103 protein-coding genes, 1 tRNA gene, 1 other RNA gene and 3 pseudogenes (1 of these 108 running past the window's edge) are annotated in these 107,511 nt (G+C 34.9%); 81 read left to right on the top strand and 27 right to left on the bottom strand.

Going from position 1 to position 107,511, the window contains the following annotated elements; genetic code table 11:
• Positions 1 to 314, top strand: a 314-nt coding sequence (locus tag JHK64_RS01550) for an LPXTG cell wall anchor domain-containing protein (RefSeq protein ID WP_199567235.1), incomplete at its 5' end; no start/stop codon positions are given.
• A gap of 59 nt (positions 315 to 373) precedes the next feature.
• Here JHK64_RS01550 and recD2 read toward each other — a convergent pair.
• The 4 genes from recD2 to JHK64_RS01530 form a co-directional block, all read right to left on the bottom strand.
• On the bottom strand, positions 374 to 2,752 hold the full coding sequence (gene recD2, locus JHK64_RS01545) for an SF1B family DNA helicase RecD2 (protein ID WP_199567246.1): 2,379 nt from the start codon (positions 2,750 to 2,752) through the stop codon (positions 374 to 376).
• A 55-nt stretch (positions 2,753 to 2,807) separates the two neighbouring features.
• Positions 2,808 to 3,398, bottom strand: coding sequence for a signal peptidase I (gene lepB, locus JHK64_RS01540; protein ID WP_199567234.1), 591 nt, complete (start codon positions 3,396 to 3,398; stop codon positions 2,808 to 2,810).
• A 24-nt stretch (positions 3,399 to 3,422) separates the two neighbouring features.
• Complete coding sequence (rnhC, locus tag JHK64_RS01535) at positions 3,423 to 4,322, bottom strand: ribonuclease HIII (protein WP_199567233.1); 900 nt, start codon at positions 4,320 to 4,322, stop codon at positions 3,423 to 3,425.
• Between the two features lie 163 nt (positions 4,323 to 4,485).
• Complete coding sequence (locus tag JHK64_RS01530; RefSeq protein WP_199567232.1) at positions 4,486 to 5,259, bottom strand: glycyl-radical enzyme activating protein; 774 nt, start codon at positions 5,257 to 5,259, stop codon at positions 4,486 to 4,488.
• 122 nt (positions 5,260 to 5,381) lie between these two features.
• Here JHK64_RS01530 and JHK64_RS01525 point away from each other — a divergent pair, with 122 nt between their 5' ends.
• From JHK64_RS01525 to trxA, 14 genes are all read left to right on the top strand, one after another.
• Complete coding sequence (locus JHK64_RS01525; protein WP_199567231.1) at positions 5,382 to 6,125, top strand: DeoR/GlpR family DNA-binding transcription regulator; 744 nt, start codon at positions 5,382 to 5,384, stop codon at positions 6,123 to 6,125.
• A 16-nt stretch (positions 6,126 to 6,141) separates the two neighbouring features.
• Entirely contained in the window at positions 6,142 to 7,119 is a 978-nt protein-coding gene (locus JHK64_RS01520; RefSeq protein ID WP_199567245.1) for a sugar-binding transcriptional regulator, read from the top strand.
• Positions 7,120 to 7,281: 162 nt separating this feature from the next.
• A complete protein-coding gene (locus JHK64_RS01515; protein ID WP_199567230.1) occupies positions 7,282 to 7,614 on the top strand; it encodes a PTS lactose/cellobiose transporter subunit IIA in 333 nt (110 codons plus the stop codon).
• Complete coding sequence (locus JHK64_RS01510) at positions 7,611 to 7,928, top strand: PTS sugar transporter subunit IIB (protein ID WP_199567229.1); 318 nt, start codon at positions 7,611 to 7,613, stop codon at positions 7,926 to 7,928. Before JHK64_RS01515 ends, JHK64_RS01510 begins: the two co-directional genes overlap by 4 nt.
• 10 nt (positions 7,929 to 7,938) lie before the next feature.
• Positions 7,939 to 9,237, top strand: coding sequence for a PTS sugar transporter subunit IIC (locus JHK64_RS01505; protein WP_199567228.1), 1,299 nt, complete (start codon positions 7,939 to 7,941; stop codon positions 9,235 to 9,237).
• Positions 9,238 to 9,375: 138 nt separating this feature from the next.
• A complete protein-coding gene (locus JHK64_RS01500; protein WP_199567227.1) occupies positions 9,376 to 11,793 on the top strand; it encodes a glycyl radical protein in 2,418 nt (805 codons plus the stop codon).
• A gap of 20 nt (positions 11,794 to 11,813) precedes the next feature.
• Positions 11,814 to 12,482 carry a fructose-6-phosphate aldolase gene (locus tag JHK64_RS01495; RefSeq protein WP_199567226.1) on the top strand — a complete coding sequence of 223 codons (669 nt, stop codon included), beginning with the start codon at positions 11,814 to 11,816 and terminating at the stop codon, positions 12,480 to 12,482.
• Positions 12,483 to 12,536: 54 nt separating this feature from the next.
• On the top strand, positions 12,537 to 13,628 hold the full coding sequence (locus JHK64_RS01490) for a glycerol dehydrogenase (protein ID WP_199567225.1): 1,092 nt from the start codon (positions 12,537 to 12,539) through the stop codon (positions 13,626 to 13,628).
• A gap of 237 nt (positions 13,629 to 13,865) precedes the next feature.
• On the top strand, positions 13,866 to 14,717 hold the full coding sequence (gene srtB, locus JHK64_RS01485) for a class B sortase, LPKTxAVK-specific (RefSeq protein ID WP_199567224.1): 852 nt from the start codon (positions 13,866 to 13,868) through the stop codon (positions 14,715 to 14,717).
• Positions 14,718 to 14,791: 74 nt separating this feature from the next.
• Positions 14,792 to 15,103, top strand: coding sequence for a cell division protein ZapA (gene zapA, locus JHK64_RS01480; protein WP_199567223.1), 312 nt, complete (start codon positions 14,792 to 14,794; stop codon positions 15,101 to 15,103).
• On the top strand, positions 15,103 to 15,648 hold the full coding sequence (locus JHK64_RS01475; RefSeq protein ID WP_199567222.1) for a CvpA family protein: 546 nt from the start codon (positions 15,103 to 15,105) through the stop codon (positions 15,646 to 15,648). The genes zapA and JHK64_RS01475 overlap by 1 nt, the downstream gene beginning before the upstream one ends.
• A gap of 119 nt (positions 15,649 to 15,767) precedes the next feature.
• Positions 15,768 to 16,385, top strand: a complete 618-nt coding sequence (locus JHK64_RS01470; protein ID WP_199567221.1) for a DNA alkylation repair protein — start codon at positions 15,768 to 15,770, stop codon at positions 16,383 to 16,385.
• A 180-nt stretch (positions 16,386 to 16,565) separates the two neighbouring features.
• Positions 16,566 to 18,893, top strand: coding sequence for an endonuclease MutS2 (locus tag JHK64_RS01465; protein ID WP_199567220.1), 2,328 nt, complete (start codon positions 16,566 to 16,568; stop codon positions 18,891 to 18,893).
• Between the two features lie 71 nt (positions 18,894 to 18,964).
• Complete coding sequence (gene trxA, locus JHK64_RS01460) at positions 18,965 to 19,282, top strand: thioredoxin (protein WP_199567219.1); 318 nt, start codon at positions 18,965 to 18,967, stop codon at positions 19,280 to 19,282.
• Positions 19,283 to 19,293: 11 nt separating this feature from the next.
• Here trxA and mutY read toward each other — a convergent pair whose 3' ends face one another.
• Entirely contained in the window at positions 19,294 to 20,460 is a 1,167-nt protein-coding gene (gene mutY / locus JHK64_RS01455) for an A/G-specific adenine glycosylase (protein ID WP_199567218.1), read from the bottom strand.
• Between the two features lie 86 nt (positions 20,461 to 20,546).
• A complete protein-coding gene (locus JHK64_RS01450; protein WP_199567217.1) occupies positions 20,547 to 21,005 on the bottom strand; it encodes a LemA family protein in 459 nt (152 codons plus the stop codon).
• A 171-nt stretch (positions 21,006 to 21,176) separates the two neighbouring features.
• On the opposite strand from JHK64_RS01450, the gene rpsF reads away from it, so the two are divergent.
• The 8 genes from rpsF (at position 21,177) to JHK64_RS01410 (ending at position 28,912) form a co-directional block, all read left to right on the top strand.
• The gene (gene rpsF, locus JHK64_RS01445) at positions 21,177 to 21,467 is read left to right on the top strand and encodes a 30S ribosomal protein S6 (RefSeq protein WP_199567216.1); all 291 of its coding nucleotides are present in this window, start codon (positions 21,177 to 21,179) and stop codon (positions 21,465 to 21,467) included.
• 11 nt (positions 21,468 to 21,478) lie between these two features.
• Entirely contained in the window at positions 21,479 to 21,952 is a 474-nt protein-coding gene (locus tag JHK64_RS01440; protein WP_199567215.1) for a single-stranded DNA-binding protein, read from the top strand.
• Positions 21,953 to 21,984: 32 nt separating this feature from the next.
• Positions 21,985 to 22,224, top strand: coding sequence for a 30S ribosomal protein S18 (gene rpsR, locus JHK64_RS01435; protein ID WP_018369272.1), 240 nt, complete (start codon positions 21,985 to 21,987; stop codon positions 22,222 to 22,224).
• A gap of 112 nt (positions 22,225 to 22,336) precedes the next feature.
• Complete coding sequence (locus JHK64_RS01430) at positions 22,337 to 22,858, top strand: transcription repressor NadR (protein WP_199567214.1); 522 nt, start codon at positions 22,337 to 22,339, stop codon at positions 22,856 to 22,858.
• Between the two features lie 82 nt (positions 22,859 to 22,940).
• A complete protein-coding gene (locus JHK64_RS01425; RefSeq protein WP_199567244.1) occupies positions 22,941 to 23,441 on the top strand; it encodes a hypothetical protein in 501 nt (166 codons plus the stop codon).
• A 99-nt stretch (positions 23,442 to 23,540) separates the two neighbouring features.
• Entirely contained in the window at positions 23,541 to 26,042 is a 2,502-nt protein-coding gene (gene leuS / locus JHK64_RS01420) for a leucine--tRNA ligase (protein WP_199567213.1), read from the top strand.
• A gap of 150 nt (positions 26,043 to 26,192) precedes the next feature.
• A complete protein-coding gene (locus JHK64_RS01415; protein ID WP_199567212.1) occupies positions 26,193 to 27,227 on the top strand; it encodes an aldose epimerase family protein in 1,035 nt (344 codons plus the stop codon).
• Between the two features lie 41 nt (positions 27,228 to 27,268).
• Positions 27,269 to 28,912: an ATP-binding cassette domain-containing protein gene (locus JHK64_RS01410; RefSeq protein WP_199567211.1), complete on the top strand. Its 1,644-nt coding sequence runs from the start codon at positions 27,269 to 27,271 to the stop codon at positions 28,910 to 28,912.
• Between the two features lie 103 nt (positions 28,913 to 29,015).
• Here JHK64_RS01410 and JHK64_RS01405 read toward each other — a convergent pair whose 3' ends face one another.
• Positions 29,016 to 30,017, bottom strand: a complete 1,002-nt coding sequence (locus JHK64_RS01405) for a LacI family DNA-binding transcriptional regulator (protein WP_199567210.1) — start codon at positions 30,015 to 30,017, stop codon at positions 29,016 to 29,018.
• Between the two features lie 139 nt (positions 30,018 to 30,156).
• On the opposite strand from JHK64_RS01405, the gene JHK64_RS01400 reads away from it, so the two are divergent.
• From JHK64_RS01400 to JHK64_RS01375, 6 genes are all read left to right on the top strand, one after another.
• Positions 30,157 to 31,329, top strand: coding sequence for a galactokinase (locus tag JHK64_RS01400; RefSeq protein WP_199567209.1), 1,173 nt, complete (start codon positions 30,157 to 30,159; stop codon positions 31,327 to 31,329).
• A gap of 4 nt (positions 31,330 to 31,333) precedes the next feature.
• Entirely contained in the window at positions 31,334 to 32,818 is a 1,485-nt protein-coding gene (galT, locus tag JHK64_RS01395) for a UDP-glucose--hexose-1-phosphate uridylyltransferase (RefSeq protein ID WP_199567208.1), read from the top strand.
• A gap of 1 nt (position 32,819) precedes the next feature.
• A complete protein-coding gene (gene galE / locus JHK64_RS01390; RefSeq protein WP_199567207.1) occupies positions 32,820 to 33,821 on the top strand; it encodes a UDP-glucose 4-epimerase GalE in 1,002 nt (333 codons plus the stop codon).
• A gap of 182 nt (positions 33,822 to 34,003) precedes the next feature.
• Positions 34,004 to 34,858 carry a MetQ/NlpA family ABC transporter substrate-binding protein gene (locus JHK64_RS01385; protein ID WP_199567206.1) on the top strand — a complete coding sequence of 285 codons (855 nt, stop codon included), beginning with the start codon at positions 34,004 to 34,006 and terminating at the stop codon, positions 34,856 to 34,858.
• Positions 34,859 to 34,950: 92 nt separating this feature from the next.
• Positions 34,951 to 36,015: a methionine ABC transporter ATP-binding protein gene (locus JHK64_RS01380; protein WP_199567205.1), complete on the top strand. Its 1,065-nt coding sequence runs from the start codon at positions 34,951 to 34,953 to the stop codon at positions 36,013 to 36,015.
• A complete protein-coding gene (locus JHK64_RS01375; protein ID WP_199567204.1) occupies positions 36,016 to 36,708 on the top strand; it encodes a methionine ABC transporter permease in 693 nt (230 codons plus the stop codon).
• 103 nt (positions 36,709 to 36,811) lie between these two features.
• Here the strand turns inward: JHK64_RS01375 and brnQ are convergent, their stop codons facing one another.
• The 4 genes from brnQ to rsmG all read right to left on the bottom strand — a co-directional run bounded on the left by brnQ (position 36,812) and on the right by rsmG (position 41,144).
• A complete protein-coding gene (brnQ, locus tag JHK64_RS01370) occupies positions 36,812 to 38,200 on the bottom strand; it encodes a branched-chain amino acid transport system II carrier protein (protein WP_199567203.1) in 1,389 nt (462 codons plus the stop codon).
• A gap of 115 nt (positions 38,201 to 38,315) precedes the next feature.
• Entirely contained in the window at positions 38,316 to 38,987 is a 672-nt protein-coding gene (locus tag JHK64_RS01365) for a potassium channel family protein (protein WP_199567202.1), read from the bottom strand.
• Positions 38,988 to 39,002: 15 nt separating this feature from the next.
• Positions 39,003 to 40,382 (bottom strand): TrkH family potassium uptake protein, encoded by a 1,380-nt coding sequence (locus tag JHK64_RS01360; protein WP_199567201.1) that lies wholly within the window; start codon positions 40,380 to 40,382, stop codon positions 39,003 to 39,005.
• A gap of 48 nt (positions 40,383 to 40,430) precedes the next feature.
• Positions 40,431 to 41,144 carry a 16S rRNA (guanine(527)-N(7))-methyltransferase RsmG gene (gene rsmG / locus JHK64_RS01355; RefSeq protein WP_199567200.1) on the bottom strand — a complete coding sequence of 238 codons (714 nt, stop codon included), beginning with the start codon at positions 41,142 to 41,144 and terminating at the stop codon, positions 40,431 to 40,433.
• 162 nt (positions 41,145 to 41,306) lie between these two features.
• On the opposite strand from rsmG, the gene JHK64_RS01350 reads away from it, so the two are divergent.
• The gene (locus tag JHK64_RS01350) at positions 41,307 to 41,861 is read left to right on the top strand and encodes a LemA family protein (protein ID WP_199567243.1); all 555 of its coding nucleotides are present in this window, start codon (positions 41,307 to 41,309) and stop codon (positions 41,859 to 41,861) included.
• Positions 41,862 to 41,875: 14 nt separating this feature from the next.
• Entirely contained in the window at positions 41,876 to 42,766 is an 891-nt protein-coding gene (gene htpX / locus JHK64_RS01345; protein WP_199567199.1) for a zinc metalloprotease HtpX, read from the top strand.
• Between the two features lie 67 nt (positions 42,767 to 42,833).
• On the opposite strand, the gene JHK64_RS01340 is transcribed toward htpX, so the two are convergent.
• Positions 42,834 to 45,443, bottom strand: a complete 2,610-nt coding sequence (locus JHK64_RS01340; RefSeq protein WP_199567198.1) for an ABC transporter permease — start codon at positions 45,441 to 45,443, stop codon at positions 42,834 to 42,836.
• Between the two features lie 2 nt (positions 45,444 to 45,445).
• Positions 45,446 to 46,153 carry an ABC transporter ATP-binding protein gene (locus JHK64_RS01335; RefSeq protein WP_199567197.1) on the bottom strand — a complete coding sequence of 236 codons (708 nt, stop codon included), beginning with the start codon at positions 46,151 to 46,153 and terminating at the stop codon, positions 45,446 to 45,448.
• Positions 46,154 to 46,258: 105 nt separating this feature from the next.
• Here JHK64_RS01335 and JHK64_RS01330 point away from each other — a divergent pair, with 105 nt between their 5' ends.
• From JHK64_RS01330 to der, 6 genes are all read left to right on the top strand, one after another.
• Entirely contained in the window at positions 46,259 to 46,828 is a 570-nt protein-coding gene (locus JHK64_RS01330) for a TetR/AcrR family transcriptional regulator (RefSeq protein ID WP_199567196.1), read from the top strand.
• Entirely contained in the window at positions 46,828 to 47,364 is a 537-nt protein-coding gene (locus JHK64_RS01325; protein WP_199567195.1) for a YceD family protein, read from the top strand. The genes JHK64_RS01330 and JHK64_RS01325 overlap by 1 nt, the downstream gene beginning before the upstream one ends.
• Positions 47,365 to 47,473: 109 nt before the next feature.
• Positions 47,474 to 47,968 carry a transcriptional regulator NrdR gene (gene nrdR, locus JHK64_RS01320; protein WP_199567194.1) on the top strand — a complete coding sequence of 165 codons (495 nt, stop codon included), beginning with the start codon at positions 47,474 to 47,476 and terminating at the stop codon, positions 47,966 to 47,968.
• On the top strand, positions 47,955 to 49,121 hold the full coding sequence (locus tag JHK64_RS01315; protein WP_199567193.1) for a DnaD domain protein: 1,167 nt from the start codon (positions 47,955 to 47,957) through the stop codon (positions 49,119 to 49,121). Before nrdR ends, JHK64_RS01315 begins: the two co-directional genes overlap by 14 nt.
• Positions 49,122 to 50,024: a primosomal protein DnaI gene (gene dnaI / locus JHK64_RS01310; RefSeq protein WP_199567192.1), complete on the top strand. Its 903-nt coding sequence runs from the start codon at positions 49,122 to 49,124 to the stop codon at positions 50,022 to 50,024.
• Between the two features lie 17 nt (positions 50,025 to 50,041).
• Entirely contained in the window at positions 50,042 to 51,352 is a 1,311-nt protein-coding gene (gene der / locus JHK64_RS01305) for a ribosome biogenesis GTPase Der (RefSeq protein ID WP_199567191.1), read from the top strand.
• Positions 51,353 to 51,385: 33 nt separating this feature from the next.
• On the opposite strand, the gene serS is transcribed toward der, so the two are convergent.
• The 6 genes from serS to JHK64_RS01275 form a co-directional block, all read right to left on the bottom strand.
• Positions 51,386 to 52,663, bottom strand: a complete 1,278-nt coding sequence (serS, locus tag JHK64_RS01300; RefSeq protein WP_199567190.1) for a serine--tRNA ligase — start codon at positions 52,661 to 52,663, stop codon at positions 51,386 to 51,388.
• 200 nt (positions 52,664 to 52,863) lie between these two features.
• Positions 52,864 to 53,232, bottom strand: coding sequence for a DUF956 family protein (locus tag JHK64_RS01295; RefSeq protein ID WP_199567189.1), 369 nt, complete (start codon positions 53,230 to 53,232; stop codon positions 52,864 to 52,866).
• Between the two features lie 101 nt (positions 53,233 to 53,333).
• The gene (locus tag JHK64_RS01290) at positions 53,334 to 54,245 is read right to left on the bottom strand and encodes a PTS system mannose/fructose/sorbose family transporter subunit IID (RefSeq protein WP_199567188.1); all 912 of its coding nucleotides are present in this window, start codon (positions 54,243 to 54,245) and stop codon (positions 53,334 to 53,336) included.
• 17 nt (positions 54,246 to 54,262) lie between these two features.
• A complete protein-coding gene (locus JHK64_RS01285; RefSeq protein WP_199567187.1) occupies positions 54,263 to 55,063 on the bottom strand; it encodes a PTS mannose/fructose/sorbose transporter subunit IIC in 801 nt (266 codons plus the stop codon).
• A gap of 31 nt (positions 55,064 to 55,094) precedes the next feature.
• Positions 55,095 to 56,081, bottom strand: coding sequence for a mannose/fructose/sorbose PTS transporter subunit IIA (locus JHK64_RS01280; protein ID WP_199567186.1), 987 nt, complete (start codon positions 56,079 to 56,081; stop codon positions 55,095 to 55,097).
• 500 nt (positions 56,082 to 56,581) lie between these two features.
• Positions 56,582 to 57,394, bottom strand: a complete 813-nt coding sequence (locus JHK64_RS01275; protein ID WP_199567185.1) for a Cof-type HAD-IIB family hydrolase — start codon at positions 57,392 to 57,394, stop codon at positions 56,582 to 56,584.
• A 177-nt stretch (positions 57,395 to 57,571) separates the two neighbouring features.
• Here JHK64_RS01275 and JHK64_RS01270 point away from each other — a divergent pair, with 177 nt between their 5' ends.
• From JHK64_RS01270 to lytR, 4 genes are all read left to right on the top strand, one after another.
• Positions 57,572 to 58,993 carry an NCS2 family permease gene (locus JHK64_RS01270; protein ID WP_199567184.1) on the top strand — a complete coding sequence of 474 codons (1,422 nt, stop codon included), beginning with the start codon at positions 57,572 to 57,574 and terminating at the stop codon, positions 58,991 to 58,993.
• A 165-nt stretch (positions 58,994 to 59,158) separates the two neighbouring features.
• On the top strand, positions 59,159 to 59,608 hold the full coding sequence (tsaE, locus tag JHK64_RS01265) for a tRNA (adenosine(37)-N6)-threonylcarbamoyltransferase complex ATPase subunit type 1 TsaE (RefSeq protein WP_199567183.1): 450 nt from the start codon (positions 59,159 to 59,161) through the stop codon (positions 59,606 to 59,608).
• Positions 59,595 to 60,116 (top strand): GNAT family N-acetyltransferase, encoded by a 522-nt coding sequence (locus JHK64_RS01260; RefSeq protein ID WP_199567182.1) that lies wholly within the window; start codon positions 59,595 to 59,597, stop codon positions 60,114 to 60,116. The genes tsaE and JHK64_RS01260 overlap by 14 nt, the downstream gene beginning before the upstream one ends.
• Positions 60,117 to 60,125: 9 nt before the next feature.
• Positions 60,126 to 61,214, top strand: a complete 1,089-nt coding sequence (gene lytR / locus JHK64_RS01255; protein WP_199567181.1) for a glycopolymer--peptidoglycan transferase LytR — start codon at positions 60,126 to 60,128, stop codon at positions 61,212 to 61,214.
• 28 nt (positions 61,215 to 61,242) lie between these two features.
• On the opposite strand, the gene JHK64_RS01250 is transcribed toward lytR, so the two are convergent.
• From JHK64_RS01250 to JHK64_RS01240, 3 genes are all read right to left on the bottom strand, one after another.
• Positions 61,243 to 61,518 (bottom strand): hypothetical protein, encoded by a 276-nt coding sequence (locus tag JHK64_RS01250; protein ID WP_199567180.1) that lies wholly within the window; start codon positions 61,516 to 61,518, stop codon positions 61,243 to 61,245.
• Entirely contained in the window at positions 61,515 to 61,934 is a 420-nt protein-coding gene (locus JHK64_RS01245) for an HIT family protein (RefSeq protein ID WP_199567179.1), read from the bottom strand. The genes JHK64_RS01250 and JHK64_RS01245 overlap by 4 nt, the downstream gene beginning before the upstream one ends.
• A 122-nt stretch (positions 61,935 to 62,056) precedes the next feature.
• Positions 62,057 to 63,604 (bottom strand): AMP-binding protein, encoded by a 1,548-nt coding sequence (locus JHK64_RS01240; protein ID WP_199567178.1) that lies wholly within the window; start codon positions 63,602 to 63,604, stop codon positions 62,057 to 62,059.
• 165 nt (positions 63,605 to 63,769) lie between these two features.
• Between JHK64_RS01240 and JHK64_RS01235 the strand changes: the two genes are divergently transcribed.
• From JHK64_RS01235 to JHK64_RS01155, 17 genes are all read left to right on the top strand, one after another.
• Positions 63,770 to 64,465 (top strand): hypothetical protein, encoded by a 696-nt coding sequence (locus JHK64_RS01235; protein ID WP_199567177.1) that lies wholly within the window; start codon positions 63,770 to 63,772, stop codon positions 64,463 to 64,465.
• A gap of 190 nt (positions 64,466 to 64,655) precedes the next feature.
• Positions 64,656 to 65,381 (top strand): ABC transporter ATP-binding protein, encoded by a 726-nt coding sequence (locus JHK64_RS01230; RefSeq protein ID WP_199567176.1) that lies wholly within the window; start codon positions 64,656 to 64,658, stop codon positions 65,379 to 65,381.
• A 1-nt stretch (position 65,382) separates the two neighbouring features.
• Positions 65,383 to 66,417, top strand: a complete 1,035-nt coding sequence (locus JHK64_RS01225) for an ABC transporter permease (RefSeq protein WP_199567175.1) — start codon at positions 65,383 to 65,385, stop codon at positions 66,415 to 66,417.
• A 54-nt stretch (positions 66,418 to 66,471) separates the two neighbouring features.
• Positions 66,472 to 67,254, top strand: coding sequence for a cell cycle regulator CcrZ (gene ccrZ, locus JHK64_RS01220; RefSeq protein ID WP_199567174.1), 783 nt, complete (start codon positions 66,472 to 66,474; stop codon positions 67,252 to 67,254).
• Positions 67,255 to 67,263: 9 nt separating this feature from the next.
• The gene (gene trmB / locus JHK64_RS01215) at positions 67,264 to 67,899 is read left to right on the top strand and encodes a tRNA (guanosine(46)-N7)-methyltransferase TrmB (protein WP_199567173.1); all 636 of its coding nucleotides are present in this window, start codon (positions 67,264 to 67,266) and stop codon (positions 67,897 to 67,899) included.
• A 31-nt stretch (positions 67,900 to 67,930) separates the two neighbouring features.
• Positions 67,931 to 68,019, top strand: a tRNA-Ser gene (locus tag JHK64_RS01210).
• 230 nt (positions 68,020 to 68,249) lie between these two features.
• Positions 68,250 to 68,741 (top strand): ribosome maturation factor RimP, encoded by a 492-nt coding sequence (rimP, locus tag JHK64_RS01205; protein ID WP_199567242.1) that lies wholly within the window; start codon positions 68,250 to 68,252, stop codon positions 68,739 to 68,741.
• Positions 68,742 to 68,779: 38 nt separating this feature from the next.
• Positions 68,780 to 69,931 carry a transcription termination factor NusA gene (nusA, locus tag JHK64_RS01200; protein ID WP_199567241.1) on the top strand — a complete coding sequence of 384 codons (1,152 nt, stop codon included), beginning with the start codon at positions 68,780 to 68,782 and terminating at the stop codon, positions 69,929 to 69,931.
• 17 nt (positions 69,932 to 69,948) lie between these two features.
• On the top strand, positions 69,949 to 70,245 hold the full coding sequence (rnpM, locus tag JHK64_RS01195; RefSeq protein WP_199567172.1) for an RNase P modulator RnpM: 297 nt from the start codon (positions 69,949 to 69,951) through the stop codon (positions 70,243 to 70,245).
• The gene (locus JHK64_RS01190; protein WP_199567171.1) at positions 70,238 to 70,540 is read left to right on the top strand and encodes a YlxQ-related RNA-binding protein; all 303 of its coding nucleotides are present in this window, start codon (positions 70,238 to 70,240) and stop codon (positions 70,538 to 70,540) included. Before rnpM ends, JHK64_RS01190 begins: the two co-directional genes overlap by 8 nt.
• 18 nt (positions 70,541 to 70,558) lie before the next feature.
• Positions 70,559 to 73,366, top strand: coding sequence for a translation initiation factor IF-2 (infB, locus tag JHK64_RS01185; protein ID WP_199567170.1), 2,808 nt, complete (start codon positions 70,559 to 70,561; stop codon positions 73,364 to 73,366).
• Positions 73,367 to 73,383: 17 nt separating this feature from the next.
• Positions 73,384 to 73,737, top strand: coding sequence for a 30S ribosome-binding factor RbfA (gene rbfA / locus JHK64_RS01180; protein WP_199567169.1), 354 nt, complete (start codon positions 73,384 to 73,386; stop codon positions 73,735 to 73,737).
• Positions 73,738 to 73,826: 89 nt separating this feature from the next.
• The gene (locus JHK64_RS01175; protein ID WP_199567168.1) at positions 73,827 to 74,264 is read left to right on the top strand and encodes a CopY/TcrY family copper transport repressor; all 438 of its coding nucleotides are present in this window, start codon (positions 73,827 to 73,829) and stop codon (positions 74,262 to 74,264) included.
• Positions 74,264 to 76,489, top strand: coding sequence for a heavy metal translocating P-type ATPase (locus tag JHK64_RS01170; protein ID WP_199567167.1), 2,226 nt, complete (start codon positions 74,264 to 74,266; stop codon positions 76,487 to 76,489). Before JHK64_RS01175 ends, JHK64_RS01170 begins: the two co-directional genes overlap by 1 nt.
• A gap of 27 nt (positions 76,490 to 76,516) precedes the next feature.
• Complete coding sequence (locus JHK64_RS01165) at positions 76,517 to 76,726, top strand: heavy-metal-associated domain-containing protein (protein WP_199567166.1); 210 nt, start codon at positions 76,517 to 76,519, stop codon at positions 76,724 to 76,726.
• Positions 76,727 to 76,813: 87 nt separating this feature from the next.
• Complete coding sequence (locus tag JHK64_RS01160; RefSeq protein ID WP_199567165.1) at positions 76,814 to 77,434, top strand: trimeric intracellular cation channel family protein; 621 nt, start codon at positions 76,814 to 76,816, stop codon at positions 77,432 to 77,434.
• Between the two features lie 6 nt (positions 77,435 to 77,440).
• Entirely contained in the window at positions 77,441 to 78,256 is an 816-nt protein-coding gene (locus JHK64_RS01155; protein ID WP_199567164.1) for a Cof-type HAD-IIB family hydrolase, read from the top strand.
• A 77-nt stretch (positions 78,257 to 78,333) separates the two neighbouring features.
• Here the strand turns inward: JHK64_RS01155 and JHK64_RS01150 are convergent, their stop codons facing one another.
• Positions 78,334 to 78,891, bottom strand: coding sequence for a TetR/AcrR family transcriptional regulator (locus JHK64_RS01150; RefSeq protein WP_199567163.1), 558 nt, complete (start codon positions 78,889 to 78,891; stop codon positions 78,334 to 78,336).
• Between the two features lie 129 nt (positions 78,892 to 79,020).
• Between JHK64_RS01150 and JHK64_RS01145 the strand changes: the two genes are divergently transcribed.
• Complete coding sequence (locus JHK64_RS01145) at positions 79,021 to 79,866, top strand: DegV family protein (protein WP_199567162.1); 846 nt, start codon at positions 79,021 to 79,023, stop codon at positions 79,864 to 79,866.
• Positions 79,867 to 79,908: 42 nt separating this feature from the next.
• Here JHK64_RS01145 and JHK64_RS01140 read toward each other — a convergent pair whose 3' ends face one another.
• Positions 79,909 to 80,442 carry a peptidase gene (locus tag JHK64_RS01140; RefSeq protein ID WP_199567161.1) on the bottom strand — a complete coding sequence of 178 codons (534 nt, stop codon included), beginning with the start codon at positions 80,440 to 80,442 and terminating at the stop codon, positions 79,909 to 79,911.
• Positions 80,443 to 80,624: 182 nt separating this feature from the next.
• On the opposite strand from JHK64_RS01140, the gene JHK64_RS01135 reads away from it, so the two are divergent.
• The 16 genes from JHK64_RS01135 to JHK64_RS01060 all read left to right on the top strand — a co-directional run bounded on the left by JHK64_RS01135 (position 80,625) and on the right by JHK64_RS01060 (position 100,621).
• Entirely contained in the window at positions 80,625 to 82,256 is a 1,632-nt protein-coding gene (locus tag JHK64_RS01135) for a Na/Pi cotransporter family protein (protein ID WP_199567160.1), read from the top strand.
• 123 nt (positions 82,257 to 82,379) lie between these two features.
• Positions 82,380 to 83,528 carry an N-acetylglucosamine-6-phosphate deacetylase gene (nagA, locus tag JHK64_RS01130; protein ID WP_199567159.1) on the top strand — a complete coding sequence of 383 codons (1,149 nt, stop codon included), beginning with the start codon at positions 82,380 to 82,382 and terminating at the stop codon, positions 83,526 to 83,528.
• 286 nt (positions 83,529 to 83,814) lie between these two features.
• Positions 83,815 to 84,732: a glycine--tRNA ligase subunit alpha gene (gene glyQ, locus JHK64_RS01125; RefSeq protein WP_199567158.1), complete on the top strand. Its 918-nt coding sequence runs from the start codon at positions 83,815 to 83,817 to the stop codon at positions 84,730 to 84,732.
• Between the two features lie 2 nt (positions 84,733 to 84,734).
• On the top strand, positions 84,735 to 86,771 hold the full coding sequence (gene glyS, locus JHK64_RS01120) for a glycine--tRNA ligase subunit beta (protein ID WP_199567157.1): 2,037 nt from the start codon (positions 84,735 to 84,737) through the stop codon (positions 86,769 to 86,771).
• Positions 86,772 to 86,780: 9 nt separating this feature from the next.
• Positions 86,781 to 87,020: a DUF896 family protein gene (locus JHK64_RS01115; protein ID WP_199567156.1), complete on the top strand. Its 240-nt coding sequence runs from the start codon at positions 86,781 to 86,783 to the stop codon at positions 87,018 to 87,020.
• A gap of 104 nt (positions 87,021 to 87,124) precedes the next feature.
• Entirely contained in the window at positions 87,125 to 89,110 is a 1,986-nt protein-coding gene (gene tkt / locus JHK64_RS01110) for a transketolase (protein ID WP_199567155.1), read from the top strand.
• A 398-nt stretch (positions 89,111 to 89,508) separates the two neighbouring features.
• Entirely contained in the window at positions 89,509 to 90,459 is a 951-nt protein-coding gene (gene rsmH, locus JHK64_RS01105) for a 16S rRNA (cytosine(1402)-N(4))-methyltransferase RsmH (protein WP_199567154.1), read from the top strand.
• A 5-nt stretch (positions 90,460 to 90,464) separates the two neighbouring features.
• Positions 90,465 to 90,785, top strand: a complete 321-nt coding sequence (gene ftsL / locus JHK64_RS01100; protein ID WP_199567153.1) for a cell division protein FtsL — start codon at positions 90,465 to 90,467, stop codon at positions 90,783 to 90,785.
• Position 90,786: 1 nt separating this feature from the next.
• Positions 90,787 to 93,045, top strand: a complete 2,259-nt coding sequence (pbp2x, locus tag JHK64_RS01095; protein WP_199567152.1) for a penicillin-binding protein PBP2X — start codon at positions 90,787 to 90,789, stop codon at positions 93,043 to 93,045.
• A 1-nt stretch (position 93,046) separates the two neighbouring features.
• On the top strand, positions 93,047 to 94,057 hold the full coding sequence (mraY, locus tag JHK64_RS01090) for a phospho-N-acetylmuramoyl-pentapeptide-transferase (RefSeq protein ID WP_199567151.1): 1,011 nt from the start codon (positions 93,047 to 93,049) through the stop codon (positions 94,055 to 94,057).
• Positions 94,058 to 94,121: 64 nt separating this feature from the next.
• Positions 94,122 to 95,465 carry a DEAD/DEAH box helicase gene (locus JHK64_RS01085; RefSeq protein ID WP_199567150.1) on the top strand — a complete coding sequence of 448 codons (1,344 nt, stop codon included), beginning with the start codon at positions 94,122 to 94,124 and terminating at the stop codon, positions 95,463 to 95,465.
• Between the two features lie 135 nt (positions 95,466 to 95,600).
• Positions 95,601 to 95,825 (top strand): DUF4059 family protein, encoded by a 225-nt coding sequence (locus tag JHK64_RS01080; RefSeq protein ID WP_199567149.1) that lies wholly within the window; start codon positions 95,601 to 95,603, stop codon positions 95,823 to 95,825.
• A gap of 55 nt (positions 95,826 to 95,880) precedes the next feature.
• A complete protein-coding gene (trxB, locus tag JHK64_RS01075; protein WP_199567148.1) occupies positions 95,881 to 96,795 on the top strand; it encodes a thioredoxin-disulfide reductase in 915 nt (304 codons plus the stop codon).
• A 143-nt stretch (positions 96,796 to 96,938) separates the two neighbouring features.
• A complete protein-coding gene (locus tag JHK64_RS01070; RefSeq protein WP_199567147.1) occupies positions 96,939 to 98,399 on the top strand; it encodes a nicotinate phosphoribosyltransferase in 1,461 nt (486 codons plus the stop codon).
• The gene (gene nadE, locus JHK64_RS01065) at positions 98,396 to 99,220 is read left to right on the top strand and encodes an ammonia-dependent NAD(+) synthetase (protein WP_199567146.1); all 825 of its coding nucleotides are present in this window, start codon (positions 98,396 to 98,398) and stop codon (positions 99,218 to 99,220) included. Before JHK64_RS01070 ends, nadE begins: the two co-directional genes overlap by 4 nt.
• Positions 99,221 to 99,454: 234 nt before the next feature.
• Entirely contained in the window at positions 99,455 to 100,621 is a 1,167-nt protein-coding gene (locus tag JHK64_RS01060; protein ID WP_425507299.1) for a serine hydrolase, read from the top strand.
• A 169-nt stretch (positions 100,622 to 100,790) separates the two neighbouring features.
• Here the strand turns inward: JHK64_RS01060 and pbp1a are convergent.
• Positions 100,791 to 102,777: pseudogene (pbp1a, locus tag JHK64_RS01055) on the bottom strand (penicillin-binding protein PBP1A); the annotation flags it as partial.
• Positions 102,767 to 103,366 carry a Holliday junction resolvase RecU gene (recU, locus tag JHK64_RS01050; RefSeq protein WP_199567144.1) on the bottom strand — a complete coding sequence of 200 codons (600 nt, stop codon included), beginning with the start codon at positions 103,364 to 103,366 and terminating at the stop codon, positions 102,767 to 102,769. The gene recU and the pseudogene pbp1a, both read right to left, overlap by 11 nt.
• 78 nt (positions 103,367 to 103,444) lie before the next feature.
• Here recU and JHK64_RS01045 point away from each other — a divergent pair, with 78 nt between their 5' ends.
• From JHK64_RS01045 to JHK64_RS01025, 6 genes and pseudogenes are all read left to right on the top strand, one after another.
• Positions 103,445 to 103,969, top strand: coding sequence for an SLOG family protein (locus tag JHK64_RS01045; RefSeq protein WP_199567143.1), 525 nt, complete (start codon positions 103,445 to 103,447; stop codon positions 103,967 to 103,969).
• 89 nt (positions 103,970 to 104,058) lie between these two features.
• Positions 104,059 to 104,313 (top strand): annotated as a pseudogene (gene gpsB, locus JHK64_RS01040) (cell division regulator GpsB); the annotation flags it as partial.
• Positions 104,287 to 104,376, top strand: a pseudogene (locus JHK64_RS07555) (cell division regulator GpsB); the annotation flags it as partial. The pseudogenes gpsB and JHK64_RS07555, both read left to right, overlap by 27 nt.
• Positions 104,377 to 104,416: 40 nt before the next feature.
• Positions 104,417 to 104,781, top strand: an RNA gene (gene rnpB / locus JHK64_RS01035) — RNase P RNA component class B.
• 61 nt (positions 104,782 to 104,842) lie between these two features.
• The gene (locus tag JHK64_RS01030) at positions 104,843 to 105,997 is read left to right on the top strand and encodes a THUMP domain-containing class I SAM-dependent RNA methyltransferase (RefSeq protein ID WP_199567141.1); all 1,155 of its coding nucleotides are present in this window, start codon (positions 104,843 to 104,845) and stop codon (positions 105,995 to 105,997) included.
• A gap of 14 nt (positions 105,998 to 106,011) precedes the next feature.
• A complete protein-coding gene (locus tag JHK64_RS01025; RefSeq protein WP_246450869.1) occupies positions 106,012 to 107,376 on the top strand; it encodes a cell division site-positioning protein MapZ family protein in 1,365 nt (454 codons plus the stop codon).
• A gap of 66 nt (positions 107,377 to 107,442) precedes the next feature.
• Here JHK64_RS01025 and JHK64_RS01020 read toward each other — a convergent pair whose 3' ends face one another.
• Positions 107,443 to 107,511, bottom strand: the end of a protein-coding gene (locus tag JHK64_RS01020) for an alpha/beta hydrolase (RefSeq protein WP_199567140.1). Its footprint extends 534 nt past the window's final position; the window shows 69 of its 603 coding nt (coding positions 535-603); its start codon lies beyond the right edge, outside the window; the stop codon is at positions 107,443 to 107,445.

The raw sequence follows: 107,511 nt of genomic DNA, 5'->3' as shown, positions 1-107,511 counted from the left end.
TACCAAATAATGCTCCAACGGCAGAAGATAAACCAGTCTTTGAAGGAACCCTTGAAACAGCTGTACCAAACACAGCACCAACTCATGAGTTGCTAGCCTTTGATGGCAAGTTAGCACCAATGAGTAGCGAATCTGGTCATAAGGCTAAGGGTATGTCTGAGAAGAAAGCTAATCAAGCCTCTTCAACAGCACAGTCTAAAGCTTTACCAGATACTGGTGATGCTTCAAACTCAGCAGTATTAGGAACCATGCTAGCTTTATCATCACTCGCTTTATATGGCTATGGCAGAAAAAAGCGTGAGAATATCGATTAATTAAATCGAGAGTTATCACAAAACAAAAAACATATCAGTGTTATCACTGATATGTTTTTTTATGATTTGAAAAAATAATCGAATTCTTCCTGTGAAAGACCAATCATAGGATCAATGGTCAATAAATTTTGTTCCGTCAATCTTGTTGGTTGTGTATCATCTGTCTTATGACTTGATTCTACTGTTTTATCGGATATGACTTGACTGGCATTGGTTATTTGATCAGTCACTTTTTCAGGTTTAAAGCGTTCAATGAGAAAAGTGTTTCTTTGGCTGCCTACGTGTTGTGTGGCATATTGAAAGGCAATAAAGTCTCCTAACATGACGAGCTTATGTTTAGCACGTGTAATAGCAGTATAAAGGAGATTTCGTTGTAGCATACGACTGCTTTGTTGTGTTATTGGTAAAATAACAACGGGGAACTCGCTTCCTTGAGCTTTATGAATGCTCATCGCATAAGCAAGGGTCAATTTATGCCAATCATTACGCGCATAAGTCACTTCAACACCATCAAAATTAATCGTCATTTCATCTTGCTTGGATTCGGTATATTTAGCGGCTATCAATTCAGTAATATAGCCGATATCACCATTAAAGACATTGCTCTCTGGATCATTCACCAGATGAAGAACCTTATCATTGACTCGAAAACGGGTGTCATTAAAGGAAAACTCTAATTGGTCATTCAAAGGATTAACTAATTCTTGGAGTAATTCGTTAAGATGAGTAATGCCAGCCTGTCCGCGATACATTGGGGCAAGAATTTGGATGTCTTTGGCAGCAATACCACTTTTAAGAGCGGCAGAAACAATTTTTGCTACACTTTCAGGAATAAAGGGTGTCTGACATTCAAAGTAACTTCGGTCAGCTTGTTTCGTAGTAAAATCATTTGGCAAAACACCTTCTCTAATCTTGCTGGCTAAGTCAACAATGGTTGATTGATTAGACTGTCTAAAAATCTTTTTCAAGCTAACCTTAGGAAAATCATCAATCTCTAGTAAATCTGCCAAAACTTGACCAGGGCCTACAGAAGGCAGTTGGTCACTATCCCCCACAATAATCACTTGCGTTGATGATGAAATAGCAGAAAACAATTGATTGGCAAGCCATGTATCAACCATAGAAAATTCATCAATAATTATTAGATGGGCATCCAGATAATCATCAAGGATTTGATAATCATTATCACTATTTAAACCAAGATGTCTATGGATGGTGGCACTAGGTAATCCAGTTAACTCATTCATACGTCTAGCAGCTCTACCCGTTGGTGCGGCTAGAATAATTGGAGAGTTATTATCAGAAAGAGATAGCTCATGCAGGTTAGCAAAACTTTGAATAATACCATTAATAATGGTTGTCTTTCCTGTTCCAGGTCCGCCAGTCAGAAAGAAAATTTTACTCGTCAAAGCTTTTTCAATGGCTTCTTTTTGACTATCATCATAAGTCATCTGATGACTTAGTTCAACCTTTCTAATCTCTTCTTTTATTGCTAAAAGACTTGGAAAGGAAAGAGAAGGAGGACTATCTAAAATACGCTCCAAATGCTTTTTAATGCTTTCTTCGGCAAAAAAGAGACTATTATCAAAAATTTTAGTATCACTATTTTGAATTTTTCCAGTCATCAACAACTGTCTCAATTCATTAGCAACATCAGCCTCAGGAATGGGTGTTTGGCGTGCTTCTTCTAGAAGCAATAGGCTTTTTTCAAGTAATAGTTTGGCTTCAACATAGGTATCACCCGTCTCAAGAGACGTCTCAAGTAAGGCATGTAAAATAGCTGCTTGAAACCGCTCAGGGGAATCATCAGACACGCCAAGTTGCTGAGCTAGCTGATCGGCCATTTTAAAACCAATCCCTTTAATATCTTCCACTAATTGATAGGGATTCTTAGTGATAATGTCTAAGGTTTTTTCTTTATAGGCTTCAAAGACTTGAATAGCTATTTGATTTTTAAGCCCATACTCTGCTAATTTCGATAAAATTTGTTCTGTCCCATAGTTGATTTTTAATTTTGCAAGAAATGCTTCTTTATTGACTTTTGATAAACCGCTTATCGTATCCAAATGAGAAGGGTCTTTCAAAATGTTATCAATTGGGTCCTCGCCGTAGAGAGTGATAATCTTTTCTGCTGTTTTTTTACCAATTCCTTTAAAATGTTGGCTAGAAAAGTAGTTGATAAGCCCTGCTTTTGATGGTTTTTCACGTTCATATCGTGACATTTTCAACTGTTCCCCATACTTGGGATGCTTTGTTAATTCTCCCCAAAAGGTATAATTTTCCTCTTCAAAAATATCAGCCATAACACCAGTGACGATAATTTCAAAATCATCAAAGTCACTATCAGTATCTTCAATTTCTAAAAGGATAATCTTAAAAAAATTAGTTGGATTGTCATAGATTACTCGTGTGACCGTCCCGGAAAAAAAATATGTCATCATAACCTCATAAATTCTTTAGCTGATGATAGAGAAAAACACGGCAACCCGTGTTTTAATCATTATCAAACGTGCCAATTCTAGAAAGTGGCCAATAGCGGAACTTCACTTCACCAATGATGGACTCTTTTGAAAAAGTTCCTACTTCACGACTGTCTTTAGAGACAATTCTATCATCACCAAGAAGGTAGTACTGGCCTTCAGGAACAGTGATGCTAAAGCTTGGATTGCCATCGTTATTAGTGGTAAAAGCTCTAGAATTTAAAGCTAATTCCTTAAAGAGTGCACTGTAGGAATATATTTTTTGTAATTTATCCTCTTCAAAAGCTTCCTGATAATCTTCAAGATAGGGTTCATCAACCACTTCTCCGTTAACAGTTAATATGTCATTATCGTAGCTGATGGTGTCACCTGGAACACCGATAACGCGCTTGACAATTTTTTTATCGCCTTCTTCTCTAGCTACAACAATATCAAAGCGATCGATATTAGATACCTTAACAACAAATAGTCGCTCACCATTTGATAAGGTGGGGTCCATAGAGTGTCCATCTACCAATACATTGGCCCATAAAAATAGCCATGATAGGAAAAATAATGTCATAAAGAGGATAAATCCTCCCCATTCTTTAATAAAATGTTTCATTGATATCCCTTTCTCTGCTAACAATTAAAGTAATTGTTTAGCTTTTTCTGTGTTTTTAAAGTGTAATTTTGCTAAGTGCGATAAGGTGGATAAGTCAAATTTTTTGATAATCTCACTAGCGACTTGATCTGATTGGTGTCCAGCGCCACTTGGTAAGTTAACACCAACTGATTGTCCAAGCTCATCAAGATTTTTTAAAAATAAATAACGAGCAATAATGGAACTCACAGCAACTGGCAAATATTTTCCTTCAGCCTTTTCTTCAAAGGTTAAGGGATTTGAGAAGCGATTTTGTTCTTTTGACAGATAGGCTTCGTAGTTTTTTTGGCTAGTAAAGGCGTCAATAACAATTTTTTTAGGCTTTACGCCTTGTTGTAATAACAAATAAATGGCTTGATTGTGAAGAGCTACTTTGACTGACACAGCATTGTGCTTTAATCCCTTACCAACAACCTCATTGTATTTACTTGGAGGTAGTAGCAAAGATTTATGCGGTATCTTTTCTTGTAATAGCGGGGCAATTTCTTTAATTTTACCATCAGTCAATGTTTTTGAATCATCGACACCCAATTTTTTTAGAAAAGAATAGTCCTTTGGTTCCACAAAACTAGCGACAACAGCAATACCACCAAAATAAGAGCCATTACCAACTTCGTCTGAGCCAATCATGGCAATATTTTGAGTGGTAGAAGATGTTTTTTCTTCTTCCTTTGCTACTGAAAAGCCTAAAGTTGTGACCAATGGTTGTGGTTTTTTTCCTTGAAAAACCACCTTACCAGAGGTATAGATGAGAACACTAACGCCTTCTTTTTTAGCAGCAAATGCAACATAGGGGTTAGAACTACTAATTTGATAGCTGGCTAATTCTTTTTTAATTCTTGTAAGTTGTTTCGTTTCATCAACTTGAATGACAATAGTATCCATATAGAATATTTTATCATAAAAAAGCTTTTTTAGGTCTTAGAGACTTTCAAAAAAAGTAAATTCATAAAAAACACCACCTATTGATAGATGATGTTGAAGTAATATAATTTTGAAGTTTATTTAAATAAGTTGTTTTACATTAAAAAGATGCAACCATTTTTCCTTAAAAATAACAGTGAATGTGATGATCTAGAAAAATCTGCTGATAATCTACTAAATCCTCTGGGTGATAGTTGGCAATACCTGTCATTTCATAGGAGCGCCCTAATAATTCATACTTTTTCTCTCCAAATTGATGAAAAGGAAGTAATTGCACTTCGTTTATATGTAGTTTTTGAAATAATTCAGAAAAAGCTTTTGCATCTTCTAAGGAGTCGTTGAAATTTGGTATCACTGGAATTCTAAGAACAATTTGTTTATTGTTTTGAAAAGCATAGGTGATATTTTTAATGATGATATTATTTTTCACACCAGTTGTTAAAGCATGTTTTAAAGAATCATAATGTTTCAAATCTGTGTAGATAAAATCAACATATTGTATCAAGTCAACAAAGTTTTCATGTTTTGCAAAAGCAGTTGTTTCTATAGCTGTATGGATGCCTTTTTCTTTTGCAGCTTTTAAAATAGCTTTAGCAAATTGAAATTGAGCAAAAATTTCACCACCAGAAAGCGTTAATCCACCACCAGATTCTTCATAGAAATCCTTATCTTTTAAAACTTCATCAATGATATCAGAAACACTTTTTTTCTCTCCAATAATCTCTGGTAGCTTGGTGGTAGCGTTTAAAATTGTCTCGGGAGTTTTTCTTTGAGATTCTGGATTGGAACACCATGGACATCTCAAAGGGCATCCTTTCAAGAAAACAGTTGTTCTGATTCCTGGGCCATCATGTAAACTAAAATGTTGAATATTGAAAATAATGCCAGATTCTGTCATGATAATATCTCCTTCCCTAACTATTATATCATTCGAAAGAAGAAAAAACAATTACGAACGAAACAATATGATTCTTTATTTTTAACTTAAAAACTGTTAAAATGTAGATTGAGGTGAAAAAAATGAAACGGTTAGATAAAATAGTTGATTTGGTTTCAAAGTATCAAAAAATTGATGTTAATACTCTTTCAGAAACATTGGGAGTTTCCAAGGTAACCATTCGCAAGGATTTAGATAAGTTAGAAAATAAAGGATTATTACATAGAGAACATGGGTTCGCTGTTTTAAACAGTGGTGATAACTTAAATGTACGTTTATCATTTCACTATAATATTAAAAAAAGAATTGCTCAAAAAGCAGTTGAACTGATTCATGATAATGATACTATCATGATTGAATCTGGTTCTACTTGTGCTCTACTAGCTGAACAAATTTGCCAAACCAGACGAAATGTAAAAATTATTACTAATTCATACTTCATTGCTAACTTTATCAAGCAGTATGATAATTGCCAAATTCTTTTACTAGGTGGCGATTACCAAACTGATTCAGAAGTTACTGTTGGTCCATTATTAAAAGAAATGATTTCTTATTTTCATGTTGACAGAGTTTTTGTTGGGACTGACGGTTTCGATATAAAAAGTGGCTTTATGGGCAAAAACATGATGCGATCTGAAGGAGTTAGATGTATGGCTGATCATTCTGAAGAGCTGATTATTCTAACGGATTCAAGTAAATTTTCAAAACATAGTTTAGTTCACCAATTCTCTTTAGAACGTGTTAATCGGGTCATAACTGATAACAATATTGACACTAATATCGCTAATTTGTTACTTTCTAATAATATTATTCTAGAAAGGGTTTGAAATAAAAATGACTAAGATAAATCCAGAGAGAAAAAGGTTATTAGCCAAAGTTGCCTATCTTCACTATGTTGAAGGTAAAAATCAAACAGAAATTGCTAAAGAATTAAATATTTATCGCACAACGATTAGTCGAATGATAGCAAAAGCTAAAAATGAAGGTATCGTAAAGATAGAAATAGCAGATTATGATTCAAATTTATTTGCTCTAGAAGAATATGTAAGAAAAAAATATCATTTAAAAAAAATAGAGATAGTTGATAGCAGTAAAGAAGATGATTTTTCAGATATTCTAGTTCGTGTGGGACAAGTTGCTTCAGAAGTTGTTAGAAGCAGCATCAAAGACAATAATCGTATTGGTATTTCATGGGGGAAATCATTGAGTTACATGATTAATTCAATAACGCCAAGAGCTGTCAATGATATTTCCGTTTTCCCATTAGCTGGTGGTCCAAGTTATATTAATGTCAAGTATCATGTCAATACTTTAGTTCACCAGTTAGCACAAGCCTTTCATGGTAAAAGTATTTTTATAAATGCAACTGTCATTCAAGAAAATAAAGAGCTGGCAAAGGGTATTTTAAAATCAAAATATTTTGAAGCGATTAGATCAGATTGGAAGTGTCTTGATGTTGCTATAGTTGGTATTGGTGGAGCTCCAAATAAAGATCTTGAGAGTCAATGGAGAGATCTTCTTTCTGAAGAAGATTATAAAATCTTAAAAAAAGAAAAAGCAGTTGGCGAAGTTTGTTGTCGTTTTTTTAATGAAGAGGGAGAACCAGTTTATGAAAGATTACAAGAAAGAACAATTGGTATCAGTCTTGAACAATTGAGACAAGTTCCTTTGACCGTTGCTATTGCCTGTGGAGAGCATAAGTCAAAAGCTATATTAGCCGCTATCAAAGCTAAATTTATTGATTATTTAATCACTGATAAACAAACTATTTTAGCCTTATTGGCTATTGAAGGTGACAATAATATTCAACGATTTTATTAAAAAAGATTCCTGAGGACATCTCGGGGATTTTTATTTTGCACATTTGTGCAATAAAAAATAAATAAGCACAATTGTATTGACGTTAAAAACATAAAATGTTAAATTTAATTTAAGAAAAATGAAACCGGTTACATAATCAAGATATCAAAGAAAGGATCGACGATGGAACTTATTGTTGCAGATCAAATGATCATGGGTTTAATTTTAAATGCTGGAGATGCCAAACAACATATTTATCAGGCTTTAAAATTAGCAAAAGAAGGATTGTTTGAAGATAGTCAAAAAGAAGTAGAATTAGCTGACAATGCCTTATTAGAAGCTCATAATTTACAGACACAATTTTTGGCACAGGAAGCTAGAGGAACAAAAACTGATATCACAGCCTTATTTGTTCACTCTCAAGATCATCTAATGACAACTATTACAGAAATCAATTTAATCAAGGAAATCATTGAATTACGTCAAGAGTTACAAACGAAAGGAGCAAAAAAATGATAAAAATTGGATTATTTTGTGCAGCTGGTTTTTCAACAGGAATGTTGGTAAATAATATGAGAATTGTTGCAGAAAAAAAAGGTATTGAAGCAGAAATTGAAGCTTATTCACAAGCAAAGTTAGCTGATTATGCGGCTCATTTAGATGTTGCTTTATTAGGGCCACAAGTAGCCTATACTTTGGACAAATCACAAAAAATTTGTGAGGATTGCCATATTCCGATTGCTGTTATTCCAATGGCTGATTATGGTATGTTAGATGGTGAAAAAGTTCTTAACTTGGCTCTTGGTATTTTACACACAAAAGCATCATAAGGAGTTTAAAATGGCTAAAGTAAATGTTGAAAAAATTATTACGCCTATTATGCGTTTTGTTAATATGCGAGGGATTATTGCTCTTAAAGATGGTATGTTAGCTATTTTACCTTTAACAGTAGTTGGTAGTTTATTTTTGATTGCTGGACAAATCCCTTTTGAAAGTGTTAATCAATCTATAGCTAACATTTTTGGTGCTAACTGGACAGAACCTTTTATGCAAGTTTATTCGGGAACATTTGCAATCATGGGACTAATATCTTGCTTTTCAATTGGTTACTCTTATGCTAAAAATTCTGGCGTAGAGCCACTACCTGCTGGAGTACTCTCGTTATCATCTTTCTTTATTCTTCTAAAATCATCTTATATTCCAGAAAATGGAGAAGCTATTGGGGATGCTATCAGTAAAGTTTGGTTTGGAGGACAAGGTATAATAGGAGCTATTATCATAGGTCTAGTTGTTGGCGCTATTTATACAACCTTTATTCAACGACATATCATTATTAAAATGCCTGAACAAGTTCCTCAAGCTATTGCCAAACAATTTGAGGCTATGATTCCAGCATTTGTCATTTTTGTTCTATCAATGGTAATTTACATTATTTCTAATGCAGTAACAAATGGTGGCACTTTTATTGAAATGATTTATGATGTTATTCAAGTACCATTACAAGGATTGACAGGTTCTTTATATGGTGCTATTGGGATAGCCTTCTTCATATCATTTTTATGGTGGTTTGGTGTCCATGGACAATCTGTGGTTAATGGCATTGTGACAGCCTTATTACTTTCTAATTTAGATGCCAATAAAGCTTTACAACAAGCTGGTAATTTATCACTTGATCAGGGAGCACATATTGTTACTCAACAATTCCTAGATAGTTTTTTAATCATTTCAGGTTCAGGGATAACATTTGGTTTAGTGATTGCCATGTTATTTGCTGCAAAGTCAAAACAATACCAAGCTTTAGGAAAAGTAGCTGCTTTTCCAGCTATTTTTAACGTCAATGAACCAGTTGTCTTTGGGTTTCCAGTTGTTATGAATCCTGTTATGTTTGTGCCATTTGTCTTGGTACCTGTCCTTTCTGCCATTATTGTTTATGGTTCAATCGCAATAGGTTTCATGCAACCTTTTGCTGGTGTTACATTACCTTGGAGCACGCCAGCGATTATTTCAGGATTTATGGTTGGTGGATGGCAAGGAGCTGTTATCCAAATATTGATATTAACTTTATCAACAATCATTTATTTCCCTTTCTTTAAGTTTCAAGATAAGTTGGCCTATGAAAAAGAAGAAGCGACAGAGTAACACATACTTGCACATTCGTGCAATTCTATTTGATTTTAAAATTCCCACTTCCTTTCGTGATTAATACTGCTTTTTGTGATAAAATGGTTACGAAAGAATATAAAATATTTACGAAAGAAACAAGCAGGAGGAGAAATCATGGAAAAAGGACAAACATCTTATTTTGGTCAACTTACTGAAAGAATGCAAAAATATCGTGAAGCGGTTTTAGATAAAAAACCATACATTGATGCCGAACGTGCTATTCTTGTCACTCAATCATATCAAAAACATTTAAATAAACCTTCTAACTTAAAGCGTGCTTATATGCTTCAAAATATTCTAGAAAACATGACCATTTATATTGAGGATGAAAGTTTGATTGCTGGAAATCAAGCGTCATCTAATAAAGATGCACCAATTTTCCCAGAATATACTTTGGAATTTGTTTTAAATGAACTTGATTTATTTGAAAAACGTGACGGGGATGTCTTCTACATTACTGAAGAAACCAAAGAACAATTGCGTTCTATAGCTCCGTTTTGGGAAAATAATAATCTTCGAGCAAGATGTGGTGTTTTGTTACCAGATGAAGTACAAGTTTATATGGAAACAGGCTTCTTTGGGATGGAAGGTAAGATGAATTCAGGCGATGCTCATTTAGCTGTCAATTATGATAAGTTATTGAAGTACGGTCTTAAAGGATTTGAAGAAAAAGCTCGAGTGGCTAAAGATTCCCTTGATTTGACAGTTGCTGAAAATATTGATAAGTATCATTTTTATGACTCAGTTTTCATCGTTATTGACGCCGTTAAGACCTATGCTAAACGTTACGCTGATTTAGCAAGAGAGTTAGCCAAAACAGCGAATTCAAAACGTAAGGAAGAATTGCTTGAAATAGCACGTATATGTGATAAGGTGCCTTATGAACCGGCAGAAACTTTTGCTGAAGCTGTTCAATCAGTTTGGTTTATTCAATGTATTCTTCAAATTGAATCAAATGGCCATTCTTTATCATATGGACGATTTGATCAATATATGTATCCTTATGTTAAAGCTGATTTGGAAGCTGGACGTGAAATAGAAGATTCCATTGTTGAGCGCTTAACGAATTTATGGATTAAAACATTGACTATCAATAAAGTTCGTAGCCAAGCACATACATTTTCATCTGCAGGTAGTCCCTTATATCAAAATGTAACAATAGGGGGACAAACTCGCGATAAAAAAGATGCCGTTAATCCACTATCTTATTTAGTTCTTCGCAGTGTCGCACAGACAAAGCTACCTCAACCTAATTTAACTGTTCGCTACCATAAAGGATTAGATAATCGCTTTATGAATGAGTGTATTGAGGTTATGAAACTTGGTTTTGGTATGCCAGCAATGAATAATGATGAAATCATCATCCCATCTTTCATCAAAAAAGGTGTTGGCGAAGAAGATGCTTATGATTATTCAGCTATTGGTTGTGTTGAAACAGCAGTTCCTGGTAAATGGGGTTACCGTTGTACTGGTATGAGCTATATTAACTTCCCTAAAATTCTATTAATTACTATGAATGATGGCATTGATCCAGCATCTGGCAAACGTTTTGCCACAGGCCATGGACATTTCAATGACATGAAGAGTTATGAGCAATTCAAGGAAGCATTAGATGAGACACTTCGAGAAATAACACGTATGAGTGTTATCGTAGAAAATGCCATTGACCTTGGTTTAGAGCGTGAAGTGCCAGATATTTTATGTTCAACACTAACAGATGATTGTATTGGTCGTGGTAAGACCATTAAAGAAGGTGGAGCAGTTTATGACTACATTTCTGGTCTGCAAGTTGGTATCGCGAATTTATCAGATTCATTAGCTGCAATGAAAAAATTAGTCTTTGAAGAAGAACGTCTAACAACCAAAGAACTTTGGCACGCTCTTGAAACAGATTTTGCTGGTGAAAGAGGAGAAGAGATTCGTCAAATGCTAATCAATGATGCTCCAAAATATGGAAATGATGATGATTATGCTGACAACTTAGTTGTCGACATTTATAACACTTATATTGATGAAATCGCTAAATATCCTAATACACGTTATGGTAGAGGCCCAATTGGCGGTATTCGCTATTCAGGAACCTCATCTATTTCAGCAAATGTGGGACAAGGTAGAGGTACATTAGCAACTCCAGATGGACGTCATGCTGGTACACCATTAGCAGAAGGATGTTCCCCAGAGCACAGTATGGACAAAAAAGGACCAACTTCTGTTTTGAAATCAGTGTCTAAATTACCGACAGAAGAAATTGTTGGTGGCGTGTTACTAAACCAAAAAGTTAATCCACAAACACTAGCTAAAGAAGAAGATAAAATGAAATTGATGGCTTTGTTGAGAACATTTTTCAATCGTCTACACGGCTATCATATCCAATATAATGTTGTCTCTCGTGAAACATTGATAGATGCCCAAAAACATCCTGAAAAACACCGTGATTTAATTGTCCGTGTGGCTGGATACTCTGCTTTCTTCAATGTACTTTCAAAAGCAACTCAAGATGACATTATAGAACGTACAGAACATACCTTATAAATATCAGAGGAAATAAAAACATGGAATTTATGTTAGATAGTTTAAATTTAGAGGCTATTAAAAAATGGAATCGCATTTTACCACTTGCAGGAGTGACCTCTAATCCTTCAATTGCTAAAAAAGAGGGTGAGTTTGATTTTTTTAAACGGATTAAGGACGTTCGGTCTATTATTGGTGAAAAAGCCTCTATTCATGTGCAAGTCATTGCTCAAGATTATGAAGGGATTTTAAAAGATGCTGCCGAGATTCGTAGGCAGTGTGGCGAAAATATTTTTGTTAAGGTTCCTGTAACAACAGAAGGTCTTGCTGCCATCAAAACCTTAAAAACTAAAGGTTATCATATTACAGCAACAGCTATTTATACCACCTTTCAAGGGTTATTGGCGATTGAAGCTGGTGCTGATTACTTAGCACCTTATTATAATCGAATGGAAAACCTTAATATTGATCCAGAAGCAGTGATTGGACAACTAGCAGAGGCTATTGACAGAGAACGTTCAGAAAGTAAAATTTTAGCAGCTAGTTTTAAAAATGTCAGCCAAATCAATAAGTCATTGGCTTTAGGTGCACAGGCTATTACCGCTGGGCCAGATGTTTTTGAATCCGGCTTTGCCATGCCTTCTATTCAAAAGGCTGTTGATGATTTTTCTAAGGATTGGGAATCTATATACCACACAAATAGTATTTAAAAACTTCATATCATTATAATTTAGCTTTTCAAAACATAATAAAGGAGAACTATTATGAGAATATTTGCTAGTCCGTCACGTTATATTCAGGGTGAGAATGCTTTGTTTGAAAATGATAAAGCTATTTTAGAATTAGGGTCAAGTCCAATCTTATTATGTGATGATTTTGTTTATGATATTATTGGTCATGATTTTGAAACTTACCTACATCAGTATGGTTTATCAGTGACTCGTGTTAATTTTCAAGGAGAAGCTTCAGATAACGAAATTAATCGTGTTGTTGAAATTGGTCTTGATAAAAAAAGTGATTTAGTCATTGGTCTAGGTGGTGGTAAAACAATAGATAGTGCTAAATCAATAGCTGATATATTAAATGTTCCTGTTGTGATTGCTCCTACCATTGCTTCAACAGATGCTCCTACGTCAGCTTTATCAGTTATCTATACTGATGATGGCGCTTTTGAAAAATATATTTTCTACTCAAAAAACCCAGAATTAGTTTTAGTCGATACCAAAGTGATTAGTCAATCGCCAAAAAGATTATTGGCTTCAGGTATAGCAGACGGATTAGCAACTTGGGTGGAAGCACGCGCCGTTTCTCAAAAAAATGGCACCACTATGCTCGGATCAGGTCAGACATTGGCAGGTTTAGCTATCGCACAAATGTGTGAGAAAACCTTGTTTGAAGATGGCGTTAAAGCCCTGCTAAGTTGCGAGCAAAAAGTGGTTACAAAACCATTAGAAAATATTATTGAAGCAAATACTTTACTCAGTGGATTAGGTTTTGAAAGTGCAGGACTCGCTGCTGCTCACGCTATACACAATGGTTTTACTGCATTGTCTGGAGATATTCATCATCTGACTCATGGGGAAAAAGTAGCATACGGAACTTTGACACAATTGTTCTTAGAAAATAGACCAAAAGAAGAATTTGATAAATATGTTCACTTCTACAGAGAAATTGGTATGCCAACCACATTGAAAGAAATGCATTTAGATAATGCTGATTATAAAGAACTGTTAAAGGTTGGCAAACAGGCTACCGCTAAAGGAGAAACGATTCATCAAATGCCATTTGAAATATCTGCAGAGGATGTGGCAAATGCCCTTTTGGCTGTTGATGCTTATGTTAAAACATTACCTTAATGTGATTAACCGTCTAAACGATATCGTTTAGACGGTTTTTTAGCTTTATCATATCTGAAAAGACAAAAGTACTGACAGATATGATAGGGCTTTTTTGTTGATAAAAAATCATTTATAGTAAAAAGAAATCATATTAATAGTGACAAATGATGAGCTATAAAACACAAAAATTAAAAATAATAGAGAATATCGGTAGCCTTACTTTAATTTCCTGAATGAAAACGTTATAATAGTGATATGAATAAATCAAAAAAAATTAAGTGGCTAGTTGGTCTTATTATCAGTGTCTTAGCAATTCTGTTTTTTGTGTTACTTTTACCTCAAATCAATTTTCAAAAAGAAAATGCTTCAAAAGAATCATCAGAAAAAACGACAGTAATCACAAAAGACAAAGCAGTAGAAAAAACAAAAGCCAAAGTCACCTATAAAGTATCTGACGCAGAAAAAGAACAGTTAAAACAACGCTTTGTCCCCTTAAAAGAAATAAATGAAGAAGTTATCGCTTATATCTACGCTCCAGGAACGCAACTTGACGAGCCGGTGCTTCATACGGGAGATAACCATAAATACTTGGAACAAACCATTACTGGTGAGTACTCACCTTATATGGGTGCGGTGTTTATGGATACGGACAATCATCCAAATTTTCAAGATCGTTTGACTTGGCTGTTTGGTCATGCTAGGGGAAGTACCGTTCCTGATCATAGGATGTTTAATGATGTCAATTTTTATGACGACCAAACGTATTTTAATGAACATCCTTATCTCGTGATTGAAACACCTGAACGTTATTATTACTATGAAGCAGCATTTATGATTATTGTGCCAGAAACCACTGCTTTTTATAGAACTAGTTTTGAAAATGATCATATCTTTTTAAAGCAACTAAGAGAGGTTAAAAAAGAGGCTATTGTTAAAAATGAAGCTATTGAAATCAATGCTTCAGATCGTTATTTGGTACTTTCAACCTGTCGAGAAGAAGATGAGACTATCAGATCAAACCTATATCTAAGACAAATTCCAGATATTGAATTACCAGAATTTTTGGCAAAAAACAAAGAGAGATTAACCTATGTGCCAACAAGATGAATCTATCTGAAAAAAATAGCTTTGAGATTGTCAAATTTTAAAAAATCGTTATAATAAAATGTAAGAGGTGACATATGGATAATAAAAATCGTTATAAATTTACTTTTGGAGACAAATCATTAACACTAACAACAGATAAAGATAATCTATTTATGGAAGAAGTTGAACGTGTTGCGAGAGAAAAATATGAGGCCATTAAAGAAAAATTACCACAAGCTGACAATGAAACCGTGGCTATTTTGATGGCTATCAACACCTTATCAAAACAGTTGGTCAGAGAAATTGAGTTTGACAAAAAAGAAAGAGAATTAGAAGAATTACGTGGCAAATACATGGGTGACTTGCAAGAAAAAATCAATGCCAGTGAAGTAGGTGAAGACTACTAATGTTATCACTTATCATTTTATTAATACTGGCGTGGCATTTCTACATTGGCTACTCGCGCGGAATTATTCTTCAAGGCTATTATTTTTTGGCAACTATTGTGTCGCTTGTTATTAGTAGTTTGTATTATAAACCTCTTGCCAAGGCAATTACATTATGGGTTCCCTATTCCAATCCGGCTGAGGATGTCAAAGTTTTCTTTTTTACCGATGTTCCAATTTTTGAATTGGACAAGGTTTATTATGCAGGTGTAGCTTTTTTAAGCATCTTCATCGCCAGCTATTTAGCCTTTCGTCTACTAGGCATCTTTATGAACTTGATGGACTTGGACCTCTATGACACCCTAACCTTTAACTGTATTAGTGGTGCTTTATCGGTTTTAATGACAATGCTCTTTTTCAACATGGCATTAAGCATTTTAGCCACCGTACCGATTCCTTTTATCCAAAACATCCTTTCAAAAGAAGTGATGACTCAGTTATTGATTACATTTTTCCCTTCAGCTTTCTTAATTAAAATGCTGTGGGTAACAAACATACTAAAGTAAGGAATTTCCTTGCTTTTTTATTGATAGGAAAAGATCTTAAAAAATAGTAACTAAAGTCCTAATATGGTAGCATACGAATAAATGTTATAAGATTTAAGTGTGAAAGGAATTGCAGGAGAATGGATAAAGTTATTGCCAGATTAGAAAAGGAATTGTCACTAATAGAACACGGTTTCAAAGAAGAAGAAAAAAGAGCCTTAAGAGATTACAAAACAAACACTACCGAAGACATCAAGAGTATGGCATTTTTAGCCTATCACTCTACAGTCTACCAAGTGAGAATGTATGCTGTATTTCTTTTTGGCTACTTATCAGAAGATGAAGACATCTTGGTATTTTTGAGGGATGAGGTGTCAAAAGACGACAACTGGAGAGTTCAGGAAGTCTTAGCAAAGTCTTTTGATGAGTATTGCAAGAAAATAGGATATGAACAAGCACTTCCAACCATTGATAACTGGCTAAAAAGCGCTCATCCTAACACTAGAAGAGCAATGATAGAAGGATTGAGAATTTGGACAAATAGACCATTTTTTAAGGAAAACCCTAATGAGGCAATCAGACGAATTGTATCATTAAAAGAAGATGAAAGTGGCTATGTTAGAAAATCCGTCGGAAATGCATTGAGAGACATCAGTAAGAAATTTCCAAATCTGATAAAAAATGAACTTGATCAATGGTCGTTAGAAAACAAGGAGATTAATCAGGTCTATCAACTGGCAAGTCGGTTTATAAAATGACTAGTTGCTGTTTTCTTGAAGTAACTAGACAAGCAATAACTAAAAAATAAGCAATTGAAAAACAGTAACTCTTTTGATTGACTGTTTTTTTGCTAAAATCTGAGAAATAAGAGATTTTTTGGTAAAAGGGTCTCAATCATCAAACATCGAAAGGGCGGTTTTTTCTGCTATAATATAAGCATGAATACAAAAATATTAGACGATTTAGAATTTAACAAAGTTAAAAAAAGACTAGAGTCTTTTTTAAAGACCAAACAAGGTCACGAAGAACTACTTCATTTAGCGCCAAGTAGTGAACGAGAAAAGATTGAAAAAAGTTTTACCGAACTTTCTGAGATGGCGGATATTTTCACCAACTCACAAGGCTTTTCAATCGGTTCTACTGAAGACATTTCACATAGTTTAAAACGGTTAGAATTAGAGGCTGATCTTAATATCCAAGAGATATTGGATGTTAAAAAAATATTGAAAATCTCATCGGAACTAAAAGCTTTTCATGAGGATTTAGAAAATGTCACCCTTGACTTCTTAGAAGAACTTTTTAACAAGATTAATCCTTTTCCTGCTCTGCAAGGGAGTCTTGAAGCGATTAATGATGCTGGCTTTATTGAAGATTTTGCAAGTCCTGAACTCATCAGAATTCGTAGGATTATCCAACAAGAAGAACGTCAAGTCAGACAGACCCTGCAAGAAATCTTAAAAAACCAAGGCGATTTACTCTCAGAAAGTTTGATTGCAAGCCGTAATGGTAGAAGTGTTTTGCCTGTTAAAAACACCTTTAGAAATCGTATTTCAGGAGTTGTTCATGACATTTCTGCTTCAGGCAATACCGTCTATATTGAACCACGAGCGGTGGTAAAATTAAATGAAGAAATTACTCAAGCTAGAGCTGATGAACGATACGAGATAGCCAATATCTTACGTCAACTCTCAGCTATGCTTAGAGAACATGTCTCTGAGATTAGAAACAATGCTTGGCTAATTGGCCATCTTGATTTTTTGCGAGCTAAATACCTTTATATGGTTGAACATAAGGCAAGTATTCCAACGATTACGACTGATCATTCGATAACGCTTTTGAATGCTCGTCATCCCTTGATTGAAAATCCTGTTGCTAATGATATCCACTTTACAAAAGAATTGAACACCATTGTGATTACTGGTCCAAATACTGGTGGTAAGACGATTATGTTAAAAACATTAGGTTTAGCGCAGCTAATGGCACAATCGGGTTTACCTGTCTGGGCGGAGAAAGGTAGTAAGGTGACTATCTTCAATCAGATTTTTGCTGATATTGGTGATGAGCAATCCATCGAACAAAGTCTTTCGACGTTTTCAAGCCATATGACCAATATCGTTTCTATCTTGAACCAAGCAGATAACAAGTCCTTAGTCTTATTTGACGAGATTGGCGCAGGAACTGATCCACAAGAAGGAGCTAGTCTTGCGATTGCTATTTTAGAACATTTACGTCTATCAGACATCAAAACAATGGCAACGACTCACTACCCAGAACTGAAGGCTTATGGGATTGAAACAAAAAACGTTGAAAATGCTAGTATGGAGTTTGATATTGTGACGTTAAGTCCTACCTATCATTTCATGCAAGGTGTCCCAGGTCGCTCAAACGCTTTTGAAATCGCAAGACGTCTAGGATTATCAGAAATCATTATTTCAGAAGCCAATCAAATGACCAATCAAGACAGTGATGTCAATCGTATCATTGAACGATTGGAGCAACAAACGATAGAAAGTAGACGTCGTTTAGATAATATTAAAGAGGTTGAACAAGAAAACCTCAAATTTAACCGTGCGGTGAAAAAACTCTACAATGAATTTAATCACGAAAAAGAAAAAGAACTGGAAAAAGCGACTGAGGAAGCCAGAGAGATTGTGGATATGGCTCTTTCAGAAAGTGAAGCCATTCTTAAACAACTACATGACAAGTCACAACTAAAAGCGCATGAAATTATTGAAGCTAAAACTCAGCTGAAAAAACTGGTTCCAGAACTCGATTTGTCAAAAAATAAGGTCTTAAAAAAGGTAAAAAAAGCGCGTGCTGCGCGTGTGGGTGATGATATTATCGTTATTAGTTATGGTCAGCGTGGCACTCTGATCAATCAATTAAAAGACGGTCGCTGGGAAGCTCAAATTGGCTTGATTAAAATGACCCTTTCAGAAGATGAGTTTAATTTGGTCAAAGAAGAAAAAACGACGACCACGAAAAAACAAGTACAAGTCGTTAAAAAAATGGGCCATCATTCACCACAAGCTCGACTGGACTTACGTGGTAAGCGTTATGAAGAAGCCATGCAAGAACTAGATGCTTTTATTGACCAAGCTCTATTAAATAATATGGCTCAAGTGGATATTATTCATGGGATTGGCACAGGAGTTATTCGTGAAGGAGTCACCAAGTATTTAAGACGCAACAAGCATGTTAAAAGCTTTGGTTATGCGCCTCAAAACGCTGGTGGATCAGGTGTTACTATCGTTAATTTTGGTTAGCGTATCAAATAGTGGTCAAACTGATTATTTTACTGTAAAATAGTACTGTAAAAAAATAAAGGAGAATTGAAATGGTTAAAATAGTAACAGATGCAACCTTTGAAGAAGAAACAAAAGACGGAATCGTTCTTGTTGACTTTTGGGCAACTTGGTGTGGTCCTTGTTTAATGCAAGCACCTATCTTAGAACAAATTGCTGAAGAATTGTCAGAAGACGAGCTTAAAATTGTGAAACTTGATGTCGATCAAAACCCAGCAACAGCTCAAAAATTTGGAATTATGAGCATTCCAACCTTGCTCTTTAAAAAAGATGGCCAAGTGGTTAAACAAGTTGCAGGTGTTCACAATAAAAATCAAATCAAAGCAATTGTTGCAGAATTAAGCAACTAAAAAAGAGCTAACTATTTAGCTCTTTTTTCTTGTTTTATTTTTTGATAAGTTTGCCACATTTTCTTTTGCGGTGTTGCAAAGGGATAATTGGAAAATTCTTTTTCAGGCAACCAAATAAGAACTTTCTCGGATGACAGTTGATCTGATAATGCCTTACCTTCTATCAATTCCACTTCCCATTTTTGATGGCTAAAAACATGCTTAACAAGGGGAAAAGTGTAATCACTCCAAGTGATTTTTAAAGGATATTTCTCTAAAAAACTCTCTTTTTGAGATTTGAAATCTACGGGCCTAGAGTTATCTGTATCAAATAAATCAAGTTGTGTCTCGATGACTTTTTTTTCAAGCATAGGAAAAGACCAAAAACCGCCCAATAATTTATCTTGGGTATTTTTTTCAAGAAGGTATTCTCCTTTTTGGTTTTGAATAATAAAGGCTTCTAGGTGGATGGGACGAGGTTTCTTCTTAGGTTTTTTAATGGGATATTTGTCCATTGTTCCATGGAGGTAGGCACCACTAAAAAAACGAATAGGGCTCTCATCAGGACGCGGATTTTTGGCTGATTCGATATCTGTTCCTAAATCCATAAAAGCTTGATTGAAATCACCAGGTCGCTCTGGGTCAATTAATCGAGTCATTATAGCTTGAAATAGTTTAATATTTTTTGGGTCACCGATATCATAATCTACTTCAAAAAGACGAGCTAAAACACGCATAACATTGCCATCAACGGCAGGAGTTGGTTCTTGAAAAGCAATACTTGCAATAGCACCAGCGGTGTATGGACCAATCCCTTTTAGACTGAGGATATCTTGATAGTGACTGGGAAACTGACCAGAAAAAACTTCCTCTACTTGCTGGGCAGCTTTTTGCATATTTTTAACGCGTGAATAGTAGCCAAGTCCTTCCCAAGCCTTCAAAATCTTTTCTTCGGGCGCTTTAGCCAAATCGGAAATAGTTGGAAACCACTCTAAAAACCTAGTGTAATAAGGAATAACTGTGATTACTTGTGTTTGCTGAAGCATTATCTCTGATACCCAAATATGATAGGGGTTTTTGGTTCTGCGCCAGGGCAAATCACGCTTGTTTTCATCATACCAAGCTAAAAGCGTTCTTCTAAAAGAAGCTATTTTCTCATCATTCCACATTGTGATGCCATAATTATTTAAATCTAACATAATCTTATTTTAGCAAAATCTTTCTTTTTTTGAAAATCCTGATAAATGCTAATAAAAAAAGATGACGTTATCATCTTTTAAAGTATTTAAAAGTCAAAATCAGAAAAATAACTTTTTTCTCTGTGACCAAAGACTTGTTTGAAAAACTTAAATGGTAGGAGATTGATGGCACTATTATAAGATTCTATAGTCTCATTATAAGACACTTTATACTGATAGAGTTTATCTGTTGCGTCTTCTAATGCTTCTTTGTCATCTTCTTTTTTAAGTAATCGAATCTGATCTTCCGTCATCATAATGTTGTTATTATAGGATGCTAATCGTTGCTCAAGTTGGGTGATGGCATTAGCTTGCTTTGATATCAACAAAATGATTGGCGTAAAGACGGCAAATAATCCTGCTAAACGTTCTGGAAAATCATCAATCATTTCAAAATTATCAAAGAGTATTTCAAAGATAATACTGAAAATAATAAAAGACGCAAAAAATTGCCAAATATAAGTCATCACACTAAATCGTTTCACTTTTCTTTTTTTATCAGTCATACGTATCAAATCTTTCCTTTGTTTTGAAACTATTATAACATTTTTCTAAGGAAAGGACTATATTTTACTTGCAAAATAAGCCAGTATCCTGTATAATAGTGTCTTGTGAGAATCCCTCACTTACTCATGACAAGGATCATGAGTCATTAGACCAAAAGGAGGAAAATATCAATGACTAAATACGAAATTCTTTATATCATTCGTCCAAACATTGAAGAAGAAGCAAAAACTGCTTTGGTAGCACGTTTTGACGCTATCTTGACAGACAACGGTGCAACTGTTGTTGAATCAAAAGATTGGGAAAAACGTCGTCTTGCCTACGAAATCCAAGATTTCCGTGAAGGCCTATACCACATCGTTACTGTTGAAGCAGACAACGATGTTGCTATTAAAGAGTTTGACCGTCTTTCAAAAATCAATGGTGACATTCTTCGTCACATGATTGTTAAACTTGACGCATAAGAAGGTAGTTTATGATTAATAATGTAGTACTAGTAGGTCGTATGACCAGAGATGCAGAACTTCGATACACACCAAGTAATCAAGCCGTGGCAACTTTTACTTTGGCCGTTAACCGTAATTTTAAAAATCAAAATGGTGAACGTGATGCCGATTTTATTAATGTTGTTATTTGGCGCCAACAAGCTGAGAATTTAGCTAATTGGGCTAAAAAAGGGACTTTATTAGGTGTTACTGGTCGTATTCAAACACGTAACTATGACAATCAACAAGGTCAGCGTGTGTATGTGACTGAAGTTGTCGCTGACAGTTTCCAAATCTTGGAAAGTCGTGCTACACGTGAAGGAGCAAGCACTGGTGGTTATAATCCATCACCAGCAAGTCCACAACCTACTTCACAAGCTCAAACACCTAACTTTGGAAGAGACGACAGTCCGTTTGGCAATGCCAATCCGATTGAAATTTCTGATGATGATTTACCATTCTAAGAGGATGATTAAAAGTATATAAGGAGAAAAATATGGCTCAACAACGTCGTGGCGGTTTCAAACGCCGTAAAAAAGTTGATTATATCGCAGCTAACAAAATTGAATATGTTGATTATAAAGATACTGAATTGCTTAGCCGTTTCGTTTCTGAGCGTGGAAAAATTCTTCCACGTCGTGTGACTGGAACATCAGCTAAAAATCAACGTAAAGTAACAACTGCAATTAAACGTGCACGTGTTATGGCTCTTATGCCTTTCGTTACTGAAGATTAATAATAACAAGGAGATGGCTTTATGCCATCTCTTTTTTATGTTATTATTATCTTGGAAAATCATTTCTACTTCATCATTTTAAATGATTATGTGATAAGAAAAGGAAAAGCAAATGAAAGCAAGTCAAAGACGTGATCAGATAGTAGCCATTTTAAAAGAAAAACCCTCCCCTATTTCTGCAACAAAACTCGCCAAAGAATTAGGTGTCAGTCGACAAGTCATTGTTGGTGATATTGCCCTACTAAGAGCCAGTAACATAGATATAATGGCGACTCATAGAGGTTATTTGTTGGTTAATAATCTACCAAAACCAAAGACTCAATACATTAAAAAAATAGCCTGTCAACATTCAGAAGAACAAGTGGCAAAAGAATTAGACATTATTGTCAGTGGTGGCGGTCAAGTTTTGGATGTTGAGATTGAACACCCTCTTTATGGTATTCTAACAGCGACATTAAATATTGCTACAAAAGATGATATAAAATACTTTACTCAACAAGTCAAAGAACATCAAGGTGCTTTATTGAGCCATTTGACGCATGGTATTCATAATCATACCATTTCATGTCCATCAAAAGCAGTGTGTGAAAAGATTCTTGAAATACTTAAAAAAGAAAATATTTTATTAACATAATTGACATGTGTCAAGACACATGATAAAATACTTGTTATCAACTTAAAGGAGATGACAAGTGAATCGTAAAAGAACTCAAAAGATGGCTTTAAGTGCCTTATTAACAGCTTTTGCTATTTTGATCCCTATCGTTATGCCAGCCAAAATCATTATTGGACCAGCTTCATTTACTCTTACTAGCCATGTGCCGATTTTTATTGCTATGTTTATCTCACCAAGCGTTGCTATTTTCGTATCGCTTGGTAGTACATTAGGTTTTTTTATGGCAGGATTTCCAATTATCATTGTTTTTAGAGCACTTTCCCATGTCATTTTTGCAAGCATTGGTGCCTTTTTAATCAAAAAACGAATAGTCACATTTACCAAATCCTTGACAACCTTGTTATTTGCCATAATCATTAACCTTATCCATGGCTTAGCAGAATTTTTGGTGGTGATTGTGTTAACAACAGGCTCACAAGTCGATTCAAACTACTGGTTAACTATGCTATGGTTGGTTGGTTTTGGAACACTGGTTCATGGAACGATAGATTTTTACCTAGCAAGAATCTGTTGGCATTTTATGACGAAGAAAAAAGCTTAAACAAAAAGCACCGTGTCAAACGGTGCTTTTTTGATAATTGATTTAAAAAATTCACAAAAACATGCTATAATAAAAACACTACATTTAATGGAGAATACTATGGTATATTACAATCACAAGGCTATTGAAAAGAAATGGCAAGCCTACTGGGCTGAAAATCACACGTTTAAAACGGGAACGGATAAGAATAAACCTAGTTTTTATGCGTTAGATATGTTTCCATACCCAAGTGGTGCGGGGCTTCATGTCGGGCATCCTGAGGGTTATACGGCTACTGATATTTTGAGTCGTTATAAGAGAGCACAAGGCTATAATGTTTTACATCCTATGGGTTGGGATGCTTTTGGTCTGCCTGCTGAGCAATATGCCATCGATACAGGTAATGATCCAGCTGAATTTACTGCAAGAAATATTGCTAACTTCAAGCGTCAAATTAACGCTCTTGGCTTTTCTTATGACTGGGATCGTGAGGTCAATACGACTGATCCTAACTACTACAAATGGACGCAATGGATTTTCACCAAACTCTATGAAAAAGGTTTGGCTTATGAAGCCGAAGTACCGGTTAACTGGGTGGAAGAGCTTGGAACTGCTATTGCCAACGAAGAGGTCTTGCCTGATGGCACTTCTGAGCGCGGTGGTTATCCTGTTGTTCGTAAACCAATGCGTCAATGGATGCTTAAAATCACTGCTTACGCAGAACGTTTGCTGACTGATTTGGACGACCTTGACTGGCCTGAATCGATTAAAGACATGCAACGCAACTGGATTGGTAAATCAACGGGTGCCAATGTTACCTTTAAAGTCAAGGATACAGAGCAAGCCTTTACCGTCTTTACCACTCGTCCTGATACATTGTTTGGTGCCACTTATGCAGTACTAGCACCAGAGCATGACTTGGTTGATAAGATTACGACAAGTGAGCAAAAAGAAGCTGTTCAAGCTTATCAAAAACAAGCCAGTTTGAAATCTGATTTGGCTAGAACGGATTTGGCCAAAGAAAAAACAGGTGTTTGGACTGGAAGTTATGCGGTTAATCCTGTCAACGGGAAAGAAATGCCTATCTGGATTGCTGACTATGTCCTAGCAAGCTATGGTACAGGTGCGATTATGGCAGTGCCTGCTCACGACCAACGTGACTTTGAGTTTGCAAAACAGTTTGACTTAGCAATCATTCCTGTTCTTGAAGGTGGTGATGTCACCCAAGCTGCCTTTACAGAGGATGGTCCTCACATCAATTCTGACTTCCTAGATGGTCTTGGAAAAGAAGAAGCCATTACAAAGATGGTGTCTTGGCTTGAAGACAAGAAAATTGGTTCTCAAAAAATTAGTTATCGTTTGCGTGACTGGCTCTTTAGTCGCCAACGTTACTGGGGTGAGCCGATTCCAATTATCCACTGGGAAGATGGCACTAGTACGGCTATTCCTGAAGAGGAATTGCCACTGGTTCTCCCTAAGACTGATGATATTAAACCTAGTGGTACTGGAGAAAGCCCACTTGCCAACTTGACTGACTGGCTCACTGTGACACGTGAAGATGGTGTTAAAGGACGTCGTGAAACCAATACCATGCCTCAATGGGCAGGGTCAAGCTGGTACTATCTTCGTTATATTGACCCGCACAATAATGAGAAATTAGCTGACGAAGATTTATTAAAACAATGGCTACCCGTCGATGTTTATATTGGTGGGGCAGAACATGCGGTATTGCATCTTCTTTATGCACGATTCTGGCATAAGTTTCTCTATGATATCGGCGTTGTTCCAACCAAGGAACCCTTCCAAAAATTGTTTAACCAAGGAATGATTTTAGGGACAAGCTATCGTGATAGTAGAGGAGCCCTTGTTGCTACTGATAAGGTAGAAGAAAGAGATGGTCTTTTCTACCATCTTGAAACAGGAGAAAAACTCGAGCAAGGTCCAGCTAAAATGTCTAAGTCACTTAAAAATGTTATCAATCCTGATGATGTGGTTGAAAAATATGGTGCTGATACACTTAGGGTTTATGAGATGTTCATGGGACCACTTGATGCCAGCATTGCTTGGTCAGAAGATGGCCTTGAAGGAAGTCGTAAATTCCTAGACCGTGTTTATCGTTTGTTAACGTCAAAAGAAATAACAACGAAAAACAATGGGCATTTGACCAAGGTTTACCACGAAACAGTTAAAGCAGTGACAGAACAGATTGAAAGCTTGAAATTTAACACTGCTATTGCTCAGTTGATGGTCTTTGTCAATGCTGCTAATAAAGAAGAAAAACTCTTTATTGATGATGCGAAAGGCTTTATTCAGCTTCTAGCACCATTTGCACCACACCTGGCAGAAGAGCTATGGCAACACATCAATCCAACTGGTCAATCGATTGCTTATGAATCATGGCCAACCTATGATGAAAAACAATTGATTGAAGATGAGATTGAAATTGTTGTTCAAATTAATGGCAAGGTTCGTTCTAAATTAATCATTGCTAAAGATACCAGCCGTGAAGAATTAGAATCACTAGCTAAATCAGATGACAAGATTGCTGAACTCATTGCTGATAAAACAATTATTAAAGTGATTGCTGTACCAAATAAATTGGTTAATATTGTCGTCAAATAAGAATCAAAAGTCTAACGTTTGTCGTTAGGCTTTTTTTGAAAAAATTCAAACTATTTGCCTTAGATACAAAGGTGATTCACTAGAAAACGTTTACTTTTAATATATTAAGTTGTACAATAAGAATAGTTATAACTTTTGAAGGAGATTACTATGGAAATAACAACAAAAGTGATTGAAACAATCAAAGATAAAGAAGTCACTCAAATTCGACTTATCAATGATAATGGTGTAGAAGCACATCTAATAACCTTAGGTGCTACTTGGCAAGCCTTTTTAGTCCCTCAAGCAGATGGTTCCAAGAAAAATATCGTCTTAGGTTTTGATACACCAAGTCACTACAATCAAAACGGTATTGCTGCAGGTCAGTCTATTGGACGTGTGGCAGGACGCATCAAAAATGGTCAATTTAGTATTTCAGACCAAGATTATCAAGTGGCTCAAAATAATAATGGCAATGCTCTACATGGTGGACCAAATGGTTTTCATCGTCAACATTGGGATTATGAGTTGGTTGAAGACAATGACAAAATAGGTGTTAAATTCACCTATCACGCCAAAGAAGAAATCGATGATTTTCCAGGTGATATGACAGTTACCGCCTTATACCTACTAGATAATCAAAACAAGTTAACCGTTTCTTACACCGCGACAGACGTTACAAAAGACACTTTGTTTAATCCAACAAATCATGTCTATTTCAATCTTAGTGATAAACAAGATTTGTCAAGTCATGAATTAAAAATAAATGCAGAACAGGTACTGGAATCAGATGACACCCTCATTCCAACTGGTGTGAAAAAAGAAGTAGCAGCTACTCCTTATGACTTTAGAAGCTTTAAGCCTCTCATTCCTGCCATTGAAGCAACTGGTGGTATTGACGACGCCTTTCTTGTCAGCTCAAAAGACAATCAACCGATTGCTGTTTTAAGAGATAAAGATAGTCACGATACCATCTCTATCTACTCTGATAGAAACGCCTTAGTTGTTTATACTTTTAACTTCCCTGAAGACAATGTTTATTTTTCACGAGATCATGGTCTTGAAAATAAAAAACATGAAGGTGTAGCTATGGAAGCTCAGACTCTACCTGATGCCATCAACCATCCTGATTTTGGTAATACTGTTATTAAAAAAGGAGAAACAGTGACACATAGCATTACTTTTTCATACACAAAAGAAATATAATTGTTAGAAAATATTTGAGACTAGTGTGATTGGAGAATTTATTGGAAAATAAAGTAACAATTAAGACTTATTTATGGAGATGTAAAAAAGAGAATAGCATTTGGCTTTTTTGGATTCTAGTGAATTCGGTTTGTGTGTTTTTAAATGGTATTTTAAGTGCACGAGCGATTACAACTTTGGTATCTTTTGATTTAAAAGGATTTATTCTTTATAGCTTATCTATCTTAGCAGTAAATATTTTATGGGTTATCCAAATCTATCAAGGAGCCAAGGCTAATGAAAAAGCTATTCAAATGATGGCAATAGAAATTCGAAAGGATATTGCTTTAAAACTTGAACAAGCAGGCATTCTTAATTATGAGAAGAAAAATCAAGCCACTTATCTATCGTGGCTGACTAATGATATTAACACCATTATTGACCTTGGTTTTGAAACCTTGGAATTAATGGTCATGCAAGCATTAAACATTGTCTTTGCCATTGTAGCTTTTCTAAGTTTTCATTACTCTTTACTGTTTACTATTGCGATTTTCTTTCTTATGATGGTAAAATTGCCAAAACTTTTTGCAGCAAGTATGGAGAAAAAAGCTGTAACCTTCACTGAAAAAAATGAAGAGTTAGTTCAAGCTATAGACGATGTGTTGAGTGGTTACCGTAATTTATCAAATGCAAATAAAATTGGATTTATGACTCGAAAAATCATGAATTTCTCCCATCAATATGCCAATGCCAAAATCGACTATGCTAAGTCATTGGGAGGGCTTATGTCTGTTCAAAATGGCACGAGTTTCATCAGCCAAATTGTCATTCTCATACATTCAGGCGTCCTTTACTTTTATCGCTTAATGCCTATCGGTGGTGTTTCTTCTTCTCAGTATTTTGCTTCAATTATTTTTGCCGGTTTGACAGGACTAACAGCCAATTATACTGAATTTAAATCTGTTGATAAGATTTTTGAAAAATTTAACGCTATTGATGCAGATTGGCAACTAAACAATTTTTCTAAACCAGCTGGGAACATTTCTTTTGTTAATGGAGATATTTCACTCAATCAGTTGACACTAAAAAGAGAACAGCAAGTGGTTTTTGAGCATCTGACTCTTCATTTTGAAAAAAATAAAAAATATGCTTTGACTGGAACATCGGGAGTTGGAAAATCATCACTCCTCAAACTTATCAAAGGAGAACTCTTTCCTGATTCAGGGACTATCAGTTTCAATGGGATTTCTCTTCTAGAGATTGATAGGCAGTCCTTAAACGACAATATTAGCTATGTGTCTGCTGATGACCATATTTTCAATGAAAGTCTAAGATTTAATTTGACTTTAGGAAAAGAAGTTGAGCAATCAGAGATTGATCGAGTACTAGATATCTTACACTTGAAGAATTGGGTCAGTGATTTAGACAAGGGATTAGAAACAAGGCTATCTCAGATTACCCAAGATATATCAAGCGGTCAAAAACAGCGTATTTTATTGGCACGATTATTATTGGAGGATAAACCTGTCTGGCTCATTGACGAAGGAACATCTGCTATCGACAAAGATAATCGTAAATTGATTGAAGAAGAGCTCTTAAAACAACCTAACAAAACAATTCTTTTTGTAACACATCATCTATCGGAAACACTGGCAGAACGATTAGATAGCCAGATACATTTAGATGATTTTGTAGCAAAACATTAGTGAGTTAGAACTATTTTATCAAAAATCTTATATCAAGATTTGGTTTACAATGTCACTAACCCTTTCATATTTTAAAAACCACGATAAATATCGTGGTTTTTTATTAGAGGCAACTATCTCTGATGGTTAACTTGGTCGCTAGTCTAACCATTGAAGCAATTTTTGGAGGATTTGGCGATAAGGTTTGTGTCATCAAATCGACTGCGATTTTCCCCATCTCCTCAGTATAAACAGTGACACTAGATAGGGCTGGAAAAACTTGTTTCGTGATAGGGGTGTCGTTAAAGGCAATGAGACTCACTCTTTCAGGCACAGCAATCTTTGCTTCTTGTAAGGCCTTTAAAGCCCCAACAGCCAAAGTATCATTAGCTATGAAAAAGGCTTGTGGAAGTTCATTTCCCAATTCTTGAATGGCTTTTTGCATCAAGTTATAGCCAGACTGGGTTGAAAATGGTCCTACATAGACTGATTTTGCTTTGTAGATGCCTAATTCACTCATGTAGTTTTTAAAGGTTCGAAAACGTTGATCAATTAAATGTTCTAAGCCATCACTAGTCGACTCCTCACCTGCTATCATCCCAATATCAGATAAATTTTTGTTTAAAAAATAATCAATAGTATTAATGACTGAACTATCAAAGTCGGTGGTAACACACGAATAGCCATAGTTCAGTGTGTCACTATCCACAAAAATCAAAGTTGAAGTGATTTTTTCCAATTTTTCAATCTGTTTCTGACTAAATTTGCCAATAGCAAGAATACCAGCAATATTAGTGTCTATTGAAAAAATAGCATTATTGAAAAAGCGCAAGATATCATAACCTAATTCTTGAGCTCTTTTTTCAATGCCAACACGAATGGCATAATAATAAAGGTCATTAAGTTCTTCTTGTTCACTATACCACTGCAAAATAGCAATGGTTTTTTTCTGACCATTTTTTTTACTATTTTTTTGGTGTTTGGTATAGTTGAGTTTTTCTGCAGCTGTTAGAATTTTTTCTCTGGTCTTTGGGCTAACTGAAAGAGTGTCGTCTTGACTAAGAACACGTGATACAGTAGCTATTGAGACCTTTGCTGCTTTAGCGATATCTTTAATCGTTGCCATAACCCTTCTCCTTTAGTCGTTTTTATTATATCATAAAAAATAAAAAAATTAGTAAAATTTTACTAAAATAATTGACTTTAGATTTTCTAAAGCGTAAAATAAGAATGAACCATTATCATAAATTTTAAAGGAGAACCTTATGGACATTCAAGAACTACAACAAGCTTTTTCAGCTGTTTTTAATGCTGAAGCAGATGCCACTTTTTTCTCACCAGGACGTATCAATTTGATTGGTGAACATACTGATTATAATGGCGGCCATGTTTTTCCAGCAGCCATCACTATTGGAACATACGGTGCAGCTAGAAAACGTGATGATCAAACCTTACGTTTTTATTCAGCAAACTTTGAAGATCTAGGTATTATTGAAGTTGACTTAAACAATCTGGTTTTTGACAAGAAAGACAATTGGACAAACTATGCTAAGGGTGTTCTTAAATTCTTGAAAGAAGCTGGTCATACTATCGACTTTGGTATGGATATCTATGTTTATGGTAACATTCCAAATGGTGCAGGTTTATCATCATCAGCATCATTAGAACTGTTGATTGGTATTATTGCAGAAGAATTATTTGCTCTTAAATTAGAACGCATAGACCTTGTAAAAATTGGTAAACAAACCGAAAACAACTTTATCGGAGTTAACTCAGGCATTATGGATCAATTTGCGATTGGTATGGGTGCTGATAATCGCGCTATTTATCTTGATACGAACACCTTAGAGTATGACTTAGTACCACTTGACTTGGGAGATAACGTTATCGTTATCATGAACACCAATAAACGTCGCGAATTGGCAGATTCAAAATACAACGAGCGCCGTAGCGAATGTGAGATGGCTGTTGAAGAATTAAACACTGTCTTAGATATTAAAACACTTGGTGAATTAGATGCCAAAGCTTTTGATGAATATGCTTATTTGATTAAAGACGAAAATCGTCTAAAACGTGCTCGTCACGCTGTTCTTGAAAACCAAAGAACACTTGAAGCGCGTGAAGCCTTAGCAGCAGGTGATTTAGAAAGATTTGGTCGTCTAGTGAATGCTTCTCATGTGTCTTTAGAGCATGATTATGAAGTCACAGGTATCGAACTTGATACCTTAGCACACACTGCATGGGAACAAGAGGGGGTACTTGGTGCCCGTATGACAGGTGCAGGATTTGGTGGCTGTGGTATTGCTATTGTTGCTAAAGACAAAGTTGATCAATTTAAAGAAAATGTAGGCAAAATCTACACAGAAAAAATTGGTTATGCCCCAGACTTTTACATAGCTGAAGTAGCAGGTGGCTCACGTGTCCTATCAAGAAAATAAGACTATGAAAACAATAATAGACGTCTTTGTTGATAAAGTTATCGAAAATTCTCATTACACGCCTTTAGATGCTATTTATCTAAGAAATCGCATCTTGGCTCTAGTAGGAGAAGAAAATACTCAGAAAGAAACTGAGTTGACCGAGCTTATTGCTTTAAAAGATGAATTGGTTGCCTTAGCTGTTACAAATGGTAAAGTAGGAGTGCTCCAAGAAGAAAAAGATACCTTAGGTGCTGAATTGATGAATTTTATCACCCCAATACCTAGTCAGCTTAATCATGATTTTTGGCAAACGTATGCAACTGATAAAAAGCAAGCTATTTCTGATTTTTATCAGCTCAGTCAAAAAAATGATTACATTAAGTTAAAAGCTATTGCTAAAAATATTTATTATCAAGTGGCGACTGATTATGGCCATTTAGAGATTACGATTAACCTATCAAAGCCTGAAAAAGATCCAAAAGCGATTGCCATGGCAAAACAAATGAAAAGCACTAGCTATCCCATGTGTCAACTTTGTGTTGAAAACGAAGGCTATCAAGGCAGAATCAATCATCCAGCAAGAGCTAACCATCGCATCATCAGACTTGATTTAGGTGATGAAAAATGGGGATTTCAATATTCACCTTATGCCTATTTTAATGAACATAGTATCTTGTTAAACACTGAACATGTTCCTATGGTGATTAGTCAAAAAACCTTTGAACAGTTGTTAGACATTGTTGATATTTTCCCAACTTATTTCGTTGGTAGTAATGCCGATTTACCAATTGTTGGTGGGTCTATTTTGACACATAATCATTACCAAGCAGGCAAACACACTTTTCCGATGGAAGTGGCACCGCTAGACAATTCTTTTTCATTTGAAGGGTTTGAAAACATTCAAGCTGGTATTGTGAAGTGGCCGATGTCTGTTCTTCGTCTAAGAGGTGATCATAAAGAAGAATTAGTTGCTTTGGCAGAAAAAATTCGCCTAGCTTGGAAAGATTATTCTGATGTGAGCCAAGATATCATTGCAAAGACCGGCAGTGAAGAACACCATACCGTTACTCCCATTGCTAGAAAAAACAATGGTTTATATGAGCTTGATCTTGTCTTAAGAGATAATCATACGTCAGAAGAATTTCCAGACGGGATATATCACCCACATCCAGATGTACAACACATCAAAAAAGAAAATATTGGACTCATTGAAGTGATGGGGTTAGCTATTTTACCACCTCGTCTAAAAGATGAGCTCTTGGATGTTGAACGTTATTTATTGGAAAAAGAAAATGATTTAAAAGACTATCACAAAACTTGGGCTGATGACATTAAAGCCAAGTATGGTCAGTTTGACCCAGAGACAGTATCAGACATTGTCAAACAAGAAATGGGTCTTGTTTTTGCTCGTGTTCTTGAAGATGCTGGTGTCTATAAACGGACAAAAGCTGGTCAAGAGGCCTTTATGGCTTTCGTGAGAAGTGTTGGGATTATAAAAGGAGATTAAAATGACTATTTTAGTACTTGGTGGTGCTGGCTATATTGGATCACACATGGTTGATCGTTTGATTGAAAAAGGGGATGAACAAGTTGTTGTGGTCGATAATTTAGTGACGGGTCATCGTGATGCTGTTCATTCTGATGCGGTGTTTTATGAAGGTGATTTAGCAGACAAAGACTTTATGCGACAAGTCTTCTCAAAACATCCAGATATCGATGCTGTTATTCACTTTGCTGCCTTTTCACTTGTGGCTGAGTCGATGAGTGATCCTTTAAAATATTTCAATAATAATACGGCAGGAATGATTTCTCTACTAGAAGTGATGCGTGAATGTGAGATTAAAAATATTGTTTTTTCATCAACAGCAGCAACCTATGGTATCCCAGAAAAAATGCCAATTCAAGAAGATGATAATCAAAAACCAATCAATCCTTACGGAGAAAGTAAGTTGATGATGGAAACAATCATGAAATGGGCTGATAGTGCCTATGGTTTAAAATCAGTAGCGCTTCGTTATTTTAATGTTGCAGGAGCAAAACCAGACGGTTCTATCGGAGAAGATCATGGACCTGAAACCCATCTTTTACCAATTATCTTACAAGTCGCACAAGGAAAACGTGACAAAATCATGATTTTTGGTGATGATTACAAGACGCCAGATGGTACAAATATTAGAGATTATGTTCATCCTTTTGATTTGGCAGATGCTCATATTTTAGCGGTTAATTACTTACGTGAAGGTAATCCTTCAACAGCCTTTAATCTAGGGTCATCAACTGGTTTTTCTAACTTAGAAATCCTAGAAGCTGCTAGAGAAGTGACAAATCATCCCATTCCATCAGAAATTGGTGAGAGAAGACCGGGAGATCCAGATACCCTTATTGCTGATTCAAAAAAAGCAAGAGAAATTCTAGGCTGGAAGCCTCGGTTTGATAATATTAAAAAAATTATTGAAACAGCTTGGGCTTGGCATTCTAGCCACCCTGATGGGTATGATGATAGAAAATAGCCATTTTTCTTGCGATTTAAAAATAACATGCTTGTCTGTCTTGTTTTTGACAGCAGGCATTTTTTATAAACTTAGATATAGTTAAAAACTATAACAAATTCAATAGAATAACAATTTGATTCTTATAATAAGATATGAGAGAATAAGACCAGTCATTTATTAAAAGAAAAAGAGGAAATATTATGTCATTTAAAAAAATAGTTTCATTACTGACGATTACATTATTGGCCGGATTTATTTTAACAGCATGCGGTGCTAAGAGTGATGACGATGATGCTAAAACATTAAAAATCGGTGTGATGTCAATGACAGAATCTGATGAAGCACGTTGGGATAAAATTGAAGACTTGTTGGAATCAGAAGATATCGATCTTGATTTTGTAGAATTCACTGAATACTCTCAACCAAACAAAGCTTTGGCAAATAGTGAAGTGGACATTAATGCTTTTCAACATTACAACTTTTTAAACAATTGGAATGATGAAAATAATGGTGATTTAGTGACCATCGCTGAAACGTATATTAGTCCAGTTCACCTATTTTCTGGAACAGATGCTTCTGGTAAAGCAAAATATCAAAATGTTTCAGAATTGCCAGATGGTGCTCAAATTGCTGTTCCAAATGATGCTACTAACGAAAGTCGTTCTTTATACGTCTTACAATCTGCAGGGCTCATTGAGTTAGATGTTTCAGGTGATGAACTGGCAACCATTGCTAATATCAAATCAAATCCTAAAAACTTAGATATTAAAGAACTTGAAGCTAGTCAAACAGCTCGCTCACTCATTTCAGCAGATGCAGCTATTGTTAACAACAGCTATGCTGTTCCAGCAAATATTGATTATGAAACATCACTCTTTAAAGAAGAAATCAATGATGATTCAAAACAATGGATTAATATTATTGTTGGACAAAAAGATTGGGAAAAATCTAAAAAAGCAGACTTGATTAAAAAAGTTGTAGAAGCTTATCAAACAGATGATGTTAAGAAAATCATCGAAGAGACTTCAGATGGTATTGACTTACCAGTTTGGTAAAATAAGACAATTAAGCGTGTGAATAGCACGCTTAATCTGCTTATATCCTCTAATGAATAGATTTTAAAAGAAATGAAAGAAAGGGAATAACTATGGCTCAAACCATTATCTCCTTAGATAACATTGACATTACCTTTCGTCAAAAAAATAAGGTTATCGAAGCTGTTAAAAATGTTAGTCTAACGATTGATAAGGGACAAATTTATGGTATTGTTGGTTATTCAGGTGCTGGGAAGTCAACACTTGTGCGCGTGATAAATCTTTTACAAGTGCCAACAGCAGGTAAAATCACCGTCGATGGTGATGTGACATTTGACCAAAACAAGATTCAAATTAGTCCCAAAGAACTGCGTGAAAAACGTCGTGATATTGGGATGATTTTTCAACATTTTAATCTCATGGCTCAAAAAACAGCAAGAGAAAACATTGCCTTTGCTCTAAAACACTCACCACTAAGTAAGACTGAAAAAGAACAAAAAGTGCAAGATTTACTAGATTTAGTAGGATTATCGGATCGCTCTGATAGTTACCCTGCACAATTATCTGGTGGTCAAAAGCAACGTGTTGCCATTGCTCGTGCCCTGGCTAACGACCCTAAAATTTTGATTTCAGATGAATCAACATCTGCTCTTGATCCAAAAACAACCAAACAAATTTTAGCCTTACTACAAAATCTCAATAAAAAATTAGATTTAACCATTGTTTTAATCACTCATGAGATGCAAATCGTCAAGGATATTTGCCACCGAGTAGCTGTTATGCAAAATGGACAATTGATAGAAGAAGGCTCTATCCTAGAGATATTTTCACATCCTAAAGAGACCTTAACAAAAGACTTTATCAATGTGGCAACTGGTATTGATGAAGCCTTGCCAAAAATTGAAAAACAAGATATTGTACAACAATTACAGAAAAATGCTGTCTTGGTAAAATTAAATTATGTCGGCTCATCAACAGACGAACCTATTCTCAATAGGATTTATAAGCAATTTGATATCAGTGCTAATATTTTATACGGTAATATTGAAATTTTGGACAATACACCTGTTGGCGAGATGATTGCTATTTTAGAAGGTAGTGAGGAAAGTCTTGAAAAAGCATTGTCAGCTATTAATGCTTCCAATGTCACAGTAGATATTTTAAAGAGAGGACGTTAAATGATTGAGTTAATTCAGACCTATCTTCCCAATGTTTACCAACTCGGTTGGGGTGGTGATAATGGTTGGGGAACAGCTATTTACTACACGCTTTATATGACTATTATTCCCTTTATCATAGGGGGAAGCCTTGGTTTAGGCGCAGGCTTATTATTAGTGATGACTGCTCCTCAAGGTGTTTTAGAAAATAAATATGTTTACTGGGTTCTTGATAAAATCATTTCCATTTTTAGAGCTATTCCTTTTATCATTTTACTAGCCATCATGTTTCCTATCGCTCTATTATTAGTCAATTCTGTTATCGGACCAGATGTCGCCAATATTTCACTATCTGTTGCAGTGTTTGCTTTTTTTGTCAGACAAGTGCAGGTAGTTTTATCAGAGTTAGATAAAGGTGTGATTGAAGCCGCCCAAGCCTCAGGCGCAACAACTTGGGATATTGTTCTCATCTATATCACCGAAGGTCTACCAGACATTATCCGAGTGTCAACAGTCACCATTATCTCTTTAGTTGGTGAAACTGCCATGGCTGGAGCAATTGGTGCGGGAGGCCTTGGCCATGTGGCCATTTCCTATGGTTATAATCGCTACAACAACGATGTCACTTGGGTCGCTACCATCTGCATCCTCCTCATCATTTTTGGCGTCCAATTCTTGGGTGATTTCCTAACTAAAAAAATTAGTCACAAATAACAAATAAAAGTACTTGCTTGTTAGAGCAAGTACTTTTTAAATAGTAAACGTCCTCTTAGAGAAGCTAAGAGGACGTTATGTTATATCTTAATAAAAATGATACTTAGTGATTAGCATTTCTCTTGATTAATGAAATGATAAAGCCAATAACAAATCCAACGACTGCAAAACTAATCCATCCCATTGAATATTGTCCAAGAGGAACGACAGTTGTAAAGAAATCCTTTATCCCTTTAGAAATAGTAAAGAAACCAGTCATTCCACTTAGGGTTGAAATGGCATCATACAGTGCAGGGATTAGTGTAAAAGCTGTGGTTATCTGATAAACCAGACGATCTCCTTTGAACCACTCTTTTGTTAGTGATAGGAAAATCAAAGTAATGGTGAGAGGGTAAAGTAAAAAGAGAACAGGTACTGACCAATTGATAATTTCAGCAAGACCACCAAAGTAGAATGTTGTTGCAATAATGGTGAATAAGGTTACCCAGACAAAGTAAGAAATCTTAGGAACCAATTCATTAAAATATTCCGCACAAGCTGTAATAAGACCGGTTGAAGTGGTTAAACAGGCAAGAAAAATAATGATTGATAGGATGATTTGCCCGATTTGTCCTAGGTAATAATGAGCAGATTGTGATAAGATATGACCACCATCAATGGCAGAGTTATTCATCATGAATTGACCATCTGTAAATGTGAATAAACTTTGTGAAGTGGCACCGATACGGGTGATGAAAATATAGATAAGAGCCAATAAGATAGTTGCAATCACTCCAGAACTCATGGTTGTTTTAGCCAGTTCTTTATTTGATTGATCACCAAAACTTTTAGCAGCGTTAATAACTAGAATAGAAAAAGCGAGTGATGCTAAGGCATCCATCGTTCCATAACCTTGGATAATACCAGCAACAAAAGGTAGCCTAGAAAAGGCTTCATTAACATTAGTGCCAATATCAATTGGAGTACCTAAATCGCCTGCAGGTTTGATGAATGAAAAAATGACCAAGATAGCAATAACGACCAAAAGAGCAGGAGTTAAGTATTTACCAATACGTTCTGCAATTTTATTAGGTTTAATGGCTAGCCAATAAGAAATCCCAAAAAAGACAAGAGCATAGAGAGATTTCGTTAGTAAACTATCACCAAAAATTGGTGCGATACCAACTGAATAAGATGTGGCACCTGTTCTTGGAATGGCAAAAAAAGGTCCAATAGAAAGGTAAAGAGCTACCGAAAAAAAGATAGCATACGGCTTTGCGATTGGTTTTGCCAACTCTTCAGGGTTAGTAGATCCTGTATAGGAAATGGCAATAACACCCAATAAGGGAAGTGTGACGGCGGTTAAGAGAAAACCAAGCACAGCTGGCCAAATATTCCCACCAGAATAAATCCCTAAAAAGGCAGGAAAAATGAGGTTACCTGCTCCAAAAAAGAGAGCAAATAGCATAAAACCAATGATGAGAAATTTATTTTTTTGTGTTGTATGTTTCAATAGATAGCCCTTTCTATAATGGCAATGGTAATAGATTAATTATTACAAAAAAAGTATATGATTAGGATTATATTATAATGCTTTAAGGCTGTCAATATGTATCATAAAATATCAATTAATTAAAATAACCTAAATAATCATGTTTTTCAAAGGTTCTAGAATTTGCAATAGCAACAATGATAGCATTTTCATCAAATGGTTCATTAACAGGAATAGAGGTATCAAGTGGCGATGATTTACTGATTCTTGTACCAATCAGATTGAGATCGTATTTACGACGGACATCTAATTCTTGAACGGTTTTTCCTATCCACTCTTTAGGCAGTTTAAATTCAACGATGGCAACATCACCTTCAAAGTGATAAATACCAGCAATAGTGTGTCTTAAGATATCGGAAGCAACAACCTTTCCTGATTCTCTTTCAGGAGAAATAACAAGATCAGCCCCGATTTCATAGAGCACTTCCTCATAGTGACTGCTTCTTGCTTTAGCAATAATTCTTGGAATCCCAAGTTTTTTACAATGCATGACAGCTAAAACTGAGCTCTCCAGATTATTTCCTGTTGCAATGATAACAACATCGCATTGGTCAATGCCAGTATTTTTTAAGATTTCCATGTCGGAAATATCACCAATAGCAGCCTTGCTGACAAAGTCAGCTACTTCTTGGATATGTTGTTCTTTACTATCTATGGCGATAATTTCTTGACCAAATTCACTTAGTTCTGCAGCAATAGTACGACCAAAAATACCTAGACCCAAGACACCTACAATTTTTTGTTTCATAATTATTTTCCTTTTCTATCCAATAAATATATCTGTTTTGGCGTAGTGTACTGTTTTTTCTTGACGTTGTCTTAGACTCAATAAGACAGTAACCGGACCTACTCGACCAATAAACATTAAAGACATGATGATTAATCTACCAACATCTGATAATTCTGGGGTTAAATTCATGGATACCCCAACCGTTGCTAAAGCACTTATTGTCTCAAATAAGAGGGAAAAAGGACTAAGAGATTTCTCAAACTCTAATAGCAAGAGATACCCAGTCATTAAAACGATAAAATAGAAGATTAAAACGGTTAATGTTTGTTTAATTAATCGTTGTGAAAAACTTCTATAATGAAAAGTGACTTCACTTCTTCCTCTTAATTCTGCTTTAAATAATAGAAATAAAATGGCAGCAACAGTTATCTTAACCCCACCAGCAGTACCACCAGGGGCACCTCCGATAATCATTTGTACCATATAGACGAAGTTGGTGGCAAAATTAGTTTGTGTGAAATCAATCGTAGAAAAACCAGCTGTACGCATGGTAACTGTTTGAAAAAAACTAACCATGATTTGTTGGAAAAAATTGTAATTCCCAATTGTTGCAGGATTATCATGCTCAAACAACCAGGACAAAAATGTTCCGATGGTTAAAATGATAACCGTTGTTGACAGAACAAGTTTTGTTTGAACACTTAGTTTTTTAATAGTTAATTTAATATTTCTTGGACGACTAAAGACGAATTGTTGCAAGCGATGAACGATATCACGCCAATTACCAAACCCTAATCCACCAGAAATGATTAAAAAGGCTACAGCAAAGTTAACAATAGGATTAAGAGTAAACGAGTTTAAACTGTTTGAGCCCAGATTATCAAAACCAGCATTACAAAAGGCTGAAACTGCTAAAAAAATACTGTTGAAAATGCCATTCTTCCATCCGTAATGAGGAATAAAATCAATCATTAAGATTAGAGCAAAAACAGCTTCTACAAAAAAAGTTAATTTGTAAACAGAGTAGAGATAGCGTTTTAAATCCTTTGAAGAATCCTTACTTAGAGAGGATTGTAGCATGGTTTGATCAGTAATAGATATTTTTTTTCTTAAGGTATAATAGCTAAAAGCAATTAAAGAGACTAATCCAAGACCACCAATTTGCATTAAAATAATAGCAATGGTTTGCCCTAAGCCATTATAAACATCCCCTATAGGAAAGACAGCTAAACCTGTCACAGAAACCATGGATGCGGATGTAAAAAGATGTTCAAGATAGGTTGTTTTTGGGGCATGAGGATAATGCATCATTGGTAGTGATAATAAAAAACTACCAATGATAATAACGATGAGAAAACTAGCACTTAATCGTTGTGTGATAGATAAAGGCGCTAGTTTGAAAAATTTTTTCATTGAGTGATTCTCCTGTAAGTGTGATTAAAAGGCATCACAGCTCGTCAATTAAAGTGGTTTTTTATTTGGGACACCTGCTTTTCTTGGAAAACGGTTAGGTGTTTCTTTTGTTTTAGTAAGTAGTGTTATATTTCTAGGATCTCCATTTGGCAGTTGGTAATCAAATGATTCTGTTACTTTTGCAAATAAAGTTGTCAGCGCATTTTTAGCATCTGACAGTTCCTCCTCAATAGCACTAGCTTTTAAAGCTATCACTTGACCATTAATTTTTAGAAAGGGTAAAGTCAACTCAGATAAAACAGACATACGAGCAACAGCACGTGCAGTTACCACATCAAATTGTCCTCTAAAAGCTTTGTTTTGGCCAAAATCTTCAGCGCGACCGTGGTAAAAAGAGACACTTTTTAACTGTAATTTTTCAGCTAAAAGTGTTAAAAATTGAATTCTTTTATTTAAGGAGTCGATAATGGTCACTTGAATGTCTGGAAAAATAATTTTGATAGGTAGACTAGGAAAACCAGCACCAGCACCGATATCAAGTAATGTTATTGGTTTATTCGAGAGAAAGTCAAAAAGAATCGGCGCAATCGAATCAAAAAAATGTTTTAAATAGACCTCTTTTTTTTCAGTAATGGTGGTTAAATTGATTTTTTCATTCCATTCGATTAAGAAGTGAAAATAATCCTCAAACTGTTGTTTTTGAAACTGAGAAAGAGTTATATTTTTTTCTGCTAAAGCGTCATAAAATTCTTCAGGTGTCATTGATTATTCCTTACTAAAATAATGTTCGTCTATCATTTTAACATAAAATAACCGTTTATGATAGAGAGAGAAAGCTTCTATTGATAAAGAATAACAGGGAGATTATAAACAGATTTTTAATTAATAATTTGTTATAATATATTAAAAGATTTAAAGGAGACTATTATGTTTTATATTATATTAGGAATTGTTGGTGTTCTAGTTTTATATGTTATTGCTGTCTACAATGGATTAATTAAAGCTAGAATGCAAACACAAGAATCTTGGAGTCAAATTGACGTCCAACTAAAACGTCGTAATGACCTTATTCCTAACCTTATAGAAACAGTTAAGGGATATAGTCAATATGAAGGTAAGACGCTAGAAAAAGTGACAGAACTTCGTTCTCGAGTGGCTGGTGCCAAAACCCCAGGAGAAGCAATGAAAGCAAGTGACGCTTTAACACGTCAAGTGGCGAGTATTTTTGCTGTAGCTGAAAACTATCCTGATTTAAAAGCCAATGCTAATTTTTTGAAATTACAAGAAGAATTGACAAATACTGAAAACAAAATTTCTTATTCACGTCAACTTTATAATACAACCACTGCTAACTATAATGTGAAGTTAGAAATCTTTCCTACCAATCTGATTGCAGGTATCTTTGGTTTTAAACCAAAAGAATTTCTTGAAGTTCCTGAGTCAGAAAAATCGGTTCCTCAAGTTAAGTTTGACTTTTAAGGTAGGAGAAGATTATGCTATTTGATCAAATTGCCAGCAATAAAAGACGAACTATAGTATTATTGCTAGTCTTTTTTGCTCTGTTTGGCATTATTGGTGCAGCCATTGGCTATCTGATGTTTGATAACTATTTGGCTGGTCTGGCTATTGCTTTTGTGATTGGCTTTATCTATGCTTTTAGTATGATTTTTCAATCAACTAATGTTGTCATGTCAATGAATAAAGCAAGAGAAGTTACGGCACAAGAAGCTCCCGATCTCTATCATGTTGTAGAAGATATGGCAATGGTTGGACAAATTCCAATGCCACGTGTGTTTATCATTGATGACCCTGCCTTAAATGCTTTTGCGACAGGTTCAAAGCCAGAAAATGCCGCTGTAGCAGCAACAACCGGTCTTTTAGCTGTCATGAATCGTGAAGAATTAGAAGCAGTCATGGGTCATGAGGTTAGCCATATTAGAAACTACGATATTAGAATTTCCACCATTGCAGTAGCTTTAGCAAGTGCCATTACTATGCTATCTTCCATGGGCAGTCGTATCTTATTTTATGGTGGCAGTAGAAGACGCAGTAATAAAAATAGTAGTGGCGCTCAAATAATCATTTTGATTTTTGCGTTAGTTGCTCTTTTATTAGCGCCTTTAGCAGCAACTCTGGTACAATTGGCTATCTCTAGACAAAGAGAATTTCTAGCAGATGCTAGTAGTGTTGAGCTAACAAGAAATCCGCAAGGCATGATCAATGCTCTTCAAAAACTTGATCAATCAGCACCCATGTCTCAGCCAATTGATAGTGCTAGTGCTGCTTTATATATCAATGACCCTAAGAAAAAAGAAGGCTTTAAATCGTTATTTTATACCCACCCACCAATTTCTGAGAGGATTGAACGCTTACGAAAAATGTAATCTTATTATAAAAAACATTAAAGACTTTGATTAACCAAAGTCTTTAATGTTTTTTAGTACTAAAAATCTATTCCACAGATTTTAAGGCTGTCAACATGTCAATTTTTCTAATATGCCTATTCATAATCAACATGACAACAATTGTAAAACTTAAGACAGCACCTGTTGCAATAGCGACATTATGCCAAGTTAGTCCTTGAATAGCTAGGAGTCTAGCAGGAGGTAAAACAGTCATGACAAACCGGTGGAGAAGATAGCCAAGACCAATACCAAATAAAATTCCGATTAGTGTTAGTAGAATGGTCTCTTTAAAAATATATAAAAGAACTTCTTTTTGATAGAACCCCAATACTTTAATAGTCGCTAATTCCTTTTCTCGCTCTGAAATGTTAATGCTTGTTAAGGTAAATAAGACAATCAATACAAGAAGCATGGAAATGGTGACAATAATCATAAGAATACCGTCTAAACCTTTTAAAAAGTCTCTAACGTTTTGTTTTAGGACCTTATTTTGAAGGATGCCAACACTTGCTTCATATTGAGTTATTTTCTTTAAAAAAGAATCGATTGCCTTTTGACTTTTGATAAGATAAGCATTTTCTTGATAAGCTTCTTTAAAAACACTCTCATAGTAATCAGGTGTCATATAAATCATGTGCCCGACGTGATTACTAGTCATACCAATAACAGCTAGATTTTTTGAATAGCCCTCAAGATCTTTAACAATAAGGTCATCACCATTTTTTAAACCAAGAGAAGAGGCTAATTTTTGAGTCACCACAACTCCTTTTTCAGTTGGTTTATTGTCTAGAGCAATATAATCAGTCAGGTCGTTTGCAACAAATAACTGAACCGATTGTGGCTCTAAAAAACCATTATCATGAATGCTTAAATTTTTAAAAAGAATCTTCTTTTTTTGATTTGCAAAATCATCTATTGTTTTTTGATAATCCTTTAAATCAAGTGAATGAGGATTGAAGAGTGTCATCATGTCATAAGTAGTGATTTCTTGGTATTGAGTGGGAACCAAAAGTGACAAACTGTCTTTAATACCAATTCCTAGAATGAGAAGACTGGTTGATAACATAACCCCTAAGATTGTCATCAAAAGTCTTGACTTATACCGAAAGCTATTTCTTAATGTCAACTTATTTGAAAAAGAAATAGATTGCCAAAGTCGCGGGAAAGATTCCAAGAAAATTGTGTTCTTTTTTTGAGGAGCTTTTGTGTGCATTAATTGACTTGGAAACTCCTTCAATTCGTTTTTAGCAGCAAAATAAACAGCTAATAAAGTACTAAAAAATGATACGGTGAAAGATAGACTAATTAACGGCCATTGATAAACTACTATCATTTCATCTAAGATATAGCTACCATTTGAAAAAATATTGAAAATCATTTTAGGTAAGAGATAAATACCTAAAAGAGCACCTATCAAGCTACCTAAGAGAGCTGTTATGCCACTAAAGATAATAAATTCTCTCATCACTTCATTTTTGGTGAAACCGAGTGATCGTAAGGCGCCCATTTCAATTCGTTTTTCGGTTACCATCCGTTTCATGGTAGTGATACTAACCATGAGTGAAATGATAAAGAAAATGACAGGTAATATGGTGGCTAAAATATCAATTCTAGTTGCGGTATTGCCGTAGTCGGAATAACCAACAGAGAATTCTGACCGATTTTCAACAGTAAGAGTTAAAAAATCAAGTTGTTTTTTCCTATTTTCTAAAGTCATTTTCTGCTCGTTTAGTTTGTTATCCTGATTTTTTATCTCTTCTAAGTGGGCGATTAGTTGTTTTTTTTCTTGCTGAAATTGTTCGTCTATTCCAGCAGTATTAATGTCTCCCGTTTCAAGTTGTTCAATAGTTATTATTTGTTTTTCAATTGCTTCTTTACTACTCTTTAACTGGTCACGGGCAAGTTCAATGTCTTCTAGAGCTTTACTAATTTCTTCTAAAGCTAATTCTCTATGTTTGTTGGTCAAACGTTGCGTTATCTTTTCGAGTGAGGTGATGTTTTTTTCAACAGCAACACTGTAAGTCTTGCTATAAACCTCTTTTTTCTCAGTGTCTTTAAAGATAATTTTTGCTACATTATCAGTTTTTTGAAAGGTGTTTTTAGTTAAAACACCAAAATAGTGAATGGTACCATCCCCTAAAGGCGTTACTCCCAAGCTTGTTTTGGACATAAATTCTGAAGATTTTACAATGCCAACTACTTTAAAATGGCTTGAAGTGAGGTTTTTTGAAATGATTGTTATCGTATCACCAAGTTGATGTTGTGATTGCTCGCCAATAGCAATTTCATCTTCTTTTTTTGGTAAACGTCCTTGTGTGAGATCAAATTTTGAAATTTTTTCAGGTAAGCTAACGAGACGAATCATCTTATCATTTAGCTTGGCATCAATGACTGTCTGATATTCTATCGCTTTAATAAAAGATGCTTTTGAGAGTTCCGTTTTATCATCCTCACTAATTAAATCTGTTGAGACGATGTGTGCATCTGCTAAGTGTTCTCTTTGATAAGTTTCTGCAATGGTCTTTCTCATATTTGGACCTGCACTAAATAACCCAATCAAAACAAAATTGGATAAGGCGATTAAAATAGTGATTGATAAGAGTCGTGTCCAATTTCTTTTTATAGTTCTTAGACTGTTAAGCGCTAGTTTTTTCATTCTTACCACTCCAAATCAAAAACATCAAGAGGCTCTTTATTATAATAATCATGTCTAATACGACCGTCAGAAAGTTCAATAACATGATCTGCCATAGCTTTCAAGGCTGAATTATGCGTCACAATAATCACATTTTTCCCAGTTTTCTTAGGATAATCTTGAAAAAGTTTTAAAATCAGCTTGCTCGTTTTGTAATCAAGTGCTCCAGTAGGCTCGTCAGCCAGTAATAATTTTGGGTTTTTAACCATTGCTCTAGCAATTGCAACACGTTGTTGTTCACCACCAGAGAGTTGACCAGGAAAATGATTGCTTCTATTTTTCAGTCCAACATCAAGTAGCATTTGCTGAGGATCAAGAGGATTCTTAACGATTTCACTTGCCAATTCAACATTTTCAAGAGCTGTCAGATTTGGGATAAGGTTGTAAAATTGAAAAACAAAACCAATGTCTTGTCTTCGATAACTAGTGAGCATTTTTTCGGAAAAATCAGAAGTTTTTTCATCATCAACTATTATTTCCCCTGAACTGATTTGATCCATACCCCCAAGAATATTTAGAAGCGTTGATTTGCCAGCACCACTATTTCCTAAAATAATCGTTAATTCACCTTTTTTTAAGTTTAAACTAATATTATCAATCGCTCTGACTTCATCGTCTTGTCCCTCATGATAAATTTTTTGGACATTTTTCAATTGGATAATGTTTGACATAGTTTTCTCCTTTGTGGTACCTTATATTTATATTTTACTACACACTTGCTTTGTAGCGATGGACACAAAAAGACAAAGTGTTCATTTTGTTTGAGGAGAAAGAAAATGTCAGAATACGATACCAAAAAAGAACAAACGAGACTTTATTTGACAAATGCCTTTATTTTTCTACTTAAAACAACCCCTATTCATAGAATTAATGTTTCTCAATTGACTAAGAAAGCTGGGATTTCTCGTGGCACATTTTATTTACACTATATAGATATTGATGATTTTATCAAAACAACGAGAGAAGATTTGATAGAACATATCAAAAATCGTTTATCTTCTGAGATGTTGACTTCTCCCATTAATGATAAAGTTATTCAACTTGTCCATTATGTTGAAGAACATTTTGAGTTATTTCAATCATTATTAGGGTATAATGGAGATAGACAATTTGAAGCTGAGTTAACCAGTTTGATTAGAAATTTTATCTTTAATCATCAAAAAGATAAAATAAAAAAAGCGAGTATTCCTGATAGCTATATTATTAACCTGACAGTTATGAGTATTTTAGCCATTTTTTTAACATGGCTACAAGAAAAAAAGCCACGTCCCAGTGAAGAAATCATAGCTATCTTATTTAAAACACGCCACACCACACCATTTGAATTAATAAAAGGAGAAATTTAATGTTTCGCACCATTGAGATTAAGAAAAATTCAGGTCCCATTTCTTTTGATAAAAATTTAGACATCAAAGATTTATTATTACAAAGAGAAGACAGCATCATTGATATTAAAAATGTCAGAGCCAAAGGACAAATCAGCTATGAAAATCATTTATTTCTATTAACTTATGATTTGGATTACCAGATTATTCTGCCTTCTAGTCGTTCTATGGTACCAGTTGAGTTGACAGAACACCTTCTTGTCACAGAAGTCTTTTCAGAAGAAGCAAATCAAAGTTTTTCTGAAGAGAACTCTCAAGATGAATTGATTTTACCATTAGAAACAGATACTATTAATTTAGAAGAGAGTGTGGTTGATAATATTTTATTAAACATTCCTTTGAAGGTATTAACAAAAAAAGAAGAAGAAACAGATGATCTCCCAAGTGGGGAAAGCTGGTCTGTTCTAACAGAAGAACAGTATCAGGCTCTAAAAACACAAAAAAAGAAAGAAAATAATCCTTTTACAGCTCTTGAAGGATTGTTTGATGATGACTAATAGCTCAAAAAAGCAGGCACATGGTAAATCTGTGTGCTTTTGTTATCGTCTAAAATATGTTAAAATGAAGTATTAAAGAGATATAAAATGAATAGAAAGAGGTGCTCTTGTGCGTTGTCCAAAATGTCATTATACTAAATCCAGTGTTGTTGATAGTCGTCAAGCTGAAGAAGGCAACACTATCCGTCGTCGTCGAGAGTGTGAGAACTGTCATACACGTTTTACCACCTTTGAAAGAATTGAAGAATCGCCTCTCTTAGTAATCAAAAAAGATGGGACTAGAGAGCAGTTTTCAAGAGATAAAATTCTAAATGGGATTATTCATAGTGCGCAAAAGCGTCCAGTCTCAAGTGCCTCTATTGAAAAAATTGTGAGTGATGTTGAGCAGCATTTACGTAGTGAGTATGATAGCGAGGTCCCAAGTTCTGTCATTGGAAACTTGGTGATGGACCAATTAGCTGAGTTAGATGAAATTACCTATGTCCGTTTTGCCAGTGTTTATCGTAGTTTTAAAGATGTGGATGAAATTGAAGCCTTGTTAAAACAAATCACAAAACGGGTAAGAAGCAATAAGAAAAGTAAGATAACAGATGAAACCGATTGAACCTTTTTATTTTCTAAAACACAATAACATCACCTATAATGCGACAAGCTTGTTGCAGTCTTATTTTCCTATCATTGGAAGTGATGCCTTAGCTTTATATGATTATTTTGTTGCCTTTTACGATAATGGCCAAAAACAACATAAATTTAGTGATATATTAAATCATTTACAGTTTGGCATGCATCGTTTAGAAGCGGCCTTAGATATTTTAACAGCGTTTGATTTAATTGTTTTTTATCAAGCTGACAATGCCTATTTGATTAAACTTCATTCTGCTTTACCAACAGAGTTCTTTTTGGAAAATCCTGTCTATCGAAAACTATTAGAGAAAAAAATTGGTGAAGTGGCTGTCGAGCAACTTATTTGCCAAGTTCCCTTAAATGTTAAAAATATTTCCAAGCAATTCTCAGATGTTTTTTCAGATGTGGGAGAATTAAAAAAGATCAACAAGAAGTCAAAAAACTTTTTTGATTTGGCTAATTTTAAACAATTAATGTCAAAAGATGGTCTTAGCTTTAGTAATGAGACAGATGATGTCATTGGTCTTCATCATTTTGCAGAACAATATGGTTTTAATTGGTTTGAAACCTATCAGTTAGCTAAAGAAACAGCTATCAACCATAAAATTTCTCTTAAACGAATGAAAACTAAGAAGCAATCCTTACCAGAAACTGAGAGTAAGACTGAATTTTCAAAAGAAGAATTAGCAGTTATAAAAGAAGCCAAGTCAGACAAATCAGATATTTTTCTAGCTAAGATTAAAAAAATTCGTCATGCAACAATCACTGCTACAGAAAGAAAGATATTGTCAGAACTTGCTGAGATGGGCTTTTTAGATGAAGTGATTAATGTCATGGTTTTATATACCATGTCAAAAACTGACTCTGCCAATCTTAATAAGACTTATATCATGATGATTGCCAATGATTTTTCTTATCAAACTATCACATCAGCAGAACAAGCTATCATTAAAATGCGTTCTTTTGCTGAGAAGAAAAATTATACCAAACAAGAAACAACAAAATCACAAAAGAGCAATGTTCCAAAGTGGAGCAATGATGGCTATAAAAATGAAACCACTGAAGATGAGCAAGCTAAGTTAGAAGAAATGAAGCGTCGCCACTTAGAAAAACTGAGAAAGAAGGAAGACTAGATGGAAAAAGTTGGACAAACGATGAAACATAAAAATCATCAAAGCCACATGGTATCTGATGAGTTGATTAAGACCATTTTGGCACATCCTGCCATCTCTGATTTCATCACTTCTCATCAATTGAGTCAAGAAATAATCAAATTGAGTTTACCTAAATTCAATCAATTTCTGATGGAAAAAGAACGCTTTGAAAATCAAGATCCTAGCTACATTGCAAAGGGCTATGAACCGATTTTAATCATGAATGAAGGCTATGCTGATGTCTCTTATAAAGAAACACGTGCATTAAAAGAAAGACAATATCAAAATGAAGTGGCAAATCGTATCAATGTGGTTAGCTTGCCAAAATCATATAAAAACATCAATTTTGATGATATCATTTTAGATGATGTTAAACGCTTGCCAATTTTTGAGGCTGTTGTTGAATTTGTAAGACAATACCCAAATACTAATCAAAAAGGGCTTTATCTCTATGGTGATATGGGTGTTGGTAAATCTTATCTCATGGCTGCTATGGCTAGAGAATTGTCTGAGCAAAAACAAGTCTCAACCACTCTGATTCACTTTCCAAGTTTTACCATCGATGTTAAAAATGCGATTAACACAGGCACAGTTAAAGAGGAAATTGACATCGTTAAGAAAGCAGAAGTACTCATCCTTGATGATATAGGAGCTGAACAAAGTACCTCTTGGATAAGAGATGAAGTCTTGCAAGTGATTTTGCAGTACCGTATGTTAGAAGAATTACCAACTTTTTTCACTTCCAATTATAGTTTAGAAGATTTAGAAAAGAAATTAGCGAAAATGAAAACTGGCGATGAAACCTGGCAAGCAAAAAGAGTCATGGAGAGAATTCGTTTTCTCGCCAAAGAAGTTCATCTTGAAGGTGAAAATAGACGCTAAAAGATAAAGGAGAATGAATGGCTTTACCAACAGTCGCTATTGTCGGGCGTCCTAATGTAGGAAAATCGACCTTATTTAATCGAATTGCTGGAGAGAGAATTTCCATTGTTGAGGATGTAGAAGGTGTGACACGAGATCGCATTTATACCAATGCCGAATGGTTAAATCGAAAATTTAGTATTATCGATACGGGTGGGATTGATGATGTTGATGCCCCTTTTATGGAACAAATTAAACACCAAGCAGAAATTGCTATGACAGAAGCTGACGTGATTGTTTTTGTTGTTAGTGGTAAAGAAGGTGTCACAGATGCTGATGAGTACGTTTCAAAAATGTTATACCGAACTAACAAACCAGTCATCCTAGCTGTCAATAAAGTAGATAATCCTGAGATGAGAAATGACATCTATGATTTTTATTCTCTTGGTTTGGGTGATCCTTATCCTGTTTCATCAGTACACGGTATCGGAACTGGTGATGTTCTTGATGCTATTGTTCAAAATTTGCCAGAAGACAGTGATGAAGAAAATCCAGATATCATTCGCTTTAGCCTGATTGGCCGTCCAAATGTCGGTAAATCAAGCTTAATCAATGCTATTCTTGGTGAGGAGCGCGTGATTGCAAGTCCAATCGCTGGTACAACTCGCGATGCGATTGATACTCATTTTGTTGATAGTGATGGTCAAGAATTTACAATGATTGATACGGCAGGGATGAGAAAATCTGGTAAAGTCTATGAAAACACTGAAAAATATTCTGTCATGCGTGCCATGCGTGCTATTGACCGCAGTGATGTTGTCTTAATGGTCATTAATGCCGAAGAAGGTATTAGAGAGTATGATAAACGCATTGCCGGTTTTGCCCACGAAGCTGGAAAAGGGATGATTATCGTTGTTAATAAATGGGATACCATTAAAAAAGATAACCATACCGTTTCTAAATGGGAAGAAGATATTAGAAATCATTTTCAATACTTGTCTTATGCCCCTATTATTTTTGTCTCAGCTGTAAGTAAGCAAAGACTTAACAGATTGCCTGAGATGATTAAATCTATTTCACAAAGTCAAAACACACGTATCCCTTCTGCCGTTTTAAATGATGTGATTATGGATGCGATTGCAATTAATCCAACACCAACGGACAAAGGAAAACGTCTCAAAATTTTCTATGCCACACAAGTGGCTGTTAAACCACCAACTTTTGTGATCTTTGTTAATGAAGAAGAGTTAATGCACTTTTCTTACTTACGATTCTTAGAAAACCAAATCAGACAAGCATTTGTGTTTGAAGGAACTCCGATTCATTTAATTGCAAGAAAACGAAAATAAAAAGTAGAAAGAGAAGTCTTTCTACTTTTTATTTTATTCCAGTTTGATAAAGTCAATATTACCCATGTAAGGTTGTAATACTTTAGGAATAGTTACTGACCCATCTTCATTTTGATAATTTTCAAGAATAGCAGCAACCGTACGACCTACAGCTAGTCCAGAACCATTAAGGGTATGTAGGAGTTTTACCTTACCATCAGTTTCGTCACGATAACGAATTTGGGCGCGACGAGCTTGAAAATCTTCTGTGTTTGAGCAACTTGAAATTTCGCGATAGGTGTTTTGAGCAGGGATCCAAACTTCTAGGTCATAAGTTTTCGCTGCTGAAAAGCCCATATCTCCTGTACAGAGAGCTAAAACACGGTATGGCAATTCTAGTTTTTGCAGAATGTTTTCTGCATTAGCAGTCATTTTTTCTAGTTCATCATAAGACTGCTCTGGTGTCGCAAATTTAACCATTTCAACTTTATGGAATTGATGCAAGCGAATCAATCCACGGGTATCACGACCAGCAGAACCTGCTTCAGAACGAAAAGAAGGGCTCATAGCCGTAAAGTTGATCGGTAATTCTTTTTCGTCAATGATTTCATTACGATAGAAATTAGTTAGTGGCACCTCTGCTGTGGGAATAAGGACATAGGGACTATCAGACAATTCAAAGGTATCTTCTTTAAATTTTGGATACTGACCAGTACCAAACATTGAGTCATGATTTACCATATAAGGCGTAATCATTTCTTCGTAGCCTTCTTTAAGATGTTCATCTAACATAAAATTATAGATGGCACGTTCTAACCTTGCCCCTAGTTTTTTATAGAATAAGAAGCGAGCACCAGTCACTTTGGCACCACGTTCCCAGTCAAGAATGTCTAATGCTTCACCTAAGTCCCAGTGTGCTTTAGGCTCAAAAGTAAACTCTCTAGGAGTTCCCCATCGTCTAATTTCAACATTGTCTTCTTCATCAGCACCAATAGGCACAGAGTCATGAGGAATATTTGGTAATCTTGTTAAAATAGCATTTAATGTGTCGTCAATCTTAGTCAGTTCAGCATCAATGGATTTTATTTCTTGAGATAATGTTTGCATAGCACGAATTTGTTGGCTAGCATCTTCTTTGAGGCGTTTAGCTTTAGCGATTGCTGCAGAAGAGAGATTACGTTCTGCTTTTAACTCTTCGGTCTTCACTAGAAGTTCACGACGCTTGACATCTAACTCTTTTAATTCTGAGAGTGTTTCTTTTTCCACGCCTCTATTTGCCAGCTTTTCACTGACAAGGTCAAAGTCGGTACGAATGCGTTTTAAATCTAACATAATTTCCTCCAATAAAAAGCACAAAATATGACTACTGGAGCGAATTTATCGCGGTTCCATCCAGCTTCACACTTTGTGCCTTAATTTTTTTATTTAATTGATAAGAACGGTAGAATTTCACATTAACTTAATATCTACTCACAACAACCGTAGACTCTCTGAAAATAAATTAATCTTACTTATCCGTTTTAGCTATTATACTAATTTTTCTTTTTTTTCGCAAATAGAGACCCAATTTTTTGGAGTAATGTTGGTAATTTAACGATTTTTTCATTACCAATTTGGTCTCTTGCTAATTTTAAAATCTTTCCAGAGTCTTTTGAAGCAAAGAGAAATTTTCCCTGATCTGTAAAAATTTCAAAGTGACGACTTATTTTTTTCCCTGAAACATTAGCTCCAATTGTCTCAATATTTTCCCAAGGGATTTGGATGTAGTCTCCCACATTGTTATCGTTATAAAATTCGATAGCCTTATCACCGATAAGAAATTTTCCAACTTTTCCACCGAGTCCTAGGTAAGAAACCCCTGTGCTTTTAAAAAAAACAGTTTTGTTTAACGATTGTACCATTTGTTAGTCCTTTATTTCTATTCCTATTTCAATACTATTATATCACAAGATAAAAAAGAAGCGGTTTCCCACTTCTTTTTTATCAGTAATAGTGAAATAAATTACATTAATCCTGCTAAGTGGGCTAGAATACCAACCGCGAATAATCCAAGAATCATAAGGATAGGTGATACTTTTTTCTTAAGTAACCACATACAGATAAGTGTTAGGATAAGACCCATAAATCCAGGAATAAGTGAATCTAAGTTTTGTTGGAAACTTGTAACTTTTTCAGGAGATTGAGATAAACCTTGACCTACTTGAGCAAAGGCTTCTTTAATCCCTTCGCTACCTGCTGGTAATTGATCCCAGTGGATATAAGCCTTTTCATCTAATTGTACTTTTGCAACATCAAAGGCAAATTTAATTGATACCCAACGTTGAACAAGTACAGCTAGAATGAACATCCCTAAGATAGATGCCCCTTTAGTAATATCTTGAAGGATACCACCAGACATATCTTTTGTGATTTCTGAACCTGCTTTATAACCCATTTCTTGTGTATACCATAAGAATCCCATACGAATAGCATTCCAAGCAACGAAGAAAATGATTGGCCCCATAAGGTTACCAGTAACAGCGAGTGAAGCACCAAGTGCTCCTAAGATTGGACGAACAGTAAACCAGAAGACTGGGTCACCAATACCTGCAAGAGGTCCCATCATACCAATCTTAACCCCTTGAATTGCAGCGTCATCGATAGGTGCACCATTTGCTTTTTCTTCTTCAAGGGCAAGTGTTACACCAATGATTGGTGCAGCAACATATGGATGAGTGTTAAAGAACTCTAAATGACGCTCAAGAGCGGCTGATTGTTCATCTTTATTAGGATATAGTCTTTTAATAGCTGGGATTAAAGCATAAGCCCAACCCAAGTTTTGCATACGTTCATAGTTCCATGAACCTTGAAGGAAAGTTGAACGCCACCAAACTTTCTGACGATCTAATTTTGAAAGTTGTAATTTTTCTGACATGTTAGTTCTCCCTTCTCTTAGTAGTTTTCTAGAATGTCGCCAATTGGGTCATTTGAGCCAGCACCGCCGTTTGAGTTCCCACCTTTTTTAGAAAGGTTAAGGTAAATAAGAGCGATCGCAACACCGATAACACCAAGAGCGATAAGAGTAAGGTTGCTAACGGCAGCAAAAGCAAAACCAAGAGCGAAGAATGGCCATACTTCACGAGTAGCCATCATGTTGATAACCATAGCATAACCTACAGCAACAACCATACCACCACCGATAGCCATACCATCTTTTAACCAGTCAGGCATTGCAGTAAGAACACCTTGAACAGCTTCGGTTGGAATTGCAAGAAGAAGAGCAGCTGGAACTGCGATACGTAAACCTTGAAGAACAAGAGCAAATAAATGATAACGCTCTACAGCACCAATGTTTCCTTTTTTAGCAGCTGTATCAGCACCATGAACAAGTCCGACTGAGATAGTACGAACAATCATTGTAAGGAATAAACCAGCAACGGCTAGAGGAATAGCAGTAGTTTGTGCTACTGAAATAGCTTGGTTTGAGAAATCGCCACCTTTAACAAGGATGATGGCAGCAGCTACAGAAGCAAGAGCAGCGTCAGGTGCTACTGCAGCTCCGATGTTAGCCCAGCCAAGAGCGATAAGTTGTAGTGAACCACCAAGCATAACACCTGCAGTGAGGTGACCAGTTACAAGACCAATTAAGGTACAAGCAACGATTGGTTGGTGAAATTGAAATTGGTCGAGGATACCTTCCATTCCTGCTAGGAAAGCAACGACGACAACTAAAATAATAGAAATAATTGACATCTTATAAATCCTTTCGTTTTTATAAATAAGATTATTGAACGTTTGCTTTATTGATTAAATCAAACAAGTTCTTTTTAGAATCATTTGGGACTTTACGGACGTCGAAATCAACGCCTAAATCACGTAATTTTTCGAATGTGGCAACATCATCTTTATCCATTGATAATACGTTGTTAATCATGGTTTTACCAGTTGAGTGAGCCATCGAACCAACATTCAATTCTTTAATATCAACCCCACCTTCAATAGCTTTCAAAGCATCTTGAGGAGTTTCAAATAAGATAAGTGCTTGAGTGTTACCAAAACGAGGGTCTTTAGCAGCTTCAATCAATTTACTAATTGGAACTACATTAGCTTTTACTCCTCCAGGAGCAGCTTGTTTAATGAGTTGTTTACGAAGGTCATCTTTAGCAACTGTATCAGAAGCAACGATAATACGATTAGCTTTTGATTCAGGTGTCCAAGCAGTTGCAACTTGACCATGAAGAAGACGAGTGTCAATACGGGCTAGGTTAATTTTTAATTTACCATCTCCAATAACTGTTCCTTCTGGGATAGCTCCTTGTGCTACCGCTGCAGCAACAGGTGTAGTCGTTTCTTGAGGTTGAAGTTCCTCAGGTAACACTCTTACGCCTTCTTTTGCTTCCTTAATGATATTTGCCGCAACTTCTTCCACTCCTGCACTTGCATTCATCATACGTTCTGTGTAGGCTTGGATAAGCATTGGCAAGTTGAGACCAGTGATGATGGCAAATTTACGATCTGGGTTTTCCCCCATGATACGACTAGCTTGATTAAATGGAGAACCGCTCCACAAGTCAGCTAAAACAAGCACTTCATCATTAGTATCAAATTTTGCGATAGCATTGCTTAAATGATTGTATAAATCATCAGGACCTTCATTTGGCATAAAAGTAACCACTTGAACATTTTCTTGTTCGCCAAATATCATTGTAGCTGATTGATGTATACCTTCAGCAAATTTGCCATGGCTGGCAATAATAATACCGATACCCATTCTTGACTTTCCTCCTTTTTTTATATTTTTCATTGAGATGAATAAGAGTAATCTCCGATCTAAACAAATTGAAGGCGACTCTTATTTATCCCAAAGAAATTCAAGAACATATACATTGTAAAACGTTTACAACTAAAAAGCAAGAGACTTGAATTAGCAAAAACAAGCTAATTTTATAAGTTATCAAATACAATCAAAATAAAATTAAAATAAACAAAAACGATTGTTTTCATTATTTTCACAGCAAAAAAATGCTTATCTGTAAGGTTTTATCAAAATAAATATTGTGATCTAAAAAATAAATTTTTAAGATAATTATTAAAAAAATGACGATTTCCATGGAATTTTCATAGTTAAAACCATAAAGAAATGGTTGAAATTGGTTTAAAATGTTTTTAATCGTTTGTAAAAGAACTTTTAGAAACATTTTTGATAAGATTAGAAAAAACAAAAAAGTACCTCAATCTATGAATTAGAGATACTTGTATGATAATAATTAACTAAAAGAATAGTTTTTCTAATTGCTTAGCCACACCATCTTCATCGTTAGTTTCATCCAATTGTTTACTGGCATGAGGTAAGAGTAATGATGTTGCATTTTTCATAGCATAGCTAGTTGGTGCAAAATCAATCATTTCAATATCATTATGCTCATCACCAAATGCAATGAGGTGTTCTTTTGATATATTTAATACGTTTAATAAGTACTTTAAGGCATAGGCTTTATTAATACCTTTTGGTGAAAATTCAAGAATATGGAATGGCCCACCCCAAGAATCTACTTCAAGTTCATAGTTGAAATACTGTTTGATTTCTTTTGCTAAAGCATAACGATCTTCAGCGCGTGTCTGCATCAAAAGAGCATTAGGATCTTTAGTGATTTTATTAGGAATCAAAAACATATGGTCTAAAAATTTTTTAACACCAAAAAGTTCAGGATTAACATCACTATCATTATTAAGTGCAATAAAGAAGTTTTTACGATATTGGCTAGCAATAAAATCTGCTTCAAAGTCTTCTTGACATTTTAAAACTTCAAAGAGGTATTTTTTATCAATTCGAACAGTATGCTCGAATTCCCATTTTTTTCCAGGGATATATGTTAGAGCACCATTGAAATTAATCATTGGTGTGTCAAGCTCTAACATATTATAGTAGTCAATTGACATAAATGATGGTCTACCAGTTGTGATGATAATATGATGCCCTAAAGCTTTAATTTTTTTAATCGTTTGGATAGTGTAATCTGATATCGTATTATCACTACGTAAGAGAGTCCCATCCAAATCAATAGCTATTACTTTTTTAATCATGTGTGTATTATATCAAATAAATGATAGAATAGGAAGAAAGAGGTCTATGATTCTAAAGAAGTCTTTCCTCTTTTAAGAACAATCTTTAGTGAAAAGATTTGAAAAAAGTATTGAAAAATGAACTTTTTTATTATATTATATATCTATCGTTCGTAAATAAAGGAGATTTAATAAAAAATGGAAAAGTTTTTTAAGCTAAAAGAGAACAATACGACTGTTCGTACAGAGGTTGTTGCCGGTTTGACAACTTTCTTTGCAATGAGTTATATCTTATTTGTCAATCCAGCCATGCTTAGTCAAACAGGTATGCCTGCTCAAGGTGTATTTCTTGCAACAATTATCGGAGCTGTTGCAGGAACCTTAATGATGGCTCTTTATGCTAATTTACCATATGCTCAAGCGCCTGGTATGGGATTAAATGCCTTTTTTACCTATACCATTGTTTTTTCACTAGGATATTCTTGGCAAGAAGCTTTAGCCATGGTTTTTCTTTGTGGGATTATTTCAGTCATCATTACTCTAACTAAAATTAGAAAAGCCATTATCAATTCTATTCCTCAAAGTTTAAAATATGCTATTTCTGGTGGGATTGGTATTTTCCTAGCTTATGTAGGAATTAAAAATGCTGGTTTATTAACCTTTACCACAGATCCAGGGAACTATATAGCTATTGGTGAGGGAGCTCAAGAAGGAGGAGCAACGATTGTTTCAAATTCTTCTATTGTTCCAAGTTTAGTCTTATTTACTGATCCTAAAGTTATTGTTGCTATTATTGGTATCTTTATTACTGCCTTTTTTGTCATTAAAAACATTAAAGGTGGCGTTATGCTATCCATTATTTTTACCACTATCATCGCTATTTTTGCTGGTGTTGTTAATCTTTCACAAATTGACTTTGCATCAAATAATATTGGCGCTGCTTTTGCTGATCTTAAAGTTGTTTTTGGTGCAGCATTAGGTAGCCAAGGCTTGGGATCACTTTTTGCAGATGCTGCAAGAATTCCTGAAGTACTTTTAGCCATCTTAGCTTTTTCATTAACAGATATTTTTGATACAATTGGTACTCTTATTGGAACTGGTGAAAAAGTGGGTATTGTTGTTTCTGATGATGAAGCCGGTGTGACTCATGAATTAGACAAAGCACTCTTTTCGGATCTTGTTGGTACAACCGTTGGTGCAATTGCTGGTACTTCAAATGTAACCACTTATATTGAAAGTGCAGCAGGTATTGGTGCAGGTGGTCGTACTGGTCTTACTGCTTTAGTAGTTGCCCTCTTATTTAGTGTTTCAAGTCTCTTTAGTCCATTACTCGCAATTGTTCCTTCTGCTGCGACAGCACCAATTCTTATTATTGTTGGTATTATGATGCTTGCCAGCATGAAAAAAATCAAGTGGGATGATATGAGTGAAGCTATTCCAGCCTTCTTTACCTCTATTTTTATGGGATTCACTTATAGTATTACTCAAGGGATTGCTGCTGGTTTCATCTTCTATACTGTCGCTAAAATTTTTAAAGGTCAAGCAAAAGATGTTCATCCAATTATTTGGATTCTTGATTTTCTCTTTATTTTAAATTTTATTAGTTTGACTATATTATAGGAAGAAATTTTTTTAAGAGTGTTTACTTTTACTCCCTAGGGATTATTAGTAAATACTTTTTTTGTTTATGATAAAATAAATTTATGAAATCCCTTTCTTTGCTAATATTAGTTTTCTTTTCTATTAAAGTTGGTTGTTCTTTTAATTTTTTGATATAATGTTTCTATGTTTGATACAAAAAATGAAGCAGAATTAATTACAATTGGCCAACGAATTGGACAACAATTACAAAAAAATGATCTGATTATTTTAACAGGTGAGTTGGGGTCAGGAAAAACAACTCTAACTAAGGGAATAGCCAAAGGTTTAGAGATTAGCCAGATGATTAAAAGTCCGACTTATACAATTGTTAGAGAATATGAGGGACGCCTTCCTTTATACCATTTAGATGTTTACCGAATTGGTGGTGATTCTGAATCAATTGATTTAGATGATTTTGTCTATGGTGATGGTGTGACAGTCATTGAATGGGGAGAGTTGATTAAGGATGATTTGCCTAATGATTATTTGGAAATTACGATTAGTAAAACTACTGATGGTAGACAACTAGTCTTATCAGCCAACGGTCCAATAGCAGCTCAGCGTTTGGAGGCAATTTTAAATGCCAAAAGTTGAGATTGACTTTTCTCTTGCCCAAACGACAGATGCGCAAGCACTTATTACTTTTTTAAATCGTGTTGGTAAGCAAACAGACTATATGACACTTGATGAGACTGGTATTCAGATGTCTTTGTTTGAAATGACTCATTTTATTGAAGATAGTCTTGCTACTCAAAACAAATTGTGTTTATTGGCTAAAACTCCTCAAGGCATTATTGGTCTAGTTAATATTAGTAATGATTCTCACGACAGAGTTAGCCATATTGGCGAAGTATTTATCGTTGTTGATGAGAATTATCAAGGTTATGGCTTGGGACATCTCTTAATGGAAGAAGCCATAGACTGGGCAGAACATCATAGTCAGCTTAAGAGATTAGAATTAACAGTTCAAAAAAGAAATGTAGTTGCAATTCATTTGTATCAAAAATATGGTTTCATAATAGAAGGTACCAAACAAAGAGGTGCCAAAACAAAGAATGGAGAATTTCTTGATGTTTACCTGATGGGTAAACTGATAGATTAAAATAATAAGATGACAATTGGGAAAAAAATCTTTTTAATGCTAAGCGCCATTATCATCACAAGCGTGATTGCTATTGGTGTCTATACGACATCAGCTTTTAATTTTTCAACGGATACCTTATCAAAAACCTTTAAGGAATATAAAACCTCTGAGGAAACTAGTCAAGCGATAAAACAAACAGAACCTTTTTCTATCTTATTAATGGGAGTAGACACGGGTTCTGCTGGGCGAACTTCTAAATGGGAAGGTAATAGTGACACCATAATTCTCGTCACTATTAATCCTAATACTAATAGAACAACCATTACCAGTTTAGAGCGTGATATCCTGATTGCTCTTAGCGGACCAGAAGATAATCCTCAAACAGGTGTTGAAGCTAAATTAAATGCAGCCTATGCTTCAGGAGAAGCTCCTATGGCGATTATGACTGTTCAAGATATGCTAGGAATCACTATTGATAATTACATGCAAATCAATATGGAAGGTCTTGTGCAATTAGTTGATGTGGTTGATGGTATTACTGTCACAAACTCATTTGATTTTCCTATTTCGATTGAAGAACAAGAACCTGATTTTACGTCAACAGTTGAACCTGGAACCCACAAAATTAACGGTGATCAGGCTCTCGTTTATGCAAGAATGCGCTATGATGATCCTGAAGGAGACTATGGACGTCAAAAACGACAAAGAGAAGTCATTCAAAAGGTTATTAAAAAAATATTAGCTCTTGATGGTATTAGTAGTTACCGTAAAATTTTATCAGCAGTCAGTGATAATGTTCAAACAGATATTGAAATTAGCCCACAAACAATTCCTAGCCTTCTCGGCTATAAAGATGCCATCCAAAATATTGAGAGTTATCAGTTACGTGGGGAAGATGCCATGATAAACGGGATTAGTTATCAGATTGTAACGGCTGAACACTTGCTTGAAATCCAGAATAATATTAGAAGAGAGCTAGAGTTAGAAGAAGTGACAGAAGTGAACACAACAGCTATTCTTTATGAAAATGTTGCCCAGTATGATTTTGGAGTTACCTATAATACCGAAGATTACTCCCTATACAATGATGAAACACTTCCTGTGGAAAGTTATTAAATAAAAAACCGACAGTAATGTCGGTTTTTTATGATATTATCTTTTTAATATCTTCAATGTGTGTTTGAGTTTCTTGCTTAAAGCCTTCTAATTTATCTTTTAGGTTGTGAGTGACCTCATCTAGTTGTTCTTTTTCAATTTTTATGGTCTCTAATTGTTGTTTAATTTTTTTTAGATTTTTTTCACCAGCTGTCCACAAATCTTCCATTTCATTAGCTTCTTTTTTAATTTGGAAACGATTTTGATAGACAGTATAGGCGTAAAAACCTAACGCTGCACTTATTAAAAATGTTCTTATTTTCATTCATTTACCTCTTTTTGAATGGTTGTTGCTAATTCTGCTAGTTTAGCAAAATCAGGTTCATGTTGCACAAATTGAAAGTTGAATTCATCTCCTTCTTGATATCTTGGGAGAAGGTGGATATGAGCATGAAAAACTGTTTGCCCAGCGGCTTCTTCATTATTATTGATAATATTTAATCCTTGGGCTCCTGTAGCTTTTTTGATGGCACGAGCTAATTTGGGAACTCTGGAAAAAACAGTTTCAGCAGTAGCTTCATCCATTTCAAGCACATTTCTAACGTGTTTTTTAGGAATGACCAAGGTATGACCGTTGGTTGCTTGAGAAATATCTAAAAAAGCCAAGACATCATCATCCTCATAAACTTTACTTGAAGGAATGTCTCCAGAAACAATTTTACAAAAAATACAATTTTCCATATCATTCTCCTAACAATAGAATTTACTAATAGTATAACAAAAATTCTCTAAAATAAGGGTGATTATGATTATAATGAGAGATTAGAGGTAAGGCAATGGGTATCATCCATTGCCTTGTCTTTTTAATCGTAAATGTCTTGTAAATGACGGTGTTTGAGTTCTCTTTCAATCTTCAATCGTTGCACTTTCATGGTAGCCGTTCTTGGAATATCATCAAAAGCCATAATAATTGGTTCATTGAGTAAAGGCAAATCATTAACAGCATGCCACCAAGCATCCCAATCCATTTCAGCTTCATTTGAGACAGCCAAAATTGGTTGAGGTTGATCATCTTTGTCACGGACAATAATCACTTCATCTAAGAAAGATAATTTGTCTAATAGAAAATCTTCAATGGCAAGATTGCTATCAATGGTTTTAATAAGGTCAACTTGACGATCTTTTAATAATAAAGTACCTTCAGGTGTCAAACAACCATAATCACCACTATCCCACCAGTCGCCATAAACATTTTCTTTAAAGCGTTCATCTTCTTTGTAGTAAGTAAGAGCTCGTCCTTTTGAATAAAGTTGAATATGACCATTTTCTCCTTGGGGGAGTTCATTTCCTTTTTCATCAGTAATGCGAGCAGTTGTATAACCTTTTAAGCCAACTCCCATGTCACGACCGTTGGTTTGGTGAATAGTATCTAGTCGGTGATATCTTAAAATCATAGGCCCACATTCACTTTGGCCATAAACTTGCATAAAGACAGGATTTTGATTGTGAGAAGCGGTTAAAAATGTTTCTAATGTACCAAGATTAATCGCATCAAAAGTAGAGTGGTAATAACGAACCGAGCTAAAAATGGAAGGTTCCTTTTTTGCAAATCTTGCCCATTGAATAAAATTGTTAGGGTGAGTTTCTAGAGCCATTGGTTGGTATCTATGAAGCATCTGACTAACATTATCTTTTTTGGCAGAAGATAAAGGCATTAAAGGAAATCCCAGTTCAATCGCAGAACTAAAGCCGATGTTATATCTGGAATGAACAGGTGAGATATGAAAAGCCAAAAGTCCCTTTTTCGCCATTTTTTCAAAAATAGTTTCTTGCCATGCCACACGCCATCCCATAGATTGTGCTGAATGACAAATTAATTTTGGTACACCAGTGGTGCCTGAGGTGTGAGTCATGTATTGGATAACGTCTTCAGGTAGAAGTGTTGAGGATACAAAATCACTAGCGGCATCAACCAACTCTTTGATGGATAGCTTGTGAACAGGCACTGTGGTAGCCATTTCAAAGACACGTTCTTTTGTTTCTTCATCGTATAGGAACCATGATTTTTCAAGACGTTCAGCAAAAACATCAAGGACTCTAGCAGATAAATGATGAGAAACCATGACAGGAATAGCACCTAGATAAGTTGCAGCTACTGCTAAAAAATAGGTGTCAACAGCAGAACTTTTATAAATAACGATAAAATCTTCTTTTTTAAGACCTAAATTACCTAATTGATAAGCACGTTTTAAGATGGCTTCATGAACAGACTTGTAGGTATTCTTTTCACCTAACTCAGGGAAACTCACAAAAGGTGTGTCCAAAATGATAGGAACATCAGGAGTTTTATCTGCGGCATTTTTGAATTGTGTGTAAAGGTTTAAGGGATGATAAGAAATTTCAGTTACCATATTTTGCTCGCTTTCTTTTTTATTTTTAGTATATCATAATGAGTTAAAAATGTAGTGAATTTAATAACAAAAAGCATTATAATATATTGATATTTATAATATAATTTATTATAATAAATTATATTGTATTAAGAATCACAAACAATATAAAGAAAAGGAGAAAAAATGAAAGTTTTAGGAAAATTTATAGCTAATAAATTATTAGCTTTAGCTATTATAATCGTTTTAATTGGAGGATTATTGTTTGCATTTAGAAATTCTATAATGAGTATGTTTAATGGAACTAATAGTGCAGAATATGAATTTGTTATTGAACGATTTTCAAGACAAACAAAATTAGTTGTCGCTGATGCTGATGTAAAAACTACTCGAAATCAAAAATTTGAAAATGAAAACCTAAAAGATTGGCCAGACTGGACAAAACCAATTACAAAAGTCTTTGTTGGTAGAAGTTTAGTAGTTGATATTCCTGTAAAAACAGAATTTAAAATAGACTTGAATGATGTTAGTTCTAGTAACATTAACATTGAAAATAATGAATTAACTTTCAATAAAAAATTGGTCATTGAAGTGGATTCTCAGCAAGAAGGAGATATTACTATTTCTAAGCAAAGTAATGGTGTTGCAGATAAAGTTGTTGATGTTTTTACATCAGGTACCAAAGCTCAAGAGTTTTTGAGTGAAAAAACAAAAGAAACGATTTATAAAACATCAGAATATGTACTAGACGAAAAGAAAAACAATGTAATAGAACATGCTGAGCAATCTTTAGAACAAGTTATTAATTTAGACTCAGATAGAAATATTGATGTTGTTTTAAATGAAGATGATATTGAATTCAAGGTTGTCGATAAAAAATAATGTCTGTGTTGATTATCAATTTTACTATTTATAAAGTAACCCCATAGGAAAGAAAACTTTCCTATGGGGTTTACATTCTTAACAACTTATCCATTTTTTCTATGTTATAATAGATAAGATAGTATATCTATTATCTTTGTTATTATGATTTTGATGATGTCGTAGTAGGAAAATTAGAATAGGAAAACATATGTTAAAGGTTGAAAATGTCACTGGTGGCTATTTAAATTTACCAGTATTAAAACAAATCAGTTTTGAAGTAAATGATGGTGAGATGGTCGGGTTGATTGGCCTAAATGGAGCAGGAAAATCAACAACCATTAATGAAATAATTGGTTTTTTAACCCCTTATGAAGGCTCAATCAGTATTGATGACTTAACTCTCACTAAGGATAAGAAAAACTATCGTAAAAAAATAGGATTCATTCCTGAAACCCCAAGTTTGTATGAGGAATTGACCTTAAAAGAACATATTGAAACAGTTGCAATGGCTTATGACATTGCTGTTGATGAGGCTTTTAAGCGTGCAGAAAAATTACTACAACAGTTTCGCTTAAAGGATAAATTAGATTGGTTTCCAATGAATTTTTCTAAAGGAATGAAACAAAAAGTCATGATTATTTGTGCCTTTATTGTAGATCCCACACTCTTTATCATTGATGAACCCTTTTTAGGACTTGACCCACAAGCAATGGAAGACTTGACACAATTAATGGCTGAAGAAAAGGCTAAAGGAAAAGCTATTTTAATGACAACACATGTCTTAGATGCTGCTGAAAAAATGTGTGATCGTTTTGTGATTTTGCATCAAGGAAAAGTCCACGCCTTTGGTAGTCTGGTTGAATTACAAGAACAATTTGCCATGCCTAATGCACATCTAAACGATATTTATATGGCACTCACAAAAGAGGTTTAAGATGGAACAATTATTTTATAATCGTCGCCGAGATTTTTTAGAAAAAACCAGCAAGTATCTTCGCTACGTCTTAAATGACCATTTTGTCTTGGTACTTCTTGTTTTACTTGGCTTTATGCTAGTACAGTATCGTTATTTACTTGATCATTTTCCAGAGAATCCTCTTGGCATTTGGATTGTTATCGGTTTAATTCTTATTATATCTCTAGGACTAGGCAGTATTGCTACTTATGTTGAGCCAGCTGATAAGCAATTTTTAATTGTTAAAGAAGACGAGATCTTGGTGATTATTCATAAAGCAATGATTAGAGCTTTCATTTTTTGGGGAGCAGTTCAACTATTCGTTCTTTTTCTTTTGGTACCCATTTTTCTAGCTTTAGGGTTTATATATCTTCATCTTGGGATAATAGGACTTGTTTTACTAGCTATCAAATATGTTATTTTTCAGAAAAAGGCATCTCAATTTTTTAAACAAGAACATTTAGATTGGGATAAATTAATCACCTATGAACTTAAACGTAAACAAAGCATTTTGAAGTTTTACTCCTTATTTACAACCGTTAAAGGTCTAACAACCAGTGTCAAAAGACGTTCTTATCTTGATGGATTACTAAACAAAACACCAAAACATCACGAAAAAACGTGGTTCTATTTATTTGTGAGAGCCTTTTTAAGAAGTGGTGATTATCTTGGTTTAGCCGTTCGTTTAATTATTTTAAGTATGATGAGTCTTCTTTTTATCTCTAATCCAACTATTAGTGTTGGTTTAGCTATTTTATTTAATTATTTGTTGTTGTTTCAATTATTAACCATTTTTCATCATTTTGACTATCATTATCTCACAACGATCTATCCTATTGATAGCTCTTTAAAAGTTCAAAACATGATTGTCTTTTTAAGAGGACTAGCGCTTATTCTTTTAGTCATTGAATTGCCTTTTTCTTCTTCTGTTTTAGGAGCTTTTTTACTTATAGGTAGCAGTTTGTTGATGAGTGAATTATATTTACGCTACAAAGTCAAACAGATGATTGACTAAGTGTCTTAAAACAAGTAAAATAGTAAAGACAATGACATTAAAGGAGGGGGAAAAGTGACTTCAATAGATAAAGAGTTAACACTAAAACCGTTATTGGGAAAAAGTGGACAAGCTTTTTTAGGAACTTATCCAAATGGTGATCGGATTTTTGTTAAAAAAAATACTACCCCTATTTTGGCAGCACTTGCTAAGGAACAAATCACACCACAATTACTTTGGGCCAAGCGTTTAAGTAATGGTGATATGATGAGTGCCCAAGAATGGCTAAATGGTAGATTATTGACAAAAAAAGACATGAACAGCAAACAAGTTTGTCAAATTTTACAACGAATGCATCGTTCAAAACCTTTGGTTAATCAATTATTACAATTAAATTTTCAAATTGAAAATCCCTATGATTTACTCATCGACTGGGAAAAAAATGCACCACTACAATTACAGAAAAACACTTATTTAAAATCTGTTGTTGAAGAGATGAAACAGCAGTTACCAGAATTTCGTGCAGAGGTTGCAACGATTGTCCATGGAGATGTGAGACACAGTAATTGGGTGATAACAACCAGTGGTTTAATTTACCTTGTTGACTGGGATTCTGTGCGTTTAACCGATCGCATGTATGATGTTGCCCATATTTTAAGTCATTATGTTCCAAGAGTTCGTTGGGAAGAATGGTTAACTTATTATGGTTACAAATACAATGAAAAAGTGTTGAATAAGATTAAATGGTATGGGCAGTATGCTTTCTTATCACAAATCTTGAAGTTTTTCAATATGAGAGATATGGAGCATGTCAATCAAGAAATTTACGAACTTCGTAACTTTCAAGCATTGTTTTAGAAAGGTCACATGAGAGTCAGAAGAAGAAAAGGGGCACAAGAACACTTAGAAAACCACCCCAACTACGTAGTTTTAAAGCCTGAAGATAGTAAAGGCCAGTGGGCAAAGGTTTTTGGCAATAATAATCCCATCCATGTGGAAGTAGGTAGTGGTAAAGGACGTTTTATCACAGGAATGGCTGAGAAAAATCCAAATATTAACTATATCGGTATTGATATTCAAATGTCTGTTTTAAGTTATGCCTTAGACAAGGTTTTGGCATCGCAGTTGCCGAATATTAAATTATTGTGGGTGGACGGTTCTGAGTTGACTAATTATTTTGAAAAGGGTGAAATTTCACTCCTTTATCTCAATTTTAGCGATCCTTGGCCTAAAACGAGACATGAAAAGCGTCGTCTGACTTACAAATCTTTTTTAAAAACCTATGAGATGATTCTACCTGAACATGGTGAAATTCATTTTAAAACTGATAATCGTGGCTTGTTTGAGTATAGTTTAGCTAGCTTTTCTCAGTATGGAATGACTTTGAAACAGGTTTGGTTAGATTTGCATGCCAGTGATTATGAACAAAATGTGATGACTGAGTATGAGGAAAAATTTTCTAATAAAGGTCAGGTCATTTATCGGGTCGAGGCTCAATTTTAGTATGTTATGAATTGGTGGGAAACCACCTTATGGAGAGGTCGCATAGTGGCTGAGTGCGCTGGCTTGGAAAGCCAGTAGTGTCTGTATGGGCACTCGTGGGTTCGAATCCCATTCTCTCCTTAGACAGTGTTGATATTATTGGGTTTAGAGGCGATCTACCCACTTTTCACCCATCAATAATCTTAATATTTGAAAATGTCTTGTGTTTTTTATTAAAAAATAGTTAGTGATGTGGGTTATTTGTAAGGTAGACATTGCTAAAAGGCTTAAATACTTGCATTTTCAAAGGAGAAGTGTTATAATCAGTTAAATAATACAAGAAGGGGCGAGGGTATAACTTCGCCTCTTATCTGTGTAAGGAGGTAAATATCATCACAACTATTGTTGAATTGGTAACAAATGTTATTGCACCCGCTATTAAGGATCCCTTTGAATTAGTTGATGTTGAGTATGAAAAGATGAGAACGGACTATGTTCTTCGTATTTTAATTGATAAACCAGGAGGTATTACGGTTGAAGATACGTCACTGTTATCAGAAACCATTAGTCCATTACTTGATGACATCAAGCCCGACCCTTTTCCTGAGCAATATATGCTTGAAGTGTCAAGTCCGGGTCTAGAACGCCCCCTAAAGACTAAAGAAAGTCTTTTAAAAGCAATCAACCAGTATATTAATGTTAGTTTATACCAAGCTATTGATAAAATGAAAATCATAGAAGGTGTTTTAACAGCCTTTGATGGTGATCATCTAACCATAGTTTATATGGATAAAACTCGCAAAAAAACAATAACAATCCCTTATAAGGCAGTTGCTAAGGCACGCCTTGCAGTAAAACTTTAAGAAAGGAATTCTCTTTGCCTAGCAAAGAAAAAATAAATATGAGCAAAGAAATGCTAGAAGCTTTCCGAATTTTGGAAGAAGAAAAACATATTAATAAAGAAGACATCATTGATGCCGTTAAGGAATCCTTAAAAGCAGCTTATCGTCGTCGTTATGGTCAATCAGAAAGTGCTGTGATTGAATTTAATGAAAAAACTGGAGATTTTAACGTCTTCACTGTTCGTGAGGTCGTTGAAGAAGTCTTTGATAGTCGTTTAGAAATCAGCTTAAAAGATGCCTTGGCCATTAATTCAGCTTATGAATTAGGGGATAAGATTCGTTTTGAAGAATCACCAAAAGAATTTGGTCGTGTCGCTGCTCAAAATGCAAAACAAACCATTATGGAAAAAATGCGTTATCAGTTTAGAGAAGTGACTTATAACGAGTTTAAACAGCATGAAAATGAAATCATGACAGGTACTGTTGAGCGATTTGATGACCGCTTCATTTATGTTAATTTAGGCAGCATTGAAGCACAATTGTCTAAACAAGACCAAATTCCTGGTGAGACTTTTAAATCACATGACCGCATTGAAGTATTTGTCTACAAAGTTGAAAATAACCCTAAAGGGGTCAATGTTTTTGTGAGTAGAAGTCATCCAGAATTCATCAAACGTATTATGGAGCAAGAAATTCCAGAAGTATTTGATGGTACTGTAGAAATTATGAGTGTGGCGCGTGAAGCTGGCGACAGAACAAAAGTTGCTGTTAGAAGCCATAATCCAAACGTTGATGCTATTGGAACAATTGTTGGTCGAAAAGGTGCTAATATTCAAAAAGTCATCAGTAAATTTCACCCTAAACGTCTTGATACAAGGACAGGGACTACTGTACCAGTAGAAGAAAATATTGATGTTATTCAATGGGTTGATGACCCAGCTGAATTTATCTATAACGCAATTGCTCCTGCTGAAGTTGATCAAGTTATTTTTGATGACGTTGACCCAAGACGAGCTTTAGTTGTTGTTCCAGATGACAAGTTATCTCTTGCTATTGGACGTCGTGGACAAAATGTGCGTTTAGCAGCACATTTAACTGGCTACCGTATTGATATTAAATCTGCTAGTGAATTTGAACAACTTGAAGCAGAAGGAATCATTAATGATGAGGAGCTAGAAATACCAGATACTCCTCTTGAAGAGTCTGAGTAAAAGAATCGAGGTGTCTCATGCCAAAAAATAAGAAAGTACCTTTAAGAAAGTCAGTTGTTTCAGGTGACATTATTGATAAAAGAAACTTGCTTAGAATTGTGAAAACTAAAGATGGTGAAATAGCTATTGATCCAACAGGCAAAAAAAATGGTAGAGGGGCCTACATCAAATTAGATAATCAAGAAGCATTGATTGCTAAGAAAAAGAAGATTTTCAATCATAGTTTCTCAATGGATGTTCCAGAGAGCTTTTATGATGAACTCATTAGTTATGTTGATCATAAGGTCAAAAGAAGAGAGTTAGGTCTTGAATAATAGTAAACAATTATCCAATTTGTTAGGTTTAGCACAAAGAGCAGGAAAGCTTATTTCAGGAGAAGAATTAGTCGTTAACGCGATTCAATCCCAAAAAGCAATACTTATTTTTCTTGCAAATGATGCAGGTACAAATTTGGTAAAGAAAATAAATGATAAAAGTCATTATTACAACGTAGAAGTCTCCACAGTGTTTTCAACACTGGAATTAAGCGCTGCAATCGGCAAACCAAGAAAGGTTATAGCCGTTTGTGACGCTGGATTTTCAAAGAAAATGAGGACTCTTATGAGATAAAGGATAGGAGGACAAGATTTGTCTAAGAAAAGATTACATGAAATTGCAAAGGAAATAGGGAAAACAAGTAAAGAAGTTGTTGAACAAGCAAAATCACTTGGTTTTGCAGTTAAAACACATTCAAGTACCCTTGATGAAGCAGATGTTAAGATATTGGTTTCAAGCTTTTCTAAAGCAGCTAATAAACCGTTAGAGAAAAAAGAAACAACTGCTTCAGAAACAAGACAAAAAGTAAATGAAGAACAACTAGTAAAATCAAAAGAAACAGATAAAACTGTTACTAAAAAAACAACTAGTCAAGTTCAAAAGGTTGATAAAAAGGAAGTTGCTCAGCAAGAAACAATTCGAGTAAAACCTAAAAGTAGAAACTTCAAAGCTGAACGTGAAGCAAAAGCCAAGGCTGAAGCAGAACGTCGTCGTAAAGCAAAAGAAAATGCTACTTCGTCAGATTCTGTTAATGCTTCCAATCGTCCGAAAGAAAGAACGCAAAATAAAGCTAAGTTTAATAGTAGACGTTTTGATAATCAACGTTCTGGACGAAAAGATAATTATAAGAAAAAAGAAGAGACAAAGGTTGAAAAACCTACAACTCCTAAGATTGATTTTAAAGCTCGTGCTGCTGCTTTAAAAGCTGAACAAAATGCAGAATATTCTCGTCAAAGTGAAAGTCGTTTTAGACAAGAACAACAATCAAAAATTGAGAAAACGAAACGTGAAAAAGAAGCAAGAGAGAAACGTTTAAACAGTGTTAAAACTGAAGTTAAAAAGGTCCAAGAAGTAGAACCCGTTTTAGAGACAAAAAGCATTGTAGGAGATGTTGTTGTACCTCCAAAACAAAGTGTTGATACAAGACGTAAAAAACAAGCACGTCAGGAAAAACTTCGTCATGAAGCCGCTAACCTTGAAGATGGACCAAAACAAGGTAAAAATAAGAAAAATTGGAATAATCATAATCAAGTGAGAAATCAAAGAAATAGTAACTGGAATACGAAAAAGAAATCTAAAAAAGGTAGAAATAACAAAGATGTTGCTCCAAAACCAGTAACAGAACGTAAATTTCATGAATTACCTAAAGAATTTGAATACACAGCAGGAATGACTATTGTTGACATTGCTAAGAGAATTAAACGTGAGCCTGCTGAAATTGTTAAAAAACTCTTTATGATGGGTGTTATGGCAACACAAAACCAATCTCTTGATGCTGATACCATTGAGCTTTTAATGGTTGATTACGGTATTGAAGCACACCAAAAAATTGAAGTTGACAATGCAGATATTGAACGTTTCTTTACAGAAGAAGGTTACCTCAATCCTGAAAATATGGTTGAAAGAGCGCCAGTTGTTACCATTATGGGTCACGTTGACCACGGTAAAACAACACTTTTAGATACCCTACGTCATTCAAGAGTAGCAACAGGTGAAGCTGGTGGAATCACACAGCATATTGGTGCTTATCAGATTGAGGAAAATGGCAAGAAAATTACCTTCCTTGATACGCCAGGACATGCTGCCTTTACCAGTATGCGTGCACGTGGTGCTTCTGTCACTGACATCACTATTTTGATTGTTGCTGCTGATGATGGTGTGATGCCTCAAACGATTGAAGCTATTAATCACTCAAAAGCTGCTGGTGTACCGATTATTGTTGCCATCAATAAAATTGATAAACCAGATGCTAATCCAGAAAGAGTTATCGGTGAATTGGCTGAACATGGTGTGATGTCAACAGCCTGGGGCGGAGATTCTGAATTTGTTGAAATTTCAGCTAAGTTTGGTAAAAATCTTGATGAATTATTAGAAACCGTTTTACTTGTTGCTGAAATTCAAGAATTAAAAGCAGACCCTACTGTTCGTGCTATTGGTACGGTTATCGAAGCTCGTCTTGATAAAGGAAAAGGAGCTATTGCAACCTTACTCGTTCAGCAAGGAACACTTAATGTTCAAGACCCAATCGTTGTTGGTAATACATTTGGACGTGTGCGTGCCATGACAAATGATTTAGGTCGTCGTGTGAAAACAGCACCACCTTCAACACCTGTTTCAATCACTGGTTTAAATGAGACACCAATGGCGGGAGATCATTTTGCTGTTTACGAAGATGAAAAAGCAGCGCGTGCAGCTGGTGAAGAACGTGCTAAACGTGCACTCATTAAACAACGTCAAAATACTCATCGTGTTAGTCTTGAAAACCTCTTTGATACTCTTAAAGAAGGACAAGTCAAATCAGTCAATGTTATCATAAAAGCAGATGTTCAAGGTTCTGTTGAAGCTCTTGCTGCTTCTCTTGTTAAGATTGATGTAGAAGGTGTTAAAGTAACTGTTGTCCATGCGGCTGTTGGTGCCATCAATGAATCTGATATTACTCTTGCTGCGGCAAGTAATGCTTTAATCATAGGCTTTAATGTTCGTCCAACCCCACAAGCACGTCAACAAGCAGAAACCGATGAAGTAGATATTCGTCTTCATAGTATCATCTATAAAGTGATTGAAGAAGTTGAAGATGCCATGAAAGGAATGCTTGACCCAGAATACAAAGAAAAAATTCTTGGTGAAGCTGTTATCCGTGAAACCTTTGCTGTTTCTAAAGTTGGTACAATTGGAGGCTTCATGGTGACTAGTGGTAAGATTACTAGAGATTCTAGTGTTCGTGTCATTCGTGATAGTGTTGTTGTCTTTGATGGGAAATTAGCCAGCTTAAAACATTTCAAAGATGATGTGAAAGAAGTGACTAATGGTCGTGAAGGTGGTCTCATGATAGAGAAATATAACGACTTACAAGTAGATGACTTGATTGAAGCTTATGTGATGGAAGAAATTAAACGTTAATAGAAATGAGGTCATAAATGGGAAAATCATTTCGCATAGATCGCGTTGGTATGGAAGTCAAACGTGAAATTAATGACATTCTTCAAAAGAAAGTTCGTGATCCACGTGTCAATGGCGTTACCATCACCGATGTTCAAATGCTTGGAGATTTATCGGTTGCCAAAGTTTACTATACTATTTTATCTAATCTAGCCTCAGATAATCAAAAAGCTCATGAAGGATTAACAAAAGCTAAAGGAACTATCAAACGTGAGTTAGGTCATAACCTCACCATGTATAAAATTCCTGATTTAGTTTTTATCAAAGATGAGTCTATTGAGTATGGTAACAAGATCGATCAAATGCTTAGAGAACTTGATAAAAAAGACTAAAAGAACTGTTTGACAGTTCTTTTTTATTGACAATAATAACAAAATCACATATAATATCTACAGATGTAGACATATAAAAGGAGAAGATTATGAAATCTATTTCAGATGCCGAATGGGAAGTGATGCGTATCATTTGGACTTATCATGAGACAACTAGTAAAGAAATCATTAATGTCTTAGGACCCAAAAAAGGTTGGTCAACGTCAACAATCAAAACCCTTCTAGCTAGATTAGTGGAAAAAGAACTTGTTTCAAGTTACCGTCAAGGTAAACATTATGTTTATTCTTCTCTTATTTCTGAAGATAAGGCACAATTTTCTGAATTGAAGAAAGTATTTGCTCGTATTTGTCAAAAAAAACATGCTGGCTTGTTGTTGCAATTGCTTGATGAAACCTTAATGACGAGCGCAGATGTTCAAATATTTAGTGATAAATTGGTCGAAAAAAATGAGCATACGGTTGATGAAGTTTATTGCAATTGTGTTCCTGGTCAATGCTTATGTATGAATCATAGAAAGGAAAGCTAATGGCAAAAGATGTTTTTTTAATTGATGGCATGACTTGTGCATCGTGTGTAGCTAATGTTGAAAATAGTATTAAAAAAATTGAATCTGTCGATGATGTTGTTGTCAATTTAACCACTGAAAAAATGACTGTTAATTATAATGAGACAGAATTATCTAAAGATGACATTATTAGTGCTGTTCAAAGAGCGGGGTATGATGCCAAACTTTTTAGTGGAGATAAGAGTGAATCTATAGAAAATAGGGAAGAACGTAAATTACTGGTTATGAAAAAAAGATTGACTGGTTCTATTATCTTCACTATTCCTTTATTTTATCTCTCGATGGGAAGTATGATTGGTATGCCAATTCCTACTGTTTTATCTCCTGAGACGAATCCAACCATTTTTGCACTTGTTTTATTACTATTAACTATTCCTGTTGTTTTATTAAACTATCATTTTTATACTAACGGTTTTAAAGCTCTCTTTGCTTTAAGAGCTAATATGGATTCATTAGTTGCCCTTGCTACAACAGCAGCATTTTTATACAGCATTTATGGCACTATCGCTGTTTTTCAAGGTCACATCCATAGTCATCTTTATTATGAATCTGTTGCTGTGATTTTAACCTTGATTACTTTAGGAAAATATCTTGAGTTAATCTCTCGTGGTAAAACCTCTCAAGCGATTAAAAAGTTGTTGGCTTTATCTGCTAAAGAAGCTACTATTTTACAAGATGGTAAAGAAATAAAACTGGCTGTTGATGATGTGACTGTTGGTCAGCAAGTCATTGTTAAGCCTGGTGAGCGAATTCCACTTGATGGGATTATTATTAAGGGTCACTCAACCGTAGATGAGTCCATGCTAACTGGTGAGAGTTTACCGATTGAAAAAGCAGAAGGCCATAAAGTTTATGCTGGTACTATGAATGGCAAAGGTAGACTCATTTATCAAGTTGAAAAAGTATCAAAAGATAGTTTTCTTTCCCAAATCATTAAACTGGTGGAGGATGCACAACAAACCAAAGCCCCTATTGCTAAAATAGCGGATCAAGTCTCAGGGATATTTGTTCCTATTGTTATTGCTTTAGCCATCATTAGTGGACTTTTTTGGTTCTTTATTTTAGGTGAAAGTTTTCAATTTGCAATGACTGTAGCTGTTAGTGTTCTAGTGATTGCTTGTCCTTGTGCTTTAGGTCTTGCCACCCCAACAGCAATTATGGTCGGAACAGGAATGGCTGCTGAAAAAGGGATTTTATTCAAAAGAGGAGATGCTTTAGAGCTCGCTCATCAAGCTGATACGATTGTCTTTGATAAGACAGGGACAATTACAGAAGGAAAACCAGAAGTAGCTAGTCTTTTTGTCTATGGATTAGAAAAAGAAGATTTATTACGTTACTTAGCTTCTTTTGAAGCCATGTCTGAACATCCTTTAGCACAAGCTATTGTAAAAGAAGCAGAAGAACAACAGTTAACCTTATTAGAAGTTGACCATTTTGAATCTCTAACCGGATTTGGTATTAAGGGGCAGATTGACTCTTCAGAATTTTTAATCGGTAATGACACCTTAATGGCAAGAGAAGGTATTTCTCTAGAGCAAGTGAAATTAGATTTTGAAGCGATGACATTATCTGGTCAAACACCTATTTTCATTAGTAAAGATAAGCAGCTTATTGGATTAGTTGGTGTCGCTGATAAGATTAAAAAAGATAGCAAAGAAACTATTAGACGCTTGCAGGAAATGGGAAAAGATGTTGTGATGCTTACTGGTGATCACCATCAAACAGCACAAGCTATTGCTAAAGAATTGAATATCAAAACAATCTTTAGTCAAGTTTTACCAAATGAAAAACAAGAAGTTGTGCTGACTTTAAAAGAAAAGGGTAAAAAAGTAGCAATGGTTGGTGACGGTATTAATGACGCTCCAGCTCTTGTTACGGCAGATATTGGCATTGCGTTAGGTTCTGGAACTGATATTGCGATTGAGTCTGCTGATATCATTTTAGTACGCCCTGATATGCTTGACTTAATCACTTTATTAAGTGTTAGTCGGTTGACAATTAAGACTATCAAAGAAAATCTTTTTTGGGCATTTATCTATAATGTTTTAATGATTCCAATAGCTATGGGGATTCTTTATGGCATAAATGGTCTTTTGTTAGACCCAATGTTAGCAGGATTGGCCATGAGCTTTAGTTCTGTATCAGTTGTTTTAAACGCTTTAAGGTTAAAAAATAGAAAATTATAATTATTATCAAATAAGGAGAAAAGAATAATGGAAAAAACATATGAAATGACAGGTTTAAAATGCCAAGGCTGTGTCAATACAGTGACTGAAAAATTATCTGCTTTGAAAAGTGTAGAAAATGTTTATGTCGACTTGGAAGCCAAAGAAGTCACCATTACGGGAAGTCCTTTAAAATGGTCTTTACAACGTGCACTCAAAGGTACAAAGTTTGAAATCGGTAAAGAAATTAAAAAATAAACAGTTATGAAATAAAAAATGTGAAAAGGGTACCTGTTTTCCTCAATTCATGATAAACTAGTATAGATAAATGAATTAGGTGACGGTATGGAAAATACAATTTGGGACATTTTAAATATTATCGGAACGGTGGCATTTGCTTTTTCAGGTGCCATCGTTGCTATGGAAGAGGATTTTGACATTCTAGGCGTTTTTATCCTTGGTTTTTTAACAGCGTTTGGTGGTGGAACGATTAGAAATCTAATGATTGGTCTACCAATGAGCGCTTTATGGAGTCAAGGAACTGCTTTTAACTACGCCCTAGGTGCCATTATTCTCATTCTTTTTTTCCCAAATCTTATTTCAATGCACTGGAAGAGAGCAGGTGTTTTCACCGATGCCGTTGGCTTAGCAGCCTTTAGTATTCAGGGTGCTTTATTTGCTAAAGATTTAGGGCAACCACTTAGCGCTGTCATTGTTGCAGCTGTTTTAACAGGGGCTGGTGGAGGTGTTGTTCGTGATGTCTTAGCAGGTAGAAAACCAGGAGTGCTAAGAAGTGAAATTTATGCTGGTTGGTCTATTTTAGCAGCCGTTATGATTCATTTTAAGATTGTCAATAATGACTCAGGCTACTATGCATTGGTGCTATTGATTATTATTTTAAGAATGATTGGGTACAAGAAAAACTGGCATCTACCAAAAGTGAATTGGAATAATACTAAGGAGTAAGAAAAGATGATTAAATTAATCGCTATCGATTTAGATGGCACTTTATTAACAGATGACCATAAAATACCAAAAGAAAACATTGAAGCTATTCATAAAGCTGTTCAAAAAGGCATTAAAATAGTGATTTCAACTGGTAGACCAATATCCGGAGTAAAACCAATTTTCGAGCAATTAGGATTGACTGAAAAAGAATTTGTCATCATCAATAATGGTTCATCTACCTATGAAACAAGTCAGTGGCAATTGATAAATTTTTTTAACCTGACAGATGAGGAAATAACGTCTCTTTATCAATTGGTTGAAAATGAAAAAGACATTCAATTAACCATTTTTGATGAAGATGGTCATTATTTTGTTTTAGCAGAAAATCCTTTACCGGTTGTGACGTTTGATGCTAATGTTGTTTTTGTTAAGCCAGCGCCAATTACCTTGGAGCAACTATTAAAACGTCAAAAAATTAATTTTCAAGGAATGTATTTGGCAGAACCTGCTGTGCTAGATGATTTCCAAAAAAATTATGAATCAGATTTATCATCTCGTTTTAGCACCGTTCGAAGTCAAAATTATATCTTTGAAACCCTGCCAAAAGGAGCTACCAAGGCTTCAGCCTTAATCAAACTCATTAAAGAATTAAACATTACTAAAGAAGAAGTCATGGCTATAGGTGATGGTAATAATGATATTGAAATGCTTGAGATAGCAGGTATCAGTGTTGCTATGGGAAATGCCGGTGAGGCGGTTAAAAAAGCTGCTAAATATCAAACTGACACAAACAATCATAATGGTTTAGCTAAAGCGATTGATAAACATATTTTGAAGTAAACATATCTGTGTTTACTTTTTTAATTGAAAAAACCTTTTTGACTAAACGAGTCAAAAAGGTTGAGGTGTTTGAAAGATTACGGCATTAAGGGTAGGCCAATAGCAGCCATTTCTTCTGCAGGTGTAATCATGCCATCATTAATCCAGTTGGCTAGTACAGAAATGATTGCTGTACTAAAAAAAGAAGTTGAATAGGTCGAGATTTTTTTGCGACGATATTTTTGATAAGCTCTAAAACGTCTGGCAACTAAATCCGTTAAAAAATGGTGTAACTGATGTTTCAAAGCGATTTTTAATACGTAGGCTTCTTTTTTTGCTTCAGTAAAAAGATATAACCAAGCTTGATAGGTTTGTGTTTTGAGATTAAAAGGCTTAACCCCACGAAAAATCTTTCTAACAGTTCGCGTAATAAGATTTTTTAAAATATCTTCTTTTGAGTTGAAATGTCGATAAAAAGCATTTCTAGAAACGCCTGCTTTTGCCACTAATTCAGAAATAGTAACTTGTTGGATAGTTTTATTTTCAAGGAGAGATAATAGAGCTATCTCGATAGATTCTTTAGTAATTTTTTTAGATTCTTGATTGGCTATTTCTAAATTTTTAATAGAGATGGGAGAAACACCTTTTTTTGCCATAACAACTCCTTTTAAATTGTGACATCTGATAAAAAAACAGTCCTATTATTACCGCTTTCATGATATAATTTTATGTGAAGATAGGTATTTTGTCAACTAACTAAACACAATTATGATTGGAGAAATGATATGACTTGGAAAATTGTAACAGACTCAGGAAGTGATTTTAGGAATTTGCCAAACTTAGCTCCTGATACTAGTTTTGAATTAGTTCCACTAAGTTTAACAATAGGAGATCGTGTTTTTGTCGATTCAAAAGACCTTGATGTTGAAGAAATGATGACAACTATGTATTCTGAAAATTCAGCAGCACTTTCAGCCTGTCCAAGTCCAGAAGCCTTTAAAAATTCTTATAAGGACTCTAATAATGTTATTGTCGTTACAATAACTGGAGCATTATCAGGTAGTAATAATAGTGCACAAGTGGCTAAAAAAATGTTATTAGAAGAAAATCCTAATATTAATATTCATGTTTTTGATTCTTTATCTGCAGGTGGTGAAATGGATTTATTTCTTCTTGAAGCTAACAGACTGATTAAACAAGGTCTAACTTTTGAAGAGGTTATTGCCCAGTTAGAAATCTATCTCACAAAAACACGTTTATTATTTATTTTATCCAAAGTAGATAATCTAGTGAAAAATGGGCGTCTCAATAAATTAATTGGAACCGTTGTTGGTTTGTTAAATATTCGAATGGTTGGAAGAGCCAGTGAAGAAGGGAAATTAGAATTACTTCACAAGCCTAGAGGACAAAAAAAAGCAGTGGTTGCTACTTTTGAAGAAATGTTGAAATCAGGTTATAATGGTGGTCGTGTGATGATTGCCCACTCTAATAATTTAAAAATTTGTCAACAATTAGAAGAAAAGATTAAAAATAAATTCCCTCAAGCAGATTTTAAAACTCTACCAGCGTCTGGATTATGCAGTTTTTATGCAGAAGAAGGTGGTATTCTTCTGGGATATGAAGTAGAATAAAATAAAAATCAGGTGGTTCATATAGAGCTACCTGATTTTTGTTTATTCCACTGTTGGTGTCACTAAAGATTGATTATAAGCATTGATATTTGCAATCACGACATCTAATCGTGCTTGTAATTCAGCTTTTTTAGTGGCATCAGTTAAAGTATTAATAGCATTTTGGGCTAAATCAACATTAGCTTGAACTTGATAAGCTTCAGCATTAGCAAGAGCTGTCTCAGCATTAGCTTGATTTGTGAGTTCACTGGTGATGGCATCGATGCTAGTTTGTAGTTCTTGTTTTTTAGTGTCATCATTTATCATATCAATAGCTATTTGAGCAGCATTTCTTGTTTCGTCAGTAGGATTTTGTTGATAAGCAGTTGTTTTTTCTTGAGCGATTGCTATTAATTCATCTTCTTGATTATCTTCAGTTGTTGTGGTTTCAGTACTTGTTTCAATCTGAGTGGTTTGATTGTTATCAAGATTAGCAACTGGATTAGTTCTACCAAAGGCGATATAAATAAAACCGGCAAAGGCAATAACAATAATACTAAGAATCAAATAAACCAATTCATTTTTTGATGTTTTCATAATTTATCCTTCTAAAATCAATATATCTATTCTATTATAGTTCAATTTTCTTAAAAAACCAAGTGTTTTCAATATATTTTCACTAAATTAAAAAAAAGAAAAAAAGACTTGTTTGTTTACTAACATTGTTTTAAAATGGAAGTATCGGGTATTCGATAATTTATAGTAATGAGGACAAAAATGTGTCGGTAAATTGGCAAACTATTGCATTTGATTTTTTTGGTGGACTAGGTTTATTCTTATTTAGTATTAAATATATGGGAGATGGTCTACAACAAGCTGCAGGGGACAGACTTCGTGATTATATTGATAAATATACTAGTAATCCATTTTTAGGTGTCCTAATTGGTATTGTGTTCACGGGTCTTATCCAATCAAGTTCTGGTGTTACTGCCATTACAGTAGGTTTAGTTTCTGCTGGTCTATTAACCCTCAGACAAGCTATCGGTATTGTTATGGGAGCCAATATTGGAACAACGGTAACATCTTTTTTAATCGGTTTTAAATTAGGGGATTATGGGCTTCCTATCTTATTTATAGGAGCTGTTTTATTCTTATTTATTAAAAATCGCAAAATTAATAATCTCGGGAAAATTCTTTTTGGTTTAGGTGGTTTATTTTTTGCCCTTCATTTGATGGGGGATGCAATGATGCCTTTAAGAGAAATTCAAGCCTTCAGAGACTATATGGTAACACTTGGTGATAATCCTTTACAAGGTGTTCTTCTTGGAACAGGATTAACTGTTTTAATCCAATCCTCTTCAGCTACTATTGGTATCTTACAAAGTCTTTATGCAGGAGGCTTATTGGATTTAAATGGTGCTCTTCCTATTCTTTTTGGAGATAATATTGGCACAACCATTACGGCAGTCTTGGCAGCTCTTAGTGGTAACATTTCCGCTAAACGCGTTGCTGGAGCCCATGTCATGTTTAATGTTGTAGGAACCTTGGTTTGTGTCATGTTACTAGCACCGTTTACCTCACTTGTTGCATGGTTTCAAGCAAGCCTTGGCTTAACCCCTGAGATGACAATTGCTTTTGCGCATGGAACTTTTAATATTACAAATACGGTTGTTCAATTTCCTTTTATTGGTCTATTGGCTTATATTGTTACTAAAATTATTCCAGGTGAGGATGAGGTGATTAGATACGACGCCATTTATCTTGATAAGCTTTTGATTACTCAATCTCCTTCAATTGCTTTAGGAAATGCTAGAAAAGAATTGGTTCATTTGAGTGCTTATGCTATTCAATCCTTTGAGGCAGCTTTTAGATATATTATGACTGCTGATGAAAAATATGTTGAAAAAGTGAATAAGTATGAAATGGTTGTTAATAGTATTGATGAAGAATTAACTCACTATTTAATTCAATTATCAAACGAGACACTAAGTGAAAATGAAAATGAAATTTTAGCTAGTATCCTTGACTCTTCGAGAGATTTGGAAAGAATTGGAGATCATGCGGTTAACTTAACCAATCTTTCTAGTTATAATTTTTCAAAACACATAACTTTTTCACCAGATGCCATTCAAGAATTAGAGGATCTTTATAAAATGACTCATGGAATGATTTTAGATGCTTCTCGTGTGATTGCTGACCATGATGTTGAATTAGCTAAAGAACTTCAAGAACGGCACAAGGAAGTTCAACGTTTTGAACGTCAAATTAGAAAAGCTCATATTAAACGAATGAATATGGGAATATGCACACCACTAGCAGGAATTAACTTTATTGATTTAATTACACCATGTACCAGAATTACTGACCATGCTTTAAACCTGTCAGATAAAGTTTTAGAAAATCAATTGTAATATTCTTAAAAAGAAGGCTTCTCCTTCTTTTTTTGTGAAATCAATCATCTTTTTGGTATATACCGTTTACAAAAATGATAAGAAGGAGTATAATGTAAGCAAAGAAGGAAAGGTATATTTAAAATGATGAAATATTTTAAAGCAGATAGTTTCTTTTATCCCTATGAGGAAAAAAAAGGAGGCTATTTAACTGTTGTTGATGGCAAATTTGGTGATTGGGTAGCTGATGTTCCTGCCGATGCAGAAGTAGTTGATTATTCAGGCTATAGCATTGCTCCTGGTCTTTTTGATTCTCATGTTCATGGTTATCATGGCTCAGATGTGATGGACAATACACCTGAAAGCATTGAGACTATCAGTAAAGGGTTATTGTCAGCTGGTGTTACAAGCTTTTTACCAACCACATTAACAGCTTCTTTTGAAGAATTAGACGATGTGTGTAAAACCATTGCTTCAGTTAAAAATAATGTCTCAGGTAGTAAAATTAGAGGTATCTACTTTGAAGGTCCTTTCTTCACTGAAAAATTTAAAGGGGCTCAAAATCCGTCTTATATGAGAGATCCTAAAATTGAAGAATTTGACCAATGGTATGAAAGTTCAGAAGGACTGTTACATAAAATTGCGATTGCACCAGAAAGAGATGGTGTAGAAGAATTTGTCTCTCATGTTGTTTCAAAAGGCGCTATTGTTTCTTTAGGCCATTCTGATGCTACTTATGAAGATGCCCTTCATGCTGTTCAAGCTGGTGCCAGTGTTTGGGTTCATGCTTATAATGGTATGAGAGCTCTTAATCACCGTGAACCTGGTATGGTAGGTGCTGTTTATGGAATTCCAAATACCTATGCTGAGTTAATCTGTGATGGTTACCATGTATCTCCAGAAGCTTGTCGCATCTTACTAGACCAAAAAGGTCCTGATCACGTTGCACTTATTACAGACTGTATGCGTGCGGGTGGTATGCCAGATGGAGACTATATTTTAGGAGAATTTCCAGTTATTGTTGAAAATGGAACAGCTCGCTTAAAAGATAGTGGTAGTCTTGCAGGATCTATTTTGAAACTTGATGATGGGGTCAAAAATGTTGTAGATTGGGGTCTAGCTAATCGTTTAGAAGCAGTTCGTATGGCAACTTTCATTCCTGCCGTATCATGTCATTTAGAAGACAAATGTGGTCAGATTAAGAAAGGTCATGATGCTGACTTTATCATTTTAAACCAAGACATGACATTAAAAGCAACCTATCTAGATGGTGAAAAAGTATTTGAAAATTAAGAAGTAAATGCAATTTTCATAAAGTCTTCTACAGGATAGACAAGCCTCTAAAATTGTGTTAAAATGAGCATTAGAGAAAGCAAATATCAAATTCTTTTCTAAGCGAATCTGGGAGGGTGTAAGCCAGATAAAAGTAATGATTGAGGCACTTTCTTGTTTAACATAGTAAAAACATATTAACGAAGTCAAAAAATAGGGTGGAACCGCGTTTCTTACGCCCCTTTACATGATTGTAAAGGATAAGGAATGTGGTTTTACTCTATTTTTATAGCAAAAAGGAGAAAAAATGGCTAAAAAATTAACCTTTCAAGAAATTATCTTAACGCTACAACAATTCTGGCATCAACAAGGGTGTTTACTCATGCAGGCCTATGACAATGAAAAAGGTGCTGGAACCATGAGTCCTTACACTTTCTTGCGTGCTATTGGGCCAGAACCTTGGAATGCTGCTTATGTAGAACCAAGTAGACGACCAGCGGATGGTCGTTATGGCGAAAATCCTAACCGTCTTTACCAACATCACCAATTTCAAGTGGTTATGAAACCTAGTCCAAGTAATATTCAAGAACTTTATCTTCAAAGTCTAGAACTTCTAGGGATTAACCCTCTTGAGCATGATATTCGTTTTGTGGAAGATAACTGGGAAAATCCATCAACTGGATCAGCCGGACTCGGCTGGGAAGTTTGGTTAGATGGTATGGAAATTACTCAATTTACTTATTTCCAACAAGTTGGTGGTCTTGCTACTAATCCAGTTACTGCTGAAGTGACTTATGGATTAGAACGTTTAGCATCATATATCCAGGAAGTCACTTCTGTTTATGATATTGAATGGGCTGATGGTGTCAAATACGGCGAAATTTTCAAGCAACCAGAATATGAACATTCTAAATATAGTTTTGAAGTGAGTGATCAAGAGTTATTATTAACTAACTTTGATAAATTTGAAAAGGAAGCCAAACGTTGTATAGAGGACTCCTTAGTTCATCCCGCTTATGACTATGTTTTAAAATGTTCTCATACGTTTAATCTTTTAGATGCTAGAGGAGCTGTTTCTGTGACAGAGCGAGCAGGTTACATTGCACGTATCAGAAATTTAGCGCGTGAAGTGGCAAAAACGTTTGTTGCAGAGCGTAAACGTCTAGGTTATCCTCTTTTGGATGATGACACAAGACAAGCATTACTTGCTAAGGAGGACAAATAGAGATGACAAAGAATTTATTAATTGAATTGGGTTTAGAAGAGATGCCTGCCTATGTTGTCACACCAAGCATGAAGCAATTGCGTGATAAAATGGGTCAATTTTTAAAAGAAGAACGATTAAGTTTTGATAAAATTGAAATGTTTTCAACGCCAAGACGTTTAGCGGTTAGAGTTGTTAACCTAGCTGATTATCAAACTGATCTGGTTGAAGAATTTAAAGGACCTGCCAAACAAATTGCTCTAGATGAAAAGGGTGCCTTTACAAAAGCAGCTCAAGGTTTTGTTAGAGGAAAGGGTCTAACAGTTGACGATATTACTTTTCGTGATATCAAAGGCACAGAATATGTTTATGTCACCAAAAAAGAAGCAGGAAAACCAGCTAGAGAAGTGTTAAAAGCTATTCCTGATCTTCTTAAAAGTTTGACTTTTCCAGTTAGTATGCACTGGGCATCAAACCGTTTTGACTTTATTCGTCCCGTTCATACCTTGATTGTTTTATTAAACGATGAGATGTTAGAAATGGACTTTCTTGATATCACAAGTAACAGAATTAGTCGTGGGCATCGCTTCCTAGGAAAAGAAGTTGCCATTACATCAGTTGATAGCTATGAAGATGATTTGAGAAAAGAATTTGTTATTACCAACAGTGTGGAACGTGAAAGCATGATTGTTGAACAAATCAAAACGATTGAAAAAGAAAAAAATGTGGTGGTTGAGATTGATGAAAAATTACTCAATGAAGTGCTTAATCTAGTAGAATACCCAACAGCCTTCATGGGAAGCTTTGATGTTAAATATCTTGATATCCCAGAAGAAGTTCTGATTACCTCAATGAAATCACATCAACGCTATTTTGTTGTAAGAGATCAAAACGGTCAGCTCTTACCACACTTTATCTCGGTACGTAATGGTAATGACAAAGGACTTCAAAACGTCGTTCAAGGAAATGAGAAGGTCTTGTTGGCTCGTTTAGAAGATGGTGAATTTTTCTGGCGTGAAGACCAAAAATTAAAGATTGATGACTTGGTAGAAAAATTAAAACAAGTCACTTTCCATGAAAAAATTGGTTCTCTTTACGAGCACATGGAAAGGGTTGAAAAAATTGCTAATCTTATTGGACGTCAATTGCATCTATCAAGCGATGACTTAGAAAATCTTAATCGTGCTAGCAAAATCTACAAATTTGATTTATTAACCGGCATGGTTGGTGAATTTGATGAATTGCAAGGAATTATGGGTGAAAAATATGCTCTTCTTGCCGGTGAAAAACTTGATGTAGCAACAGCTATTCGAGAACACTATATGCCAATTAGTGCTGAAGGGGAATTACCAGATAGTCTAGTAGGTGCCCTTCTTGCTATTTCAGATAAATTAGACACTCTTTTATCATTTTTCAGTGTTGATCTTATTCCAAGTGGCTCTAACGATCCGTATGCGCTTAGACGAGCAACTCAAGGAATCGTTCGTATCTTGGATAAATTTGGCTGGTCTCTTTCTTTAGAAGAATTGATTACTAGTGTCTATCAATTAGATGTCACTCCTTTTAACTATACGAATCAGTCAGAAGTGATGAGCTTTATCTTGGCTAGAATAGAAAAAATGATGGGTTCTGATATTTCTAAAGATATTATAGAAGCTGTTTTATCAAGTTCCACTTCCGTTGTTCGCACCCTTCTTGAAACCAGTCTAGCTATTTCTGAAAAAGCAAGACAAGATGATTTTAAAACATCCGTAGAAAGCTTATCACGTGTCTTTAATCTAGCAGACAAAGCCAATAGCGACAAGGTTGATGAGTCTTTGTTTGAAAATTCTTTTGAAGAAAAATTATACCAGGTCACCAAATCATTAGATTTAGCTGCTGATATGTCAGACAATTTGGATAACCTATTTGCTTTAAGTCCAGTGATTGATGCTTTCTTTGACAACACAATGGTTATGGTAGACAATCAAGCATTAAAAGACAATCGTTTAGCGATTTTAGCACAGTTAAGAAATAAAGCTAACCAAGTCGCTGCTTTCAATAAAATTAATACCAAATAGGGAGGTCTTATGAAGCAAGAAAAAATTGATCGCATCAATGAATTAGCTAAAAAGAAAAAAAAGCAAGGCCTCACCCCAGAAGAAAAAGTAGAACAAGCAGCTCTTAGAAAAGAATATATTGAAGGCTATCGTCGTACTATTAAACATCATATTGAAGGTTTAAAATTAGTTGATGAAAAAGGAAATGATGTGACACCAGAAAAATTAAAAGAGATTCAACGAAAAAAAGGCTTGCATGGTCGCAAATAAAAAGTTATATTCTTTAAAAGCCACTAATTAGTGGCTTTTATTAGTTACCTAACGCTAGTTTTGTGCTATAATGAAAGAGATAAAAAATAGAGAGAGGTCACAACATGACATTTGACAATATCGATCAGTTGGCAGTTAATACGATTCGTACCCTATCAATTGATGCTATCCAAAAAGCTAATTCTGGTCACCCAGGTCTTCCAATGGGAGCGGCTCCGATGGCTTATGTGCTTTGGAATCATTTCTTAAAGGTAAATCCAAAAACTAGTCGTAAGTGGACAAACAGAGACCGTTTTGTTTTATCTGCTGGTCACGGTAGTGCTATGCTTTATAGTTTGTTACATTTAGCGGGTTACCAATTAAGCATTGAAGACCTAAAAAATTTCCGTCAATGGGGATCAAAAACACCAGGACATCCAGAAGTTAATCACACTGATGGTGTTGAAGCAACAACTGGTCCATTAGGTCAAGGTATTGCAAATGCTGTTGGTATGGCTATGGCTGAAGCTCATTTGGCTGCTAAATTTAATAAACCAGGGTTTGATATTGTTGACCATTATACCTACGCTCTTAATGGTGATGGCGATTTGATGGAAGGTGTCAGTCAAGAAGCTGTTAGTCTAGCTGGACACTTAAAATTAGGAAAATTAATCTTGTTTTATGATTCTAATGATATCTCCCTTGATGGCCCTACTTCAAAAGCCTTTACAGAAGATGTTAAGAGACGTTTTGAAGCCTATGGTTGGCAACATCTTCTTGTGACAGAAGGTAATGATTTAGACGCTATCAGTGAAGCGATTAAACAAGCACAAGCTGAAAGCAATAAACCAACCATCATTGAAGTCAAAACTGTTATTGGCTATGGTGCTCAAAAACAAGGAACCAGCGCCGTTCATGGGGCACCACTTGGTAAAGACGGTGTGAGCTTTGCAAAATCAACTTATGAATGGGATTATCCAGAATTTACAGTTCCAAAAGAAGTGACAGAACGTTTCCAAACTGGTTTAGGACATAGAGGAGAAGAAGCGGAAAACTCATGGAATGACCTTTTTGCACGTTATGAAAAAGAATATCCAGAATTGGCTAAAGAATACCAACGAGCTTTCTCAGATTTACCAATTGAAGTGACATTAGAAGATTATGACTTAGAGGCTAACCTTGCTAGCCGTGTCACTAGTCAAAAAGCTATTCAACAGATTGCTGAACAAGTGCCATCATTATGGGGTGGATCTGCTGACCTTTCAGCGTCTAATAACACAATGATTGCTAACGATACAGACTTCCAAGCAGATAACTATCAAGGACGAAACATCTGGTTTGGTGTGCGTGAATTTGCTATGGCCGCTGCTATGAATGGGATTGCTCTTCATGGTGGTACACGTGTTTATGGTGGGACTTTCTTTGTATTTGCTAATTATCTTTTACCAGCTGTTCGTATGGCTGCCTTACAAGAATTACCAACTGTTTATGTGATGACACATGATTCTATCGCTGTTGGTGAAGACGGTCCAACACATGAACCAATTGAACAACTAGCAAGTGTTCGCTCAACGCCTAATCTAAATGTTATTCGTCCAGCTGATGGTAATGAAGTTAATGCAGCTTGGGCGCGTGCCTTAGCTGAAACGAAGCGACCAACAATGCTTGTTTTAACACGTCAAAACCTTCCAACCCTTGAAGGAACAAAAGAATTAGCAAAAGCTGGTGTTGATAAAGGTGCTTACATTTTATCTAAAGAAAAAGGAAATCTTGATGGTATTTTGATTGCAACAGGAAGTGAAGTGAAATTAGCTCTTGAAGCACAAAAAGAACTAGAAGAAAAAGGTATCTTTGTTCGTGTAGTATCAATGCCATCACAAAATATTTTTGATGAACAAGATAAAGACTATCAAGAAAGTATCTTACCGTCACACATTACCAAACGTTTAGCTATTGAAGCAGCAACAAGTTATGGTTGGGCTAAATATGTTGGTTTATCAGGAAAAACACTAACCATTGACACTTGGGGAGCTTCAGCACCAGGAAATCTAGTGTTGGAAGAGTATGGTTTTACCGTTGAAAACGTCTTAAACCATTATCATAGCTTATAAAAATGAAACACTAACCTTCATTATCTCTTTTTTAAGAGCTAGTGAAGGTTTTTTATAGAAAAAGTAACCGACGATTTTCTTTAAATCAAGCTGCTATAATGTCGATACTTTTTTTGTTATAATCAAAGGGACAAGCATGAGTCTGATGTCATTGTTTTTTAGAGTATTTTCTAATTATTTTTTATTTAATCATTAATCTTTCTCAATTTAAAACTGAGTTTTTATATCCTTAAAAGGAATGACTATAAGAAATTATCTAATCAAATATGATAGTTCTTTTCTGAATGTTCCAATAGATGTTTAGGAATTTTTAAGCTTTCAGGTTTAGTCTAGAAAATAAGCTGGTTCCTAATGAAAAACAGTTTATAAAAGACTGAAAATATGTTAGAATAAAGGTTATGACTAATGATTTTAACCACACAACAGTTCTCTTAGAAGAAACGGTTGATATGTTACATGTTAAGCCAAATGGTATATATGTAGATGCTACTTTAGGAGGTTCCGGGCATAGTAAGTACTTGCTTTCAAAGCTAAGTATTAAGGGACATCTGTACTGTTTTGATCAGGATCAGACTGCTATTCATAATGCCAAAAAAGAACTTAAACCCTTTATTCAAAAGGGGCAAGTGACTTTTATTAAAGATAATTTTAGAAACCTCAAACAAGCCTTATTGGCTTATGGTGTCACAGAAATTGATGGCATTCTCTATGATTTGGGAGTATCAAGTCCTCAACTTGATCAGCGTGAACGTGGTTTTTCTTATAAAAAAGATGCACCTCTTGATATGCGCATGAATCAAGAGGCTAAGCTATCAGCTTATCATGTTGTTAATCATTATGATTACCATGACTTAGTTCGTCTCTTTTTTAAATATGGGGAAGACAAGTTTTCAAAACAAGTCGCTAGAAATATCGAAAAAGCGAGACAAATAAAGCCTATTGAAACAACAACAGAATTAGTTGATATCATTAAAGCCAGTAAACCAGCCAAAGAATTAAAGAAAAAAGGTCATCCGGCCAAACAACTTTTTCAAGCGATTCGTATTGAAGTTAACGATGAGTTGGGTGCAGCTGATGAGTCTATCCAACAAGCTTTGGAGATGTTGGCTGTTGATGGCTATATATCTGTTATCACCTTTCATTCTTTAGAGGATCGTTTAGTCAAACAATTATTTAAAGATGTCAGTACTGTTGATGTGCCAAAAGGTCTTCCTTTTATTCCAGAAGGAATGAAACCTCAGTTTGAATTGGTTAATAAAAAACCAATCTTGCCACAACCAAAAGAATTAGAAAACAATAATCGTTCCCACTCGGCTAAATTACGAGTGGCCAGAAGAATTTGGAAATAAAGCTAATGAATGAAAAAAAGAATGAAGTCATCATTAATGTGATTCAAAAAAGAATCAAAACATTTACGAGAATTGAAAAAGCCTTTTATGGTGCCTTGATTATCACAGCAATCGTTTTATCTGTTGGTATTGTTTATATTCAAAGTCGAAATTTTCAGCTTCAGCAAGAAATTTCACAACTAAATAAAAAAATTAACAACCAAAAAGATGAGTTTGATAATGCTAAACAAGAAGTTAATGAATTAACACGTTATGATCGCATTTCTGAAATTGCTGAGGAGGCTGGTTTAACCATTCAAGGCGGAAATAGTCAGAAGGTGGAGTGACATGAAAAATTTGAAAAAACGATTTTTACAATATGTTACCAAAAATAGGAAAAGTCCTTCTGCCAATAGAGAACATGTTGGTCAAAATATGATGATCTTAGCCATTTTTATCTTTCTAGTCTTTATGATAAATTTTATTATTATCATTGGAACAGATAGTAAATTTGGTGTCGATCTTTCTGAAAAAGCAAAAACGGTTTATCAAACGACTCAAAAAGTTCAGGCCAAAAGAGGTTCGATACTTGATAGAGTTGGTGAAGTTATTGCAGAAGACTCAACGACCTATTCTATTTATGCTGTTATTGATAAAAATTATGTTTCGGTTAATGATGAGAAATTATATATCCAATCTTTTCAATATGATAAGGTGGGAGATATATTAAAAGAATATCTTGATATTGATAAGGACTATGTTATTGAGCAACTAAAAAGAGATGCCTCACAGGTGTTATTTGGTCCAAAAGGAGACAATATCTCTTATGGTGTGATGACAGAAATCACCAAAGCGATGGAAAATGCTAATATTCAAGGTATTGGATTTACCACAAGTCCTGGAAGAATGTATCCAAATGGTGTTTTTGCCTCACAATTAATCGGCTATACAACTGTTAAAGAAGATAAAAATGGTAGTAAAACTCTCACAGGTTCTGGAGGATTAGAATACACTTTAAACGATATTTTGTCAGGAACAGATGGTGTTGTGACCTATCAAAAAGATAAAAATGGCAATACTCTTCTTGGAACAGCAACAACTGTCAAAAAGGCACTAGATGGTAAAGATGTCTACACCACTTTATACGCACCTCTTCAAACCTATCTAGAAGCCCATATGAATGTATTCCAAGAAAAGGCTAATGGTGTTAATGCGAGTGCAACAGTTATTAACGCTAAAACTGGAGAGATTTTAGCCACAACTCAACGACCAACCTATGATGCTGATACTAAAGAAGGTTTTGGTGTTGAAGGTTTTGAATGGCAAAACCTGCTTTATCAAACTAGCTATGAACCTGGCTCAACTCTGAAAGTCATGACCGTTGCTTCTGCTATAGATAATAAAACCTTTAACCCAAATGCAACCATTGATAACAGTAATGGGATAACAGTTGCAGATACAACCATTCAGGACTGGGATATTAATGACGGTAGTTCTCAAGGAACAGTCAGAAACTTTGTTCAAGGCTTTGCCCATTCTAGTAATGTCGCGATGACGCAATTAGAGCTTAATATGGGACATGATACTTGGTTAAATTATCTAGAGAAGTTTCGTTTTGGTATTAGAACACGCTTTGGTATGGGCTACGGTAATGTGCAAGAAAATCCTGGAAAAGTTAACTCTGATAATGTTGTTACGACAGCAATGAGTTCGTTTGGACAAGGGATAAATGTTTCCCAAATTCAAATGCTAAGAGCTTTCACCGCTATTTCTAATGATGGTGTCATGCTACAACCAAAATTTATCAGTCAAATCTATGACCCAAATACTGACTCATCCCGTGTCGGAAAAACCGAAATTGTGGGCAATCCTGTTTCTGCGGAAGCCGCTTCTCAAACACGTGATTATATGATAACTGTTGGAACGGACCCTATTCATGGAACACTTTATAGTCAAGACTATGGTCCAGTCATTCAAGTTGGTAATGAATCAGTTGCAGTAAAATCAGGAACAGCACAAATTGCTAAAGAAAATGGAACTGGTTATTTAGAAGGGGAATTAAATAACCTTTACTCGGTTGTCGCTATGGTTCCTGCTGACGAACCTGACTTTATCATGTATGTAACTTTACAACAACCTGAACATTGGTCATTTCTTTTCTGGCAAGATTTGGTTAATCCTGTTTTAGAAGAAGCAATGTCAATGAAGCCAATCTTGACAGAGCCAGTAGTTTCTGTTTCAAATAAAAAGATGGTTTATAAGCTTCCAAAAGTTATCGGGGAAGACCCAGGTAATATTTCTGATGAATTGCACCGTAATCTTGTTAGCCCTATTATTTTAGGGTTAGGAGATAAAATTGAAAAAGCTTCTGTAAAAAAAGGAACAGAACTTAAAGAAAATCAACAAATTTTATTGTTGACTAATAGTTTTGATACGTTACCAGATATGTATGGCTGGACCAAAAAGAATGTTGAACAGTTTGCCAAATGGCTTGACATTGAAATTACTTTTAATGGAAGTGAAGAAGGAACAGTTATCAAACAGAGTAAAGATATCGGAACTAGTTTGGAAAAACTAAAAAAATTAACAATTACACTAGGAGATTAGTATGTTACTAAGTCTAGCAGCGGGGATTTTCGCTTTTCTAGCAACAGCCTTATTAATACCACATTTTATTCGTTATTATCAGTTGAAAAAAATTGAGGGTCAACAAATGCATGAAGATGTGAAACAACATCTAGAAAAAGCGGGCACTCCAACTATGGGAGGAACAGTCTTTTTAGTTGTTTCTTTCATTATTTCAACACTACTAACCTTATTCTTTTTTAGAGGTGATAAGGTAGATACTAATGCTGTTCTAGGTATTCTACTAGTCATATTAATCTATGGCGCTATAGGCTTTTTTGATGACTTTTTAAAGATTTTCAAAAAAAGAAATGAGGGTTTGACAGCTCGTCAAAAACTAGTCCTCCAAATTTTAGGAGGCATTATCTTTTATGTTTTGTACATGCAAGGTAATGGTACAAATTCTTTAAATGTTTTGGGGATTTCTATCCCACTAGGTATTTTTTATGTCGCTTTTGTTCTATTTTGGTTGGTTGGTTTTTCAAATGCAGTCAACCTAACTGATGGCATCGACGGTTTAGCTTCTATATCAGTTGTTATTAGTTTGTTAACTTATGCAGTTATCGCTTTTAAACAAGAACAATTAGGCATTCTCATGGTCATTTTAACTATGGTTGGATCTTTACTTGCTTTTTTTATCTTCAATAAAAAGCCTGCTAAAATTTTCATGGGAGATGTCGGAAGTTTGCCCCTTGGGGCTATGCTTGCAGCCATTTCAATTGCCCTCCATCAAGAATGGACACTCTTATTAATTGGTATTGTCTATGTTTTTGAGACCAGTTCAGTCATGCTTCAAGTCGCTTATTTTAGATGGACTAAAAAAAGAACAGGTCAGGGTAAAAGAATTTTTCGTATGACACCTCTACATCATCATTTTGAATTAGGTGGTTTTACCGGACGAGGAAATCCTTGGTCAGAATGGCGAGTGGATGTTGTGTTTTGGGGGATAGGTCTACTTGCCGGCCTTATTACCTTAATGATGTTATATGTTTAAAACCAAACAGCAGTTATCTGCTGTTTAATTTGTTATCGTATAGGTAATAAGAAGAGAGGAAAAAATGTTATTTAAAGAATTTAAATTTAAAGATTATATTAATGACGCCTTGATTGATTTAGGATTCAAAGAACCAACAGAAGTTCAACGAAAATTGATTCCAATCGTTAAATCAGGAAAAGACTTGGTAGGAGAGTCTAAAACAGGCTCAGGGAAAACACACACTTTTTTGCTTCCAATTTTTGAAAAGCTTGATGAAACTAATGATAAGGTTCAAGTCGTTATTACAGCTCCAAGTAGAGAGCTTGCTACACAAATTTATGATGCAACACGCCAAATTGCTCAATTTTCTAAAACACCTATTCGTATTGCAAATTATGTAGGTGGAACAGATAAACTAAGACAAATTGATAAGTTGAAAAGCAATCAACCACATATTGTTATTGGAACGCCAGGCCGTGTTTATGATTTAATAAAATCAGGAAATCTTGATATTCATCTTGCACATACTTTGGTGATTGATGAAGCTGATATGACTTTAGACATGGGCTTTTTAGAAACGGTTGATCGCATCGCTAGTCATCTACCAAAATCAGTTCAAATCTTAGTTTTTTCAGCCACAATTCCAGAAAAGCTAAAGCCTTTTTTGAAAAAATATTTGACACAACCTGTGATTGAAAAAATAAAAACAAGCACAGTGATTGCTGATACTATCGAGAACTGGTTGATTTCAACTAAGGGACGTGAGAAAAATAATCAACTTCTAATGTTAATTAAAGCTCTTCAACCATACATGGCTATGATTTTTGTGAATACCAAGGAACGTGCTGATGAACTCCATGCTTTTTTATCAGCAAATGGCTTGAAAGTTGCTAAAATCCATGGTGGTGTACCCCCACGTGAACGAAAGCGTTTGATGGCACAAATTAAAAAATTAGATTATGAATACATTGTAGCAACCGATCTTGCAGCAAGAGGTATTGATATTGAGGGTGTTAGTCATGTTATTAATGATGCAATTCCTCAAGATTTATCCTTCTTTGTTCATCGTGTTGGGCGAACAGGTAGAAATGATTTAAAAGGGACGGCTATTACACTTTATCAACCAAGTGATGATTCTGACATTCGTGAACTTGAGAAAATGGGAATTCGTTTTATCCCTAAAGTCATTAAAAATGGTACTCTTGAAGACACTTATGACCGTGATCGACGTCTCAATCGTGAAAAAAAACAAGAAAAATTAGACATTGAAATGATTGGTCTAGTTAAGAAGAAAAAGAAAAAAATTAAACCTGGTTATAAAAAGAAAATCAAATGGGCTGTTGATGAAAAACGTCGTAAAGAAAGACGAGTGGAAGCACGTGCCAAGAATAGGAATGCAAGAAAAGCAAAAAAACAAAGTTTTTAATCAGACATTTTTTCTAGATTAAAAAAATTATTCTAACAATATATAAGAAGAAAAGCTTGGGACAGATTGATAGCAAAAGCAATTAATATCTGTTATAATTTGACTATTGAATGAGGAACTAGTTTAGGTGAGAATATGCTAATAGAAGTATTTAGTCTTTATTTACAAGGCTTAGTAGCAGCAGTGGTGGTGGTTTGTTTATTACTAGCAATATGGATGCTTTTTAGAGTTTTAAAACGAAAAGACAAAACAGCGGTGGAACGACAGGCTGCTTTATATGATGCTTTTTTAATAGCTATTATTACTATTCCAATCTTATCATTTGCTTTTATGGCAGTGATTCTGATGCTTAAGGCTTAGATAACCTCATTACTAATAAAAACAATAATTCATAGAAAGAATGATAGGTAAAAACATGTATGATTTAATTGTCATTGGTGCAGGTCCTGCTGGGATTACTGCGGCACTTTATGCAGCTAGAAGTAATTTAAAAGTAGCAACAATTGAACAAGGGGCACCGGGTGGTCAGATGAATAATACCGCAGATATTGAAAATTATCCGGGATTTGAATTAATTTCTGGTCCAGAATTATCAATGAAAATGTATGAACCACTGGATAAAATGGGAGTTGAAAACATTTATGGTATTGTGACCACTGTCGAAGATAAGGGTGACTACAAGATTGTCAAAACAGATGACAAAACCTATGAAACAAAAACAGTGATTGTCGCAACAGGATCTAAACATCGTTTGTTAGGAGTTCCTGGTGAGGATACTTTTAGCAGTCGTGGTGTATCTTACTGTGCTATTTGTGATGGTGCATTCTTTAGAGATCAAGATTTACTAGTTGTTGGTGGTGGTGATTCTGCTGTTGAGGAATCTGTCTTTTTAGCAAGGTTAGCTAAAAGTGTTACGATTGTTCATCGTCGTGACGAACTTCGTGCTCAAAAGGTACTTCAAGACAGAGCTTTTGCTAATGATAAAATTAAATTTATCTGGGACACAGTGGTCAAGGAAATTAAAGGAGATGATGTCAAAGTCAAAAGTGTTGTTTTTGAAAATGTAAAAACAAAAGAAATCACAGAACAAGAATTTGGTGGTATCTTTATCTATGTCGGTCTTGATCCAGTTTCAAACATGGTCTCTGACTTAGGTATTACTAATGAAGACGGTTGGATTATCACTGATGAGAACATGAAAACAAGTATCCCAGGTATCTTTGCTGTAGGTGATGTGCGTCAAAAAACTTTTCGTCAAATAACGACCTCTGTTGCAGATGGTGCCGTTGCGGCACAAAATGTTTATCAATATGTGATAGAAAATAGCTAATTTTTGTCAAAAAGAATACCTATTTTTCTCAACAATTGATGCAATATCTGCTAATTAAAAAATCTAAGAAAGAATAAAAACACGGGATTCCCGTGTTTTTTGTCTTATGTTATAATAGTAACAAGATAAAAGAGGAGAAAAATATGTATTCAGACGATAGTTTAAGTTTACACACTGATTTGTATCAGATTAATATGATGCAAGTTTATTTTGAAAGAGGTATTCAAGATAAAAAAGCGATTTTTGAAGTCTTTTTTAGAAAGCAGCCGTTTAATAATGGCTATGCTATTTTTGCAGGGCTTGAGCGAATTGTTAATTACCTAAAAGAGCTCAAATTTTCAGAAAGCGACTTAGCTTATTTAAAGGAATTGGGTTATCCTCAAGATTTTTTAGATTATCTTGCTGATTTTGAATTGCAACTAACAGTGAGATCTGCTAAAGAAGGAGATTTAGTTTTTGCTAATGAACCCATTGTCCAAGTGGAAGGACCTCTAGCTCAATGTCAATTGATTGAAACGGCTCTTCTTAACATTGTCAATTTTCAAACGCTAATTGCTACCAAAGCAGCACGTATTAGATCAGTCATTGAGAATGAACCATTACTTGAATTTGGTACTCGTCGTGCGCAAGAAATGGATGCTGCTATTTGGGGGACAAGAGCAGCGGTTATCGGTGGTGCTGATGCGACAAGTAATGTTCGAGCAGGTAAAATTTTTGATATTCCTGTTTCAGGAACTCATGCTCATTCATTTGTTCAAGCTTATGGCAATGACTATGACGCTTTCATAGCTTATGCCAAAACGCATAAGGATTGTGTCTTCTTAGTAGATACTTATGATACTCTTCGTCTAGGAGTGCCATCTGCCATAAGAGTTGCTAAAGAACTTGGTGATAAGATTAACTTTAAGGGTGTTCGTATCGATTCTGGTGATATGGCCTATCTTTCCAAAAAAGTGAGACAACAATTAGATGAAGCAGGTTTTCCCGACGCCCAAATTTATGCTTCAAACGATTTGGACGAAAATACTATTTTAAACTTAAAAATGCAAAAAGCAAAAATTGATGTTTGGGGTGTGGGAACAAAACTAATCACCGCCTATGATCAGCCCGCCCTTGGTGCGGTTTATAAAATTGTTGCCATTGAAGATGAAAATGGGCAAATGCGAGATACCATTAAGCTATCCAATAATGCCGAAAAAGTATCAACACCAGGTAAAAAACAAGTTTGGCGTATTACAAGTAGAGCAAAGGGTAAGTCTGAAGGAGACTATATTACTTTTTCAGAGACAGATGTGAACCAATTAGATAAAATTGAAATGTTCCATCCTGTTTATACCTATATTAGAAAAACTGTTGAAGATTTTGAAGCCGTTCCATTACTAATTGACATCTTTAAAGAAGGTCAACTAGTTTATGACTTACCAAGTTTAACAGATATCAAAAACTATGCTAGAAAAGAGTTTGAGCAACTTTGGGATGAGTACAAACGTGTGCTCAATCCTCAAGATTATCCAGTTGATTTAGCACTTGATGTTTGGCAGAACAAAATGGACTTAATCGATCGCGTGAGAAAAGAAGCCTTTTCCAAAGGAGTAGATAAATGACCCTACAAGAAATTATTATTGAACAGCTTGGTGTTAAACCACAAATAAATTCTAATGATGAAATCAGAAGATCCATTGATTTTTTAAAAAATTATTTAAAGAAACATTCCTTTTTGAAAACCTATGTTTTAGGTATTTCAGGAGGCCAAGATTCGACACTAGCCGGGCGTCTTGCACAAATGGCAATAGAAGAATTAAGACAAGAAACAGGAGATTTAAGTTATCAATTTATCGCAGTCAGATTACCTTATGCCGTTCAAATAGATGAAGCAGATGCTCAAATGGCACTTGACTTTATCAAGCCAGATAAACTGATCACCGTTAACATTAAAGAGTCAGTTGATGCTCAAGTGAGTGTTTTAAAAGAAGCAGGTATTAGTATTTCTGATTTTAATAAGGGAAACATCAAAGCACGTCAACGGATGATTACACAGTATGCTATTGCAGGAGAAACATCAGGAGTTGTGATAGGAACTGACCATGCGGCAGAAAATATTACTGGTTTTTTCACTAAGTTTGGTGATGGTGGTTCAGACATCTTACCTCTTTTTCGTCTTAATAAAAGACAAGGAAAAAGTCTTCTAAAAGAGTTAGGAGCAAATCCTGCCTTGTATGAAAAAGTACCAACGGCTGATTTAGAAGATAATAAACCAGGTCTGTCAGATGAAGTGGCGCTAGGTGTTACTTATAACAATATTGATGATTATCTTGAAGGTAAAGAAATTAATCAAGATGCTCAAGCCAAAATTGAAGCTTGGTGGCAAAAAACACAACATAAACGGCATTTACCAATTACAATTTTTGACGATTTCTGGAAATAAGAGGATTAAAGAGGTTAGGAGAATAGTTACCTAACCTCTTATTTTTTAAATGTTTTAAAGATTATATGAGACTTTCATCTAATAGGTAATCATCAGTGTTAGTTATATTTTTAGAGAAATGGACAATTTAATTCTCAACTCAAAAAAATTTTTTCTTTTTTGCAGAGTTTTACTATTTATGATTGATTTGTTATAATATAGATTGCAGTTTAATATATTAAGGAGTTCATACAAGTGAAGAAATTCATCCCCATTATAATGCTTTTAACACTGTTATTTTCGACTATTTCACCAGTTTTTGCAGATGAAACTACTGAAGATCTTGTAACGCTAGCAAGACAAGCTGGTTATGAAGTAGATGAAATCAATAAGCCGAAAGCCTCTATTACAATGGATGCAGATACAGGTGAGGTTTTATGGGCAGAAAATGCTGATGCTCAAAGAGATCCAGCCAGTATGTCTAAGATGATGACTCTTTATCTATTATTTGAAGAACTACAAAAAGGTGACTTAACCCTTGATTCTACCATTGTTGCCACAGAAACAGATCAAGCCATCAGTCAAATCTATGAAATTAGTAATAATAATATTGTCGCAGGTATTGCCTATCCCATTAAGGATTTGATTACAATGACAGTTGTTCCTTCTTCAAATGTCGCAACTATCATGATTGCAAATTATTTGTCACAAAATAATGCCTCTGATTTTATTGACAAAATGAATGCTAAAGCAAAAGAATTGGGCATGACAAATACACAATTTAATAATGCCAGTGGTGCTGTAGCTTCTGCCTTTAATGGTTATTATAGTCCTGAGAGATATGATAATACAGCAACCAACCTAACAACAGCAAAAGATTTTGCAACCCTTGCTTATCATTTTTTGAAGAATTTTCCAGAAATTGTGAATTATACTAATCAAACTAATGTAACGGTAATGGCTGGAACGCCATATGAGGATCATTTTATCTCTTACAATCATTCCTTACCTGGTGGTGCCTATCCTTTTGAAGGGGTTGATGGTCTTAAAACAGGCTCAAGTCCTTCAGCAGGTTTTAATGCAATGACAACAGCTAAACAAGGAGATAAACGCTTGATTGTTGTTGTTATGGGTGTTGGAGATTGGTCAGATCAAAATGGAGAATTTTACCGTCACCCTTTCATAAATACCTTATTTCAACAAGGTTTTATAGAAGCACAAAAAAGAGAAGAACTAGCACAGCAAACCACTCAAGAAACCTCTGATAATAACCAAATGGTACAGGCAAATACTTTTTCTGAACAATCATCTTTTGATCATCTGTTACCTGTTCTATTTATTGTTGGAACAGCTATCATTTCTCTTTTAGGGATACTTATTTATCTTTTAATCAAAGAAAAACATGAAAAAAGGATAAAATAAAATAAAAAAAGTCATGAAAATGACTTTTTTTATTGTGTTCCTGTAGTTATTTCTTCACTTACAACCGTTGTTTCTTGGGTTTCTTCTTGAGTTGTTGTTTCCTCAGTAGTAGATTCTTCAGTTGTAGATTCTTCGGTTGTTGTTTCTTCAGTAGTTGTAAAGGTATTGGTATTGTAGCTTCCTCTTAGATAGAGAAAATCACCACTACGATATAATCCCGTTGGCATCTGCCAGTCTTCATTACCGTCTTGAGTCAGATAAGTCATCATATAACGATAAACTCTAGCAGCAATATTCAGCCCATCACCATACACTGGTGTTAAACGATCTCTATAGCCTGTCCAAACGGCCATAGCGTACTGAGGGGTATAACCAACAAAGTTTTCATCAGGAGCCATGGTGCCAACTGAATAAGGATTGATACCTAATCTTTCTTCAATGACGCTTAGTTCTTGATCGGTATAGTTAGAAGTACCCGTTTTACCAGCTTGATAAATTCCTGGTATAGCAGCTTCTGTTCCTGTACCATAGGTGAGAACTTTTTTCATCATATCAGTCATCATATAAGCAGTAGTCTCTTCCATAGCTTTACTACCACTATCCTCATAGGTTTTGACCGTACCATCATTAAATTCAATTTTATTGATATATTGTGGTTTGTAATAGATACCACCATTGGCAAAGGCTGCGTAGGCTGCTGCCATTTTCTCACTACTAGCACCGTATTGTGCTTCGCCACTACTTGTATTACTAGAAATGGCATTAGAATAAAGCATTTGAGGGTAGTTAATATTGAGTTTTTCTAAAAAGTCTTGCGCTTTTTTTAAACCGGTTGCTTCTAAGGTTTTAACAGCAGGAACGTTTCGTGATTGGACAATAGCTGTTTGCATTGTCATCCAGCCATAGTATTGTCTATCCCAGTTGAATAATTGATTAGAAGTTCCTGGCCAATTATAAGCAGAGTCATTAAGCGACTGTGCTGTTGAAGTATAAACCCTATTTTCAATAGCCGGTGCATAAGCAGAGATAGGTTTCATAGTTGACCCCCAGTCTCTATCTGTTAAAACAGCTTGATTTGTTCCAAATGAGACATTGGGATCTTGATTACGAGCACCCAATTGTGCGATGACTTTACCATTTGTTACATCAATAATTGTTGATGCCACTTGAAAATCAGCATCTGGATAGTTAATATAGGTGTCTGAATTATAAATATCCCAGAGATAGCGTTGAGCATCTATATCAACATTAGTATAGACTTTTAAACCTGCAGAGAAAATATCTTGTTGCGTTTCTTTTTCAACTTCAGAAATAACTTCTTTCAAGTAATTATCTAAATATTTAGGATAACTATTATTTTCTTTTAATTCTTGCAAGCCATCAGTAACAGGTGTTGCAAGAGCTTCTTCATACTCTTCTTTAGTGATGTGTTTTAATTCATACATTTGACCTAAAACGATGTTTCTTCTAGCCTGAGCGGCTTCAGGATTTCCATAAGGATCATACTGACTAGGTGCTTGAGGGATTCCTGCTAAAAGAGCTAATTGAGCAACACTCAATTCAGTCAAATCTTTACCAAAATAAGATTTGGCAGCTGTCAACATACCATAATTACCATTTCCCATATAAACTTTATTGATATAAAAGGTTAAGATTTCTTCTTTTGTATATTGTCTTTCCATCTGAAGAGCTAGCCATGCTTCTTGAGCTTTTCTTTTCAATGTTTGGTCAGCTTCACTGGTTGAAAAATAAGCCAATTTAATCAACTGCTGATCAAGCGTTGAGCCCCCTTGGGTTGTTGAACTCGTTAAATTGTGAAGGGCAGATCCAACAATACGATAGATATCAATTCCTCTATGATTAAAGAAACGATGATCTTCAATGGCAGTAATCGCATTAACTAAGCCAATAGGGATATTATCAGAAGACACACTTTCTCTTTTTTCAGACCCTAAGTCAGCGATAAGATTGTCGTTTTTATCAAACACCAAGCTTGAGCTAGTTGCATTGAGTTTTTCTTCTGACAAAGTAGGAGCACTACTAACGTAGTAAGCAAATAACAATCCACCAGCAATTATAGCCAAAATAACTAGACTGACACCAATGCTGATAGCATATTTTAAAAATTTAATAACTTTTTTCTTATTAATGGGAATCACCACCTAAAATAAAATGTTCAATAATATCTAAATAAGGAATTTGGGGAAAAGCCTGTGTTTCAATCTTAAAACCATTTTTTTTGATATAATCAAGAGGAATAGATTTACTGCCATTATCGATTTGATAAAAATCAACAAGGTAGGATGCAGGCAGATAATAGGTTTCCTTAAGAGATGAGAAATGAAGAAGGACAAAACAAATACCGTCTTGTTCAATTACTTCTTTCATATGTTGAATTTGATGTCTATGAAAATTTTTCATAGGCATAGCCGTTTTTTGCCTAGTCTCTTTGGCTTCAAAATCGATATAATGTCCCTTATAGACACCAGAGTAGTCAGTTGTTGAGGCTTGTCTAAAGTAAGCTTCAACAATTTTAGCTCGGCTCCTTTGAGGGTAATTGACCTTAACAATCTGAACTGGCGTGGGTTTTTTATGTATTACTGCCAGATGATGTGCTAGGTAGTAATTATTCGTACTATTTATTGCTGATTCAAAAGACATACCTCTGTTGGCAAAGTTAACAGTTTTTAGTGTCTGTTTTTTTGCAGTTGCCTTACGAATAAGCTTATGAGGATAGTTAACCATGAGACTCCTATACCTAGTTCTACTTATATGATAACATAAAGTACTAACATTATAACATATTTTTAAATAAGGAGACAAATGATGACTGTGATTCTTGTAACTGGCTATGGTGTATCAGAATTAGGGATTTTTAAAGATAATGATATTCGGATAAATATCATTAAAAAAGTAATAAAAAAAGATTTTATTGATTTTATAGAAGAAGGAGTAAGCTGGTTTGTTTTTACAGGTCGCTTAGGCTTTGAGTATTGGGCTTTAGAAGTTGCAAAAGAGTTACAAAAAGATTATGATTTCAAGATAGCAACGCTCTTTTCTTTTGAGAATCATGGACATCAGTGGAATGCTGCCAATCAAGAAAAATTACAACAATTTAAAACAGTTGATTTTTTAAGGTACAGCTTTCCTTATTACGAAAATCCTCAGCAATTGACGCAATTTAATCACTATTTACTAAATAATACCAAAGGTGCTTATCTTTTTTATGATGAAGAGAAAAAGACAAATTTGGATTATCTGTATCAGTTGATGAAAAAAGAAAAAGATTATTTTATCCACCAATTAACCTTTGAAAGACTCAATAATATTGTTGAAGACTTAGAGTAAATACTTGATTTTTTATCTAATTTTCGGTATGATTGAAATGATAGAGAATTTAATTATTCTTATAAATATAGAGATGTTTGGAGAAAGATATGGCAGGTATAAAGTTAAGTCCTAAAGATATATTTGAACAAGAATTCAAAACAAGTATGCGTGGTTATGATAAGGATGAAGTTAATGAATTCTTAGATGACATTATTAAAGACTATGAAAACTTCATGGCTCAAATTCAGGCACTACATAAAGAAAATGAAAAATTAAGAGATCAAGTAACTCAAAATAGAATTTCTGAGGCATCGTCATCTCATTCTGAATTATCACGTGTTTCAACTTCAGCAACCAATTTTGACATCCTAAAACGGATTAGTCGTCTTGAAAAAGAAGTTTTCGGAAAACAAATTATCGAATAATTAGACATTAAAATGTACCAATAGAGTACAATACTTTGCAATTTTTGGATAATCGCATGATTTTTATAAATTATGAGGAAAGTCCATGCTAGCACCGGCTGTGATGCCGGTAGTGTTTGTGCTAGGTGAAACAATAAGCCTAGGGATGTTTTTAACATTACGGCGACCCAAATAGCTAAGTCTAAGATATGCTAAAGTAGGTCTTAAAGTGCCACAGTGACGTAGTTTTTGTGGAAACGCAAAAAATGGAACGCGGTAAACCCCTCAAGCTAGCAACCCAAACTTTGGTCGGGGCACGAGATAGATGGAAACAGAACGTACTATCTTGACTGTTTAACAGTAGACAGATGATTATCGAAAAAGACAAGACCTAGTTGTCTTTGGAACAAAACATGGCTTATAGAAAATTGCATAATAGGTTAGACTAGCTTATGCTAGTCTTTTATTTAATATAAAAAGAGGAATTATGAAAAAACAATTTGAATTGATCGCAACTTGTGCGGCTGGCTTAGAAGCAGTAGTTGGAAAAGAAATTAGAAATTTAGGGATAAGTTGCCAAGTTGAAAATGGTCGTGTTCGTTTTTCTGGTGATTTAAGAACAATCATTGAAACCAATCTTTGGCTTAGAGCAGCAGACCGCATCAAAATTATTGTTGGCGAATTTTCCGCAAAAACTTTTGAAGAATTATTTCAAGGCGTTTATGCTCTTGATTGGGAAAATTATCTACCTTTAGGCGCACGTTTTCCTATTTCAAAAGCAAAATCCGTCAAATCAAAACTGCATAATGAGCCAAGTATTCAAGCCATTTCTAAAAAAGCAGTTGTTAAAAAATTACAAAAACATTTTCACAGGCCAGAACATGTGCCGTTGATGGAAACGGGTGCAGAATTTAAAATTGAAGTCTCTCTTTTAAAAGATAAGGCAACGATAATGATTGATACAACAGGTTCAAGCTTGTTTAAGAGAGGTTATCGTGTTGATAAGGGTGGCGCTCCCATCAAAGAAAATATGGCAGCAGCGATTATTATGCTTAGTAATTGGTATCCTGATAAACCTTTTATTGACCCGACTTGTGGTTCAGGAACATTTTGTATTGAAGCAGCCATGATTGGAATGAATATTGCCCCTGGTTTTAACCGCAACTTTGCTTTTGAATCTTGGGATTGGGTTGATAAAACCCTTATTCAATCGGTTCGTGATGAGGCGGATTTAAAAGCGAATTATGATATTGAGCTTGATATTTCAGGTTTTGATATTGACCATCGCATGATAGAAATAGCCAAACAAAATGTGATTGAAGCTGGTTTTGCAGATGTCATTAAATTGAAACAAATGCGTCTTCAAGACCTACATACCAATAAATTAAACGGTGTTATCATCTCAAATCCACCTTATGGCGAAAGATTAATGGATGACGAATTAGTGACAAAATTGTATAATGATATGGGGAAAACGTTTTATCCATTGAAAACATGGAGTAAATTTATCCTCACTAGTGATGAAAACTTTGAAAAAAAATATGGCAGTCAGGCAGATAAAAAACGTAAACTATATAATGGTACTTTAAAAGTAGATTTGTATCAATTTTTTGGAGAACGTGTTAAGCGGACTGTAGAATAGAAGAGGTGATTTTTTTGTCAAATAAAAATGATGATATTAAAGATGATAAGAATTTGGATTTTGATGATGCCAAAAATATGACGGTTGAAGAAGCCATTCGAAAAGAATCAGAAATTAAAGCTGGCATTGATGAAAACGATAATATTTTAGATAAATATATTAAGCAACATCGTGATGAGGTTGGAAAACATAAATTCGAAAGTAAAATACAAACCTCTCAAGATGATCCAAAAGAAATAGATGACTTTATTCAAGAAAAAAGAGAAGAGGTTAATCAAACAAAAGAGAGTGAGACATCTCAAGACAAAATTGTTTTTGACCATTTAGAAGTAGAGGAATTACCAGAAAATCAAGATTTGTCAGATGATATTATTCTAGGCGATACAAAAGAATCTTCTGGTAAAAAAGGTCTTATTATCGGTAGTCTAATCGCTTTATTGATAGCTGTCTTTGCTTTTGGCTATGTTTTAAATAATCTAAATAGCCCATCTACTAGTGACAAAGAACCTACTGTAACAAAAGAAACCGATACTTCAAAAGCTAAAGAGGAAGATATTAAAGCATTTGAGAACTTATATGCTAGCTTTTTTGTCGACAAAGAAATGACGAAACCTAAAAATAGTGAATTTGAACGTCTTTCTGAGCTAGAAAAAGTTTTAAATAATTTAAAAGGAACCTCTACTTACGCAGATAAAAAAGAAAAATATGATTCTTTGAAAAAAGCCATTGATGCGATAAAAGTGGTTAATGACCAATTTACAGAACCTGCTATAGTTGATGGTGAAAAGATTTCCCGAAATATAAAAGATTCTGCTAATTTTGATGCTATATCTGCAACTGTCTTAAATACAGGAAAAGCTAATCTTGATACATTATTACAATCAGTTGTTTCTGAAGGTCGCAAACAACTAACAGAAAAAACAGCCTCAGCAAATCAAACGGCATCTGAAGCACCTGCACCACAACCTTCAAACGATACAGAAAATATCACTCCCCCTGACCCAACTAATCCAGTAGAAGCTACAAATAACACAACTGTTACTAATAATGCAGCTTCATTATATGGTATTACTAATTATGATCCAGCTAGTTTACAACGTCATCTGAGTCGAGTGCCTTATAATAACGATGTGATTGCAGATGTTAATAATCCTGGTTGGGTGTTTAATGATGGCATTTTAGAAAGAATTGTTGCCGTGGCACAAGAAAGAGGTCATATTTCAGGTAACAATTATATATTAGAACGTGTTAATATTATTAATGGTAATGGTTACTATAATATGTTTAAGCCAGATGGCACTTACTTGTTCTCGATTAATGCTAAAACAGGTTACTTTGTAGGGAATGCCCCTGGAAGAGCAGATGATCTTGATTATTAAATAAGGAAAAACACTTCAACGCTGTTGAAGTGTTTTCTATATGAGTAAACAATTTTAGGATAGTCATTAGGCTAATTTTTCAAGCCAATCTTTGGCTTTTTTTAATGCGTCTAAATTAATTTCATGGCTATTGAC

The sequence above is a fragment of the Streptococcus zalophi genome, assembly GCF_016481285.1.
In the GTDB taxonomy this organism is placed as follows: domain Bacteria; phylum Bacillota; class Bacilli; order Lactobacillales; family Streptococcaceae; genus Streptococcus; species Streptococcus zalophi.
Note: the sequence above shows the minus strand (reverse complement) of the source record. Positions and strands in the feature narration are given on the sequence as shown.

Bases quoted from the DNA above. Each gene is read 5' to 3' on its own strand.
- recD2 (WP_199567246.1), bottom strand. From the start codon at position 2,752: ATGACATATTTTTTTTCCGGGACGGTCACACGAGTAATCTATGACAAT.
- lepB (WP_199567234.1), bottom strand. From the start codon at position 3,398: ATGAAACATTTTATTAAAGAATGGGGAGGATTTATCCTCTTTATGACA.
- rnhC (WP_199567233.1), bottom strand. From the start codon at position 4,322: ATGGATACTATTGTCATTCAAGTTGATGAAACGAAACAACTTACAAGA.
- JHK64_RS01530 (WP_199567232.1), bottom strand. From the start codon at position 5,259: ATGACAGAATCTGGCATTATTTTCAATATTCAACATTTTAGTTTACAT.
- JHK64_RS01525 (WP_199567231.1), top strand. From the start codon at position 5,382: ATGAAACGGTTAGATAAAATAGTTGATTTGGTTTCAAAGTATCAAAAA.
- JHK64_RS01515 (WP_199567230.1), top strand. From the start codon at position 7,282: ATGGAACTTATTGTTGCAGATCAAATGATCATGGGTTTAATTTTAAAT.
- JHK64_RS01510 (WP_199567229.1), top strand. From the start codon at position 7,611: ATGATAAAAATTGGATTATTTTGTGCAGCTGGTTTTTCAACAGGAATG.
- JHK64_RS01505 (WP_199567228.1), top strand. From the start codon at position 7,939: ATGGCTAAAGTAAATGTTGAAAAAATTATTACGCCTATTATGCGTTTT.
- JHK64_RS01500 (WP_199567227.1), top strand. From the start codon at position 9,376: ATGGAAAAAGGACAAACATCTTATTTTGGTCAACTTACTGAAAGAATG.
- JHK64_RS01495 (WP_199567226.1), top strand. From the start codon at position 11,814: ATGGAATTTATGTTAGATAGTTTAAATTTAGAGGCTATTAAAAAATGG.
- JHK64_RS01490 (WP_199567225.1), top strand. From the start codon at position 12,537: ATGAGAATATTTGCTAGTCCGTCACGTTATATTCAGGGTGAGAATGCT.
- srtB (WP_199567224.1), top strand. From the start codon at position 13,866: ATGAATAAATCAAAAAAAATTAAGTGGCTAGTTGGTCTTATTATCAGT.
- zapA (WP_199567223.1), top strand. From the start codon at position 14,792: ATGGATAATAAAAATCGTTATAAATTTACTTTTGGAGACAAATCATTA.
- JHK64_RS01475 (WP_199567222.1), top strand. From the start codon at position 15,103: ATGTTATCACTTATCATTTTATTAATACTGGCGTGGCATTTCTACATT.
- JHK64_RS01470 (WP_199567221.1), top strand. From the start codon at position 15,768: ATGGATAAAGTTATTGCCAGATTAGAAAAGGAATTGTCACTAATAGAA.
- JHK64_RS01465 (WP_199567220.1), top strand. From the start codon at position 16,566: ATGAATACAAAAATATTAGACGATTTAGAATTTAACAAAGTTAAAAAA.
- trxA (WP_199567219.1), top strand. From the start codon at position 18,965: ATGGTTAAAATAGTAACAGATGCAACCTTTGAAGAAGAAACAAAAGAC.
- mutY (WP_199567218.1), bottom strand. From the start codon at position 20,460: ATGTTAGATTTAAATAATTATGGCATCACAATGTGGAATGATGAGAAA.
- JHK64_RS01450 (WP_199567217.1), bottom strand. From the start codon at position 21,005: ATGACTGATAAAAAAAGAAAAGTGAAACGATTTAGTGTGATGACTTAT.
- rpsF (WP_199567216.1), top strand. From the start codon at position 21,177: ATGACTAAATACGAAATTCTTTATATCATTCGTCCAAACATTGAAGAA.
- JHK64_RS01440 (WP_199567215.1), top strand. From the start codon at position 21,479: ATGATTAATAATGTAGTACTAGTAGGTCGTATGACCAGAGATGCAGAA.
- rpsR (WP_018369272.1), top strand. From the start codon at position 21,985: ATGGCTCAACAACGTCGTGGCGGTTTCAAACGCCGTAAAAAAGTTGAT.
- JHK64_RS01430 (WP_199567214.1), top strand. From the start codon at position 22,337: ATGAAAGCAAGTCAAAGACGTGATCAGATAGTAGCCATTTTAAAAGAA.
- JHK64_RS01425 (WP_199567244.1), top strand. From the start codon at position 22,941: ATGGCTTTAAGTGCCTTATTAACAGCTTTTGCTATTTTGATCCCTATC.
- leuS (WP_199567213.1), top strand. From the start codon at position 23,541: ATGGTATATTACAATCACAAGGCTATTGAAAAGAAATGGCAAGCCTAC.
- JHK64_RS01415 (WP_199567212.1), top strand. From the start codon at position 26,193: ATGGAAATAACAACAAAAGTGATTGAAACAATCAAAGATAAAGAAGTC.
- JHK64_RS01405 (WP_199567210.1), bottom strand. From the start codon at position 30,017: ATGGCAACGATTAAAGATATCGCTAAAGCAGCAAAGGTCTCAATAGCT.
- JHK64_RS01400 (WP_199567209.1), top strand. From the start codon at position 30,157: ATGGACATTCAAGAACTACAACAAGCTTTTTCAGCTGTTTTTAATGCT.
- galT (WP_199567208.1), top strand. From the start codon at position 31,334: ATGAAAACAATAATAGACGTCTTTGTTGATAAAGTTATCGAAAATTCT.
- galE (WP_199567207.1), top strand. From the start codon at position 32,820: ATGACTATTTTAGTACTTGGTGGTGCTGGCTATATTGGATCACACATG.
- JHK64_RS01385 (WP_199567206.1), top strand. From the start codon at position 34,004: ATGTCATTTAAAAAAATAGTTTCATTACTGACGATTACATTATTGGCC.
- JHK64_RS01380 (WP_199567205.1), top strand. From the start codon at position 34,951: ATGGCTCAAACCATTATCTCCTTAGATAACATTGACATTACCTTTCGT.
- JHK64_RS01375 (WP_199567204.1), top strand. From the start codon at position 36,016: ATGATTGAGTTAATTCAGACCTATCTTCCCAATGTTTACCAACTCGGT.
- JHK64_RS01365 (WP_199567202.1), bottom strand. From the start codon at position 38,987: ATGAAACAAAAAATTGTAGGTGTCTTGGGTCTAGGTATTTTTGGTCGT.
- JHK64_RS01360 (WP_199567201.1), bottom strand. From the start codon at position 40,382: ATGAAAAAATTTTTCAAACTAGCGCCTTTATCTATCACACAACGATTA.
- rsmG (WP_199567200.1), bottom strand. From the start codon at position 41,144: ATGACACCTGAAGAATTTTATGACGCTTTAGCAGAAAAAAATATAACT.
- htpX (WP_199567199.1), top strand. From the start codon at position 41,876: ATGCTATTTGATCAAATTGCCAGCAATAAAAGACGAACTATAGTATTA.
- JHK64_RS01340 (WP_199567198.1), bottom strand. From the start codon at position 45,443: ATGAAAAAACTAGCGCTTAACAGTCTAAGAACTATAAAAAGAAATTGG.
- JHK64_RS01335 (WP_199567197.1), bottom strand. From the start codon at position 46,153: ATGTCAAACATTATCCAATTGAAAAATGTCCAAAAAATTTATCATGAG.
- JHK64_RS01330 (WP_199567196.1), top strand. From the start codon at position 46,259: ATGTCAGAATACGATACCAAAAAAGAACAAACGAGACTTTATTTGACA.
- JHK64_RS01325 (WP_199567195.1), top strand. From the start codon at position 46,828: ATGTTTCGCACCATTGAGATTAAGAAAAATTCAGGTCCCATTTCTTTT.
- JHK64_RS01315 (WP_199567193.1), top strand. From the start codon at position 47,955: ATGAAACCGATTGAACCTTTTTATTTTCTAAAACACAATAACATCACC.
- dnaI (WP_199567192.1), top strand. From the start codon at position 49,122: ATGGAAAAAGTTGGACAAACGATGAAACATAAAAATCATCAAAGCCAC.
- der (WP_199567191.1), top strand. From the start codon at position 50,042: ATGGCTTTACCAACAGTCGCTATTGTCGGGCGTCCTAATGTAGGAAAA.
- serS (WP_199567190.1), bottom strand. From the start codon at position 52,663: ATGTTAGATTTAAAACGCATTCGTACCGACTTTGACCTTGTCAGTGAA.
- JHK64_RS01295 (WP_199567189.1), bottom strand. From the start codon at position 53,232: ATGGTACAATCGTTAAACAAAACTGTTTTTTTTAAAAGCACAGGGGTT.
- JHK64_RS01290 (WP_199567188.1), bottom strand. From the start codon at position 54,245: ATGTCAGAAAAATTACAACTTTCAAAATTAGATCGTCAGAAAGTTTGG.
- JHK64_RS01285 (WP_199567187.1), bottom strand. From the start codon at position 55,063: ATGTCAATTATTTCTATTATTTTAGTTGTCGTCGTTGCTTTCCTAGCA.
- JHK64_RS01280 (WP_199567186.1), bottom strand. From the start codon at position 56,081: ATGGGTATCGGTATTATTATTGCCAGCCATGGCAAATTTGCTGAAGGT.
- JHK64_RS01275 (WP_199567185.1), bottom strand. From the start codon at position 57,394: ATGATTAAAAAAGTAATAGCTATTGATTTGGATGGGACTCTCTTACGT.
- JHK64_RS01270 (WP_199567184.1), top strand. From the start codon at position 57,572: ATGGAAAAGTTTTTTAAGCTAAAAGAGAACAATACGACTGTTCGTACA.
- tsaE (WP_199567183.1), top strand. From the start codon at position 59,159: ATGTTTGATACAAAAAATGAAGCAGAATTAATTACAATTGGCCAACGA.
- JHK64_RS01260 (WP_199567182.1), top strand. From the start codon at position 59,595: ATGCCAAAAGTTGAGATTGACTTTTCTCTTGCCCAAACGACAGATGCG.
- lytR (WP_199567181.1), top strand. From the start codon at position 60,126: ATGACAATTGGGAAAAAAATCTTTTTAATGCTAAGCGCCATTATCATC.
- JHK64_RS01250 (WP_199567180.1), bottom strand. From the start codon at position 61,518: ATGAAAATAAGAACATTTTTAATAAGTGCAGCGTTAGGTTTTTACGCC.
- JHK64_RS01245 (WP_199567179.1), bottom strand. From the start codon at position 61,934: ATGGAAAATTGTATTTTTTGTAAAATTGTTTCTGGAGACATTCCTTCA.
- JHK64_RS01240 (WP_199567178.1), bottom strand. From the start codon at position 63,604: ATGGTAACTGAAATTTCTTATCATCCCTTAAACCTTTACACACAATTC.
- JHK64_RS01235 (WP_199567177.1), top strand. From the start codon at position 63,770: ATGAAAGTTTTAGGAAAATTTATAGCTAATAAATTATTAGCTTTAGCT.
- JHK64_RS01230 (WP_199567176.1), top strand. From the start codon at position 64,656: ATGTTAAAGGTTGAAAATGTCACTGGTGGCTATTTAAATTTACCAGTA.
- JHK64_RS01225 (WP_199567175.1), top strand. From the start codon at position 65,383: ATGGAACAATTATTTTATAATCGTCGCCGAGATTTTTTAGAAAAAACC.
- trmB (WP_199567173.1), top strand. From the start codon at position 67,264: ATGAGAGTCAGAAGAAGAAAAGGGGCACAAGAACACTTAGAAAACCAC.
- nusA (WP_199567241.1), top strand. From the start codon at position 68,780: ATGAGCAAAGAAATGCTAGAAGCTTTCCGAATTTTGGAAGAAGAAAAA.
- rnpM (WP_199567172.1), top strand. From the start codon at position 69,949: ATGCCAAAAAATAAGAAAGTACCTTTAAGAAAGTCAGTTGTTTCAGGT.
- rbfA (WP_199567169.1), top strand. From the start codon at position 73,384: ATGGGAAAATCATTTCGCATAGATCGCGTTGGTATGGAAGTCAAACGT.
- JHK64_RS01175 (WP_199567168.1), top strand. From the start codon at position 73,827: ATGAAATCTATTTCAGATGCCGAATGGGAAGTGATGCGTATCATTTGG.
- JHK64_RS01170 (WP_199567167.1), top strand. From the start codon at position 74,264: ATGGCAAAAGATGTTTTTTTAATTGATGGCATGACTTGTGCATCGTGT.
- JHK64_RS01165 (WP_199567166.1), top strand. From the start codon at position 76,517: ATGGAAAAAACATATGAAATGACAGGTTTAAAATGCCAAGGCTGTGTC.
- JHK64_RS01160 (WP_199567165.1), top strand. From the start codon at position 76,814: ATGGAAAATACAATTTGGGACATTTTAAATATTATCGGAACGGTGGCA.
- JHK64_RS01155 (WP_199567164.1), top strand. From the start codon at position 77,441: ATGATTAAATTAATCGCTATCGATTTAGATGGCACTTTATTAACAGAT.
- JHK64_RS01150 (WP_199567163.1), bottom strand. From the start codon at position 78,891: ATGGCAAAAAAAGGTGTTTCTCCCATCTCTATTAAAAATTTAGAAATA.
- JHK64_RS01145 (WP_199567162.1), top strand. From the start codon at position 79,021: ATGACTTGGAAAATTGTAACAGACTCAGGAAGTGATTTTAGGAATTTG.
- JHK64_RS01140 (WP_199567161.1), bottom strand. From the start codon at position 80,442: ATGAAAACATCAAAAAATGAATTGGTTTATTTGATTCTTAGTATTATT.
- nagA (WP_199567159.1), top strand. From the start codon at position 82,380: ATGATGAAATATTTTAAAGCAGATAGTTTCTTTTATCCCTATGAGGAA.
- glyQ (WP_199567158.1), top strand. From the start codon at position 83,815: ATGGCTAAAAAATTAACCTTTCAAGAAATTATCTTAACGCTACAACAA.
- glyS (WP_199567157.1), top strand. From the start codon at position 84,735: ATGACAAAGAATTTATTAATTGAATTGGGTTTAGAAGAGATGCCTGCC.
- JHK64_RS01115 (WP_199567156.1), top strand. From the start codon at position 86,781: ATGAAGCAAGAAAAAATTGATCGCATCAATGAATTAGCTAAAAAGAAA.
- tkt (WP_199567155.1), top strand. From the start codon at position 87,125: ATGACATTTGACAATATCGATCAGTTGGCAGTTAATACGATTCGTACC.
- rsmH (WP_199567154.1), top strand. From the start codon at position 89,509: ATGACTAATGATTTTAACCACACAACAGTTCTCTTAGAAGAAACGGTT.
- ftsL (WP_199567153.1), top strand. From the start codon at position 90,465: ATGAATGAAAAAAAGAATGAAGTCATCATTAATGTGATTCAAAAAAGA.
- pbp2x (WP_199567152.1), top strand. From the start codon at position 90,787: ATGAAAAATTTGAAAAAACGATTTTTACAATATGTTACCAAAAATAGG.
- mraY (WP_199567151.1), top strand. From the start codon at position 93,047: ATGTTACTAAGTCTAGCAGCGGGGATTTTCGCTTTTCTAGCAACAGCC.
- JHK64_RS01085 (WP_199567150.1), top strand. From the start codon at position 94,122: ATGTTATTTAAAGAATTTAAATTTAAAGATTATATTAATGACGCCTTG.
- JHK64_RS01080 (WP_199567149.1), top strand. From the start codon at position 95,601: ATGCTAATAGAAGTATTTAGTCTTTATTTACAAGGCTTAGTAGCAGCA.
- trxB (WP_199567148.1), top strand. From the start codon at position 95,881: ATGTATGATTTAATTGTCATTGGTGCAGGTCCTGCTGGGATTACTGCG.
- JHK64_RS01070 (WP_199567147.1), top strand. From the start codon at position 96,939: ATGTATTCAGACGATAGTTTAAGTTTACACACTGATTTGTATCAGATT.
- nadE (WP_199567146.1), top strand. From the start codon at position 98,396: ATGACCCTACAAGAAATTATTATTGAACAGCTTGGTGTTAAACCACAA.
- recU (WP_199567144.1), bottom strand. From the start codon at position 103,366: ATGGTTAACTATCCTCATAAGCTTATTCGTAAGGCAACTGCAAAAAAA.
- JHK64_RS01045 (WP_199567143.1), top strand. From the start codon at position 103,445: ATGATGACTGTGATTCTTGTAACTGGCTATGGTGTATCAGAATTAGGG.
- JHK64_RS01030 (WP_199567141.1), top strand. From the start codon at position 104,843: ATGAAAAAACAATTTGAATTGATCGCAACTTGTGCGGCTGGCTTAGAA.